This window comes from Planctomycetia bacterium, assembly GCA_021413845.1.
Taxonomy (GTDB): domain Bacteria; phylum Planctomycetota; class Planctomycetia; order Pirellulales; family PNKZ01; genus PNKZ01.
On sequence record JAIOPP010000109.1, the window covers coordinates 1 to 104,798 of the forward strand.

Here is a 104,798-nt window from a genome sequence, read left to right on the forward strand (position 1 = left end):
CCGGCACTCGGCTCGCGCTCTTAGAAATGCTCCTCGGCGGCACCACGACGTACGTCGACATGTACTACTTCGAGTACGCCGTGGCCGACGAAACCGCGAAGGCCGGCATGCGGGGCGTCATCGGTCAGGCGATGCTCGACTTCCCCGCACCCGACTTCAAGACCTGGGACGAATCGGTTGCGGGTATGCAAAAGTTCCTGAAGCAGTGGAAAGGTCATCCGCTGATCACACCGGCCGTGGCGCCGCACGCGCCGTACACCGTTTCGCCCGAGCATCTGCAAACCGCGGCGAAGCTCGCGGCCGATCACGGAGTGCCGATCATCATTCACGTCTCGGAGACGAAGGCCGAGCTCGCCACGATGCAGGAGCGCTACAAAGCGACGCCGATCGAGCATCTCGATCGACTCGGAGTGCTCGGGCCGAATCTGATCGCGAAGCACGTCGTCTGGGCGACCGACGCCGAACTGTTGACGCTCAAGAAGCACGGCGTCGGCGTGGTGCACAATCCGCAATCGAATATGAAGCTCGCCTCCGGCATCGCGCCGGTTCCGAAGATGCTCGAGCTCAAGATTCCGGTAGCGCTCGGCACCGACGGCGCTTCATCAAACAACGACCTCGACATGTGGGGCGAGATCGACACCGTGGCCAAGCTGCACAAAGTGGCGACGCTCGACGCTACGGTCGTTTCGGCTCGCGAGGCCGTGGCGATGGGGACGATCGAAGGAGCCCGAGCGATTCACATGGACGACGAAATCGGCTCGCTCGAAGTCGGCAAGAAGGCCGACGTGATCGTCATCGACCTCGACGCCGCCCACGAGGTCCCGCTCTACGACGTCTATTCGCACCTCGCCTACACGGTGAAGGCGAGCGATGTGCAAACCGTCGTCGTCGGGGGCAAAGTCGTGATCGAGGATCGAGTGCCGAAGACGCTCGACCCGAAATCGATCTTCGCCGAGGCCCGCAAGTATCGCGACAAAGTGCGTGCAGTCGTCGGCAAGTGATTTCACGTTTGGGTTGAGCCACATCCTTAGCCTCTGCGCGTGCCACGGGCATCTTGCCCCGTGTCTGGTTCTTATTTGCTGCAGCACGCAATGCCGGACACTGGCTGGAAGCCAGTGGCACGCTGGGAAGCTAAGGATGTGGCTCAGCTCCGTTGGCGAAAACAGGCCGGCCGCTGGCATCGCGCCGCTCCCCGATTTATGCTGATCGTCGCTCGCAGCCCTCTTTATCCCGCCGCTTGAAGGAGTTCCCGCCGATGACTCGCACCCTCTCCCGTTTCACGTTGGCTCTAGTGCTCGGCTTGGGTGCCGCTTCCGCAGCGGAGGCGCAAGAGAAGCCGGCGCCCAAAATCTCGTTCAAGAAGACGCAGCTCGACACGAAGTTCCGCGCCGAAGGGGTGGCCGTCGGCGATTTCAACAAAGACGGCAAGCTCGACATCGGCCACGGCGAGGGCTACTACGCCGCGCCGGATTGGAAGCTCGTGCCGATTCGCGAACAGGCGCGCGAGTTCGATCCGCATAGCTACAGCAAATGCTTCCAGGCCTTTACCGACGACTTCAACAAAGACGGCTGGGACGACATCATGGTCGTCGAGTTTCCCGGCACTGCGACCGTATGGCTGGAGAACCCGAAGGGGGCCGAACGGCCTTGGGCTCGGCACGTCGTCGCCGACGTGACGAACAACGAGAGCCCCGACTATCTCGACGTCGATGGGGACGGCAAGCGCGAGTTCGTGCTCGGCACCTCGGCCGACCCGAAGGCGTCGGACGGTCCGGAGAAATACATTGCGATCGCTCGGCCGGATGCCGATCCGCTCGCGAAGTGGAAGCTCGCGGCGGTGTCGGAGAAGGGGGTTCCGATGGCGAATCGGTTCTACCACGGCTTCGGCATCGGCGACATCGACGGCGATAAGATCGCCGACCTCGTCACCCCCAACGGCTGGTGGAAAGCTCCGGAGAGCAAGGGGAGCGAAGGGCCTTGGAAGTTCACCGAGGCGAAGCTCGGCGGCGCCGCAGCGCAGATGTTCGTCTACGATTTCGACGGCGACGGCGATGCCGACGTTCTCTCGACCGCGGCCCATCAGCTCGGCATGTGGTGGCACGAGCAGACGCCGGAAGGTTGGAAGACGCACGACATCGACAAGAGCTTTTCGCAAACGCACGCCGTCTGCTTCGTCGACCTGAACGGCGACGGCCTGATGGACTTCGTGACCGGCAAGCGGTACTGGGCGCACGGCCCTAAGGGAGACGTCGACCCGGGGGCTCCGGCCGTGCTCGCGTGGTTCGAGTTGAAGCGCGAAGCGGGCAAGCCGACTTGGACGAAGCACCAGATCGACGACGACAGCGGCATCGGCACGCAATTCGAAATGCGCGACGTCAGCGGCGACGGCCTGCTCGACATCGCCGTCTCCAACAAAAAGGGGACATTCTACTTTAATCAGGTGCGCGAGTAGTGACGGTCGAGCCGAACTGGGCCGCCGGCGTCGATATCGGCGGCACGAAAATCGGGGTCGGCTTGGTCGACCGAGCGGGAGAGATCGTCGCGGAAATTTCCTTTCCGACCGAAGCGGCGGCCGGGTTCGAGCGCGGAGTCGCGCGCATCGTCGCGGCGATCGACGGCTGCCTAGCGCAAGCCGGCCGGACACGGCAAGTGCTCGAAGGGGTCGGCGTCGGGTGTGCCGGGCCGGTGCATCCCGGGCGCGGAACGATCGACAATCCGCATACGCTGCCGACCTGGGACGGAGTCGAGATCGTCTCGCCGCTGCGGCGCGAGTTCGGCTTGCCGGCCGTGTTGGAAAACGACGCCGATGCGGCAGCCGTCGGCGAAGCGTACTTCGGAGCAGGGGCCGGCCGGCGCAGCGTCGTGATGATTACCTACGGCACCGGCGTCGGGTCGGGTGCGCTGTTCGATGGGCGCATCTATCGTGGCGCGATGGAGACGCATCCCGAGATCGGCCATGTGCCGGTCGATCCGAACGGCCCGCTGTGCTACTGCGGCCTGCGCGGGTGCTTCGAGTCGATCGCGTCGGGCACCGCGATCTCGGCGGCCGGAGCCACGGCGGGGATCGGCGATGCGCGACGCGTGTTCGCAGCGTTTGCCGAGGGGAATCCGACGGCGCGCGACATCGTCGAACGGGCGCTGCGCGCGACCTATACGGCCGTCTGGTCGATCCAGCATACGCTGTTGCCCGAGCGCTTGATTCTCGGCGGCGGCATCATCGACGACCACTTCGAGTTGTTCGCCGGCGCGGCGCGGCAAGCGATCGACGGTGCCGTGATGAATCCGCGCGGGTCGACCGATGTCGTTCGTGCGACGCTCGGGAATCGAGCGGGAATCGTCGGCGCGGCGCAGTTGGTGCGCATCGGCAAGGCTTAGCTCGCCTCGATGCTTCACTCATCTCGAGCGAACTACTTCACGACGACTTTCTTTTCCGGCGCGGGAACGACTTCGTTCAACTCCACTTCGTTCGGCAACTTGCCGCGCCAGAGCGCGAGCGAGCGGCCTGCGTGCGTCAGAAAAGTGTAGTAGGTATCGGCTTGCTCGGGCGTCAGGTTTTCGATCGTCCGCACCATCCATTGTCCGGCCTTCACGAGAACTTCGCGCGGAGGATGACATTCGATCGGCGCCATCGCCCACCATTCCAGCGCGTGGCCGGTGGCGAGAATACGGTCGGTTACGCTGTCGCCGGTAGCGCTATCCTTGCCGTCGCCGGCCGCGGGACGCAGCGGCCATTTGCCGTCCCAATAGCCGTCGGAGTGTTGGTGTTGCACGAGCGTCGCGGTTTGGCTCATCAAGTAAGCGATTGCGCGAATGCGCGTCTCGGGGCTCAGCACATGATGCTCGTCGTCGACGCGCAAGAACATCGTCAGCGTATACAAGCGATGGTTGCCGAAGCAAACGCCGCGAGGCTGTTCTTCACGCATGATCCGAGCGGCGAGATCGTCGAACGAAATGCGTTGGCCTTCGGTCGTCGTCCAAGATTTGACGGGCGGCAAGAACGCGATCATCGTCAGCGCCGACCATTCGTATTCGACTTGGTTGAGGCTGAAGTCGTGCAGAGCTTCGTCGACCATCGCGCGATAACTCGTGCGACGGTTCGGAGTGATCACCGGGAAATTAAGAGGCGTGCCGACTTCGGAAAGCCCGGCGACCGTATGATCGGCGTGGCTCGCCGTGGCGTTGCCTTCTTGCAGACGAACCTTCACGCCGTACGGAGCGTCGATGAGCAGCGGCGGTTGCTTCGGCCCGTAAAGGTCGACGAACTTGCGGTTGTCGGTCAGGATGCCGCGCAGTTCTTCGCCCGAGAAATAAGCGGGATCTTTGAACTTGGCCTGCGCGGTCCAGAAGCGAAGCGCATGATCGACGTGGTTCAACTTCGTCTTCGCTCCTTGTTTCTTCGGGCGGAGCTTCAGCAACGAGTTGCGCAGCTGCTCGTCGCTTACGACGACCGGGTAATCGAAGATCGGCCGAACCGTGATCGGCTCGCTGCGCAGAAGCGGCATGGCGCGCTCGAGGCTCTGCTGCTTCCAGCGCGTCGCTCCCCAAGCCGTGCCGACCGAGAGGATCGCCAGCTGAATGAGCAGGAAGTTCGCAAAGCCCGAACTACGGACCGACGAATACGTCGAAGCGGGTGCTGAAGTCATGGCGATACGCGTGGGTTGAAGAGAACGAGAGAGTCGAGACTTAGCGAGACGGAAGCGATGCAGGTCGTCGGGTTATTCGGCTTTCGGTTTGGTCGCCGAAGGAGCGGCTACGGGAACCGGAACGATCGCGACAGGCGAAGTCGCTGCCGCAGCGGTGGGAGTTGTTACGGCGGCTGGTGTCGGTTCGGTCGTCGGAGCGGTCGGTCGGGTCGACTTACGACGATAGACCATCGCTTGCGGATCTTCGTAGGTGAGGATCCAATCGGCGGAAGTGCGAAGCGCACGAACTGCGCCGGGCTGTGCGACCCGATCGACGATCAGCGTCTTCACGTCGTAGCGATCGAGAGCGTTTTCCCAACCGTTTTGCGATTCGAAGATGCGGCGATAATCGCGCCATACCGTCGGCGGAGTGAGGTGCATGTTCGTGTCGGCGAAGAGCGCGATCGGCTTCGGTCCGGCCCAGCCGATCCAATCGCCCCAATACTGCGGATTGAAGACTTGCCCTTGCGGCGGATTCTTCACGAGCCAGGTCGTGAGGTTGAGCGGCATCTGTTCGCCGAAGAGAGCTTGCGGAGTGCGCGGCGTGCCGCCGAGCAGCGGACGGCTGAACGTCGAGAACGCGAAGGCGATCCAGATCAGACCGGCACACGCGAGCGTGTAGCGATAGGAACGTCCGGCAGGAAGCGGAGCGACCTCGTCGAGATCGTGCTCGGCGTGAGCGACCGTCGCGCCAGTGTTCTCTGCAGCGGTGTTCTCTGCGGCGGCTTCACGACGGGTGACGATCCGAGCGAGTACGTCGGCGAAATGCGGAGCGAGCGTGACGACCCAAACCACGGCGAACCAACCGGTCATGCGCACTTGCAGCAATGCGGCCAAGCCGAACAGGCCCAACATGAGCACATCGGCAGGGCTCAACGAGCGGCGACTATGCCGCAACACGCAGACCGCGGCCACGCACGAGAGGGCGAATTCGATTCCGCCGACGCCGAGCAACTGGAGCGGATTCCATTCGAGCACGTCGCGAAGATTGGCGTTCGACGAGAACCGGAGCGCTTCGATCCAGGCGTCGATCGTATACGGATTCACGAGGACGGCGATCGCGGCCAGCTCGGTCCAGTAGAGCAAGCGGCGGCCTTCGCGATCGGCGAACGTAGCGCGAAGCGAGCGCTCGTGCCAAGCGACTTCGATGAGCCGACCGAGCCAATCGCAACCGAGCAACGCGACGCCGATCGCAAACGAACCGTGTAGGTTGGCCCAGAGGGCGAAGAGGACGGGAATGCCGAGCCACACTTTCCAATCGCCGCGCGTGTCGTCGGCACGGATCGAATCGTCGCGGCGCATACGGCGCTCGACGAGCAACCACAGCAACGTCACGAACAGGAAGATCGCAAAGTTCTCGGGACGGATCGTGCTGATGCGATTCCAGCCGACGCCGAGCGCCGCGGCGGTTAATGCGGTGCTCAGGCCTGCATTGCGCGTGAGCAGGAAGCAGATTCTGGCGATCAGCAAGTAGGTCGCGAAGACGACTGCGGTGAACAATCCGACCAAGGCTTCGGGCCCGCCGAGGTTCAAGACGCTTGCATAGATGACTTGCGAGAGCCAGCTCATATCGACGACGCGCATGCCGTCGCTCAAGGGTTGCATCCCATCGCGAGTCGGCACGGCGCGCTCGGCGATGATCTCTTGGCCCCACACGAGATGGCCCCACAGATCGGTGCCTCGTAGCGGCATGTGATTCAGAAACACGAACAGTCCGCAAAACGCAGCGGTGATCGCGACATGCCTGAGGGTCAAGGCCCAGCGAGCGTCGAGCACCGGGATTAAAACGGGTTCGACGAACGGGGCTTTGGTCGGGGCTTTGGTCTGGGTGTCGACGTTGCCGGCGGGAAGCTCTGTCTCGATGCTCATAAGACTTCTTGCGCTAGAGTGCGGTGACGGTTCGTCTGGTTCGACGACAAGCAAACATAGTTCCGAGTTTGCCGTCGGGAAGAAAACAACGCCGACGCCTCCGCAGCCTTGAGAGAAGGCGGAGGCGTCGGCCAACCGGGGGAGGAGAGTGATTCGTGTCCCCAGGACGCGAGGTCGAGGGGAGTGCGAGCGGCGAGAGCGATGGTTCGAGGCGGAGCAATCGTTGCGTTCCGCTTAGCTCTCCGAACCGGCCCAAGCGGCGACGTTGACGCACTTGGCGGTCGGGCAGTTGTCGTTGCTGTTGCCGTTGTCGCAGAAGTCGGCCTGATCTTGATAGTGTCCGCCGCCGCTGGAGGCCGCGTGGCCGGAGACACCGGAGTAGCAGTAGCTCTGGTTGACGTTGGAGACGGCCTGAGCGACGTCTGCGAGTTCGGTGACGACGGAATCGCGGACGCTCTTCAAACCGACGATGACGCCGAGCACGAGAATCGTGGCGACGAGCATGACTTCGGCGGAAACGATGGCACCCGTTTGTTCGGCCCACAAGCGATTGATGATGGTCTTCATAGCGGTGATTCCTTCGTGCTTTCGCACATCTGAATGTTGTGTTCGCCTCGTGACTGGCGGTCTCGCTGGTTGCGATGACGAAGGAGAACTAAAGCAGAGGGTGTGCCGAAGCGGTTGCGCAGAGGCGGAAATACGGGTTCGTGCGCGAGTCGAACTCTTCGCCGCATAACGAGTTAAAAAATTCGCAGGCGCGCGGCGTGAGCGCTATGCAAGAAGCTACGCAGGTGCCGCGATGTTGCCGTCTCGCCACAGGCGCAGCGGCGCGCCGTCGTCGCTCGGCATCATGCGTGGCGTGCGGGCGACGGTCGCGCGGGGTGCGGCCGATGACGATCGTAACGGCTCGCAGGGTTAAGGCGATCGCGCACGTAGTAACCGCACCGGACTACCGCGGATTCGGCTCGTAAATGGCTCCGTTCCGGTTTGACCCATCTCAACTGCGACCTAAGTTCTTGGTGAGTCGACGAGAATGCGCACCGATTGCGCAAGTTTTTCACGTTAGGACAACATCACCGTGACTACCGCGGAACTAATCAGAATCATCGCCGTTGTTTTGTTTACCCTGGGTGCAGCGATCTGCGACTATCGCACGAAAAAGCTCCCCAATAAGCTCACCGTCTCCTGCTTCGCGGCGGCGCTGGTGTATCAGCTGGCGACCGGCGCGTTCGCCGATGGTTGGCGCGGAGCGGGCATCGGCCTGCTGACCGCCTTGGAAGGCTTCGCCGTCGGCTTCGGAATCTTATTGGTCTTGTGGCTCATCGGCGGCGGCGGCGCGGGCGACGTCAAACTGATGGGTGCGCTCGGCGCGTGGTTCGGTCCGACGCAAACGCTGATCCTGTTCTTCGTCAGCACGATCTTCGTGTTGATTCTCAGCGTCGGCGTGTTGGCCTGGCAAATGATCAACACCGGCGCTTGGAACGTGCGTCGTCGGTATATGAGCTCGCAAAACGAAGACGACGCCAAGCGCCGCGGCCTCAGCCGCGAAGCCGCGGCGACGCAACACAAACTACGTCGGCGACTCATGCCCTACGGCGTGCCGGTCGCTTTGGCCTCGTGGATGGTCTTGGCTTGGTCGCTCCGTTCGCATTGGCTCGGTGAATAAGCTTCGTCGTGTCGAGCAACGAGTTCGTCGGTCTCCGATGTCGGAAGTGGGTTATGAAACGTCGAAAAATACCGCTTTGTTCTCGTCAACGTCGCCGCTTGGGCGCCGTGCTGAGCATGGAGCTCATTTTCGTCTTGCCGATTCTGCTGGCGCTCATTTTTGCGTCCGTCGAGTTCGGCATGTTGTGGTCGTCGGGTCGGCGCGTGGAAGAAGCGGCTGCGGCCGGTTGCCGTACTGCATCGTTTCGCGGAGCCGACGATAGCGCGATCCGGCGGAGCATCGAGCGCACGCTCGATCGCACGGCGCTGGTGAAAAGCTATGCCGTCAACGTCCGGCGCGATCTGCCGAACGCGAATGAAGTCTGCGTGACCGTCTCGGTGCCCATGAAGGCCGCCGCTCCCGACATGCTCGGGATCATCGGCTTCGCGTTGGGGAGCCGCACGATCGTCGCGCAGTCGGTCATGCGAAAAGAATAATGAAATAAACGCTACGAACGTGAACTGTCGGATTGGGTTGCTTCCATTGAAATTGACGGCGAAGCGGAATCTCGCCGAAGTGCATTAAACGGCTCTTAAGTCTTGTTAAAGAGGTTGATGTTATGGCTCGTATCAGTACCGGCACGATGACCGTTGCCATTTTCGCCGTGTTGTTCGGACTCGTCGGCGCCTACGCTTTGCGGGCCGCGCTGACCAAGCCGGAAGTCGAACCGCCGCCGCCGCCGAAAACCATTCCGGTGCCGATCGCATCGGTCGCCATTCCGGCCGGACGCCAGATCACCTTAGGTGATATGGTGCTCTTGCCGATGACGGGCGAAGACATGCGGAACCGTAAATACAACCTCGAGCAAGTCATGCTCGATTCCAGCCAAATCATCGGCCGGATCCTGCAAACAGAGATGAAGCCCGGCGATCCGTTTCTCACCGTGAACATGTATGCCCAAGGGACCGGTCCGAAGTTGTCGGACAAGCTCAAGCCGGGCATGCGCGCCGTGACGATCGCGATCGACAACCTGAACGCCGTCGGCGGCTCGACCGTCGAAGGAAGCTTCGTCGATATTCTGTTCCGCGCTCGCAAACGGGCCGCCGATCTCGCGAACGATCGTCCGGAAATTCCGGCCACGACGGTCACGCTCTTGGAAAACGTCGAAGTCTTGTCCGTCGGTCGGATCGATATGGCCGCTCGCCGCGGTCAAGAAGAAGAGAACGTCGACGTTCGCGACATCAACTCCGCGAGCATCGGCAAAGGCTACGGCAGCAACTATCAAGGGGCCGGAGTCGTCAGCGTGACGATCGCCGTCTCGCCGGATCAAGCGAACGTACTCAAGGCGGTGATCGGTCAAGGCGATATGTCGCTGTCGCTTCGCAACGAAGGTGCGAGCGGTGCTCCTCCGGCTCCGCAAGGGCAAAGCAGCGCGACGCCGAACAAGTACACGCTCGAAAGCGTCCTCGGCATCAAGAACGCCTCGATCGCAGGCCTCGACAAGATCGAAATCTTTCGAGGAGGTTGGTCGCGGCAGAACGTGCATTACCAGAACGACAAAGTCATCCGTGAAGAAGTCAGCTTGATTCCCGGCATCGCACCGTCGACTCCGTTCCCGGTTCCGGCCAAGGTTCCTGCCGCCCAAGAACCCGCCACGAACGGCTCGGACGACAAGACCTTCAGCCCCTCGCCGCGGATCATCAACAACGGCTTCGGCAACTCGGGACAGTTCGACAACATGGACGGCGGCCGCCGTTTCTACGGTCGCTAGTCGTTCCGCCTCCGCTCGCTTCTCGCTTCGTTCGTCTCAGCCACCGACCTCGCGACCCGCGCACCTTCGAGCCATGAATCCGATCCGCATCCAACCGCAGCGTAACTCGAGGCGACGTAAGTCGACCTCGATCGCTGCGCGCCGGTTGCGCAGCGGCTTCGCCTCGGGCCTGATGCTCATGATGTTGGTGTTCCTCGCCGGGTTCCTGGCGATCGGATTGAACGTCTCGCGGCTTTCGCAAATGCAAGCCCAGCTGCGCGCCGTCTGCCAAGCTTCGGCACTCGCCGGAGCGACGGAACTGCTCGACGAAGGCTTTCTCGCCGGCTATCCCGACCAGCGCGACGACATCCTCGCCGCCCGTGAATCGGCTCGGCAAACGGCTCGGTCGAACTCCGTCGATGGGCGTGTCGTCGAGCTCGCATCGAATCTCGATAACGCTCCGCTGGGCGATATCGTCGTCGGCAGCATCGAGCCGCTCGCGCTCGCCGGCCAAGCGATTGCCTTGCCGCTCGACATCAAGCAAGCGAAGGGCTTGAACACGGTGCGCGTCGTCGCGCGACTCAAGCTGAACACCTATAACAAAGTAACGCTGTTCTTGGGCGCTCTCACCGGCATGTTGTCGAGCGATGCCGCCTCAAGTGCGCAAGCGACCCTCGATCGCCGGATCGCCGGCTTCCGTCCGGAGCCGGGCGTGAAGGTGCCGGTCATGCCGTTGGTCGCCGACTACGATTCGTGGATGAAGCAAGCCACGGCCCGAGCGACCAACGTCAACGATCGCTACACGGTGAACTATCAGACCGGCGAAGTTCTCGCCGGGCCCGATGGAATCCCGGAAGTCCTCGTTTCGACCGGAGCGAAGAAAGCTTCCGACGGCAACGACGCCGATACGCAAGCAAGCGGAGCCGAAGCCGACGCGAAACCTTCCACCGACAAACCTTCCGCCGCAGACGCTTCGCTCGCTTCGCCGCCGCCGGCTTGGTGTCGTGCGATGGATTTGTACTCCGTGCCCGACATCGGAACCAACACGCCGGCGAAGACGCTGAACGTTTGGCAGGTTCGCTGCCGCGACGGTCTCTCGGCGGATGATCTCCGTCAGTTCTCCGGACAACTCGTCGTGCAACAAGGGGCGATCGTCGTTCCGGTGTTGCCGGCGCTGCCGAATGAAATGCCGTATGCCCTGATGGACATCGTCGGCAGCTCGCGTGCCTGGCCGCTGGCCGAAGCAGGCAGCGACGACGCCTCGTGTGCGATCGTCGGTTTCGCCGCCGGTCGGATCGTCGCCGTCCGCCGACCTGTGGCGACGCAAACGAATGCACAGTCTGAAACTTGGGAACTCGTGGTTCAACCGACCACGCTCGTCAGCAGTCAAGCGGTGACGACCGCCAACATGAATCCGAATCCTTGGATCGGAAAACTGGAGCTTACTCAGTAATGATCAATACGCCGACCATCTTCACTTCCCAAGCGCCGCGCGTCATCGACGCCACGGAACACGAATTCCAACGCGTTAAGTCTTCGCTGCACGAACAACTCGTCGAGTCGTTCGATCTGTCGAAGATCACGCGCGTGAATCGCCAGCAGTTGTCGGACGAAGTCCGCACGATGGCGACCACGGCTTTCGGCAACCGCAAAGACCTGTCGAAGATCGACCGCAACCGTCTCATGGACGAGTTGATGGACGAGATCTTCGGCTTCGGCCCGTTGGAGAAGCTTCTCAAAGACCCGACGATCACCGATATCCTCGTCAACGACGCGAAGACGATCTATATCGAACGCCGCGGACGCTTGGAGTTGACCGACGTCGTGTTCGCCGACGACCAGCACTTGATCCGTATCATTCAGAAGATCGTCGCCAAGCTCGGTCGCCGGATCGACGAATCGAGCCCGATGGTCGATGCTCGTCTGCCCGACGGCTCCCGTGTGAACGCGGTGATCCCGCCGCTCGCGCTCGACGGCCCTGCGGTATCCATTCGTCGTTTCGGTACCGATCCGCTGAAGATCGAAGACCTGCTGCGCTACGGCTCGGTGTTGCCGGAGATGGTCGAATTCATTTCGGCCGCCATCGCCGCCCGCTGCAGCGTCCTCTTCTCCGGCGGTACCGGTGCCGGTAAGACGACCTTGCTCAACGCCTTCTCGCGATACATTCCCGAAGGGGAACGCCTCGTGACGATCGAAGACTCGGCGGAACTTATCCTGCAACATCGCCACCGCATTCGGATGGAAACCCGTCCGGCGAACACGGAAGGGATCGGTGCCGTCACGCAGCGTGATCTCGTCCGCAACAGTTTGCGTATGCGGCCCGATCGCATCATCGTCGGCGAAGTCCGCGGTCCCGAAGTTTGGGACATGCTCCAAGCCATGAACACGGGCCACGAAGGCTCGATGACCACGATCCACGCCAACACGGCGCGCGACGCGCTCGCTCGTCTCGAAATGATGGTCGCGATGACCGGCGTCGAGTTGCCGATCTCCGTGATTCGCCAATACGCCGCCGCAGGCATCAACCTCGTCGTCCATGGTTCGCGCTTGAAGGGCGGGCCGCGGCGCATCATGCAGGTCTCGGAAATCGTCGGCATCAAAGATGGACAGTACGTGCTGGAAGATATCTTCGGCTTCGAGCAAACCGGAGTCGATGCCGAAGGAACCGCCGTCGGCGAATTCTTCGCGACCGGCTACAAGCCGAAATGTCTCACCCGCATGCGAGCGGCCGGCGTCTCCTTGAACGACAGCCTGTTCCTGCCTCGCCGCTGGAAGCAATAGTTTCCCGACGACTCGCGAACGAACGAGAATCGCCGATCGCCGGCCAAGACCAAATCAAGAACCTAAGACGACGAATCGCTCATGGATACCACGCTGCTCCTTTATTTCGCGTTGCTCGTCGTGCTCATCGGCGCGGCGGTTTACCTGATCGTGCGCGACATGAACGCCGCAGCCGAGAAGAGCGCCGCGGATGAGCCCGAGAAGGTGACGTTGTCGACGTTGCCGTTTGCCGGCGATCCGAAAACGCCTAACGGCATGAGCGACGCGATCGATCAAAAGTTCAACGACTTGATCTACCAAAGCGGAATCGAAATCGCTCCCGAAGCGGCGTTCCTCGCGATGGTGCTCTCCGGGCTCGTCTTCGGCGGGGCCGTGTTGATGTGGCGCGACGATATCGCCGTCGCTTGCGTCGGCTTCGTCTTCGGGTTCGTGCTCCCTTACGCCTACTTCGTGAATCGCCGCAATCAACGGATCAAAGACATTCGCGAGCAATTGCCGAACTCGATGGAATCGATGGCCCGGGCCGTTCGCGCCGGCGAAACTCTCGACCAAGCGGTCGAGCTCACGGCTTCGTCGACGCCCGAACCGCTCGGCGTCGAATGGCGCCGCACGTCGCGACATTTGGAAATGGGGCTCTCCGTTCCGGCGGCGATGAAATCGATGACGAAGCGGGCTCCACTCATGGAGCTTCGCATTCTCAGTACGGCGCTCAACGTCCAACGCCGCACCGGCGGCAACTTGTCGCAGACGCTCGAACGACTCTCGAACGTGATCCGCGACCGGCTTAGCTACCAACGCCAATTCCAAGCCGCAACCGGTTCGAGCCGCATGGCGACGATCCTCATCGCGCTCGCCGGGCCGCTCGTCTTCACATACATGATCATCTTCCAGCCCGACTACATGGGCCAGTTCTTCAACCTGCCCGGCGGTTGGACGCTGCTCAGCATCGCCGTCGTCTTGCAAGTGATCGGCTTGATCTGGGTCACGGCGTTGTTAAGAAACAAATACTAAACAGTGTTCGGTGGTCAGTGGTCAGCAAATCATTAAGCAACCATGCCGTATCGAAGCTCGCTTGCGATTTCGCGAACCTAAAAACACCGACCGTCGATAACAAAAGCTCTCGATTCATTAGAAATTAAGTCATCGCTCTTCCGGCCTTCCCATGAATCTCAATCTCATTACCATCGCGGCCTTCGTGATCTTCACGGCCGGCGTGTTTCTCATTCGCTCTTTGGTGCTGAGCTGGCGCGGTACGTTTGCCTCGCAACTCTCCGGAGAAGCAGGCCAAGCCTACGTGGCGAGCGAGCCGGTCTTCGGCGATCTCACCGGGCCGTTGGCTGCGCAGTTGCCGCTACTCGGTTCGACGGAGAATTCTCTCGACCGCGACTTGCGACGGGCGGGCTACTACAAGCCGTCGGCTCGGTCGGAATTTCTTGCCTTGCGCAACGTCCTTTCGATCATGTGCGTCCTCTTTACCGCAGTGACGGCGGTGATGATCGGCCCGGAACGAAGCGACTTGCTGGCGCAGATTCTCGTCTGGGGTTTCGCCGCCGCCGCTTTGGCTTACGTCTTGCCGTGGTTGTTTTTGAAAGGCCAAGTCCGTCGTCGCCTCGACCTGATTCGGCGCGGCTTGCCGGACGCGTTCGACATGCTCACGATGTGCCTCTCCGGCGGCCTCGGCATCAACGACTCGCTCGCCAACGTCAGCCGCGAAATCTATGCGGCGCATCCCGACCTCGGCACCGAACTGGAGATCGTCCGTCGTCAGGCCGAGATGGGTTCGCTCGGCGACGCTTTCCGTCAGTTCGCCGACCGGATCGACATTCAGGAAACGGCCGCTCTTAAGGGCCTCATCCAACAAACCGAACGACTCGGCTCGAACGTCGTGCAAGCCGTGCGCGACTTCGCCGACGACATCCGCACCCGACAACGACAAACGGCCGACGAACGAGCGAGCAAGGCGGGCATCAAGCTCCTGTTCCCGCTCGTCCTCTGCCTCGCGCCGGCGACGTTGATCATCCTCTGGGGTCCGGCTCTGCTCGAACTGCGCAACTTCTTCCGCACGTTCAACGCAGGCAGCTAAGCGCTTCTCCGAGGCGAGCGGCCGGTGTAAGCCGGCCGGTTCCTCTTAGCATCGATACTCGTCAACTGCCGAGCATCAATCCAGCGTACGCGGCCCGCGGCGCGAGGTCAGCACGCCGATGATGGCGACGAAGATCGTCGCGCCGATGATCGACGAGACGATCGGAAACGGTTGACCGCCGATTTGCACGATGAACGGCTCCGGCAATCCGAGCCAGAACGCAAGTTTATTTCCCAGCAGCGCGCCGATGAAACCGAGCGCGATCGAAACCAAGCATCCTCCGCGCGAGAACCCGCTGATCGCCTGCCCCAGCGCGCCGCAAACGCCCGCGACCAACAACAAGACGAGAAATTCAAGAAGGGTCATGGCTCGGCTCGTAAAGAGATTGGTTCGTCGAACGCTACGACCCGATTATAACCGAAAGCCTGCGCCGTCCAGCGCAATCTCTCGCCGGCCGCGATTAAAGGGCCGCGCGAATTCCGTCGAGCACTTCATCGTCGCTCGGCAACGGCGACGGCATGAACCCGCGCAGCGGAATCGGGACTTCATCCATCCGATACGCCGTGCCCGAGCGGTGAATGCCGTACACGGCGGTCGTGAAGCGCACAGTCGGCTGCATCAAGCGTTCGGCCGAGGCGTAGTCGAGCACGATCGTCGGAATCCGCTCGAGCGCCGCGCGGGCACGGTCCGACAACGTACGAATCCCCTCACCGCCGACCAGCACGCAAGCGTCGACTTCGCCTCGCGACAAACAAGCCTCGGCCGAATACTCGCCCGGGCTATAGCGCGGATAACCCCGCGCCAAGTTCACGCTGAATGGGTAGCCGGTCTGCCACGTCAGCACGCTATCGGCTCCGGCCACATCGCCGTAGATGCGCATGCGTCGCGCGTAGAAACGGGTATAGGCGTTCAGCTCCGTCGTGAGCCGCAGCAGCGCTTCGACGTCGGCATGCCCGACCGGCCCGAGCGACAAGCCTCGTCCGAAGAACACGACTCCGGTGCGGCAACCTTTCATACGGGCTGCCAAGTCTTCGAGCACACCGATCGGCACTCCGCCGACTTCCGCTACATTGAGCTTGAGCCCTTGCACCAGCGCTCGCAGCACCCAGAGAACTTCGAAATCGCTCCCTTGCCGGACTTGCACGAACAGATCGGCGACGCGGGCCGTCTCGGTCGCGCGGCTATCGACGACGACGAGCGTTCGATCTTTTCGTCCTCCCGGCACGAACTGACCGCGCGGCTCCACGGCGTAGCGCTCCATGTGGCGCGGATGGCTCGACGCCGGATTCGAGCCCCAATAGATCACCAAGTCCGCACGGTTGCGCACTTCGCCGAGCGTCGACGTCGATTCGCCGACGGCTTGCAGCGCCACGATCGAAGGGCCGTGGCAGGTCGAGGCGTTCGTATCGATCACGGCACCAAGTCGGTCGGCCAAATGCACCGCGGCGCGCTGTCCGGGAGTGCTACTCCGCGCAAGTCCGTAGATGAGCGGCATGCGCGCTTGGCGCAAGATGTTCGCCGCTTCGGCAATGCCGACCGACAACTCGACGGGCTTTCCGGCCAGCTCGGCTGCGCTCGGCGACGTCGCGACGTTCTGTTTCAGAAACCACGCTTCGGCCAATCGGCAGCGCGGCTCGACGACCGCGATCCGTCCGTCGTCGACGGCGACGCGCAGATCGTCGCAAACGCAACCGCAGACCGTACACGCGATATCGTCGAACACCTGCTTCGCCACTCCGCCGACTCCCCGAACACGAAATACCGGAACACGAAAAAGAACGCCACGCTGTATGATTTTCCATTCGCGGCGACTTGTCCATAGTACCTGCCCGAACGACAATACGGAGGCCGAATGTCGGAAGACCCCGTTTCGCATGTAGTCGTGCAGATGAGTTCCGAAACCGCCGAACCGACGTTGATCGATCAGATTCGCCGGGGCGATACGCGCACCTGGCACGACTTCATCGCCGCCTACGAAGGGCGCTTGGCGGCGTTCGTCAGGGCTCGGCTCGGCGATCCCGCGACCGTCGACGACGTGGTGCAAGAGACGTTCGTCGGCTTCCTGCTGAGCTTGCCCAACTACGATTCTTCGCGCGGCGTCGAAACGTATCTCTTCGCCATCGCGTCGCACAAGCTGACCGACCATCTACGCCGCCAAGGTCGCAGGCCGACGATGCCGCTCGCGATGGGGCCCGAATCGAGCGACGGCGAGTTCGACCCCGCCGACTTGGCGCGCTCCGTCGGCAGCGTTGCCCGGAGCGGCGAGCGCAAAGGGCTCGAAGCAGCGGCCCTGGCCGAAGTGCTTCGCGAGACCCTCGCGCGCTGGCGCGAAAAAGGAGAAGACGTCCGAGTCGCTTGCCTCGAACTGCTGTTCGTGCGCGGCAAGTCGAACAAAGAAACCGCCGCGCTCCTCGAAATCACCGAGCAAAACGTCGCGAACTATAAGTTCGACTTTCTCACGCGCCTGCGCGATGGGCTCCGCGGCCGGAACCTTTCGACCGACGTGTTTCCGGAACTCACCGGCAACGACGCCTCTTAAACTACGCTTCGCGTACGACGACGATCGCCACGGCTTGCCCCATCGGCGTTTGACTGAGAATGAGGGCCGTCGGTTTCTCTAAAGCTTGCGGCGCTCCATGCACCACGGCCACTGGGCACTCCGGATCGGGGTGCGTGTAGTTGAGCGTCGGCGGAATGCGCCCTGCGAGCAAAGCCGCCACGGCCGCGGTGAAGTCGACCGCGCCGCCGCCGGAACCGAGATTGCCGTAATAACTTTTCGGCACCGTGACCGGCACGTCGCCCAACACGCTCCGGATACCCTGCGCCTCGGCGGCGTCGTCGCGCCGCGTGCCGCGCCCTTGGGCCGAGACGAAGCCGACATCGCCGGCCGAGAGTTCGGCGTCGGCGAGGGCCCGCTCGATCGACTGCGCGATGGCAACCGACGTAACGCCTCCCTGCTTTTCACGGCCGAACGCACTGCCGAAGCCCGCGACCCGCGCCAGGATGTTCGCGCCGCGGCGCTGTGCCGAGCGGCGGCTTTCCAACATCGCCGCACCGGCCCCTTCGCCGAAGGTCTCCCCTTCGCGCTCGGCGTCGAACGGCCGCATCGCATGTTCCGGGTCGTCGTTGCGATGCGACGCCTCGGCCGCGCTGTTGCGCACCATCGACGTCGGCTGCACGCGCACTCCGGTCCCTCCGGCGAACATCAGATCGGCCTGCCCGCGCGCGACCACGCGCATCGCTTCACCGATCGCCGAGAGGCTCGATACCTCACCGAGCGTGATCGTGTTGTTCGGGCCTCGGGCATCGAACGCGATGCCGATATGGCACGCCGGCATGTTCGGCAGATGCTTGAGCATCCAGAGAGGATAAATCTCCTGCATCGCCACTTCGCCCCAGCGAGTGAAATCGAACTCGCCGTCGACCGTCGATTTCTTATAACCCAGCGCGGCCTCGATGGGGTCGGGCTGAATCAGATCGCTGCCGAACACGACGCCGAAGCGTTCGGGATCGATTGCGCCGACCGCGATCGTCGCTTGCGTATAAGCTTCATCGGCCGCGGCGAACGCGAGTTGAATATCGCGCGACATCACCTTCAAGCTCTTGCGCGGGCGAACGCGTTGCTTCGGGTCGAAGTCGAGCACTTCGCCGCCGAAGCGAATCGGCAAGAGCGACGCATCGAACAGTGTGAGCGGCCGAATTCCGCTCCGACCTTCCATCAGCGACGACCAAAACAAGTCTAAGCCGATGCCGATCGGGCTCACGACTCCCAGGCCCGTTACGACGACTTGCTCGGACGACGTCGACACGGCGGCGATTCTCACTCACGACAAAGAGACAATGGGGGCGCAAGCTTTTTATCGTACTTCCGCACATCGGAAAGTCACAAGCGTTTGCCCGGAGCGCGCAACCGCGACATTCGCTTTCGTCGGCAGAATCCGATCGGGAGCGCTCCGCTATTTCGGCGACATCCGAATCGCCCCGTCGAGCCGCACGACCTCGCCGTTGAGCATCGTGTTGTCGAAGATATGGCGGGCCAGCGCGGCGAACTCTTCCGGCCTCCCGAGCCGCGGCGGAAACGGAACCTGCGCGCCGAGTGACGTGCGCACCTCTTCCGGCATCGCGCCGAGGAGCGGCGTCTCGAAGATGCCCGGCGCAATCGTAACGACCCGGATGCCGTACTTCGCGAGCTCGCGCGCGGCGGGGAGCGTGAGCGCCGCGACGGCTCCCTTCGACGCGGCATAAGCGGCCTGCCCGATCTGCCCCTCGAACGCGGCGACCGAAGCGGTGCAAACGATGACGCCTCGTTCCCCTTCCGCGTTCGGCTCGTTCTTCGTCATCGCGGCCGCGGCGAGGCGCAAGAGATTGAACGTCCCCACGGTATTCACCCGCAGCACGCGCTCGAACAACGCCAGATCATGCGGCGCCTCGCGGCCGACGATGCGCGCGGCCGGCGCAATGCCCGCGCAAGCGATCGCGCCGCCGAGGGGAGCTAGCGCGATCGCCGTCGCGAGCGCTTCGCTCAACGGCGCCGCTTCCGCAACGTCGGCCTCGACGAAACGCGCCCCGGAGCCGAGCTCGGCCGCGAGCGCTTCGCCGGCCTCACGATTGCGATCGACGACGACGACGCGCCCCGCGGCCACAGCAAGCATCCGCGCGCAAGCCGCGCCGAGGCCCGATGCTCCGCCCGTGACGACGAACGATCGATCTTGGATCTGCATCGGTGCGACTCCGTCTGATTGGGAATGGGCTTTATTGAGAGTTGGTCGGGCTGACGCGTGCGCCGTCGGTTAGCGTCGACTCGGGCGCGAGCACGACGAGCTCCCCTTCGGCGAGCGGCGTCGTGACTTCGACTTGCTCATCGTTCATCAGCCCGACCTCGACGCCGACGAGCTTCGCCTTCCCGCTGCGCACGGCGAAGACCTGCCAACGACCATCGGGCCCGCGGAACAAGGCCGAGCGCGGAACGACGAGCGTGCGAGGTTTTTCGGCCGTAAAGATCCGGACGCGCACCCGATATCCGATCCCGAGATCTTGCATCTTTTCGATCCGTTCCAGTTCGCCGGGCGCGAACCTAACGATGACTTTCACGCGCTGCTGCTCGACGCCGAGCGAGCTGACCTTCGTAAAGCCGGCGGGATAAATCGCGGCGACGATGCCCCGAGCCGGCTGCGCGCCGACCGCCGGACCATAGACTTCGACTCCTTGCTCGGGCTTCACGCGAACGACGTCTTGGCTCAAGATATCGGCTTCGACTTCCAATTGGCCCGGTGCGCCGATCTTCAACAACACGGTGCCGGGAGCGAGGCGGCGTTCGTTGGTCTCCAGCCGTTCGAGCACGACGCCGTCGATCGGGCTTTGCATGCTGCCCCGGTCGCGATCGCGCACTTGCTGCGCGAGCTTCACTTCGGCCTGCGCCCGTTCGTTCTTCAACACGGCGACGGTCAGGTCTTTGCGATCCATGTATTGCTTCACGACAGTCGGCACCAGCGTCGTCGCCGAGAGCATGCTTTGCAGGGCCTTGAGCACCAGTTGATCTTGCCGCAAGTCGACGTCGGCTTGGATGCGCTGGAGCTCGGCGTTGTTCCATTGATCTTCGCTCGCGCTGTTGGTTTCGCGCAGGGTGCGAATTCGGCCGAAGTTCTTATTCGCGTAATCCAGCTTCGCCTCGCCGGCTTCGACGCGCGCGGCCGCCGCCGCGACCGTCGCTTGCATGCTCAGGACGTATTCGAGCGATTGCTTGAGGGCCGTCGATTCGACCGTCTTGTCACCGCTTTCCTTGATCGACGATTCAAGCCGATCGATATTCGCTTGAGCGTCTTGCACGGTGAGCTGCAGGTCTTGCGGCACGACCTTCGCGACGACTTGCCCCTTCTTCACCACGGCACCTTCGCTGAGCTCGATCGCTTCGACCCGGCCGTCGAACGGCATCGTGATCAGCTGCGTTACGGGCAACCGCGTCTGAGCCTGCTCGTCGACGAACTCCCGGATCGGAGCAGGGGCCACGGCGGCGCACTGCACGACCGTGCCGGAAGACATGCCGGACCAGGCGGCCACGGCGAGGAGGAGGACTACGATGAGCGCGACGATTGTCCATTTCATTTGGTGACTTCTCCCGACTTTGCCGCGTGGAATGACGAAGGTCGAAATCCGAATGACGAAAGAATGACGAAGCACGAAGGACGAATAGCGGCTGCCGTGCTTCGACGATTCTCTTCGAGCTTCGACATTCGTGCTTCCTTCGTCATTCGGATTTCGACCTTCGTCATTTCCGCCCCTATTCTCTCGTTTTCAAGGCTTCCAGCCAATCCATTCCGTGGATGCTTCGTTGCACGATCAGGTGGGCCGCGAGGCCGAAGCCGATGCCGAGCAGCATGACGTAGCACCAGACTTCCGTAGGATCGATCAACGGGATGCGGAACATTTCCGTATCGTACGCAACGACGATTCCGTAGTTGAGCAGATAGCCGAGCGGCAGCCCAACGACCGTGCCGACGACGTTCGTGAGCATGCTCTCGCGCAGAAACAGCGCCCCGATTTGCCACGGGCCATAACCGAGCACGCGCAACGTCGCGACCTCGCGTCGGCGCTCGGCTAGGCTGACGAGCGAGGAGTTCAACACGCTGCCGAAGAAGATCACGCCGGCGAACATCACCAACAGCCCGATGAACACGTGCTGGTTCTTGACCAGGGTTTCGTTCACGCTCCGAATGATATCGGCCCTCGCGGACACGCCTTGCACCGCCGGCAATTGCTTCACCTGTTCATAAAGCGCGCGGCGGTGTTCTTCTCCAGGCCGGATTTGCAATTGCACGCCGGTCAGCACGAACTCTTCGTTCATCAGCTTGCTCAGAAAACGAATGTCGGCGTAGACCGCCACGCCGAGAAAGCTGTCGGCGATCTCGGCGACTTGCACTTCGCGCAGCTCTCGCAGCCCCTTCGTCGAACGAATCGAGATCCTGTCGCCGCGCCGCACATGCAACATCTCGGCCATCTTCTTCGTCAGCAACAGGCCCAACTCCGGGATGCGCAGCGGGCGGGTCGCGGTATCGCGCGGGATCGTGAGGGCGGCGTTCCGCTTCACGCCGGTGATGCCTCCTTTGCGGATATGCGAGCCGTTGTAAAACGTACAGGCCACGTCGAGCATCGGCTCGGCGAGATCGACGCCGGGCAAGCGGGCCGCTTCGTCGAGCGCGTCGATTCCTTGTTCGTCCTTAAAGGTCAGGTCGACATCGCTGCGCTGGATCAACTCGAATTGGAAGTCGACCATATAGCTGGTCGCAAAGGCCAGCAGCAGCGCATTGACTGAAAGCGTGGCACCCATCGCGGCGGCGAACAATCCGGCCGCGGTTCGGAGCCGGTTGCGCAGCACGTTGCGCAGCGACATGCGTCCGCCGAAGCTCAACAGATTCCAGAACCTCGGAAAGCGTTCGAGAAAGACGGCGCCGCCGCTCAGCGGAGGCTTCGGCCGCATCGCCACGGCGGGCTCGAGCTTCAAAACCTCGCGCGCTCCGAACAACGAACCGATCACGCCGCAGACCAAACCGATCGCGATGCCCGTCGCGGTGATGTCGGGATAAAACCGGTTCTCCAAACTCGGAAACTGAAAGAAGCCGTCGTACATCGCGGTCATTCCGCCGGCGAGCCAATAGCCGAGTGCGCAACCTCCGAAGCCCGAGATCGCGCCGACCGTGAGCCCGAACTTGAGAAAGTGAAGAAAGACGGCGGTGCTGGAATAGCCGAGCGCCTTAAGCGTGCCGACGACGACTCGCTGCTGTTCGGCCAGCCGCGACATAAGAACATTGAGCACGATCGCAGCGACGGCGAGAAAGATCGCCGGATTGATGACGCCGAACGCGCGCAGGCCCATGATCTCGTTGCTGATGAACCGGTTCGACGGTTGATCGCGGAGCGGAACGGCATTGAGGACGCCGTAGGAATCGAGCAGCGTCTCAGCCCGGCGCAACACTTCTTGCGGATGGTCGCGCACTTGCGGCGTGAGCCGACCGAGCACCTGATTGCACGCCCCTTGGAAGTCGAACACTTCTTCGGCGAACGTCTGCTTGATGTAGAACACGCCGAGCCGTTTCGAGTCGGGCACCAGCGAACCGGGCCCGACGAGGTAAGTAAACTCGCTGCTGATCGCCGTGCCGACGACATAGAGTTCTTGCCGGCGATTGTTGAGCAGCAGATGGATCCACGAGCCGGGATAGATCTTGTGTGCCCGCGCGAAGGAATCGTTGATGATCACTTCGTTGTCGCGACGATCGGTGTAGTAGCCTCCTTGCTTGAGGACGATGTCGTCGATCACCGCGGTTCGGCGATTGGGCATCGAGATGACGATGCCGTTGACCGGCTCGACGACGTTCTCCAAATCGACCGTAGCGAAAAACTGGATGCGCGGCCGGAGCTCGACGACGCCCGGCAACGATCCGATCAGAGCGACTTCGGAAAGGGGAGCTTTCTTCAGGTCGAGCGAGAAGTCGGCCATGCGGCATTGGGCATAGTAGAGCCGCTGCGCGATCATGAGGTTGCGATACGCCGAGCCGAGCGCGACGTAGGCCGAGACGCCGACCGCCATAATGCTGCCGACCGCCAACAGCAAGAACCCGGTGTTGCGCAGATCGCGCAGCAGTTTCCGATCGAGCACCTTCACCAGGTGATCTCCTCGGGAGGAGACGGGCTCGGGTTGTCGTGCGCTTCGACGATCTCGCCGGAGCGCAACCGAATCACATGATCGGCGACCTGCGCAATCGCCGCGTTGTGCGTGATGATGACGACCGTCTTGCGGAGCTCGCGGCAGGCATCGACCAAGAGCCGCAAAACGCGCTTGCCGGTGTCGAAGTCGAGTGCGCCGGTCGGCTCGTCGCAGAGCAGCAACTCGGGATTCTTCGCCAACGCGCGGGCGATCGCGACGCGCTGCTGCTCGCCGCCGGACATTTGCGAAGGGAAATGCTCGGCCCGCTCCGAGAGGCCGACGAGCCGCAGCGCTTCATCCACATCCAGCGGCTTCCGGCTGATCTCGGTGCTCACCATCACGTTTTCGCGGGCCGTGAGCGTCGGCTCGTGGTTGTTGTACTGGAAGACGAAGCCGATCGTTTCGCGACGATAGACCGTCAACTCGCGCTCGGAGAAGGCGGTCATTTCGCGGTCCCGATACCAAACTCTGCCGTGCGATGCGGTATCGAGTCCGCCGATGATATTCAGTAGCGTGCTCTTGCCCGAGCCGGAGGGGCCGAGAATCGCAAGGACTTGATGATCGTGGATATCGATCGTGACCTTGCGCAGCACCTCGACCGAAACCTCGCCCATGTCGTAGGTCTTGCCGACGTTTTCCAAGCGCAACAGCGGTGGCGCAGTAGGATCGTTCATGGTGGCGAAAGACCGGACGCGGCGATGACGAGGGAACTGCGGAAAGCCCGTGTGGTAAACCGGGTGCAAGGGTTATGATGACAGTCGAACGACAACTCGGCTAGATGCGACTTCGGCCCGGCGACCGCAGCACAAGGACGACACGATGAGCGACGAAGGTTTTCCCGAAGAAGATTCGACGGACGACTCCGGCGACGACTCGCGCGACAAATCAGACGACGGGGCCACGGGCAACGAGGGGCACTTGCATCAGCAGTTTCAGTTTCAACCGCTCAGCGCGCGGGTGCCCGAGCGCGTCGCGCGGGGCGTGTTCAGCACCGGCGCGATCGTGCTACAAGGGCCGGATGAGTTTCTGATCGACTTCATCTTGAAGCTGGCGAATCCGCATCAGATCGTCACGCGGATCGTGTTGCCGATGTCGGTCGTGCCGCGATTTATCGTGGCGTTGCAAGAGAATCTGCGCGGGTACGAACAAACCTTCGGCGGGCTCCCCGCGATGCCGGTGCCGCGCATGCCGATGGCCGGCGAGAGCCCGCCCGACTCGATCGAGGATCTCTACGACCATCTGAAGATGAGCGACGACCTGCTCGGAGGCTACTACGCTAATGCCGTGATGATCGGCCACGCACCGGCGGAGTTTTGCTTCGACTTCATCGCGAACTTGTACCCGAAATCGGTCGTGGTGTCGCGCGTGTTCATGTCGTCGCCGCAAGTGCCGGGGCTGTTGGAAGTGCTGCTGCGGACGTGGAAGAAATATGAAGAGACGAAGGGAGAGCCGCCGCCGGAAGAGAGCGGAGACGACGCGGGGGATGACGAAGAGTAATTTCTTAAAGCGGCACGAACGTTACGCATCCGTTACCGACGATCGACCTCGCTAATAGGCACGCAGTTATGAAAAGTATCGTGACGATTCTTGCTGTGTGGCTCGTCGCTGTGTGCTTCGCTGTTTGCGATTCGTCGCTCGCGGCGGCGGACGAAGCTCGCCGGCTCCAAGTGTTCATCCTGGCCGGCCAGTCGAACATGCAGGGGCATGGCATCATCGCGAGCGTTGCCAAGCGGAACGAAGGACGCGGCAGCCTGGAATACCTCGTCAAGAATGCGGCGACCGCCGCCGACTATCGACACTTGGTCGATGCCGACGGAGCGTGGAAAGCGCGCTCCGATGTCGCGGTCACCTATGGCGAGCGCCGCGGCATGCTCGCTCCCGGCTTCGGCGCGGATGCGGATCGCATCGGGCCGGAGCTCGGCTTCGGCACCGTCGTCGGCGATGCTTACGACGAACCGGTGTTGCTGATCAAGTGCGCTTGGGGTGGGAAGAGTCTCGCGGTCGACTTTCGTCCGCCGAGCGCGGGCCCCGTTCCACACAAGCTTAGCGCCGGCGAACAAGCCGCGATCGAGAAAGATCCGCAAGTCGTGGGGAAGTATTATCGCGAGATACTCTCGATCACACGCGGCGTGCTGGCCGATCTCAAGACGCATTACCCCACCTACGACGGCCGGGGCTACGAGCTCGTAGGCTTCGGTTGGCATCAAGGTTGGAACGATCGGATCAACGACGCCTTCAATGCCGAGTACGAAAGCAACATGGCGCACCTGATTCGCGATCTGCGCCGCGATCTGCAAACGGCGAAGCTGCCGGTCGTAATCGCGGAGACGGGCATGAGCGGGCCCGACGAAGCGCACCCGCGGGCCTTGTCGCTGATGAAGGCCCAGGCTGCGGTGGCCGAGCATGCGGAGTTCAAAGGAAACGTCGCGTTCGTGAAGACCCAATCGTTTTGGCGTCCGCAGACGGAGTCGCCGTCGGCGCAAGGCTACCACTGGAATCAAAATGCCGAGACTTACTATCTGATCGGCAAGGGGATGGGCCAAGCGATGCTCACGCTCGACGGCAAGAAAGACTAAGCGACGCCACACGCATTCGCCGGAGCCGACCCAGGAGTGACCCGATGCGGACCGAACTCGAAAAGATGCTCGCCGGTGAGTTGTACGACCCGCTCGATCCCGCGCTCGCGGCCGCGCGCGATCGGGCCCGCGACTTATGCCAAGATCTGAACGCCACGCGCGAGGCCGACGTTGCGTTGCGGCGGCGCATTCTGGGGGAGCTGTTCGCTTCCGGCGGCGAATCAGTGTGGATGCAGCCGCCGTTTTTCTGCGACTATGGGTCGAACATTCATCTCGGCAACAAGGTCTTCTTCAACTTCAACTGCGTGGTGCTCGACGTCTGCGAAGTGCGGATCGGCAGCCACACGCTGTTCGGCCCCGCAGTGCAGATCTACACGGCGATGCATCCGATGAACCATGAGCTGCGGCGCAAACAAGAGTTCGCCAAACCGATCACGATCGGCTCCGACGTTTGGGTCGGCGGCGCGGCCGTGATCTGCCCGGGAGTGACGATCGGCTCGCGGACGGTGATCGGAGCGGGCAGCGTGGTAACTCGCGACATGCCCGACGGCGTGTTCGCAGCGGGGAACCCCTGCCGGGTGATTCGGGAAATTGCGGAGTGACCGAACTTTAGCGCATTGTGCGGAAACACATGTTGCCGCTTGATGCGGTTAAAGAGCCGAGGTTCTTCAGAGGTGGATGTTTCTCGTGACTGTGATTCGACTAAATTGCGAATTGATCACTGACTGGGAATCGTTTCACACAGTCTTCGCTGAGGTCTTCGGCTTCCCCGACTTCTACGGCCGTAACATGAATGCTTGGATAGACTGCATGAGCTACCTCGACGATTCCGAGGCATGTATGACCACCGTCAATGCGGCTCCTGGTGGCGTTCTCACTCTTCAACTTGATGGGATCGACAATTTTGCGGGCCGATGTCCAGAACAGTATATGGCGCTGATCGAGTGCGCGGGATTCGTCAATTGGCGGAGGTCGTCGATAGGCCAAGCTGCGGTAATCGCGCTGGCATTCGACAAACGAGCCTAGCTGAACGCTGGCGGCTGCCGTTCTCCGTCGTTTCTTAATTTGCCGTCCCCTCTTCCCCCTGGTATGCTTAATTCCCGCTTTTCCCGCCTGCCTAAACTCTTTCCCTGTTGCTCGGGAGCCCGCCCATGAGTCGTTACGATCGTCGTCGTTTTCTGGAAGATTCGATGTTCGCCGCTACCGCCGCCATCGCGGCCGGGTCGGCAGGCAACTTGTTCGGGGCCGATGCCGAGAAGAAAGAAGCCGCGAAGGAAGTCAGCGCCAACGATAAGCTCAACGTCGCGGTCGTCGGCGTCAACGGTCGGGGCGGGAGCCACATCGGCGGCTACACGGCTCGCAAAGACACGCCGATCACTTGGATCGTCGATGCCGACGAAGCGGTCGGGCAGAAGCGGGTCGACGCGATCGCGAAGAAGCAAGGCTTCGCGCCGAAGTTCACCACCGACATTCGCAAGGCGCTCGAAGACAAAGAGCTGCATTGCGTGAGCATCGCCACGCCGAACCACTGGCACGCGCTCGGCGCGATCTGGTCGATTCAGGCCGGCAAGGATGTGTATGTCGAGAAGCCGGTGAGCCACAACGTCAGCGAGGGGCGGCGGATCGTCGAGGCCGCGCGGAAGTATAACAAGATCTGTCAGACCGGCACGCAATGCCGCTCGATGGTCGGAACGCGTGAAGCGATCGAGTATGTGAAGGCCGGCAAGATCGGCGACGTTAAGCTGGCCCGCGGCCTTTGCTATAAGAGCCGTAAGTCGATCGGCGCGCGGGGCAAGTACCAAGTGCCGGCCTCGGTCGATTACAACCTCTGGGCCGGTCCGGCTCCGATGTCGGAGCTCACGCGACCGAAGTTCCACTACGACTGGCACTGGCAATGGGAATGCGGCAACGGCGACCTCGGCAACCAAGGGATCCATCAAGTCGACATCGCGCGCTGGGGGCTCGGCGTCAGCCAATTGAGCAATAGCGTGATGAGCTACGGCGGTCGGGTCGGCTACGTCGATGCCGGCGAAACGGCCAACACGCAAGTCTGCGATTTCAACTACGGCGATAAGTCGCTCGTGTTCGAAGTGCGCGGGCTGACGACCGAGCCGTATCGCGGCGCAGGCGTTGGCAATGTGTTCCACGGCAGCCAAGGCTACGTCGTGCTCACGAGCTACGACACCGGCGCGGCGTTCGACCTCGAGGGGAAGAAGATCGTCGAGTTCCAAGGCAAGGGGGAAGGGAACCAAGGACACTTCGACAACTTCGTCGACGCCGTTCGGGCCCGCAACCACAAGCTGCTCACGGCCGACATCGAAGAAGGACATCTTTCGAGCGCGCTCTGCCACTTGGCGAACATCTCGCTCCGGCTCGGCACGCAGATGACGATCTCGGACGTGAAGGGGAAGCTCAAGGGAGAAGCGTCGACCGAAACCTACGGCCGCTTCGTCAAGCACTTGGAAGAAAACCAAGTTTCGCCGGGGACCGAGATCCTCTGCGGCGCGACCCTCGCACTCGATCCGGCCGCCGAGAAGTTCGTGAACAACGCGGCCGCCGATGCGCTGCTCACCCGCGAATACCGAGCCCCGTTCACGGTGCCCGCCGCCGGGCAAGTGTAAACGTCTGCTCGAATTCGACTGCTTAAATTCGATCGCTAAATAGAGCGAGGCGGCGGAGCGAATGGCTCCGCCGCCTCGTTTCGTTTTTTTTGCTAATCTCTCGGAGCGATCTACTCCGTCGCCTTCTTCTCGGCTTCGATCTTTTCGATCTTGCCGAAGAGATGGCCGCCGTGGTCGCCGCCGTCCCAGGTGCCGCAATACTGGCCGCGATAGACGACCACGCGTGATGTGAACTTGCCGAGGCCGGGGATGAGCATGTCGGTGAGCGTGATGACCGGGGTATCGCCGGCCCATTTCACCGCGAGCACGAGCGGCAGCGAGACATCGTGGTCGCCGTATTGGATCCGGACGTTGAAGACCCAGAGGTCGTCTTTGCCGTCGAGCTTCTTCACGCTCGAGATCGTGTACTTCTCTTCCTTGAGACCTTGCTTTTGTTCTTGTCCGCGGTTGGTGAAGAAGCCGCGGAAGTAACAGCCGGAGAGCGCTTGCTCGAACTCTTTCTCGAGCGCCGCTTGATCCTTCTCGGCAGCCGAGGCCGACGAGGGAGCCGAAACGCCGACGACCATCGCGCCGAGCAGCACCCAAGCGACGCCGACAAGCGAGCATGTTTTGAACATCGAATAGCTCCGAAGAAAGTTTGCGAAAGAGGTATCTCAGACCGCGGTCAACTCATTAGATGCTCGCAAGGTAACTCAGCGCTTGCTCGATTTCCAGCAGCGGATCGTCGGCTTGTTCTCGTTTCACGGAGAGATAGCCCCGATAACCTTGCGATTCGAGCAGCCCGACCAGCTCGGGCCAATCGACCGAACCTCGGCCGAGTTGCACTTCGGTGCCGCGTCCGCGGCCGAAATCGCGGACGGCGTCTTTCGCGTAGACGTGGCGGATGGCGTCGCCCAAGGCTTCGGCCGCTTCGCGCGGCGAGAAACCGTTGAGCAGCAGATTGCCGGGATCCAGCGTTGCGAAAAGGGCTCCCTTCGGCAACGCGTCGATGAGCCGGCGCAGGTCGGCACCGCTTTCGCTGCCGGTTTCCGCGGCGAGCCAGGCGCCGGCATGTTGCGCATGCAGCCCGAGATCGCGCAGCACCTCGACGAGCGTTTGCCCCTCGGGCGAGTTCAGATCGGCCGGCACTTGCCCGACTTGGTTGATGACGAGGTCGCACCCGAACTGCCGGGCCATCTTCATCGCGGCCTTCGTCGCTTCCACTCGGCGATCTAAATCTTCGATGGCACCGTAGCCGCGGCGCGTATGAAACTCGATCGCCGCGACGCGCAGCTCGCAATCTTCGAGCAGCTTCCGAATCTGGCGAACTCCGGTCTCCGACAGATCTTGCGGACGAATTTCGCCGCGGGCATCGATTTCGATCGCCTTCGCGCCCGCCTCGCGCAGCCACGGCAAGGCCTTGGCAAACGGCAACGGGACGCTTTTCAGTTGCACGGCTACGCGAAACGGCGGCACGGCGACCCCTATGGAAAGTTGCGAGAACGAAGCTTCGACGCACGCGCCTGCGTTGCCGGCAGCGCCGCCGCGCTATTTCGCGACGACCAAACGGCCGATAACCAGCTTATGCGCCCGTCTGGAGATTCGGCATGAACGCTCTTCTAAGCTTGTTGATTGTAGCGGTCGCCGGCGGTGCGCCTATCGAGAGCGCTTCCCAAGCCGGGAGCGTGCCGCCGGTCGGGAACAAGCCGCACAATGCCGCCGACGTCTACTACTGCGGTTTCGAAGAAGAATCCGACGACGACTTCGACGGCTGGCCCCAAGGTTGGCAGCGTCGGCGCGGGTCGGGCTACCCGCACTATCTCGAAATTAAAATCAGCCGCGAGCCGTCGTTCGCCGGCGAATATTGCTTTCGGATGAACCTCAACGGCGGTGCCGCCGCCGCGTCGTCGCCGCCGCAAGCCTACGACGCCGGTAGCGAGTACGTCGCCGAAGTGCAAATGAAGACGATCGGCTTGAAGCACGACAAAGCGTTTCTCGCGCTCCGCTTTCTCGATGACAAGCAGAAAGTCGTGCAGAGCGAGATCAGCCGCCACGAGCGCCAGAACGACGCTTGGCACAAGGTTCGGGTCGGGCCGGTGTTTTGCGATCGGCCGGAGGTGCGGTCGGTCGTGGTCGAGCTGCATTTGGAGCCGGGAGAATCGCAAGACCTGCGCGGCTCCGCGCTGTTCGACGAGCTCCGGCTCGGCCGGCTGCCGCGTAAGAACGTGCGCGGCAAGCGACCGTACAACGTGTTCCCCGTCGGCGAGCCCGTCGAACTGAGCCTGACGCTGACGGGCATCCACGAGCCGACGCTTCGCGCCAAACTCGAGCTTTTCGACCGGAGCGGCAGGAGCGTTTCGAGCGACGAACAAACTTCGGTGCTCGACCCGAAGCATCCGCTCGATCCGCGCACCGTCCAGTGGAAACCGAACGTCAGCGAGCCGGGCTACTATCGGGGCGAAGTCTCGCTGTATGGAGCCGAAGGGCGATTGCAAAGCGATGCGACCTCGCTCGTCATCGTCGAGCCGCTGGCGAAGCTGAGCGCACAGGAGACTTCAGGGCCGGGCGAGTTCGGCTGGAGCGTTTCCGATGCGACGCACGTTCCTAGAGTCGATCAGCTGCACGCGCTGCTCCATGAGACGGGCGTACGCCGATTGAAATATCCCGTCTGGTTCGATGCGAAGAAGCCGGAGTCCGGCGTCGCCTTAAAGAAGTTCATCGACCGCCTGAACGTGCAAGGGATCGGGATCGTCGGCACGCTGACTCCGCACACGCAAGCGATGGATGCCCGGTTCATGCCCGGCGAAATTTCCGCTGCGCAAACGTTTCGCCTCGAACGGGATCAATGGTTCCCGACGATCGAACCGGTGCTGCTCGACCTCGCGTTCAAAGTGCGCGGCTGGCAACTCGGCGATGATCGCGATTTCGGCTTTCAAGAGCTGCCGGGAGCCGTCGACCGCATCGGGGCGGTCAAGCGCGAGTTCGATCGGATCGAACAAGATGCGATGGTCGGGGTCGCGTGGTCGTGGCTCAACGAGCCGCCGCAAGAAGCGAAGCCGACCTGGCGCTATCTGGCGTTGACCGCGATTCCGGATCTCACGGCGGAAGAAACCAAGCAGTATATGGAAACGGCCGAGCGGCCCGGCGTCGAACGCTGGTTGAGCCTCTCGGCGTTGCCGCGCGACGACTACACGATCGAAACCCGCGTGCGCGATCTCGTCGATCGTGTCGTCGCGGCGAAGCGGGCGGGAGCGCAGTCGGTTTTCTTTCTCGATCCGTTTCATTCCGAAACCGGCCTGCTCGAGCGCAACGGCGCTCCGACCGAAATGTATCTCCCTTGGCGCACGCTGACGACGATCATCGACGGCGCTCGCCCCGTCGAGTCGGTACGCTTGCCGGGCGGAAGCCGCAATCAGCTTTTTCTACGTCAGCAAGACGCCGTCATGCTACTGAGCAGCGATACTCCCACGACCGAGCCGGCCGATCTGGAAGGAAACGTCCGCTTCTTCGACCTCTGGGGCCGGACGATCACGCCCCGAGAAGAAGCCGGCAAGAGCGTCGTCGACGTCGGGCAGGCACCGATCGTCGCCGTCGGGCTCGACCGCGACACGTTCGTGTGGGACGGGGCCTGCCGCATCGAGCAGCCGCAACTGCAAGAGTCGTTCGGCGTCGGGCAGCCTTCGTCCCTCTCGATCGTCAATACGTTCAAACAAACGGTGCAGGGGAAGATCACGATCGTCGGGCCGCCAGGTTGGACGATTCGACCGTCGACGTTCGACATCTCGCTGGCCGAAGGACAAAAACTCCGCCTACCGTTTCAGGTTGTGCTACCGCTCTCGTCGGAATCGGGCTTCCAACTGCTGCGGATCGAACACGACTTGGCGAGCGACAAGCGCCGACAGTTTCATCTCTATCGCGAAGTGCAGATCGGCGACAACAGCGTCGTGCTCGAAGTGCAAACGAAGTTCGTCGGCGATGAGTTGGAAGTCGAGCAACGGTTGAGCAACAACTCGCAGAAGAACGTTAGTTTTCGCTGCTATCTCTATGCACCGAACCAACGGAGAATGCGGGCGCAAGTCGTCGAACTGCCGCCGGGAATCGATGTGCGTACGTTTCGCGTTCCCAACGGTCGCGCGCTGATCGGCAAGACCCTGTGGCTGCGCGTCGAAGAGCAAAACGGCACGCGTGTATTAAGTAACCGCTTCACGGTAAAGGCCGATCCATGACCCAGATCGCCGATGTCGTCTCGTTTCTCGAACGATTCGCGCCGCCGGAACTAGCGGCCGAGTGGGACAACGTCGGCCTGCTGTTGGGGGATCGCGCGCGGAACGTCGAGCGCGTGATGACTTGCCTGACCGTGACCGATGCCGTCGTCGCGGAGGCGATCGCCGAGCGCGTGGACTTGATCGTGAGTCATCATCCGTTGCCGTTTCGCGCGCCGAAAACCATCACGACCGAGACGCACGACGGTCGCCGGCTGTGGCGACTCGCCTCGGCCGGCATCTCGATCTACAGCCCTCACACGGCGTTCGATTCCGCCGCCGAAGGAATCAACCAAAGCCTGGCCGTCGGGCTCGGGCTGGTCGACATTCGTCCGCTGATCGCGATTGTCGCGAGTAACGATTCGCGGCTCGGTGTCGGACGGCAAGGGAAGCCGGCCGCGCCGCTCACCGTGGCCGAACTCGTCGCGCGCGTGAAAGCGTTCTTAAAGCTCAGGACGATCGCCGTGGCCGGAGCCGACGACAAGCTCGTGCGCAAAGTCGCAGTCGGTTGCGGGAGCGCGGCCGATCTCTTGGCGGACGCTACGGCGGCGGGCTGCGATTGCTTCGTCACCGGCGAGGCGAGTTTCCACAAGGCGATCGAAGCGGAAGCATCCGACACGGCGCTCTTGCTCGTCGGGCACTATGCGAGCGAGCGCTTCGGGGTCGAACGCTTGGCCGAGCGGCTCGGGCGCGAGTTCGCGCAGCTCACCGTTTGGGCCGCGCGGCGCGAGCAAGACGCGCTGCGCTACGCGTAACGAAAAACTCAGTATAAGTAAAAAGACTGAGGACCGATCGGCAGAGGGGGTCCGGGCCAATAATCGATCCTCAGTCATGGCTTCCTTCGCCGCGAACGTGCTCTAAGTCACGAACGCGGAAAATTCCACTACGAAGATGATTTTGCAAGCGCCATGCCGGCACGGAGCGCCGCGCGCTTTAATACACGAAAGAGCCTATTGCGGCCGACATTCGGCTGCGCGCGAAACCGCAAGCGAGCTGTGAGCCGTCGCGTGATCGCGACACGAGTCGTCAATGTGACGACGGTGCCGGACACAAGAATCAGAGCGCGGGCGTGCCGCCGATCCGGTCGATTCCCATGAACTTCCGCAGCACCTCGGGCACCAAGATCGTGCCGTCGGCCTGTTGGTAGTTCTCCATAACCGCGATGATCGCGCGGCTTAGCGCCACGGCCGTGCCGTTCAGCGTGTGGACGAAGTGCGTCCCCTTCTCACCTTTCTTGCGATAGCGAATCGCGAGGCGGCGCGATTGGTAGTCAGTGCAATTGCTGGTGCTGGTGACTTCGCCGTACTCGCCTCCCTTGCCTCGGCCCGGCATCCAAGCTTCCAGGTCGTACTTGCGATAAGCCGGTCCGCCGAGATCGCCGGTCGCGGTATCGACGACGCGGTAGGCAATGCCGAGACCATCGAAGATGCGGCATTCGAGTTCGCAGAAGTATTCGAGCATCGCGTCGCTTTGGTCGGGCAGCGTGAAGGCGAACATCTCGACCTTCGTAAACTGATGCACGCGATACAGCCCGCGCGAGGCGCGACCGCCGGCGCCGGCTTCGGTTCGGTAGCAATGGCTGATGCCGCACATCTTCAGCGGAAAGATTTCTTCGTCGAGAATCTGATCGGCAAGATAACCGCCGAGCGTAATCTCGGCCGTCGCGACGAGGCTCAAGTCGCTGTCGGCGATGCTGTAGATCTGCGTCTCCGGCCCACGCGGGATGTAGCCGGTGCCGTGGAGGACTTCGTTGCGGGCCAGATCGGGCGTGATCATCGGCGTGAAGCCTTCGCCCATCAGCAGTTGAATCGCGTATTGCTGGAGTGCGAGTTCCAACAGCACCGCTTCGTTCTTAAGAAAATAGAAGCCGTGGCCGGTCGTTTTCGCGCCGGCCTCAAAGTCGATGAGGTCGAGCTTTTCGCCGAGCACGACATGGTCGAGCGGCGTGAAGTCCAACGTCGGGGGCTCGTGCGCGCCGTGGCGGACGACGAGGTTCGCCTGATCGTCGCCTCCGATCGGAGCGGCAGGGTGCGACATATTGGGGATCGAGCGTTGCAGCGTGTCGACCTCGGCTTCGAGCGTCGCCATGTCGGTCTCGGCGGCGGTGATGCGGTCGCGGAGTTGTCGCCCTTCGGCCTTGAGGAGCTCTCGCTCGGTCGGCGAAGCCTTGCCGATCTTGCCGGCGGTCTCGTTGGCTTGGCGCTTTAGTTCGTCGATCTCTTGTTGCATCCGGCGGCGCTTCGCTTCGATTTCCACGAAGCGATCGATATCGGCCTTGGAGTTGCGGCGCGCGCAGTTCTCTTTAACGGCGGCGGCGTTTTCGACGATGTATTTGCGATCGAGCATGGCGAGGAAACCAGAAACTAGAAGCTAGAAACCAGAAAAAACAAACTACGAACAATGAACCACGAACTACGAACTCTTCTTCATCTTCCCGAGCTCGTCCCAGAGCGCTGCGCTCGACTTGATTCCTCGATGGAAATCGGCGAGGCAGAACTTTTCGTTCGGGCTATGCGTGTTGTCGTCGTTCAAGCCCCAACCAAGCAGTAGGGTATCGATTCCCAATTGATCGTGGAAGGTCGAGACGACGGGGATCGAACCCCCTTCGCGAATAAACACCGGCTTCGTGCCGAAGCCCCGCTCGATCGCACGAACGGCCGACGAGATATAGGGGCTCTCCGGATCGACGACGATCCCTCGTCCACCGTGATACGTGATCAGCTCCCTCTTCACCCCTGCCGGCAACTTCTCGGCGAGCAGCTTACGCAACGAGTCGGCGATCTTCGCCGGGTCTTGATTCGGAACGAGCCGGAAACTGAACTTCGCCGAAGCGCGAGCCGGCAAGACCGTCTTCGCCCCTTCGCCTTGGTAGCCGCTGGTGAGGCCGTTGATGTCGAACGTCGGGCGGGCGCTGCGCCGCTCGAGATTCGTGAAGCCCGCTTCTCCGTGCAAAGCATCGACGCCGATCGAGGCCATGAATTCCGTTTCATCATACGGCAGGTCGGCGTATTGCTTTCGTTCCGCAGGCCGTAAGGGAACGACATCGTCGTAGAAGCCCGGGAGCTGGATCCGGCCGTCGACATCGACCAAGCCGGCGAGCAGCTTCACCAGCGCTCCGGCAGGGTTCACGACCGCGCCGCCGAAGACACCGGAATGCAAGTCGCGGTCGGGGCCTTGCAGGATCAGCTCGAAGTAAGCGATGCCGCGCAGGCCGTAGGTGATGGCCGGCATGCCGGGCCCGAATTGCGAGGTGTCGCTCACGACGCACACGTCGGACTTGAGCTTCGCTTGGTTGCTCTTAATGAATTCTCCGAGGTGTTCGCTGCCGACTTCTTCTTCCCCCTCGATCACATATTTCAAATTCACCGGCAACTTGCCGACCGTCTTGAGCCACGCCTCGGCGCTTTTGATGTGCGTGAACATCTGACCCTTGTCGTCGGTAGCGCCGCGCGCGTAGAGATTGCCGTCGCGGCGGGTCGGCTCGAACGGGGGCGTGTGCCAGAGATTGAGGGGGTCCGGCGGTTGCACATCGTAGTGACCATATACGAGCACGGTCGGTGCGCCGGGCGCCTGGCAATGTTCGGCGTAAACGATCGGATGGCCGGCCGTTTCGCACATTTCGGTCGCCATGCCGAGCCCTCGAAACTGCGCAGCGACCCATTCGGCCGCGCGGCGAACGTCGGGTTTGCGCGTGCTATCGGCACTGACGCTCGGAATTCGCAGCAGTTCGCATAGCTCGTCTTCGAAACGGCCGGCATGGCCCGAAAGATAGTCGTCGATCGCGGTCGACATGCTCCGACTCCGGAATTTGCGGGAAACGAAGCGGCCTAATATAATGACTTCTCGCGTCTTCGGCCATGTTCGTTCGGTTGCGCTCCTGGGAGTCTCCACTTGTCGTCCGGTGTCGCTATGTTGCGGAATAGGATCGTGGCGTCGGATGCGGCCGTGGCGACGCCCGAGGTCGCCGAGCCTGCGGTGGAAGAAGTCCCTCAAGCCGCTCCGCACCAAGCGGTCGACGAAAAGAAGCCGCGGCCGAAGCGGCAGCCACGCTACCATGTCGTCCTGTGGAACGACGACGACCATAGCTACGGCTACGTGATGACGATGCTGCAGGAGCTGTTCGGCCATCCGCTCGAGAAAGGTTTTCAACTCGCGAAGGAAGTCGATGTCGCGGGGAAAGCGATCGTGCTGACGACGACGATGGAGCACGCCGAACTCAAACGGGACCAGATCAAGGCGTACGGCAAAGATCCCGACATTCGTGCCTGCAAAGGCTCGATGTCGTCGTCGATCGAACCGGCGCCGGAGTAAAGTGAAAAGTCAGAATGCAAAAGGCAAAACGGGCCGGAGCATTCCGACTCGTGTAGTGTCTCCCTTTCCGAACTTTTGCATTTTGCATTTCTACTTCTGACTTAATCTTCCATGCCATCTCTCCGCACCGCGACTCTCGGTTGTCGCGTGAATCAATACGAGACGGAGTACGTGCGGCAGGGGCTCGAGCAAGTGGGTTTTCACGACGCCGCCGAAGGGGAAGCGGCCGATGTCTGCATCGTCAACACCTGCACGGTGACCAACGAAGGAGACTCCAAGAGCCGGCACACGATCCGCCTGCTCGCCAAGCAAAACCCGCAAGCGCGAATCGTCGTGATGGGTTGCTACGCCACACGGGCACCCGACGAAGTCGCGGCACTGCCGGGCGTGGCCGAAGTCGTGACGGACAAGCGTGAGCTGCCCGACCTGCTCGGCCGCTTCGGCGTCGTCGACATTCCGACCGGAATCTCGCGCTTCGATTCGCGTCAACGGGCCTATGTGAAAGTGCAAGACGGCTGCATGCTCAGCTGCACGTTTTGTATCATCCCCAGCGTTCGGCCCGGGCTGCGCAGCCGCGAGCCGCAGCACATCGTCGACGAGGTGCGCAAGCTCGTCGCGCATGGGCATCGTGAGATCGTGCTCACGGGAATTCATCTCGGGCACTACGGCGTCGATCGCAACCAAGGGCTCGCGAAACAAAATTGGGTTCGGCTTTCGCATCTGCTCGAGCGCTTGGTCGAGGTCGACGACGATTTTCGTATCCGGCTTTCCAGCATCGAAGCGACCGAAGTTACGCGCGAACTGATCGCAGTAATGGCGCGGCACCCGGAGCGGATCTGCCCGCACTTGCATGTCTCGATGCAAAGCGGCAGCGACGGCGTGCTGCGACGAATGCAACGCCGCTGGGGGGCGCAGCGGTTTCTCGATCGTTGCCGGCTCGTGCAAGGCTCGCTCGACCAGCCGGCGCTGACGACCGATGTAATCGTCGGTTTCCCAGGCGAGACCGACGCGGAATTCAACGAGACGCTCCGCCTTTGCGACGACCTCGGCTTCTCGAAGATCCATGTGTTTCCGTTCAGCCCGCGGCGCGGAACTCCGGCGGCGACGATGCCTGCTCAAGTATCGCCCGAGGTGAAGAGTCGCCGGGTCGAGCAGTTGCAAACGCTCGCCGGCGAGTGGCGCGACCGCTACTATCGCTCGCTCGCCGGACGCCGCCTGCAGGTGCTCGTCGAAGGCCGGCTGACCGAGCGGCCGACGGTAGCTGCCGGCACCGCTTGCCGTTATGCGCAAGTCGAGATCGCGCAAGCAGAGAACGAAACTTCGCCCGCACGCAGCTCGCTCGTCGAGATCACGGCGGGCGAAGTCGTCGCAGGGCGGATCGTCGGACGGCTGGTTTCAAAGTAGCAGGCACGTTCCACGTGCCGTAGCCACGGTCGACTCGAAACGACCGAAGCCGACACCATCTCCGAACGACGCATGCGGCGGACGGCACGTGGAACGTGCCTGCTACGGAATCGGCCCGCCGACATCGCAACTCGATCTAGCCGCTCTCTGGGCTAGCCGCTCTCGGGGGCATTTGCTATTGTCCCGCCCCAAGCCGGTCGGCTCCGATCGGCGAGCTTCTCTTTTTCGCTCCTGTCGGAACTCCGCCATGCTGCGCTCTCGCTTCGCTTCGCTCTTAGTCGTCGGCTTTTCGTTCGTCGCGGCTTTCCATGTCGCTGCGGCTCCCGTGCGAGCGCAGTCGCCGCTGGATCGGCTGTCGCTGTTCAAGAAGCTCGACACGAATCCGGAGAAAGATTATCCGCTCGCCGAGCAAAACGGCCCGTGGTTGATCCTTTGCTCGACGTTCCTCGGCGAAGATGCTCCGACGCAAGCGAAGCAACTCGTGCTCGAACTCCGTCGCGATTTCAAAGTCGCGGCCTACGTGCATCAGAAGAAATGGGACTTCAGCGAACCGGTCGCCGGTCGTGGGCTCGACAAATACGGCCGCCCGAAGCAGATGCAACATGCCAACTATCAGAAGCGCGAAGAATATGCCGTGCTCGTCGGCGACTTCCCGACCGGCGACGATCCCGAAGCGAAACGCGTACTGGAAAAAATTCGCTTTGCGAAGCCGGCGTGTCTCGATCCGGAAAACATCGTGAAGGCGGGACAAAAGAACGCCCGCGCACTCTCGGGCTGGCGCGCGGCCGCCGCGCAGTTGTCGTCGAAGCCGGCCGATGTGAATCGTCGCGGCCCGATGGGCAAGGCCTTCATGGTGACCAATCCGATGATCGCCGATGAATACTTCAAGCCGAAGGGAATCGATCCGCTCGTCGAGAAGATGAATGATTCGGTCGAGCACGGCTTGTTGAAGTCCGGAGGAAAATACACCGTCAAGGTCGCGACTTTCCAGGGCTCTACGGTCTCGATGCCGAAGGATGTCGAAGCGATCGAAGCGGGCCGACAACAATTGAAAAGCCGGCTCGAACAAGCCGCGCTCAACGCTCATCTGCTCACCGTCGCGCTCCGCGCGAAAGGCTACGAGGCGTTCGAGTTCCACGATCATGCTTCCAGCATCGTGACGGTCGGCAGCTTCGCGTCGTACGGCACGCCGCGCGCCGACGGCAAGATCGAGATCAATCCCGAGATTCATCAGATCATGCAAACTTTCGGCGCCGATCGGAAGCCGGGACCGGACGGCCGAACGAAGTTCGAGCCGCAGAGCTTGGTCGGCCTGCAGTTCGACGTGCAACCGACGACGGTCGAAGTGCCGCAACGCACGATCTCGTCCGCCTACGATCGCTCGCGCGTCAGCCAACGCTGATCGTCCTGCCGGATCAGCGACGATTGCCCATCGCGAGCGGCCCCGGTATCTTGGGCCGGATGAATCCTACGCTCGTCATCGGCACCGGTAATCGCAAGAAGGGTCGCGAACTCGCGGAGCTCGTCGCGCCGCTCGGGCTCGAAGTGCGCACGCTCGCCGACTTCGCCGACGTTCCCACGGTCGAAGAAACCGGCCGGACCTTCGCCGACAACGCCGCACTGAAGGCGATCGGCTACGCCACGCAACTGCAAGCCTGGGTCTTAGCCGACGACTCAGGCCTGTGCGTCGATCGACTCGGCGGAATGCCGGGGGTCGACTCGGCTCTCTATGCGGGCAAGCACGGCGACGATGAAGCGAATAACGACAAGCTGCTGCGCGAGCTCAGCGGCGTGGCGATTGAAGATCGCACGGCGTATTACGTGTGTCACGTCGTACTCGCCGATCCGCGCGGAGCGGTGCGCTTTCGCACCGAAGACTACTGCCGCGGTCGGATCCTCGAAGCACGGACCGGCTCCGGGGGCTTCGGCTACGATCCGCTGTTCGAAGTCGTCGAATACCATCGCACCTTCGGCTTGATCGGCCCCACGGCGAAAGCCTGCCTCAGTCATCGGGCCCGCGCGATGCGCAAGCTGCTGCCGGAGTTGAAGCGGCTGTTGGCCGCCGGAGAGTGGACGTAGACGGGCATTCGATGTCGGTGTTTCACGGCTGATAACGACGACTGGCATTTCGTCCGGCGACGAATGATACTGGATGCTCCATAGCCCCCTAGATTTAGGAGTGCCACGCTCATGTCGGGTCTTCGCTCGCTGCTGATTGCGGGAACTTCTGCGTTCGCGCTCGTCCTCTCCATGGTCTTCGTTCCTCAAGCGCAAGCGGAAGAGCCCGCCGCCTGGGCCCAAGCGCATCTCGACGAATTCTTCACGCTCTATAAGCACTTCCATACGCATCCGGAACTTTCGCTGAGCGAGAAAGAAACCGCGGCTCGCGTCGCCGAGGAGTTGCGCGCGGTCGGGGCAACCGTGACGACCGGCATCGGCGGTCATGGCGTGGTCGCGATCTTGGAGAACGGCCCCGGCCCACGCGTGATGCTCCGCACCGATCTCGACGCGCTCCCGGTCATTGAGAATACCGGCTTGGTCTATGCTTCGACCGTGAAGACGAAAGACGCCTTGGGGCGCGAGACCGGCGTGATGCACGCCTGCGGACACGACATTCACATGACGAACCTCATCGCCGCAGCACGCTATATGGCCGCGCATAAAGATCGCTGGCGCGGCACCATCATGTTCCTCGGCCAACCCGCGGAAGAGCGCGTCATCGGCGCGAAAGCGATGCTCGACGACGGGCTATTCACGAAGTTCCCGAAGCCCGATCTCGCGATCGCTTTGCACTGCGATGCCACGCTCGCGGCCGGCTCCGTCGGGCATCGGCCCGGCTATATCTTGGCGAACGTCGACACGATCGATGTCGTCGTGCGCGGCCGGGGCGGACACGGGGCGTTCCCGCATACGACGATCGATCCGGTCGTCGTCGCGGCGCATCTGATCGTCGATCTGCAATCGATCGTGGCGCGCGAAGTGAAGGCGGGACAGCCCGCCGTCATCACGGTCGGCACGATCCACGGCGGCACGAAGAACAACATCATCGGCGATAGCTGCAAGCTGGAACTCACCGTCAGAAGCTATTCGCCCGAGGTTCGCAAGCAATTGCTGGAGGGTATTCGCCGCAAGGCCGACGCCGCAGCCGCCAGCGCAGGCGCCCCGAAACCGACGGTCGAAGTGATCGAAGGAACGCCCGCGACCTTCAACGACGCCGACCTCAACGCCAAGCTCGCCGCGACATTCCGACGCGTGCTCGGCGACGCGAAGGTGGTCGACGTAGAAGCCTCGATGGGGGGTGAAGATTTCGGACTCTTCCACTTAGCCGGCGTGCCGAGTTGCATGTTTCGCCTCGGAACGGTCGATAAACTCCGCATGTCGGGCTACGAACGTTTGCAACAGCAACCTCCTTCGCTTCATTCGGCGTTATACTATCCTGACGCCGAGCAAACGCTCGCGACCGGCATCACGGCCACCTGCGCCGCACTGCTCGACTTGATGCCCGCGGGCGGCGGCAAAAACGTTCCGACCGGTAAGACCGAACCCGCTCCGAAGACATTGCGCTAGTCGCGCACGCGAACGGCTATGAGAACTCGACGCAACTATATCTTCGCTTGGCTCGGCTACTTCGTGGCGCTCGCTGTTGCGCTGTATGGAATGACCGAGGCTCGCAAATGGGCGATGGTCGAGCTCGACACGCCCGAAGCACGGGCCCGACAACATGAATGGCAAATGGAAGCGAAGCTTCAGAGCGAAGGGAAGGGACCCGTTCGCCGTCGGCCGGTGAAGGCCGGCGAACCGCCGATGCTCATCTTGCTGCGCGACCACTTCGGCGCGGCCGCGGTAACGAATCTCATCGCGGTGACGGTCTTCTACTGGTTCCTCACGTTCGTCATTCGGGGCGCGCTGCAAGCGAAGCAGCGTTCCGACCGGCCGTCGGATGCCGAACGTGCTGCGGAACTACTCGCGCGAAGCTCGGAGTCGCCACGATGACCGAACCTCGAGACCCGGCAGCCGGAAATCCCGAAGCCCAAGCGAGCAAGGGACAGGGGAGCAAAGCCGCGGCGAACGTGCCGAATGCGAATCGCGACCGGCTTTCGGATGTCGTGCTCTACGATGACCCGGCCCCGGCCGCCGGCGGAGCGGTTCCGAGATCCGGCAGCTCGACGTCGCCCGGGCAGGCGCGACCTGCGAGCGCGGCGGCGACGCTCCCCTCTGGGTCGGCCCCCTCGATCGCGACCGCGCGCACGGCGACCCCCGTGCCGATCGCGTGGCGCATTTGGCCGGTGATCGATTCGGTTTGGGAGTTGCTCGGCTTATCGGCGCTGCTCGTGGCCGTACCGGTTTTGGTTTGGAGCTTGAGCGGGAGAACGGCGCTCACCGTTGCCTCGACTGCGGCGGTCGGGCTCGTGATGTGGCGCAACTTTTTGCCGACGATCTGCGAGATGAACGCGCTCGGCGTTACGCAACGGATCTTCGGCCGGACGCGGCGCATTCCGTGGCTCTCGATCGATCGCTACGTCGTCGGCCGCCGAGGCGTGTTTCTCACTTCTGCCGGCGCGCCGCTCGAACTCTTTCGCGGCCTCTACCTGCCGTGGGGTTCGCATCGCGACCAGATCCTCGCCTCGTTGCGGTATTATCTGCCGAACGCCGAAGACGCGAATTGACGGCCTGAGCGGTCGGAGAACGTACCGATTGCGCGGTCGGCGACCTCTCGACGGTGAGGCCTTTCGTCTCGATCGGCACGCCCAGCCGCTCCGCAGCGAATCGGAACGCGGTTTGCTCCCTTCGACGAGATCGCCCCGCTCTATTTCGCCCGGAGAATTTTGCCATGTCATCCCTCTTCGCAGTCGCGGTTCTCGTTACTTCGGTTTTCGCCGCCCCGCCGGCACCTGTCTCCGCGGTCAAAGCCGACGACATGTACGAAGGGCGCGTCGTCCTTTCGACGAAGGCGGCGCTGACGATCGTCGCTAAGAACGGCGACAACGTGACGTTCGCCATCGCGTCGAGCTGCAAGATCACGCGCGACGGCAAGCCGAGCAACGCCGAGATGATCGCTCCCGGCGACCGTGTGCAGATCGTCGCTTCGACGGAAGCAGGCCGAAACGTCGCAAACACGATCACGGCCCGCGGAGCCGAGCGGCCGATAGCCCAGCCGTTGTTAGCAAAGTTAGTCGCGGGCAACTAGCGACGACCTGATCTTCCGCAACCGTTAGCGCGCGTAAAAGCATGCCGCTTGATGAGGATCGTCGGGTCCGGCGATTCCTTCGAGCGGCGGCGGACTCTGACGACAGTCGGCATGCACGATCGGGCAGCGATCCGCAAACGGGCAGCCCGCGTACACCTTATCGGGCGAAGGAACATCGCCGGTTAACACGATCCGCTTCCGCACCCGTTCGACCGCGGGATCGGCCACTGGAGCCGCCGAGAGGAGCGCCTGCGTATAAGGGTGACGCGGGTTCGCATAGAGTTCCGCCGCCGGAGCCATCTCGACGATCCGGCCGAGGTACATCACGCCGACGAAGTCGGAGATGTGCCGCACGACGGAAAGATCGTGCGCGATGAAGACGTAGGCGAGGCCGAGCTTCTGTTGCAGTTCCTTGAGCAGGTTGATGACTTGCGCCTGAATGGAAACATCGAGCGCCGAGACCGGCTCGTCGCAGAAGATGATTTTCGGCCCGACGGCCAAGGCCCGCGCGATGCCGATCCGCTGCCGCTGCCCGCCGGAGAACTCGTGCGGATAGCGATTGAGAAACCGCGGGTTCAATCCGACGAGCTCCATCAAGCGGAGCGTTTCGATTTCGCGATCGCGACGGGTCTGATCGGTAAAGATCGTCATCGGCTCGGCGATGATTCGACCAACGGTCATGCGGGGGTTCAACGAGGCGAACGGATCTTGAAAGATCATTTGCATCGAGCGGCGAAACGGCATCATGGCGTTGTCGCCGCCGTGGATCGGAAGCTCCGTTCCTTCGAAGCGCACCGTGCCGGAGGTCGGCTTGATGAGATGCAAACAGGCGCGGGCCGTGGTGCTTTTGCCGCAGCCGCTTTCGCCGACGAGCCCGAGCGTGGTCCCTGCTTCGACGTTGAAACTCACCCCATCGACGGCGCGCACGAACCCACGCTCCGGCCGAAGCCAAGAGCCGCGCCGAAACGGAAAATGCACTTTCAGATTGCGCACTTCGAGAAGGGGCGGCGCGCCGGTGCGAGGAACTTTCACGGCGGAGTGATTGGCAGCAAGCTCAACCATGTAGCAACGCTCCTTGCGGCGCATCGACGAGCGGCAGGATATCGAAATGGCAGGCGAATCGGCCGTCGGTCGGCGAAGGGCGAAGCTCGGGGCGCTGGGTGCGGCAGATGTCTGCGGCGAATTTGCAGCGCGGATGAAACGCGCAGCCGCTCGGCAAGCGCGTGAGATCCGGCGGCTGGCCGGGGATCGGCTCCAAGCGTTCGCCGCGCGGCGAATCGAGGCGCGGTCGCGAACGGAGCAGGCCGAGCGTATACGGATGGCGCGGGCGGGCGAAAAGCTCGTCGACCGGCGCCTCCTCCACGATCCGGCCTCCGTACATCACGACGACCCGTCGGCAGATGTTCGCCATCACACCGAGGTCGTGCGTGATGAAGATGATCGCCATCCCTTGGTCGCGCTGGAGCTCACGCAGCAGTTCGAGAATCTGCGCTTGGATCGTGACGTCGAGCGCCGTCGTCGGCTCGTCGGCGATCAAGAGATCGGGATTGCAAGAGAGCGCCATCGCAATCATCACACGTTGCCGCATGCCGCCGGAGAATTGGTGCGGATACTCCAGCACGCGCTTCGACGCGCCGGGAATACCGACCCGATCGAGCATGGCAACGGCATGGTCGAGCGCTTGCCGGGGCGTATGGCCGAGGTGCAGCCGCGTCATTTCCGTGAGTTGCTCGGCGACCGTGAGGAGCGGATTGAGCGACGTCATCGGATCTTGAAAGATCATCGCGATGCGGCGTCCGCGAATCTTACGCAACCGCTCTGCCGGCATCGTCAACAGATCCGCCCCTTGAAACAACGCTTGGCCGGCGACGATCTTTCCCGGCGGCTTGGGGATCAGCCCCATCAGCGCGAGGTTCGTCACGCTCTTGCCGGAGCCGCTCTCGCCGGCGATGCCGAGGGTCTCGCCCGGCGCGATGGAAAACGAAACGTCGTCGACGGCGCGCACGATGCCGTCGTCGGTTTTGAATTCCACGCCGAGCGAATCGACGGTCAACAATGCTTGAGACATAGGTTCACGATCAGCGGTGTTTCAATCTCGGATCGAGAGCGTCGCGAAGGCCGTCGCCGAGGAAGTTCAATGCGAAGAGGGTCGTGCCGAGCGCTACGCCGGGGAAGACGACGAGCCACCAATCGAACTGGATCGGCGTGATGCTTTGCGTTCCTTCGTTGGCCAGTACGCCCCAAGAGACGTCGGGGGCTTGCACGCCGAGCCCCAAGAACGACAGGAACGCCTCGAAGAGCATCACGCGCGGAATCGTCAGCGTGAGGTAGACGATGATCACGCTCAGCAAATTCGGCACGAGATGCAGAAACACGATCCGCATCTTACTGCACCCGATCGTGCGCGCGGCCTCGACGAACTGTTCTTGCTTAAGCGACAACACTTGTCCGCGCACGACGCGGGCCATCGTCAACCAATAGATCGCGCCGACGACCAGAAAGAAGACGGTCATCCGATCGATGCGGTAATAAATCAGCGCCGCTTTCCATTCCGGCGTGTCGAGCACGGTGAGCAAGAGAATCACGACGAAAATAAAGGGCACGGCGTAGAGCACGTCGACGAAGCGCATCATCGCCGAGTCGACCCAACCGCCGAGGTAGCCCGAGATCGCACCGTAGGAAACGCCGATCACGAGCGACACCGCCCCGGCGACGACGCCGACGATGAGCGACACGCGCGAGCCCCAAAACAGTCGGGCCAGCACATCACGGCCGAGGTTGTCGGTGCCGCACCACGAAGTGCATTCCCAGCGACCGAAGAGCTTGGCGCGAAGGTGAGCCAGCGCGCGATCGAAACCGTTCAAGTCGCCGAAGCCGGCGGCGAGCGCCGCGTCGTCGACATTGCCGGCGTCGTCGATCCACGAAGCGGTCTGCAAGCGAAGCGGATGAAGAGTCGGCTCCGTGAATGAGCGCTGTGTGTCGACTCTGCGCGGAGCTTGCAGAGGAAACAACGGCGTGGCGATCGAGGCCGCCGCGAGCAGCACTAGGAAAAGCAGCGACCCGAAGGCCGTGCGATTGCGTTTCAGCCGCCGCCAGGCATCGCGCCCGAGCGACACGCCGCGCAAGCTCTTCGCCTCGTCGAGCATGCGAGCATAGTCGCGTGCGGCGTCGCTGGGCGCAACGGCTTCCGAGTCGGCGGGTGGTTCGCTTCGGGTCATGCGTCGAGTTTGATTCGCGGATCGAGCAGCGTGTAGAAGAAGTCGACGATGAAGTTCATCGCGCACAAGATCAACGTATAGAACATGGTCATCGCCATCGCTAAGGAATAGTCGCGCTGCGCGCACGACTCGACCAAGTGAACTCCCAGCCCGGGCAGAGCGAAGATCTTCTCTTCGATGAGCGATCCGGTAAGGATCCCGGCGGCCGCGGGGCCGATGTATGAGACGACCGGCAGCAGCGCTCCTTTGAGCCCATGCCGAATAATGACGGTGCGCGAGAGGAGGCCCTTGGCGTAGGCCGTGCGAATGTAGTCTTGCGAGAGGACGTCGAGCATGCCGGTGCGCGTCAGCCGTGCGATGTAGGCCGCGTAGGGGAGCCCGAGGCAGATCGTCGGCAAGACGAGTTGCTGCCACGATCCCCAACCGGCGGCGGGAAAGATCGGAATGAGAAACACGAACATAATGATCGCAAGGCCCGCGACGACGAACTCGGGAAGCGAAATGCCGACCGTGGCGATCGTCATCAGGCCGACATCGAAGAGCCCGCCGCGGCGCACGGCGGCCGTGACGCCGGCAAAGATGCCGAGCGCCAAAGCGAAGATCAGAGCGGCGAGGCCGAGCGTGGCGGAAACGGGAAATCCTTGCGCGATGATCTCGTTGATCGAGAAGTCGCGAATCTTCATGCTGAGCCCGAACTCGCCTCGGCAGTAGTTGCCGAGTTCGAGAGCGTACTGAACCGCGAGCGGCTTATCGAGGTTGTAGCGGCGATCGAAATTCTTCTTGATGTCGGGATCGAGGGCCCGATCGCTGCTGAACGGCCCCCCGGGAACGGAATGCATCAAGACGAACGTGATCGTGAAGACGACCCAAAAGATGAGCAACGTCCAAAGCAAGCGCTTGATGAGGAACGCGATCACGGCGCGCCCTCGCCGACCGGCATTCGCAGCCCCGTGATTTTCACATCGCGTTCCGCCGCGCGCACGCGCGCCTTCGCCGCTTGATCGACCGAAAGCGCCCACAGCGGATGTTCGTCGCGGAGGTTCGAGTGGAAGCCATGCACGTAGGTCTGCACCATGTCTTTCGAGACGTAGTAGTAGATCGGCATGATGGGCATCTCGCGCATGAGAATCTCTTCCGCATCGTGGAGAATGCGCATCCGTTTGACGGAGTCTCCTTCGGCGGCGGCGGCTTCGATTCGGGTCGGCGTAGTCACCGATCCAACTGGCTCGGGCCGTTTGGTATTCGCCGAGACGCACGGTATCGAGAAACGTCCCCCATTCGAGATTGCGCAGCCCGACGTCGATGCCGAGCGTGCGCTTCCAACGGTCTTGAATCAGTTCGGCGATCGCCTTATGAGTCTCTTGCGTGTTGTAGAGAATGTCGAACGCCGGGAGGCCGCGCCCGTCGGGGAAGCCGGCCTCGGTGAGCAAACGTTTCGCTTCAGCGATATTCTCCGGGGCGCAGCGGCCCGGCTCGTAGCCGGCGAGCCCCGGCGGCACCAAACTGTTCGCTGGAATCTGACCGGTGCGCGTCACCTTCTCGACGATCTCGCGGCGATCGATCGCCATCGACAAGGCGCGGCGAATGCGCGGATCGTCGAACGGCTTCTTGCGAACGTTGAAGCGATAGAAATACGTCCCCAAGATCGGCTTCGGATGGTATTGGTCGGGGCGTGTCTTCATCAAGATCGGCGCGGCCGGGGCAGGGACATCGGAAATCCAATCGGTGGCGCCGGTCAGATACATATTCAACATCGTCGTCCCACCTTCGACGGCCAAGACGTCGACGACGTTGAGCTTCACTGCCGAGCGGTTCCAATAGTATTCGTTCTTCACGAGCCGAACGCGGTCGCGAATGCGCCGCGCCTGCATGTTAAACGCACCGTTCGAGACGAGGTTTTCGGCGCGCGTCCATTGCGGCGAGCCATACGTTTCCAGGCACTTCCGATTCACCGCCGATAAAGGGTAGAAGGCGATGATATCGAGAAAGAACGGCGTCGGGTTTTCAAGCGTGAGGGTGAGGCGATAAGGATCGTCGGACTTGATGCCGACGAGCTCGAAGCTCGGCATGACCCAAGCGCTGCGCTCGATTCCCGTATCGACTCCGAGGAGCTTGTCTTCGCTCGAAAACTTCCGCAGCCGGCCGGCGATCTCGACGTGGAAGACTTTTAAGGGTTCGTCTTTGGTCGGGCCGTCGCGCAGTTCCAGTTGCTTGAGCACACCCCGCAAGACTTGCCCGCGAACCGTGTTGGGAACTCCCTCGGCGCGCGGAAGCTCGACTTCGACTTGCTCGCCGACCTCGGGCTTCAGCGTGGTGTAGCGCTTCGCATTTTTCACGTACCAAAGTTGGTAAGCGTATTCGGCGGTGGTTTCGGCAAGGAGAAACCTTTGAAACGAATACACAAAATCTTCGGCCGTGAACGGGGAGCCATCCGACCAACGGGCATCGCGGCGCAGATGGAACGTGTAGGTCTTCAGATCGGGAGAGATCTCCCAACGCTCGGCGACGCCCGGAATCGGCTTGAGCGTCTTCGGATCGCGACGACATAGGCCCTCGAACAGCGCCTCGACCACGCGTCCCTCGGGCTGGCCGGTTACCGTGGCTGGGTCGATCGTCTTGATATCGGTGCCGTTGCAGAAGGTGAGGTCGGCCGGAGGAAGTCGCTCGCGCGAAAATGTCCAGCCGACGACTGCAATCAACAGCATCACAAGGGCGAGCGGAAGTATCCTACGTCGGAACATAGGCGTTGACGCGCTAGGTAGGCGAAGCGAGGCAGGAGCACGAACTGCCGTCATGGTAACGGTTGCTACGGATGAATCTACCTGAAGAAGGGGTGGATGCCGGCGCTCGCAGAGGAGACGAATCAACCGTAATTTGCGCAAAATTATATAGAATGTAACGTCGGGGCTCTTTTATACGTTCCCTATGTTCGCTAGAATGCGAGGGACCCGAAAGAGACCGAACGGACGCAAACGGATCACATCAACGTGCGGCATTCGTCGCGAGGTGCTTCCGCAGCGGCTCTTTCTCCTACGACGCTCCTCGAGTTCGCGTGAACCCACGTCTTTATCCGCTCACGCTTCGCCGCAAGGCAAGAAGGATGCCATGATCACTATGACTGCTCCCGAAGGAAACCATACCGTCGCTATGTCGGCACCTCAAGTACCCGACGAGTTGATCGCCGACTTGGTGAAGGTCTTCAAGCTGCTCTCCGATGAAACTCGGATGCACATCTTGATGTATCTCACCCGGACCCCCGAACTGCACGTGCGGGCCTTGTGCGACTTGCTCGGCCAAAGCCAACCGGCCGTCAGCCACCACTTGGCGCTGTTGCGTTCGGCCCAACTGATCGAACTGCGCCGCGAAGGGAAGCACAATTTCTATCACCTCGTGCCGCAGCGCTTCCAAGAAGTGCTCGACTTGGTCTTCGCCCACATCCCGGCCGAGAACCGCCGGATTCGGTTCGAAGATTACGTGCTGAGCTACCAGCCGCAACGGTAACACAGCCGGCTGTAACGATACCGACTGCAACGCTTCGGCGGTTTCGCCGACGTTGCGAGGCAGAGTACAATCTACGACGGTCGCGCAGGATTTTATCCTGTGCGACCGTTTTTTATTGCCGCCGTTTTGCATTTTGCTTTCTAAGTTTTGAGTTTCCCGTGCCTTTCGTCCAACAACGCCACAAAGCCCTGGTGCCGCTCGAACGCCAGCGCGAGTTGGTCGTCGCCTGCGCGCCGCTGCGAAGTAATATCAACCTGTCACGCATCGTCCGCACGGCCGGATGCCTGGGGATCAAGAAGGTGATCGCCTGCGGCGCGGCGCGGGTGATCGAGAAGATCGCGCGCAACAGCGTCGACGACGACGGCGGCAGTCGCAAGGATGGGGAAGGGGAGGAGGAGTTGAGCGGCGTCGAGATCGAAGTCCATCGCACGTTGCCGCCGGTGCTGCGCGACCTACGCGCGGCCGGTTATCAACTCGTCGGCCTCGAGCAAACGACCGATTCGACCTCGATCTTCGACTTTCGTTTTGACCGGAAGACGGCCCTGATCGTCGGCAACGAACGCTCGGGCCTCGACGAAGACGAGCTGCGTCTGCTGCATAAAGTAGTCGAGATCCCGATGTATGGGCTGCCGCATGCTTTGAATGCCGCGACGGCGACGGCGATGGCCCTCTATGAATACTGTCGCCAGTTTCCCAGCGGATGAAGCTTCCAGCGAGTGGCAGCCGCGGGAAACGGCAGAGTCCGCGATCTTCGTACGTCTGACTAACTACGTGGGATCCTTTGCATCGGCTTTGCGTGCCGAGGCCGCTTCGTAGATTCGCTTGAGCTTCGTAATCTCCGGGCCGGCGATTCTTTGGCCGCTGCAATCGGCGAGCACGCGCTCGATCTCGCGCGAGAGCCGGCCGCTGAGGGGGCCTTCGGCTCGTTCGACATCGTCGATCATCTTCAGCACGCGCTTCATCAAGCCATCGATCATCGGGCGTTTCTCGTTTCAAAATCGTGGAGGTCGCAAAAAGCAAGCCGATTACGGACCGGTAACCGGGGTTCGCGCCGGGGGGTCGCTCGCGGGAAACGACTCTTCCGATGCCTCCTCGACGACGTCGAACGGTTGCGCGGTTTTGATCTTAGACATGAGGATGGTCACTAAGAGCGAAGAATCTACGATCCCTTTGACGGCATGCGGTTGCGACTCGGAGAGATGAATCACGTCGCCTACGACGAGCTCTTGCGTATGGCCGTCCGTGGTAAAGGCGACTCGGCCGTCGAGACATTGAATGACGATCTCGCCGGGCGTTTGATGCGTGGGAATTTCCTTACCCGCCGGAAGGACCAAACGAATAAGCTCCAGAGCGTCGGTCTTCGCCAAGGTCGCTGTTTTTGTCGTCGCCAACGCCGAGCCCAACGGCCCGACTTTCATGATCTCGCCGGAGCGCGCATGAGGAATCGCCATAAAATCCCTTCCCTTGGTTTGCGAGGAGGTGCGCAGGTATTAGAACAGGAACGAGCTTACCGGCAAACGAGTTGCAGCGGGCGCGCGTTCGTCGCCCGACCGCGGTCCTTGACCCCTTTCGGAACTCGTTTAGACTATTGAGTTTGGCTCGTTACCGTCCGTCTTTCAGTGAGAATGTTGCCGTGCCTGGAACTTGCGTCATCGGTTTGCAATGGGGCGACGAAGCCAAGGGAAAGATCGTCGACCTGCTGACCGAGGACCACGAGATCGTCGTCCGCTATCAAGGCGGAGCCAATGCCGGACACACCGTCGTCACCGGCGGACAGACTTATAAACTGTCGCTCATCCCGAGCGGCATCTTGAATCCCGATGTGCGCAACATCATCACGGGCGGCGTGGTGTTGAACCCGCCGAGCATCCTCGCCGAGATCGACGGCCTCGTCGAGCGCGGAGTTCGGGTCGACCGCAATCTGATCATCAGCGATCGGGCTCACGTGATCTTCCCGTGGCACTTGGAAGAAGACCGACTCACGGAAGCTCGCAGCAGCAGCCAGGGTGACGAAGCGATCGGCACGACGCAACGAGGCATCGGCCCTTGCTATCGCGACAAGGTCGGCCGGACGAACGCCTTCCGCCTCGGCGACCTGTTCCGCGAGGGCTTCGCCGAGCGCGTGCAGAAGACGACTGCCGAGAAGAACATCTTACTGAAGACGCTGGTCAAAGACGGCACCGCTCCGCAACTCGATGCCGTGAAGATCATCGCCGACTATGCCGCTTACGGTGCGCGGCTCAAGCCGTTCGTCGCCGACACGACTTCGCTCTTGCTTGATGCCGTCGAAGCCGATGTGCCGATGCTCTTCGAAGGAGCCCAAGGGGCGCTGCTCGACGTCGATCACGGCACCTACCCGTATGTAACGAGCAGCAACAGCTCGGGCGTCGGCATTTCTTCCGGCAGCGGCGTGCCCGGCGCGTTCTTCAAGCGGATCATCGGCGTTGTGAAAGCATACGGCACGCGCGTCGGCGGCGGGCCTTTCCCGACCGAGCAAGACAACGACCTCGGCCAACATCTGCGCGATCGGGGCAACGAATACGGCACGGTCACACGACGTCCGCGGCGCTGCGGTTGGTTCGATGCCGTCGCGGCCCGCTACACGGCGCGGCTCAGCGGTGTGACGACGCTCGCGGTCATGCTGCTCGACGTGCTCAGCGAAGTCGACGAGATCAAGGTCTGCACGGCCTATGAGATCAACGGCAAACGGGTCGATACGTTCCCGAGCCATGTCGACGACCTGCGCGACGCCAAGCCGATCTACGCGACGTTCCCCGGCTGGCAGCAAGACATTTGCGGCGTGCGCCGCTGGGAAGAACTCCCGGAGAACGCGCTGAAATACATCGCCGGCTTGAGCAAGATCTTGAACCGTCCGGTCGAGATCACCTCGGTCGGTCCGGACAGAGCGCAGACGATGTTCGCACCCGGCGCCTGCTGGACCCCGGCGACGTTCGTGCATAGCTAACTATCGAACCTCCGTCGTTCGCCGATCTTTCGCAGACGAATTCGTTGTAGACGATTTTTTTGCAGACAATGGAGTCGCCGCGAGTGACGCAATCCTTGGCCGAACAAGACTCCGCACTCGCCGACGTTCCCGCCGCTCGCCGGCCGCAGCACATCGCCGTGATCATGGACGGCAACGGACGCTGGGCGCAGCGCCAAGGCTTGCCGCGCATCGAAGGACATCGGCGCGGCGTGGCGAGCGTGCGCGCCGTGACGGAAGAATGCGCTCGGTTGCACATGAAGCAACTGACCCTCTATTGCCTCTCGAGCGAAAACTGGAAGCGGCCGCAGCAGGAACTCGATTTCTTGATGCACTTGCTGGAGCAATACCTCGTCGAAGAGCGCGCGACGCTCCTGCGTGAGAAGATCCGGCTCACCGTGATCGGCCGGCGCGAGGGAATTCCCGACTCGGTGCAAGCCGAGATGGACCGCACGATCGGCATGACCGCCGGCCATACGGGCCTGAATCTTTGCTTGGCGATCAACTACGGCGCTCGAGGCGAGATCACCGACGCCGTGCGCAATATCGCGGCAGCCGCCCGGCGCGGAGAGCTCGATCCGACGACGATCGACGAAGCGCTGTTCGAGAAGTATCTCTACACGGCAGGAATGTCCGACCCGGACTTACTGATTCGCACGGCCGGCGAGATGCGCTTCAGCAACTACTTGCTGTGGCAGATCAGCTATGCGGAGTTTTGGGTTACGGAGCGCTGCTGGCCGGAGTTTCGTGAAGAAGATCTGCACGCCGCGATTCGCGACTATGCCGCTCGCGACCGTAAGTTCGGCGGTTTGAACAACGCGGATCTGCTAAGCTGAAAGCCGCTGTAAGGCGCGCGATTTCGCGATCTCTCCTTCTCCCTAAAGTCTCAACATGCTCCGTTGGCGGCTCTTACTCGGTGTCTTCTTCATCGCCGTCGTGGCGGGGCTGGCGTGGGCCGACCTCCGGCTTCAGACCGACGCAGCGCAACCGCCCGGCGTTTTGCTCCTGCCGCTGGCGCTCTTGATCACACTCGCCGCTACGCAGGAATTCCTCCGCTTCGTCCGGACGCGCGAACCGCTGGCCGGCCGGTTTGTCCCTTATGTCGGCAACGTCGCGATCGTCGCGGCACCTTGGCTTGCGACATGGCTCGGCTACGCCGCTTTCGCCGGAGATTGGCAAGCGACGGCATTTGCCGGAGCCGTGATCGGGGTGTTCCTGTTCGAGATGGCGCGCTACGACAAAGACCGCTCGCAGCGCGTCGCCGAACGGATCGCGCTGTCGATCGCGAACCTCGCCTATGTCGGGCTGCTGATGAGCTACATCGTCCGGCTCCGCTTGTTGCCGTACGGGATCTTTCCGATCGTCTCGATGCTGATCGTCGTGAAGCTGGGAGACATCGGAGCGTATACGTTCGGCCGGTTGCTCGGGCGGCGAAAGATGGCTCCGAAGCTAAGTCCCGGCAAAACGGTCGAAGGGTTGTTGGGCGGGGTGGCGTTGTCGGTGGTCGGGGGGTTGGAGTCGGCCCATTGGTTCGGCATCGACTTCGCCGCCGACCCTGCGGCCTTAATCGCGTGGAGTTCGTATGCCGTGGTGGTGTGCCTGATCGGCGTGGCTGGCGACCTCGCCGAATCGCTTCTCAAGCGAGATTACGGGCTGAAAGACTCGAGTGCCTGGCTCCCGGGCTTCGGCGGCGTGTTCGATATGATCGATTCTTTGCTGCTCGCGGCTCCGGTTGCCTGGGTGTTTTGGCAAGCCGGTTGGATCGGCCCGGCCCGATTGCTCGCCCAACCATGATTGAACCAGTAGCGAAAACCAACCGCCGCTCACGCGAAACCTTGGCCGCGTCCTGCTGTAAGCCTTTTTCCAAAAAAGAGTTGCGCGATTCCGAGCGGCGGCGCATCTGGTGCTAAGCCGTGTGGAATACTATAAAGATCGGCGAACTGGTTCGCCTGGGAGCCTGGAAGCGTTGCGAAAGTGCGACGCCTGTGAATGAGCGAAGCTAGTATCTCCGTTGATGATCCGCAGGCTCTGCTGCTGTTGTTCGGCCCGCGCGATCAGCACCTCCGGCGCATCCGCGAGGCCCTCGACGTTCGCATCGCCGGCCGCAACGGTCGGATCTACATCGAAGGGGCCGAACAACCGGTTGCGAAAGCGACCGAGATCTTCGAGCAACTCAAAGCCACGGCCGCGCAGTACGGCAACGTCGACGCCGCCGATATCGAACGGGTGCTCAACGCCGTCGCAGGGATCGCTTCCGCCAATAGCGCCTCCGGCAACGGGTCGGGCTCCGGCTCGGTCGTCAATCTGCCGGTAATCGATGTCTTCAACGCCGCGCGTAAAGTGCAGCCGAAGACGCTCGGGCAGGCGAAGTACATGCGCGCGATCCTCGACCACGACATCGTCCTGGCCGCCGGACCGGCCGGCACCGGCAAGACCTACTTGGCCGTCGCGATGGCGGTCGCCGCGCTCAAGGCCGAGCGGGTGAAGAAGATCGTGCTGGTGCGACCGGCCGTGGAAGCGGGCGAGAGCCTCGGCTACCTGCCCGGCGACATGCAGGCCAAGATCAATCCGTATCTCAGGCCGCTGCTCGATGCCCTGCGCGAGATGATGGACTACGACATGCTCAAGCGTCTGCAAGAGCAAGACGTGATCGAAGTCGTGCCGCTCGCCTATATGCGCGGCCGAACCTTGAACGACGCCTTCATCATTCTCGACGAAGCGCAAAACGCGACCAGCGCGCAGATGAAAATGTTTCTCACGCGCATGGGACGCAACTCGAAGATCGTCGTCTCGGGCGATATGACGCAGGTCGATCTTCCTTCGCATACGCAAAGCGGCTTGGCCGACGCCATGCGACGCCTCGGCGGCATCGACGGCCTCGCGCTGGCGACCCTCACCGGTTCCGACATCGTGCGCCATCGCCTCGTGATGGAAATCGTCCGCGCTTACGAAGAAGGGCCTGTCGGCAAACGACAGAAGCATAGCTAAGCCATGTCGACCGGCGCTAAAAAGAAACGTGGCAGCAGTCGGGTCGCACCGCTCGACCTTCCGCCGAGCCGGCTCGCGCGGAGCCTCATGGCGTTGCAGCGTCCCGACGTCATGCTCCGGCTGATGATGTGCTTCGCCACGGCCGTCGCCATCTGGGGCATCAGCAGCGCGTGGGCGCCGGCCTTTACGTTTCGCGAGAACTACGTGCCGGTGCGCGACGTCATGGCCCGGGTAAAATTCGCGCGGGTCGACGACGTGAAAACGAAGGAGCTTCGCGAGAACGCCTTCAAGCAAGCCCCTTACGTCTATACGCAAGACCCTCGCGACCTCGATTTGCGCCGCGCCGATTTGAATCTCTTGCTCGATGAAGTCGCGGCGAGCGATAAGCTGGCCGACCTGAAGCCCGACACCTGGAAACAATTTCAACTTCCTGCAACCGGATCGGCGACGTCCGGTTCAACGACGTCCGGCACCACACCGGCTCCCGCCGCGACACCGGCCGAACTCGAAAAACAGGCCGACGACTACAAACAGTTTCATTCGACGCTCATCGCTCTCGGCGACGCCGAGAAGCGCAAAGCGGCGCTCGATGGTATTTTCGGCCCACTCAAAACGCGCGGCATTCTCACCGCGATCCCCGATCTACACGGTGATCGAAATCGGGAAAAGATCCTGATCTATCCTGCCGGTCGGACGAAGGAGTATTCGCTCGTCCCGCTCGACGTGCCGCTGACTTCGGTCCTATTGGGCGACGGCTCGGCGGTGAAGACGTTGATTCGCGAACAGCTGGGCAACTCGACTCTTTCGGATCGAGTCACGGCTTGGCTGTTGCCCAAACTGAAGTCGACGTTGTCGCTCGATGTGGTCGATAGCCTAGCGCGACAAGAAGCGGCTCGCGACGCCGTCGAAGTGCAAGAAGCGAAGTACGCCTCCGGCACGTTGCTTGCGCCGGCCGGGGTGCCGATTACGCCCGAGGCGCTGAATCTGCTCCGCCTCGAATACGACGCCTACATCACGCAGCTGCCGATGCCGCGCCGGCTCGAGCGATCGCTCGCCGTGTTTTGCATGATCTTCGCGCTGTACGTGCTGTGCGGCTATTACATGTTCTATCGCGAACGGCGCTTGCTGAGCGACTTGCTCGTATTCTGCACGATGCTCGCTTCGGCGATCGGCGTGATTGCGCTCGTGCATTGGACGACCGCCGACCCTTGGCGCGCCGAGCTCATTCCGCTCCTGCTGTTCAGCATGACGTTCGGCATCGCGTACCATCGCGACGTCGCGCTCATTCTTTCGACCTCGATGGCGATCATCGTCGCGATGACCGGCGGCGAAGGGCTCGGCGAGTTCATCGTGTTGATGGGAACCGTCGCGACCGCGGTGTTGCAGCTCGACACGATTCGAACCCGCGGCAAATTGATTCGTGTCGGCTTGGTTTCGGCGATCGTGGCGTTTCTCCTCTCGCTCGGCATGTCGCTGTTCGACGATCAACCGCTCGGCGAAACGATCCTGCGCCACGCCGGCCGCAACGCGCTCTGGACCTTCCTAACCGGTTTCCTGATGACCGGCCTGCTGCCGTACATCGAGAAGCTGTTCGGCGTCCTTACCGATATCAGCCTGCTCGAGCTCGGCGATCCTTCGCATCCGCTGATGCAAGAGCTCGTCCGTCGCGCGCCGGGCACCTACAACCACTCGATCAACGTCGCTTCCATCGCCGAAGCGGCCGCCGAGCAAATCGGTGCGCGAGGTTTGTTGTTGCGCGTCGGAGCTTATTTCCACGACATCGGCAAGATGCTCAAGCCGAACTACTTCGTCGAAAATCAAGGCATGCAAGCGAGCCGGCACGAGAACTTGCTGCCGGCCATGAGCACGTTGATCATCATCGCGCACGTGAAAGACGGGGCCGATCTCGCGCGGCAGCATCACTTGCCGCAACCGATCATCGACTTCATCGAACAGCATCACGGCACGACGCTCGTCGAGTATTTCTATCGCCAAGCGAGCAAGAAGAGCGAAGAGAATCCCGAGGTCGGCGAAGTGCAGGAAAGTTCCTATCGCTACCCGGGCCCTAAGCCGCAAACCGTCGAAACGGCGATCCTGATGCTCGCCGACTCGGTCGAAAGCGCATCGCGCTCGTTAGTCGAACCGACCCCGTCGCGTATCGAAAACCTCGTCGAACAGATCGGCATGAACAAGCTGCTCGACGGCCAATTCGACGAATGCGGCCTCACGCTGCAACAGCTCCGCGTCGTCGAGGACAGCCTGATCAAGTCGCTCATCGCCGTCTATCACGGCCGAGTCAAATACGCCAGCACGGCCTCGGCGTAAATCGCCGGCCGCTGCCCATCACGGAAGAAAGTCGCATGCCGGTTCGCGTCGATGTTGCGCTGGAGTATGAGCCGTTTCCGGTCGACGCCGAACGCTTGCGCCGCGCCGCTCGGATGATCGCCGGCGACCACGGCATCGAACGCGGCACGATCAGCATCGCGATCGTCGACGACCCTTCGATCCACGACATCAACCGCAAATTTCTCGACCACGACGAGCCGACCGACGTCGTCAGCTTCGCCCTCGAAGAAGAGCCGGGCTACCTCGAAGGAGAAATCGTCGCCAGCGCCGACACGGCAGCTCGAACCGCCGCGGAGCTGAAAGTGGCTCCAGCCGATGAACTGCTGCTGTACGTCATCCACGGCTCGTTGCACCTCGTCGGCCACGACGACCTCACGCCCGAGCCGCGCGTGCTGATGCGCGCAGAAGAGCGGAAGTATCTGGCTAAGTTCGACGTCGAATTGCCGAGCGCCGACGAAACGAAGTAGAATCTCGCACGAGACATCGTGCGGCTCGCAACGACGGTCTTGCCGGCAGCGCAAGCCGTCGGCCGTTGTTTATCGATGCTCGTTCACCGCTCGTTTGCCGCGGCTCCTCTTTCGCATTTCACCTGCATGTCGACCGAAAAAGCCGAAGCGCTGGTCTTGCGCGTCATCGAGTTCAGCGAGTCGTCGAGCGTCGTCACGCTCTACACGCGCGAGTTCGGCAAGATCAGCGGGCTCGCCAAAGGAGCGCGCCGGCCGAAGGGGCCGTTCGAGTCTGCCCTTGACCTCCTCTCGCGTGTTCGTCTAGTGTTCCTCCGCAAATCGTCCGATGCGTTGGATCTGTTGACCGAAGCCAAGTTGGAACGTCGGTTTCGATCTCACGCGACCGATCTTTCTTACCTGTACGGAGCTTATTACGTTGCGGAATTGCTGAACGATCTGACGCACGAAGGAGATCCGCATCCCGAGTTGTTCGACCTCGCGGTCGAAACGCTCGACGATTTAAGCACTGGAACTCATTCGGCAGGCATCATCGTCTTGCGATTCGAACTTTCCGCCTTGCGAATGTTGGGGCATTTGCCGTCGCTGCGCGAATGTGCGGAGTGCGGCAACGTCGTCGCGAGCGCGCGGCGCACGGCCTTCGGCTTAGCGTCGGGCGGAGTGTTGTGCGAAGCTTGTCGGCCGGGAAAGAAGCAGGTCGTGTCGTTGTCGAACGAAGCGATTGATTTATTGGAGACTTTTGCCGAGGAAGGCGAGTCGTGGCGGAGCCGCGAGATCGTCAGGCGCAATGCCGGAGAGATGCGAGGAGCGGTGAGCCAGTACATCGTCTACTTGCTCGGACATAAACCGAAGATGCACGAATATCTCGGCGTGCCCGACGCACAGCCGATCGCGAAATAAAGTAGAGTTCGACTTCACATCATTCTGCGGACGCACAAGGCATGGATGCCCGGCGGATATCGACGTTTTGGATCTTCGGCATTACGGCCGTCGCAGTGACGGCTTGCCGCGCGCCGGTCGGCGCAGCGAAGGATCCGTTTACCAGCGTTCCGCAGGCCGCCGCGAATGCGGCGCAAGCCCCGCCCGGCGCCCCGACGGCAGGCCCGCCGAAGGACGGAGTCGCGCAAGCGTCTTATTCGGACGCGACTCCCAACGAATCCTCGCCCGGCGTTTCGATTCAAGGGGCTCAGCTTGAAGAAGGAAAGCCCTCGTTTTGGGAACGAACGGCCAAGACGTTCTCGTCGGCCAACATCAAGTCGCAATATAAGAAGCTGATCGGGAAAGCGCCCGATGAAGCGCTCGCGAAGAAGCTGTACAACGAGGCGGACGAACTGTTTCGCGCGCAAAAATACAACGAAGCGGCGAGCAAGTTCGAAGATGCGGGCGAACGCTGGCCCGACTCGCTCTTGGAAGAAGATGCGCTGTATATGCAAGGCGAGAGCCTGTTCTTCGCCGATCGCTATCACGGCGCGCGCAATGCATTCGATACGTTGTTGAAAAAATACACCAACTCGCGGCATCTCGACCGCATCACCGCTCGGCAATTCCTGATCGGACGTTTTTGGGAACAGGCCGGTCGCGACAGCGCGACGTTCGCGCTCAACTTCACCGACAAGACCCGCCCTTGGTTCGACACCAAGGGAAACGGCATCAAGGTCTATGAGACCATTCGCCTCAGCGACCCGACCGGTCCGCTGGCCGACGACGCCCTCATGGCGCAAGCGACGAGCTACTTCATGGACAACCGGTTCGAAGACTCGGCCTACCACTACGAGATTCTCCGCAAAGATTACGTGCAGAGCGAGCATGTCACGCAGGCGCATCTCCTCGGCCTGCAAAGCTACATGAACGCTTATCAAGGCCCGCAGTACGACGTCATGCCGCTGAAGAAAGCCGAAACGCTCGCCGATCAAACGATTCGCATCTACGGCGGCCAGTTGCCGGCCGAGCGCCCCCGATTGCAACAAGCCAAGGAGCTCGTGCGGGCCCAGATCGCCGAGCGCGAATACGGCCTCGGCGAGTACTATCGTCGGCTCGATTACAACCGTGCCGCACGCGTTCACTACGCGAACGTCATCCGAGATTTTCCCGACACGCGCTTCGCCGAACTCGCGCAGCAACAGATCACGGCGACGGAGAATCTGCTTCCCGAGCCTCCCGACTATTTCCCTTGGCTGACGCGCATGCTCGGCCGCGACAGGCAAAACTAATGGCCGGCGCGGCGAGAACTTCATCCGCCGTGATCGTGCGTCGAGCCGTGGCCCTGCTTTCGGCCGTGTGCCTGCTCGGCTGCGCTCCGTATCGGATCGGCACCGATTCGCTCTACTCCTGCAAGATCCGCACGGTCTACGTTCCGATCTTCGAGTCGGCCTCGTTCCGGCGCAATCTCGGCGAACGGCTTACCGAAGCGGTGCAGAAGGAGATCGAGCGCCGCACCCCGTATAAAGTCGTCAGTTCTCCCGATGCCGATAGTATTCTGACGTGCAAGATTCTCACGGAAGCGAAGGGGGTGAGCGTCGAAGCGCCGACCGACGAACCGCGCGAGCTCACTTACTTTTTCACCATCGGCGTGAATTGGGTCAATCGCGACGGCGTCGTCATTCAAGAAATGACGCCGATCGCGCTCCCCGGCGCGCTCATGCAACTCATGAACACCAGCACGTTCTATCCCGAAGTGGGCCAGTCGATCAGCACGGCGCAGCAAGATTCGATGAACCGCATCGCTCGTCAAATCGTCGGGATGATGGAATCGCCGTGGTAAACGGCAGCCCGGTTCATTCGGCCCCGGTTCATTCGGCTTCGTTCTTGCGATAGAATCAACCGGATGAATTCTCCGCCGGTTACCCTTTGGCAACTTCGCACGCGCGCGATTTCGTGTCTGCGCCGGCCGCTTGTGATGGGCATCGTCAACGTCACGCCCGACAGCTTTTCCGATGGCGGACGTTTCGCTTCGACCTCGGCTGCGATCGAGCAGGCCATGCGCTTGATCGACGAAGGGGCCGACATCCTCGACATCGGCGGCGAGAGCACCCGTCCTTACGCCGTGCCGGTCGATGCCGACGAAGAATTGCGCCGCGTGCTCGATGTCGTCGGTGAAGTCGCCCACCGTACGACGGTGCCGATCTCGATCGACACGTCGAAGGCCCGCGTCGCGCGCGAGGCGCTGGCGGCCGGGGCCGAAATCATTAACGACGTGACCGGACTCGAAGGAGACCCGGCGATGCTCGACGTCGCCGCGGAGTCGGGTGCCGGCATCTGCGCGATGCACATGCAAGGGACGCCGCAGACGATGCAAATCGCGCCGCACTACACCGACGTCGTCGCCGAGATTCATGCCTATCTTCGCGCACGTCGCGACCACCTCACGTCGGCGGGCATCGCGCCGGAACGCATCGCACTCGACCCAGGCATCGGCTTCGGTAAGACGCACGAACACAACTTGACGCTCGTGGCCCATTGTCGCCGGTTTCTCGATCTCGGTTGCCCGCTCTTGGTGGGGCACTCGCGCAAGGGGTTTATCGGCAAAGTGCTCGCGGCCGAAAACGCTGCTTGGCGCGAGTCGGGCCGAACCTACGGCACGCTCGGCGTGTCGCTGGCATTGGCGGCGCAAGGGGTCCACATCCTGAGAGTCCACGACGTCGCGGCGACGCGCCAAGCTTTGGCGCTTTTCACCGCGGTCGCCGACGCGACATAATCCACTATCCGCTTGGTGGTTAAGGTTGCTCGCGAGCCCTGTTTTTCAGGCTCGCCGCGTGCTCGACCGACGTTGACGCACTGCCCCCTTTCGACGATACTCCGATTGGGCCATCTCATCTTGGGCATGGTGAGAAACGGCCGCGAATTTGCCGCTTGTTGCTGAGTTTGCTCCGACGATAGGACCGCTCGAAACCATGGCTATTGCCGAACCGACGGAAACCCGCGCCACCGACCTTCGCGACTACTGCGTCGCGGTCGCCACGCGCGCGCAAGCGGCCTCGGCCGAACTCGCGCTCGTCGCCGGTGCCGTGAAGAACGCTTGGCTTCGTCGCAGCGCCGTCGCGCTCCGCAGCCGGTTCGACGAAATCCAAACCGCGAACGCTCGCGACCTTGCCGCGGCCCCCGGTTACGGACTGACCGACGCCGCGATCGATCGCCTTAGGCTCACGCCGAAGACGGTCGAATCGATGGCCCGGGCGCTGGAAGAAGTTGCGGCGCTGGCCGACCCGATCGGCGAGACGATCGAATCGACCGTGCGCCCCAACGGCCTTGATATTCGGAAGGTGCGCGTCCCTCTAGGCGTCGTCTTCTTCATCTACGAATCACGCCCGAACGTCACGGTCGATGCCGCCGCCATTTGCGTGAAGAGCGGCAATGCCGTGATCTTGCGCGGAGGCAAAGAAGCGTTTCACTCGAACCGGCTGCTGGCCTCGATCCTCGCCCAGACGGCCGGCGAATCCGGTGTGCCGGTCGATGCCGTACAACTCGTCGACACGACCGATCGTGAAGCGGTCGGCGAGTTCCTGAAGCTCGACAAGCTGATCGACGTCGCCATTCCGCGCGGCGGCGAAAGCCTGATTCGGCGCGTCGCGGCCGAAGCCCGCATGCCGGTGATCAAGCATTTCGACGGCAATTGCCACGCCTACATCGACCCTTCGGCCGAGCTTGCGATGGCCGAACGGATCGTCGTCAATTCGAAGTGTCAGCGGCTGGGAGTTTGCAACGCGTTGGAGTCGCTACTGGTGCATTCGGCCGTGGCCGCGGAATTCATGCCGCAAATCGGCCGCGCGCTCGAGGCCCAAGGCATCGAGTTACGCGGCTGCGAAACCACGCGCAAGTTTCTTCCCCAAGCGAAACCGGCGACCGACGCCGACTACGGGGCCGAATATCTCGGACCGATTATTTCGATCAAAGTCGTCGACTCGCTCGACGAGGCGATTCGCCACATCAATCGCTACGGCTCGCGCCATACCGACGTGATCGTCACGAACGACCTCGCGGCGGCGCGCGAGTTCACCGCGCGCGTCGATAGCGCTGCGGTGATGGTCAACGCGGCGACCCGCTTCAACGACGGCGGCGAGTTCGGGTTGGGGGCCGAGATCGGCATCAGCACCGATAAGTTTCATGCCCGCGGCCCTTGCGGCCTGAAGGAACTGACGAGCTACAAGTACATCGTTTACGGCACCGGACAAATTCGCGAATAGCAGGCTGTGAACCAACGGGTTCACGGCTTGCGTATTCGCCGAAACTGCGTCGAGCAAGGAAGCTTCGATGAGTGGAGACGTTCTTAGTCAGGCGGAAGTGGAAAGCCTGCTCAGCGCGATGGAGCAGACCGCTCCGCGCGCCGCGGCACCGGCGCGTAAAGCGGCCCCGAGCGCCCCTCCGCCGAAACCGCGCGAGAAGGTCACCCCCTACGACTTCAAGCGTCCGGAGCGGGTCGGCAAAGAGCAGATGCGGGCTCTTCAAACCTTGCACGAAGGCTTCGGTCGCAACTTCGGCGCGGCCCTCTCGGCGATGCTGCGTTCGATCGTCGAAGTGAAGCTCACGAGCGTCGATCAACTCACCTATAGCGAGTTCGTATTCAGCCTCGAGAATCCGTCTTGCTTCAACTTATTGAAGGCGGAGCCGCTCGAAGGGCATCTGATTCTCGATATCAACCCGTCGATCTTATACCCGATCATTGATCGGATGCTCGGCGGGGGCAAAGAGCCGAACTCGCAAACGCGCCGCCCGCTGACCGAGATCGAGTTACGGCTGGTGCATCGCATTACGTCGCTCTATCTCGAAGAGCTGCGCAAAGCGTGGGAAAACGTCCTGCCGATTCACTTCGAGGTCGTGCGGGTCGAAAGCAATCCGCAGCTCGTGCAAATCGTACCGCCGAACGAAGTCGTGGTGCTCATCAGCTTCGAGCTCACGCTCGGCGAGTTGCGCGGCATGCTGAATCTCTGCATCCCGTTCAACTCGATCGAACGGATCGGCGGCAAGCTCTCATCGAACAGTTGGGTCAGCCCGTCGCGCAAAACGTCGACTCCCGAAACCGTGCAACGGTTGACGAAGAACGTGCGCGCGGCGCCGGTCGAGATGGTCGTCCTGCTGGCCGATACCACGATCTCGACGAAAGACCTGCTCGGGCTGCGCGTCGGCGACATCATCACGACGGAAAAAGACACCAAGTCGCCGCTGTTGGTCAGCGTCGAAGGGATGACGAAGTTTCGCGGCAAGGCAGGCGCCTTCAAAGGCCGCAAGGCCATTCGCATCGAAGACTCCGGCGAACCGGCGAAATAATAAACCGGCCGGCGCTTCGATCGTCTTGCGCGCTGCGCAAAAAAACGCTTCAGCGCGGAGGTTGGTCCACGCTGAAGCGGTTGGAATCATTCGGTTCTACTTCTGCTCCGGCTTCACGGGTAGCGGAAAGACTTCGCGAATTTTTCGTTCGACTTTGATCTCGCGGAGTGTTCCTTCCATGATCGTCGTCGGAACGAAACTCGGCGGGAACGCGCGGGGTGGAAACTCCTTGAACGTCGCCGCGAACTTAAAGACTTCGTCCATCGCGCCGTAGATCTGCCCCACGTGGTTCATCTGCCAATCCCAAAACGTGTTCGAGGTGATGTCGGCCCGCTCGAACGGGTCCTGGAACAGATTGAAGATCTTTTGCAGACGTAGCTTCGTAAAAGGCTCCGCCCAGACACCCAACGTCCCTGCCAATCGCTGTTCCGCGTACACGTACTTATAGTCCCCTTGTCGAAAGCCCACGAGGAGTCCGTCGTCGTCGGTATAAAAGAACGTATCGCGAGCGCTCTTGGCTCCGTTGTTCTTGCCCGCGGTTCCTGCGACCTTGCGCAAGAACTCCGATTGATCATGCCCGTCCAGATGCACCTTGTACGTGTTTCCGTTCGCCTCGTAGCCCTGTTTGCATTTCCCGACTATGTCGGGCTCGCCTGCTATGGAGCAAAGCGTGGGAAGCCAGTCGTTGTGGCTCATGAGTTGGTTCGTGACGGTGCCGGCCTTGATCTTGCCGGGCCAGCGCACTAGGCACGGAACACGAAACGCTCCTTCCCAATTGGTATTCTTCTCCGAACGAAAGTGCGTCGTCGCGCCATCAGGCCAAGTGTTCATATGCGGGCCGTTGTCGCTCGTATAGACGACGATCGTGTTGTCGGCGATCCCCAGGTCGTCGAGCGCCTTGAGGATCGTGCCGATCGTGTCGTCGTGCTCGAGCATGCCGTCGATGTATTCGCTGTCGCCGTGCTGATATCGCCCTCGATGCTCCGCGCGGACGTGCGTGCGCAGATGCATGCGGGTGCTGTTGAACCAACAGAAGAACGGCTTCTCCGCTTTGTGTTGCCGCTGCATATAGTCGATCGCCGCGGCCGAGGTCTCGTCGTCGATCGTTTCCATACGTTTCTTCGTGAGCGCCCCGGTGTCTTCGATCGTTTGCTTGCCGATCTTGCCGAAGCGCGGATCGACGGTCTCGTCGTCCACCTCGGTTGCCTTGCATTTCAATACGCCGCGCGGGCCGAACTTCGCAAGATACGCCGGATCCTTCGGGTAGTCGGGAAGCTCGGGCTCTTCTTCGGCGTTGAGGTGATAAAGGTTGCCGAAGAACTCATCGAAACCATTGACCGTCGGTAAGCTCGGGTTGCGATCGCCGACGTGGTTCTTGCCGAACTGGCCCGTCGCATAGCCGAGGCTCTTGAGCATCCCGCCGATCGAAGGATCGAGCTGACTCATTCCCATCGGCGCGCCGGGAAATCCGACCTTCGTGAGCCCGGAGCGGATGCCGTGCTGACCGGTAAGAAACGCCGCGCGCCCGGCCGTGCACGATTGTTCTCCGTAGTAATGGAGAAACTTGAGGCCTTCGTTAGCGAGGCGATCGATATGCGGTGTCTCGTAGCCCATCAGGCCACCGCTGTAGGTGCTGATGTTGCTGACGCCGATATCGTCGCCAAAGATGACGAGAATATTCGGCTTCTGTTGAGCCTCGACGGCTCCGCAGACGGCGATTGCCGCCGCGCAGACGAACGAAGCGAGCCGTGTGGATCTCGGCCTGAAATGCTGTTTCATGGTTACGTCCTTTCCATAAGAATCGCGATCTGGATCAGTCTTACGGAATTCAATGCTGAAAAGGCTTGATCTCATCGCAGTTGCGAACCGTCCGTTGACCGGAAACAGATACGCAGTTCGCGGCCCCCATTGCGCTCGCATGATAAGATATTTCGAGGGGCATTGCGGCGAATAAGAGCCCTTCGACGACTACCTCAATTCGACAGTTGCCCACTCGATCGTACCCGAGAATTCGAATGCTTGTTTTTAGGTGAATTCCACGGCGGAGCCGCTGCCATGCCGACCTACTTGAAGCCGATGTCGTCGAGCGGCTGCTCCACAGAGCAGAAAATGCTCCGGCAGTCGAAGCAGTTCCGACTTATGTCAAGCTCATCGTGCCGAGTACGGCCGATTGCCAGCGAGCGCTGCGGCGGCAGAGTTGGGTGACGACTTCGATCAACGTTTCGCGATCGATCGGCTTCAGCAGATAGTCGTCGGCACCGAGTTCGACTGCCGCGGTGATGCGGTCGAACGACGAATGGGCCGTAATGAAGACGACCTGCGTCCAAGCGTTGCGCCGTTTGGCGAAGCGGAGCAGCTCGAGGCCGTCGAGTTGCGGCATCTCGATATCGCTGAGCACGATATCACAATGATGATCTTCCAGCCACTCGAGCGCTACGAGGGGATCGGTCTCGGTGTGCAACTCGACCTCGTCGTGCATCTCGAGCGTAAGCACGGTTCGCAGCAAGCGAATCATCGCCGGATCGTCGTCGACCAAGAGAATCGTTAGTTTGCGCGCCGAAAAGTCTCTCATCGCCGAACCGCCCTCAAGACACCGAAGATGGGATGGGCTCGCCAGGCGCAAGCCCGTCGAAACTCTACTTCATTTTTCTCCCTTAAGTGAGGGAAATCACTCCGAATGCCCGAGCCGATCTTGACCGTTTCGACCAAATTCTGGTCGATTACTCCCTGGCGGTAAGAATACCGTAAGTCATTGCCCGACGGTCACTTGCCGTCGCACATCGCCTGAGCGACCGTGCGGAATACCCTAGGCCCAAGGTGACGCGACCTCGGACGACGGCAACGAAGTGGGCGGAGATGGAACCCGCACACTTATTCGAGGCCCGCGCCATGGAGATTCGGCTTTGGACAGCACGCCCCGCCCAGGGCCCAACCCGAACGACCCACTCGCCGCAGGCGTGCCGTTGCCTCACGGTGCCGACGGTGGCCCGACCGACGAATCGCTGGCTGCCTCCGCGGCGCGCGAAGGCTCCGACGGTCCGGCCTTCGTCGCGCTCGTCGAACGATTTCGTCTCCGTGTGTGGCACATCTGCTATCGGCTGCTCGGCAACGAAGCCGATGCCCACGACGCTGCGCAAGATGTCTTCGTCGCGCTGTTCGTGCAACGAGGAAAGTTTCGAGGCGAGGCGAAGTATTCGACCTGGGTGCATGCCGTGGCCGTGCGAACGTGTCTCATGTTGCGTCGCAGCCGCGGTCGGCGGCTACGACGCGACGGCGGCCAAACCGGAGCCGATCTCGACGCACAACCGACGACACGGCCGACGCAAACCGGCGACGCCAAACTCGACCTGACGCAGATGCTCGACATTCTCGACGAAGAAGATCGCGCGCTCGTGCTCCTCAAATATGCGGAAGGTTACGAATACGAAGAACTCGCCGTGATCTTCGAATTGTCGGTGAGCGCGTGCAAGATGCGCGTGAGCCGAGCGAGGGAGAAGATCCAGGCACGATATGGGAACGAATAGTGAGAATCATAGGTCCCGCGAAATCGCAAGCGAGTAACGATGTCGAACTGAACGCTTCTATCTCTTTTGGTTTCTAGCTTCTGACTTCTAGTTTTACCCTCATGTCCGATTTATTCGATCAACTTGCTCGCACGCCCGTGCCTCCTCCTCCGGCGGCGCTCGATCGGCGCGTGCATGAACGGTTGAATTACATCCTGCTCGCGCTGCACGTCGTCGAATTCGCGATCAGAGTCGTCCCTTACGGCCTAGCCTGGTTCGCCCGCGGAATCCTCGGCTGGCTGCATGTCGCAAGCACGGGCACGCAGATCGTCGAAAGCCGACCGCGAGAAATCATCGACGACAATAAGAATAATTTGTGACGCGGAACCGCGGCACGGCAACAACTATTCAGCAGCGTCGTTCGAGAAGGTCGGAAACGCTTTTTAATACTTCGAGAGGGTTCTTTCGGGCAGGGTCGGAACATTTCTTTTTCAGAAGGAGTTAGGTCATGTTTGCTTTCGATTTCTCCAACATCAACACTTGGAACGAAGCGGTCAGCGCTAGTTTCATGAAGACATACTTGCAGTTCGCCCAGCTCGCGCCCAACGTCGTCGCGATGGTCGTGCTCCTTGTCGTCGGCTACTTCGTCGCTCGCGTGCTCGATCGGGCCGTGTCGGCCTTGTGCCATTCGCTCGGCTTGCAGAAAGCCGCCGAACGGGGTGGGCTCGTCGACTCGATGAAGCAAGTCGGCATCGCTCGCACCTTGCCCGAGATCGTCGGCCGGGTCGTGTTTTGGTTGACCTTGTGCGTGTTTCTCTCCGCCGCATTCAAAGTGCTCGGGCTCACGGAAGTTTCCGATACGGTCGATCATCTGATCGCTTACGTGCCGAAGCTATTCATCGCGATTGCGATCGTCGTCGTCGGATTGCTCGTCGCCACGCTCATCCGCGGCATCGTCGCCACGAGTGCCGATCGGGTCGGCATCACTTATGCCGAGCATCTGGCGAACGCTTGCTATTACATTCTCGCGCTGATGACGTTCCTCGCGGCGGCCGAGAAGCTCGACATCAATTTCAAACTCTTCGAGCAGATGATCTTGATCGCTTTCGCAGCGCTGGCGCTCGGTTTCGGCTTGGCGATCGGACTCGGCGGACGTGAAACGATGGCCGGCATTCTCGCAGGCTACTACACACGTCAACGCTTGCAGAACGGCGACCGTGTGACCGTGGCCGGCATGGAAGGGGTGGTTCGCGACGTGGGCCCGGTGTCGACGACGATCGAGACCTTCGAAGACGGCCTCATTAGCCGCCACAGCGTGCCGAACGTGAAGATGATCAACGAAGCGGTGCGCTAACGCTTCGCTGGCAAATCACTCTCAACAAGTTAAGGCCGACGTCGATCGAACTCTTCGATCGACGTCGGCTGTTTTTATTTTTATTGCGTGCGCTGGAGGAGCAGTCGGTCGAGTGCCGCAAGACGCACATTCCACGGAGGCTCGGCATTCTTGCCGCTGCTTCGTGCGGCCGACCACCAATCGTAAACAACCTCAACGACCCCCGGCCGCGCCAGTAGTTCGTTGCCCCACGCTTCGGCTGCTTTCGCGAACAGCGCCGGCCCCTCGACGGAAACGACCTCCAAATCGGCGGCGGCTTCCAGCAGAGCCGGAAGCATTGCCGCGCCGACGAGTTCGAGAGGCGAGGCCGATCGGATCGGCTCGACCGGTTCGAGTTGATCCGTCGCCAGCTGACTGACCAGCCACGCTAGCCGAACCGTTTCCGGAAGTTCGCCGATCGGGTTCGCCAACACCGCCTCGAACCGGACGACGTTCGTCGCCTGATACGCCGCACCTCCGCCGCCGGTAAGAGGCGCGACGAGTGCCACGGTTGCCGACTCGACGATCAAGCTCGCGTCGGTACGTCGGCCGACGCCGGCGAGCAAGCCCGGCCCTCGCGCTTCCCACAGTTCGCGCAAGGGGCCGGTGCGCAACCGAAGCTCTTCGAGGATTTGCGGCTGAGCTTTTAGGTATTCCCGTTCGCAAGCGCCCAGCAACCCGACGAGGCGGGGTGTGAGAGCGTCGGCCCTAGCTCGGCCGAAAAGCTTTGTGAGAACCGTGTGAGCGAGATCGCGAGGTGCGTTGAAACTCGGTGCGAGTGCTACGAGCTGTGTGAAAAACGGCTGCGGGTCGATCTGCTCGGCCGTGAGAAACGACGCGAGCGCCACCACTTCTTGCGTCAGCGGGGTCGCCGTAAAGTCGGGCTCTTGCAAGGCCCAGGTTTCTCGTGCGACGGCGTAGTAGCAAGCGGATCCGAGCCCGACGTGCCAGCGGAGTTGAGTCGTCATAAAATTTTACTCAGCCAGGTCGAGAACCGGTCGACCGCCGGCGAAAGTCGGTTAAGATAAAACGCCTTTCGACGTTGCAAGAACTTATCGCTGCTTCTCAACGTAGATTCTACGTTACGCAGCTTTTCGAGCATGCCGCTCGTCCCGATCGTCTAGGAGCCTCCAAAGAAAATGCTGGACCAACAAGTTGCCCCTTGGACGACCGGTGATGCCGCCGAATTGTACGACGTCGATCGCTGGGGAGCAGGATACTTTTCGGTCGGGAAGTCCGGCAACCTCCTCGTGCATCCGACGAAAGACAAGTCGCGCGCGATCGACTTGAAGGAACTCGTCGACAATCTGCAACTTCGCGGCATCGACTTGCCGATCTTGGTCCGCTTCGGCGACATTCTCAAGCACCGGCTCGGCGAAATCCACGAAGCGTTCCAGCGCGCGATCAAGGAATACAACTTCAACGGCAAGTATTGCTGCGTCTATCCGATCAAGGTGAACCAGCAGCGGCAAGTAGTCGAAGAAGTGCTCGAGTACGGTAAGCCGTACAACTTCGGGCTCGAAGCCGGCTCGAAGCCGGAGCTCATGGCGGTCGTCGCGATGGCCGACAACGACACGCCGATCATCTGCAACGGCTTCAAAGACGCCGAGTTCATTGAGATGGCGATGCTCGCGCAGAAGATCGGCAGGCAGATTATTCCGGTCGTCGAGAAGTATACCGAGCTGCAACTCATTCGCCATTATGCCGCCAAGGTCGGCGTGCGCCCGCAATTCGGCATTCGCGTGAAGCTGGCGGCCAAGAGCACCGGCCGCTGGCAAGGCTCCGGCGGCTACCGCTCGAAGTTCGGGCTCACGGTCAGCGAGATTCTCCGCGCGCTCGACGAACTCAAGCGCGACGGCATGGAAGATTGCTTCAAGCTCCTCCACTTCCATCTCGGCAGCCAGATTCCGAACATCCGACACATCAAGCAAGCGCTCAACGAAGCGGCGCGGATCTACGTCGACCTTCATGCGCGCGGCGCCGGCCTGCAATATATCGACGTCGGCGGCGGCCTCGGGATCGACTACGACGGCTCGCAAACCAACTTCGAATCCAGCACCAACTACACCCTGCAAGAATACGCCAACGACGTCGTCTACCACATTCAAAGCTTGTGCGACGACGCGAAGGTGCCCCATCCGACGATCGTTTCCGAAAGCGGTCGGGCCGTCGTGGCATACCACAGCGCGCTCATCTTCAACGTGCTCGGCGTTTCCGGACTCGGAGACGAAGAGATTCCGCAGCAGCTTCCGGCGGACCTCGAGCAGCCGCTCGTCGATCTGCACGACACCTATCGCAACGTCTCCGCGCGCAATTTGCTCGAAGCGTATCACGATGCACAGCAAGCGCTCGAACTGGCGATGAACCTGTTCAGCGGCGGCTATCTGCCGCTCGATCAGCGCAGCTTGGCCGAGAATTTGTTCTGGGCCATCTGCCGCAAGATTCAGAAAGCGGCGAAGCAGCTCGAGTTCGTTCCGGAAGACTTGCAAGGCTTGGATGCGCTCTTGAGCGACACCTACTTCTGCAACTTCTCGCTCTTTCAGAGCATGCCCGATAGCTGGGCGATTAAGCAGTTGTTTCCGGTGATGCCGATCCATCGCCTCGCCGAACAGCCGACGTCGAACGCCGTGCTCGGCGACATTACTTGCGACTCTGACGGCAAGATCGATCAGTTCATCGATCGTCGCGACGTGAAGCGCACGCTTCCGTTGCACAAGTTCAACGGCGAGCCCTATTATCTCGGCACGTTCCTCATCGGGGCGTACCAAGAAATCCTCGGCGACATGCACAACCTGTTCGGCGATACGAACGCCGTACACGTCGGGCTGTCGGCGACGGGCGAAGTGGTGCTTGAAACCGTGATCGACGGCGACACGGTGCGCGAGGCGCTCGAATACGTCGAGTTCGACGTGAACGTGCTCCTCAAGAAAATGCGCACCGACGTCGAATCGGCAGTGCGCGAAGGCCGACTCGACTTCCAAGAGTCCGGCAAGCTACTCCGCTTCTACGACGAAGGCTTGCAGGGCTACACTTATTTGGAAGACGCGAACTAAGCTCTTCTCCCCGAAGGAGAAGGGTCAGCCCGCCAAGCGGGTGATCTGGTCGGTTTCCAACTCCGCAACATCCGTCGCGCGATATCGGTACTGCATCACGTAAGCGTCTTCCGTCGTGTCGTCGTAGAAATCTCGCAGCACGCTGACGGCCTTGAAGCCTTGCGAGCGGAAGAATAGTTGCGCGTCGAGGTTCGTCTCGCGCACTTCGAGCATGATGCGGCAGCGGCGCTGCGCCGTCAGTTTGCCGACGAGCTTCGAGAGCATTCTCGCGCCGACGCCCGAGCGACGATGCGCCGGGTCGACCGCGAAGTTGAGCACGTGCAGCCGGTTCTTATGCAGTTCATAGATCATGTAGCCGACGACGCGGTCGTTCAGCTCGGCGACCATGCCGATGCAGTTGCGCTGACGCAAGCAGCGGATGAATTCTTCTTCCGACCACGCAAACTCGAACGTCTCGGATTCGATCTGAAGAACGTCCGCCATATCGCGGCGAATCATCCAACGAACGTGAAAACCGACTTGTTGTCGGGCGTTGCTCATACCGGCCTCCTTCCATGGCGGCCGACGTGAACCGACGGCGTCCGGCGACGCTCGGTCAGGTCGGAACTGCACGCTTCGATTTCGCTCCGCGGCATCGATTCGTGCGGAGGCGTAGGGTATCGGAACGCTCGGGACGCGCCAAGATCGATCCACGACGACGCCCGCGCGACGCAACCATGGTGCTACGCGGAGACTTGCGCCGATTCGCTAAAGGCCGCGCGAGGCGATGAGCCCCTGCCCGAGCTTCAAGGTTCGCTCGCGCACGCGGCGCAGGCTCGGATGCACCCGACAACCGACCATCGTCGCCAAGATGATCCAGCCGACGATTTCGGGCCGCAACAGCAAAATCCAGGCGATGCCGGCGAGCATTCCGTAAAGCTGCGGAAAGCGCAACGCTCCGTCGGCTCGTAAGAACAACCAGACTAGAAAAGCGACGACGGCGCACAATGCCGGCAGCAACAGCAATCGTCGGGCGAGCGTTTGGTCCCAATCGACCGTGCGCAGGTCGAGCTGCGACGAGTCGCCACGAATCACGGCATAGGTCGCCCCGCGCGCATCGAACGACAGCGAGTTCCAAAGCCGCGTCATGTCGTCCGGCGTTCGACCGGCCGCAGCGGAAGCCTTCGCTTGGAGTTCGAGGCCGGATTGCTTTTTATCGGAAGCATCCAGCGCATCGCGCCAAACACGGCGGAGCGCTTCGTTTCGTTCGACATCGAGCCGCTCGGCAAGCTCGCGGCGCACCTCGGATCGGCGGGTTAAGATCGGCGCGAGCCAACCCAAAGCGGAAGCCGAGCCATCGGCTGCGAGATCGGTGCCGACGTCGTCGAGCGCCGAGAGCCGCTCTTGGAGCGTCCGTTCGAGCGTCGTGCCATTGATGTCGTCGATGCGCGACGTGGCATCGAAAGCATCGGCTGAAATCGTCCAAATGGTCCGCTCGGCGCGAAGCTGCTCCCAGCGGGGCACCACGACGGCGGAGCTTCCTTGCCACGCGGTCTCTTCGGAAGCAGCGCGGCGATAGAGCACTTCGATCCAATGCGGCATCTGGTCGGAAACGAAATTCACGCGCCATGCGGCATCGCCGGCCGGCAGCAACGTCGTCGCGCCGCCCCCGGCGGTGGCATAGAGGATCTGCATTTCCGGCGGCAACTGCAACGTGCCGTAGCTCGCGCCCGCCGGCTCGACGAGAAACGAGCTCGCACCGAAATAGGCTCCGCCGCTCTGTCGCAATACGCGATGTTCGGCCAAACGAATATATGGCCGACCGTTCCCGCCGCGCATCGTGCGCAGCACGGCTTGCGGGCGAGGTCCGGCGACCCGAAACGTCTCGAACTCCTCCGCGGAAGAAGCACGCCCACCGGCAACCGGCAACTCCGCGGCACTTAGCTGCGAAGTTTCCCAACGTATTGAATTGGCTCCGGCGTGTTTCGGCAAGCGGAAGAAATGCGTAACTCCGCTGAAGCGGCGGAGCAAGACAACCGGCAACGGCTCATCGCGGCGCACATCGACCAGCCCTGCACGAACGGTGAACTCGAATCGGCCGGTGATCGCTTGCCGCGGCCGAAGCAATAGCCGGCGCTTCGTCGACTCGCGCGACGTAAGCACCTCGTACGGCATCGACGGAACGATCGCCAACGGAGTCGCCACTTGCGGCGGAAGCTCCAGGCTGATGTCGTCGAGCAAACCTTGCTGGACATCGATCGTCGTTTGCAAGTCGTATTGCCAGCCGGCTCCTTCGGGCACATAGGTCGAGATGAGCCGAGCCGTTGCCTGGCGAGGGTTTTCGGTGATCTTCAGAATTCCTGACGGTGCTTTGCCGTCGAGACGAAGCACGATCGCGGTGCGTGCCGACACCGACGCGAGTTCGTTTCCTTCAACTTTCTGCGGCGTGATTTCCACCAGCTTATCGACGGCGACGAGCACCTCGGGCAAGCGTGCGATGCGCACGATGCGCTCCATCGACACGGCCTTCCCCAGCGTGAGCAGCGGCAGCGACAGTTCTCCCGTCGCCGACGGCAAGATCCGACCACGAAGCGTCAGGCGATGCTTGCCTCCTAGCGGAGCACGCAGGAAGACGAGTAAAGTTCCTTTATCGTCGCGCGACCAGCGGCCGGCTTGCCCGGCCGACTCGTCGTCGGCTTCGGCCACGACGATCGAATCGACTTCCAGATTCTGCGGCGCTTGCAATTCGTGGTGGTAGATCAAACCGTCCTGCACATCGACGTCGGCCTCGAGCAAAACTTCGATCTGTCGCCGACCGGCAATCAAGGTCTCGACCTGACGAACCGAAGTCTTCGCCGGCTTCGGCCTGACCGAGAGCGCCCAATCGACTTCCGAGGCGGTACGCTCGAATGCGGTCTGCGGCATCACTGTCTCCGGCCCCCAGACCTTGATGAATTCCGGGACCGCGATTCCCTTCGTCCCCGCACCTACGACGACGGAAGAGGTGAGCAGCGGATCGACGCTCACGGCGAATAACTTGAGGCCGGGCAACTCCTCGGCTAATCGCAGCTCGGGAATGCGCAGTCGGCCGATGCTCGTCGAACCGGTGAGCAAGAACGAGACTTCGACTCGCTCTTCTTTGACGATGGGCCGGGTGAATTCGACCCGAATGCGTTGACCTACCGTCGCTTGTTCGGAGGTGATCGGCGTCTGTTCGACGTCGCTGATGAGCGAGCCCGGATTGCGCTTCGGCAACCACTGCAGCCGTGGGTCGGCAAGCAAGAAGACTTCCTTCAAGCCTCCGGCCGGCGGACGAATAACGAGGCGATAGTCGACCACGACGGAGCCCGGCCGCACCTTGAGCCACATCAGCCGATCGATCGAGCTTCCTGCCGTAGCGCCGATGGGAGCATCATTCCAATGCAGCGCGAGCTTATCAGTGGGCAGCAACCGCACGGTCGCTTGGCGTTTGTCTTCCGACCATACGAGCGGGTCGGCCGCTTGGGCGACCCCGAGACTCGCCAACGGTGCGGGGAGCGCGATCTTCAGCACGGCATCATTCAATCTCGGCACGGCGATGCTTACGCCGGCGCCGATCGGAGCCGACTTCGCGGCCGGCTTAAAGATGATCTCCAGCCGACTCGGACCTGCTTCGAGCGCTTCATAGGTAAACGATTGCCCATTGGCCGAGCGGCGCACATCGATCAACCGCCCGTCGGCAAGACCGGAAGCAGGAGTCGTGTCGTTCGGAACACCGAGCGGGATTGAAATTTGCGCGGGAGCTTGCAGCACGCTCAATTCGATCACGGCGCGAAGTTCCGAAACCACTAGTCGCGATAGCTCGGCATCGCGCGCGAGCGAAATGCCGTATTCGGCCTTCCGCAGCAGAGCGCCGGAAGGCTTGCCGGAATTCGAGCGCTCGGCATCGGCTTGAAGTTCTTGAAGCAAACGCTCGGGAACTTGGTATCGATCGCCGGTCGGCTTGCCTTGCGCATCGACGGGAATAAAGATCGGAACGGCGGGCCGCAGCGGAGCCGCCGGAGCGACCGGCCCGGGCGACGCGGAGGCTGGAGGCGAGATCGTCGTACCGGAAACCGGAGGGGCGAGGATCACTTGAGCCTGAGTAGGCGCAGCGAGCAAGCTTAACGACGCCACGCACATCAGCAGCGGCGCGGCCGTGCGCGGCACCAAAGGACGCGAATGCGAACGGACGACAGCCGGCTCGACTGCGACTCCTAAGCCGGTCGAACGCGACCGCCGGCGCGACGGCAAGATCAACGCGACGACGATGCCGCCCACGAGCCCGATGAGCGCCGAGGTGGCGAAGACCCCGATCCACTCTGGAAGCGCCAGGGCTGCGGCTGCGATGGCAGCGAGTACAGGTAGCAGATAACGGCGCCGGGCTGCCGACCAACCGCGACCGATGACGAACGCAATGACGACGACGGCGAAGGCGATCGTCGGGGGAATTTCGCGGCGAATGATCCAGAGGCCGCGTGTCGTCGCCGGAGTCGCCAAGACGTAGTCTTGCCCGGGGGGCAAGTCGGCAATCGCCGGAGCGGGCTCATCGACGTGCGGCCATGCCGAAGACGGAACCGTTTTCCACATTGCGATCGAAAGAGGAAGCTGCGGCGTCGTCGCGGTATCGGACGTCGGCAGTGCAAAGACGCGCAATCCGTTTTCACGCTCGTAGGCTGTGTTGGAATCGGTCGTCAGCAAGAGCCCGAGGCGATCTTGTGCGACGATAAGGCTCGATTCACCCAGTAAACGCCGACCGAACAGCAAAGGATCGGCATCGACGACGATCGGCATCGCGATCGGCGTAGAGGCGACGATGCCGACTCGGGCGAGCCCTGGCGCGTCGAACCGCAACGGAGGTTGATCTGCGGAGCGACGTCGCTCGACTTCGACCCACAGCTCGGACCAAGTCGGCACGACGGGGTTCTTGGCCCGTTCGCCGGCGACGACTCCGAGCATCCTTACGAGCGGCGCGGTGTCGATCGCTTCGCGTCTTAAGGGAAACTCGCCGAGCGTGAGCGGCGTGTCGAACGTGGTCGATTTCTCCGGCGGCACCAGCGGACCAAGCAATTTGCGCAACGTCGATTGCCGGTTGCGCGCCTCGATCGATTGCAAGGCGGCATCCGTCGGAGCGTCGTAGGCGAGCGGCAACGTCATGTCACGCGTCGTTCGCAAGATCGGCACATCGACCGAGAGCTCGGCCAGCTCGATCAGCTTGATACTGCCGGCCGTGAAGTCGGCGGTCGTGTATACGACCTCGGCCGTCAGCGTGCCCAATGCGTCGGGCAAAGGGATACGGGCCGAAGTCCGGCTGTCGGGCTCGATGTCGCGGCCGGCGATGCGGATCGTCGCTAGCCGATAATGGTCGGGCACATCGATTCGGACATGTCCGGGCGCGAAGGTTTGCAGGAATAACAACGCGCGATGCGCAAGCCGGCGATCGGCGACGTAATCCGAATGATAGCGCAGCTCCCAGACGACCGCTCGCGGAACCGTCGACGACGACGCCGCGCGTACGACGGACAATGCCGGAGCAGTACCATCGTCGGTGTGGGCGGGATCGTAGCGAAATGCGCCGCGAATGCGCGCCGCGGCGATGGCCGCAGCGCTCGGCATAGGCATGTTCGCCGCATCGACCGGGAGCGGCTTAAGAGTTCGGTTGCGAATCTCGATCGGCAGAACGGCGTCGGCGGAGATCGAGACCGTCCCCTCTTGCGTTTCGGCATCTTCGATCGATGCCAACGTGACGCCGACCGCCTCTTTCCACGGAGTCGTGCGGATCGCGGTCAGGACGGCGTCGCCGGTCGGTGGGCGGCGGAACGTGATGTCCCAAAGTTCGATGTCGGGCGAGGCGACACCTTCGTTTTGTTTCACCCGTTCGGCGATGATCTGCCCGCGCCGCTCGTCGCCGAGCGACCATTCGATGCTTCCCGACTTCGCCGGCTCCAAGCGAACTCGCACACGGCGCAGCGGGAGCTTCTCCGGGTTGCGAAGTTGAATGTCGTAACGCTCGGTAAGTTCGCTCGACGTGACGCTCGCCGCGATCTTCGTCTCCGCATTCAGACGCAGCGTGCGCGGCTCGACATCTAGGCGCCAATTCTCGACCGAGTTGCGCAGATCGAGCAGATAGTCGGCGCGAAAGTCGCCGAGCAACTCGCGGCGCAACGGATCAAGCTTCGCCAAGCTGATCGCCGCGGTGCTTTCGTCTTCTTGATGAAGCTGCAACTTGAGTGCGTTCTCACAACGCACGGCCACGATCGGGTCTCGATTTTCGACCGCCGTGAATTCGACGAAGCGCAGATCGTCGCGAGTGAATTCATCGCCGCTGTTGTGATGCTTCAAACGACCGGCAATCGTGACTCGGAGCGGCCGTTCGGGCGACAACGGCTGCGCAAACCGCAGCGACAAGATACGCTTCCCTTGTTGCGACTCCGACAAGGCCCAATCGCGGAGAGCCGTCGAAGGGACCGTGGCGACGGAGTCGACGATCCACTTCGAAGGAAGTTCGGCATCGAGATGAAACCGGTCGCCGAACTCCACACGCACTTCCGAGCGCAACTCGGCGAGAATTTCTTCGTCGAACATTTTCAGAAGCGTGACACCTGTCGCGCGAACCGGCCGATCCATTCGCTCGAGTAGTAGCTCCGCGGTCGCGTCCGGAGTGAAACATTGCAAGTCGATCGCTTCGCCCGAACGATTGCCGGCGAGCGGGACGGGACTCGAGAACGAACAGTCGCGAGGATCGATGCGCACCAGTTGCAACGGCGACGGAACGGAGAGGGTGAAGACCGCCTGCTGCCAAAACAAACCAGGTGTGCGGAGAATCGGCAACGTGATTCGCCGACCGACGACGAGCGGCGCCACGGCCTTGAGGAACAGCGTTCGATTCGCTCCCTGCAATGCTCGATCGAATTCGATCGTAATCTTTTGTCGGCCGCCGGTCGGCGCGGGAGCCGCGATCCACGACAGACGCCGATCCGTCAGGCGTGCATCTACTAACGTCAACGTCGGATCGAAGTTGAGCTCGATCTTATCGAGAGGCGACTGCAAGGCATCGATGCGAAGCTGCGCCGTGACTTCAACGCCGCGCTCCGAAAACTCATAGGCCACTTCCTGACGCACCAAGTTTTGCTGGCCGACCAGAGCCGGGTCTTTCCGTTTCGCCAAGCGCAGCTTGAGCCTGCCGCCGGCCGAACGGATATTCCAAACGTTCATCCCATCGACGGCCGATACGGGCCCTTCGACGACATAGTCGCCACGTTGCACATCGAATGTCGCCGGCAGCCGAAGCGAGAGAGATGTCGCTGCGCAGGGGGGCGTATCGAGCGGAATCAGGATTCCTTCCGATGCGTCGCGCACGGTTCGGAGCTTCCAATCGAAAGCCAGCACGCCGCTGCGCTCGACCAACACCAACGGATCTCCTTCGGCGGTGCTGCCGAACTGCGCGACTTCGCCCGAGGGAGACCAACGAGCATTGGCAACGCTCGGCGACAACGGCGACAGCCGAATCGATTGCATTCCTTCGCCGTCGTGACGGAGCGTGAACTCAGCGGTCCCCTGGAGTTGCGAATCGCCGTCGAAAGTCGCTTGCCAGCGACACTCGACGATCTGTTCCTTCGTCGGCGCGACGGAAGTCGCGACGGTGGCGAGCGCTTTCTTGGCAAGTTCTTCGAAGTCGCGCGCGGCGATCGGCACGTAGCGCTCGTTCTGAAACGGCCAGAGATGAATTTGATCGAGCGGTGCGAACACGCGGCGGAAGCGGGGAACGTCGTCGGCCGAAGATTCCGCGGCCCGCGATGCACTGCACCAAGCCGCTACGACGTAGACGATGACGACCGCTGCTCCGTGTCGCGCCGAAATTCGCCGTTGCTGTTCGCGACCGGTCATCCGGATGTCCCCGACCCAGAGGCCGATACCGGAATGTCGATCGCGGCCGTCGACGCAGGCGGAGGAACGAATGCGGCTGTGATCTTCGTGCGTGCCGAACTGCCCGGCACGGCCGATCCCGAATCGTTCTTCCTAGGAACGGCGCGTCCGTGTCTGCGCACGAAATTGCGATCGAGCAACAGAGCCGTGAAAGCGAGGACCGCGCCGAGAGTCGCGCCTTGAATGGCGATCGGTGCGAAGCCGGGAAACATGGCGCCGCCGGCAGCCACGCCGATCGCCAGCAAGATCAAAAGCGCCGGATGACGAAGCCACGTGAAGTAGAGCAAACACAAACAATAGACCAACACGATGCCCGACGCACCGAGCACGATGACCGTGCGGCGAACGGTCGTGGCGGAGAATTCCGGCGCCGCGCCGAAACTACTGAAGAGATAAACGTTGGCTCGTTCGGGAAGCGGAGTTTCGTGGCGCGCGCCGCACCAGTTCTCTAAATCGGCTTGCGAGAGGGGTGGGCGACGGACCAAGAAGATGCCGTCCCAAGTCCAGGTATATTCCGGAACATAAGCGTCGGAAGCATCGAGCAAGTATTGATCTGCGACCAGCGCCACTTGGCGATACACGTTGCGTACGGCGGCGACGTGCTCGATCGTCGGTGGATCGAACGTGGCCCAAGGGCCGAGCTCGGTCGCCACGACACGATAACGCAAATCAAGTACGAACTCCCGCTCGCGAGCGTTCGCGGGGAGGCGCAGCACCAAGCTGCGTTGCGAGATCGGCTCGGCGAAGTCGGCGATCGAACCGTTCACGGTCGCCGTCGCACCCGTAGCGCCGGCGGGAAGGCGAAGCTCGACCGTCGGGGCGCTCGAGGTGAAGCGAAACACGGCCCGTTCTTGACGAACCGAGCCCATCATGATCGTTTGAATCCAAAGCCGCTCGACGAGCGCATCGTTGGTCGGGGCCGGGTCGTCCCAGCGAACACCAAGCATCGTCTCCGGGCCGGCGGCCGCAGAGCGAAGCACGAGCTCTCGACGAGCGCCGGTGGTCGTATCTTGTTTATCGGGAGCTTTGCGCCAAGTTTCGTCGAAGTGCTGGATCGTGAGGCCGGGAACCTCGACGATGCGCAATTCATTTTCGTCGAGCTCGCCATCGACCGGCGCAAGGAGCGGAATGCGGAGTGCGACGCTGGCTTGCGCCACCGCTTGCTCTTCCGGAATCGGATAGCTTGCCGTGATGTCGAACGTGCCGAGCCGCGCAGTCGGAAGATGTACGCGAATGCGTGCGGGCTTATTCGGGTTGCCCGCGTCTTCTTCGACGACGACCCAAGAGATCGGCTCGCCGGCGAGTTTCAATTCCAGTCGACCTTTATCGGTGAGCCGAATGGGGACGTCGAATTCCAGCGCGTCGAGCCGCTCGCGCGTCACGATATACGTGAAGGTCTGTCGCGCTTGTCCTCCCTCGCGCGAAAGAGTCAGCTGCGAGTTCGCACGGACATGGATCCGACGCGACAGGGAACGAACATCGGCGGTGAAAGTCGCATCGGCCGAATCGGCGGAATAAGACCAAGAACTTCCGCCACCGGCCGATTTCACGTCGCTCCGCTTGCGGCGCGTGAGGCCCGTATGCAATGAGTCTCGTGGCGAAAGTTCGACGTTGTCGGCAGCTTCGACGGTGAACGTCGCCGGGCCGACGACGTTCGCTTGCGGTTTGGGGAGCGCGAGCGAGATCGATTTTACATCGGCCGGAAGCTCGCGATGCGCGCGTATCTTGATTTCGAAATCGCCGATCGAGGGCTGCAGCAACGCGATCGTCAACGGATCCGACTGCCCGAGTACAACGGCTTTCGTATTAACGATCTCGGCCGGCCCGACTTCATCGACTTGCCAATCGAGCATCTGGATCGGCAACGCGAAGACCTTCGCACCGCCGACCCGATATTTGAGCTTGGCCGTAAGGAAGGCGCTTTTGGGGGTGATATCGACGACATATTCGGGATCGATCGAGACGCGCGTCTCGCGCGGCACGAGCCGAGCCAGCAGCGAAAACGGACGACCGTAATACTCGAAGATCGAGGCCCCTTCGCGGCCGCGCAGAAACTCGGGAGCCGCATCGACTTGGCGCACGCGGCTGCGCTCGCCCCAAAGAATTTGCCAGTCCCCTTCGACGACGACCCCGAGAAAGCCCCACTGGCGCACGGCGTCGAGCACTTCGAAGCCGCCGAAGTCGAACATGTTTTGGCCCCCCTTCGATTGCTCGAGCGAGCGGAGGGCCTTGAGTTTCACGGTCATCGATTTCGCCGAACCGGAAATGCGGCGAACTTCGACGACGACCGTACGATCGGTTTTCGATTTCGGCGGCTTCTGCGTAAATTCGATATCGGCGAGCTTTTCTTCCACCAACACGGACGACGGCGGAAGCTGAACCTGGAACCGATCGAACTCGCCGCCGAAACTATTGACGGTCATCTCCGTTTCATACGAGATGCTGCGCGCATCGACCACGGCGAGGACGTCGGCCTTGGCTTCGAGCAACACTTGAATGCGGCGCGAAGCGCTTTCGATGACGCCCCAGGTGAGTTGAAACGCTCCGCCGACTCCCGACGCTTTGATACGGCTCCCCTTCGGCTCGGCCGCAACGGAATCCAACACGGCTCCCGTCGAGACCTGCGCGACGACGTTGACTTCCGGCACCGCCAGCGCCAGCGACGAAGTCCACGCGCGCGGCAAGCTCAATCGTAACCGATGCTGACCGGAAACCTGCTCCAAAGCCGTGACGGTCTTCAACGTGATTTCGTGCGGTTGGTCCCCGGCTCCTTGCAGCCACACGGCATATTCACGGCGCTCGGCATCGAACTGCAGCGCGAACTTACCCGGGCCTTTGTAGTCGGCTTGCTTCTCGAGCACCGCTCCTTGCAAGTCCAGCGGCACGCGAACCCAACCGGCGGCGTCGACGAAGACGACGAACTTCACGTCGATCCGCGCATAGCGATCGTCGGCGGTGCCCGTCGCCGCGAGGGCTTCGAATCGGTAGTCGGGCTTGCGACGTTCCGTAGCTGCTTCATCGCGCCGACGGATCATCTGCTCGAACTCTTCGAGCGAGAACCCAACGACCGGCTGCAAGTTGCCTCCCTTATTCAGGAAGTAATACAGCGACGGCTTCGCTTCCATCGCACTCGGCGGTTGGTCCGGCGCGGGTAAAGTGATGGCCGGTGGGACCGGTGGCGAAGCCGGGGCTGGTGCCGGCGGGGTCGGCGAAGGAGCTTGACCCTCTGTGGACACGGGAACTGGAGCGGGAACGATTGCCGGGGCCGGAGCGCCGGAGGCGGGTTTCGCCGTACCAGCGTCGGGAGTTTGCTGAGCCGAAGCCGTCTGCGGCGCGAACGGGCCGAGCGCAAGCAACATCGCGATCGACAGCAAGAAGGGCCCGAGCGTTCGAGGTGGCGACTGCACGATCGGAAGTACCGCTTGCTTGGCAATGAGTCGCTGAAGCGACGAGATGTGGAGGCCTGACGACGCATGGACGTAGAGCCATCGAGGTCGGCCACCGAGATAGTTGCCGAGCACTCTCAACACTTGCCGCTCATCGACGAGAGGTTACGCGCATGTCGATATATTTTAACCAGCTTGCGCAACGTCGCAAATCATTATTCCGCTTGCGCTTCGGTATGGTCGCTACAACCGGCACGTTCGGGCACGGTGAGGGCTTTTTCCGGTGCGGCAAGTCGTGAAATCACGACTTTGCCCGACGATGCAGCAAGTCGCTCAGTTCGCGGTGGAGCTCCGGGGTGGAAGCCGCGACAAAGCGGGGTTTCGTTACGTCGGCCGGGCCGCCGTCGTAGCTGGTAAGAATTCCACCCGCTTCCGTAACCAGGAGATAACCGGCGGCGACGTCCCACGCTTTCGTGTCTTTCGCCCAATAACCGTCGATCCGGCCGGCAGCGACATAGCAGAGATTCAGCGCCGAGGAACCCATCCGGCGAATCGCTTGCGCATGATCCATCACATTCAGAAAGTCGTCGACCGAAGGATCGCCCCGACCGACGCCCGGAGGGAAACTCACCGCGACCAAAGCCTTCGACAAACTCTTCACCGCGCTGACCCGCAATGGCTTGTCGTTTAAGAAGGCCCCTTGGCCGAGCGCGGCGGTGAAGCAATCGCCGGCCATCGGATCGAACACGATACCTGCCAACAACTTGCCGCGGCATTCGAGACCGATGGAAACGCAATACTGCGCGAGCCCGTGCACGTAGTTCGTCGTGCCGTCGAGCGGGTCGACGATCCAGCGATATCCTTCTTTTCCCACGGTCGACATGCCGTTTTCTTCGGCCAAGAAGCCGTGGTCGGGAAAGGCGTCCATGATGATCTTGCGAACGGTTTCCTGGCTCGCGAAATCAGCTTCGGTAACGAGGTCGGCTGGTCCTTTTTCAGTAACCGCGAAACGGCCGGCCCAATCTTGGAGCACGGCCCCGCCTGCGAGCGCTGCGTGGCGGCCGACCTTCAAATACTCCGCCAAATGAGGATCGAACGGCTCCGGCAACATTTCTGGCACGACGACGACCTCGTGGGGCTTGGTATTTTACAGTGTGCGGCGATTATAAGGATTCTCAACGTTTTGTCCCTGCCCCTTGGGGGAGGCGGTCCAAAATGCGGGGATCGGCCGATTTCCGGGAAAACGCTGGACTCGCGCCGGTGGGTTGCTAGGATACAAACGCCGCTGAAGCCGGTGCGGCAACGCCCGGCAACGCGGCCTTCATCGATTTTGATACGGAGTGACGTCGCCCGATTTCGCTCCGACAACCCGTCTCTGTTCCGGCCCCGTCGTCTCGCCTCGCAGTGAGCGGCGGGGTTTTTTTATTGCTCGGCAACGGAATCCCACCTTCTAAGCAGCGAACTTTTTTCGGCTGCCGTTCATACCCGATGAGTAAGACACCCGGCCCTTGGCAGCTTGACGGAACGAGCGGTCGCTTAGACATCGTCGGTTTCCAGGCCACGCTCGATCTCGCGCAGCCTCGGCTCGGCCTGCGAATGGCAAACTCAGCGGCAGCGGTTCTCGGGCTGCAACTCGGAACTTCACTTGTCGACTCGAGCGCAGTCGAGCCGGCCGAGTCGTATGTGCGTGGTGCCGACCTCGTAGCGACGTACAACCAAACCGAGGCGCGGCCGCTGCGCGTACAGGCCTATTGGCATGTCGCGGCTCTCGCGCATTCCTTCGTCGCGCGCGACGCCCGCCTGATCGAACTCCAAGTCTCGATCAACACGACGCTGCTCGACCTTCGGCCGACGATCGACGTCGTCACTCAGTTGAATTCGCCGGTCGAAAAGCTCACGTTCGGAGAAGCCTCGGCTTGGCTCGTCCGCTTCGCCGATCGGCCGTACACCTACATCGAAATTCCCCACCCGCGCGACTGCGCACGAACCGCTTTCGAGCCGGCCGCCGCTGGTCGCACGACGCTGCGCCATACGCTATTCGGGCGGAAGCTCGAAAAAGGGGTCATCATGCGCGGCCGAGTGCGCGGAGCCCTCGTACCGCGCGCAGACGATGTCGCTACGGCCGAAGCTCTGGTCGACGATCTGCTCAACGCCGCGCCTCCGCTGACGACCTAACCGAAGACCTAAACCATGCCGTAGTGCCGGCTTGGTCCGTCGCTTGATTGTGAACCGCGGCCCGTTGCGGTACGATCATCGCTCTCCCCCTGGATTTAGGTAACGCCTTATGCGCAAGGGCCTTGGGGTCTCGCCGGGCGTGGCCGTCGGTCAGGCTTACTGCGTCGACGAGATCTTCGTCCATCCGCTGCACACCCAACTCGCCGACTCCGAGGTCGATGCGGAGGTCCGTCGCTTCGACGATGCCTGCGAACGAACCGTCGTCGAGTTGCGCGCCTTGCAGCAGAAGGTCGTCGCGCAGGTCGGCGTCGGCGAAGCGGCCCACTTCTACGCGCAAGAAACGGTCCTCCGCGATGCCGGCTTTCCGGCCAAAGTGCGTCGGGAAATCATCGAGAATCGCCGCCCTGCGCCGGGTGCCCTACAGAGCGTCTTGAAAGAGTACGTCGATCTCCGCGCTGCGACGACCGATCCGTTTCTCAAGCGCCGGCTCAACGATCTGCGCGACGTCGTCATTCGCTTAAGCGGCCATCTTTCGCCCGTGCTGACGATCAACGCCGATGTCGTGTCGGGCCCGGTCATCATCATCGCGCGCGAGTTGCTGCCTTGGCAGATCATCGCGCTCGGCAACTTGCCGATCGCCGGAATCGTCACGCAGACCGGAGGTCGCACGAGCCACGCGGCGATCCTCGCCCGACGTCGCGGCATCCCGGCCGTTACCGGAGCGGCCGATATCGTGGGCCATTGCGGCAACGGCGACCTGCTGATCGTCGATGGTCGCTCGGGAACCGTGTTCGTCAATCCCGACGCCGAGCAAGAGAGCGCCTACCGCAAGCTCCAGCGCGAATACGTCGACTTACGCGGCCAACTGGCGGCGAATCGCGATCGTCCGACGCGCACCGCCGACGGAGTCGAACTCGCTCTTTTGGCGAACATCAACGGAGCCGACGATGCCGGAACCGCCGCCTCGATGGGGGCTTCCGGCGTCGGCCTCTATCGCACGGAGTATCTCTTCCTCGCGCACACTTCGGTGCCGACCGAAGAAGAGCAATTGGAGAACTATCGTTCGGTAGTCGCCGCGGCGCCGGGCAAGCAAGTCGTCATCCGCACGCTCGACCTCGGCGGCGACAAAACGATTCCTTTCCTCGGCCACGATCGAGAAGCGAACCCCTTTATGGGCTGGCGGTCGATCCGCCTCTCGTTCGAACATCCCGAGTTTTTTCTGACGCAAATTCGCGCGATCTTGCGCGCCGCCGCAACTTCGGACGCGGCCGATGCCGATGTGAAAATTCTCTTCCCGATGATCACCACCTTGGAAGAAATTCGCCGCATTCGCGCGATGGTTCGCAAAGCGGGCAAGCAATTACTCGCCGAGAAGAAGGCCTTTCGCTACGTTCCGTTCGGCATCATGATCGAGGTGCCCGCCGCCGCCTTTACGATCGAGTCGTTGATGCGCGAGGTCGATTTCGTTTCGATCGGCTCCAACGATTTAGTGCAATACCTGATGGCGGCCGATCGCGACAACCCGAAGGTAAGTCATCTGTGCGAGCCGCTGAGCCCGCCGGTGTTGCATGTTCTCTCGCGCTTGATTCAAGCGTGTAATAAGGCGGGAAAACCGGTGACCCTTTGCGGCGAAATGGCCGGCCAGCCGCGCGCGTTCGTCGCGCTCTTGGGGATGGGCCTGCGTTCGTTCAGCATGAGCCCGGCCTTGATCCCGACGATCAAAGACCTCGCCGCGCATATCAGCATCGAGCAAGCGAAACAGATCGTGTGTGAAGTGCTCGAACAAAAGACGACCATCAAAGTACAATCGCTCTTGAGTCGCAGACTGCACGAGCTTGCCCCGGCGCTGGAAGCGCTGGAATCCGCCGATTAATTCATGGGGGAGTTGCGGAAATGAAGTATGTCCAAGATTTCACAAATCGCGCCAGGCGACGCGATTGCGGTTTCGCGGCAGCGTTCATTCCGGCGCTCGCCATGTCGTTCGTGAGTGCCACGTTTTCCAGCGGATTGAAAGGTGCGGAATTGAAATATCCTGAAACTCGGCGCGGCGAACAGATCGACGACTACCACGGCACGAAGGTCGCCGATCCTTATCGCTGGCTCGAAGAGCCCGACAGCGCTGCCACGCGAGCCTGGGTCGGCGCGCAGAATGAAGTCACGCAGCGCTTCCTCGGCGAAATTCCCGAACGGGCCGTGCTCAAAGAGCGACTGACGAAGCTCTGGAATTACGTTCGCTACGGCACGCCGACGGTTCGCGGCAACCGCTACTTTTTCTCGCGCAACGACGGTCTGCAGAACCAAGCCGTGCTCTACGTGGCCGACGCGCTCGACGCCGAGCCGCGCGTGTTGCTCGATCCGAACAAGCTTTCGACGGAAGGAACCGTCGCGCTCACCGGATACGAGCTCAGCGACGACGGCCGACGGATGGCGTATGGGCTCGCCGCGGCCGGCAGCGACTGGCAAGAATGGAAAGTCCGCGACGTCGACACCGGTAAAGACCTCAACGACGTCATTCGTTGGGTGAAGTTCTCCGGCGCTTCCTGGACGCACGACGGCAGCGGCTTTTTCTACAGTCGCTACGACGAACCGGCCGCCGGCGCCGCGCTCACCGGCCAGAACTATTATCAAAAGCTCTACTTCCACAAACTCGGCACGCCGCAAGCCGACGATCGGCTCGTCTATGAGCGCGAAGATGAAAAAGAGTGGGGCTTCGGCGGCAGCGTGACCGACGACGGGCACTACCTCATCATCAACGTTTGGCGCGGAACCGACCCGAAGAATCAAATCTTCTATCAAGACCTCACGACCCCCGGCGCGAAGGTCGTCCAACTGCTCAATGGATTCACCGCCGATTATTCATTCATCGGCAACGACGGGCCGATCTTCTATTTCCGCACCGATCTCGATGCGCCACGCTACTGCGTCGTCTCGATGGATATTCGCACTCCGGATACGCTGCATAATGTGATTCCGCCACAAGAAGGGGTGCTCGAAGGAATCTCCCTCTTCGGCGATCGCTTCATCGCGACCTACATGATCGGCGCACGAAACGAAGTGCGCGAGATCTCCCTCACCGGATTGGTAGGCAACCCTATCGAACTGCCGGGCATCGGCTCCGTCGGTGGTTTCGGCGGCCGGCGCGATGCGAAGGAGACGTTCTACTCCTTCACCGGCTTCACGACGCCGACGATCATCTATCGCTACGATCTCACGACGGGCAAGTCGACCGTGTTTCGCAAAGCCGAAGTCGACTTTCAACCCGAAGACTTCGAGACGAAGCAGATTTTTTATGCCAGTCGCGACAGCACGCGCATCCCGATGTTCATCACCTACCGCAAAGGGCTCAAGCTCGACGGCTCGAACCCGACGATTCTCTACGGCTACGGCGGCTTCAACATCTCGCTAACGCCCAGCTTCGCGGCCGGCCGCATTGCGTGGCTCGAGCAAGGAGGAGTGCTGGCGATTCCCAATCTGCGCGGCGGAGGGGAATATGGACGCCGGTGGCACGAAGAGGGCATGGTCGAGCGAAAACAAAACGTGTTCGACGACTTCATCGCCGCGGCCGAGCGCCTCATCGCCGATGGCTACACTCGTCCCGACAAGCTCGCGATCTCGGGCGGCAGCAACGGCGGACTCTTAGTCGGCGCGTGTCTCACGCAACGGCCCGATCTGTTCGGCGCGGCGGTGCCCGACGTCGGCGTGATGGACATGCTCCGCTTTCATAAGTTCACGATCGGTTGGGCCTGGGCCTCGGAATATGGATCGTCGGACGATGCCAAGCAATTCGCCGTGCTCCATAAATACTCGCCGTTGCACAATCTGAAGTCGGGCACGAAGTACCCTGCCGTACTCGTCACGACGGCCGACCACGACGATCGTGTCGTCCCGGCGCATAGCTTCAAGTTCGCCGCGGCCTTGCAAGCCGCGCAAGCCGGCGATGCGCCGACGTTGATCCGTATCGAAACCAGCGCCGGCCACGGAGCGGGAACGCCGACGACGAAGCAGATCGAAAAACTCGCCGACACGTATGCGTTCCTCAGCCGCGTGCTGAAGATCGAGCGAAAGAAATAAGCATGTCGAACCAGCCTCGCAGGATCACCGAATCGGAAGTGCCGCTGCCGCGCAATCGGATGATTCCGCTGCTCGTGGCGATCGTGTTGATCCTGGCTGCGCGCTATTATTCATCGCGACAAGCACCGGCCCCGATCGATCCGCCTCTTACGGCGAACCAATCGGAAATCGCGCAACCGACGCCGACGGCCACGCCGGAACCGATCTCAAGCCCAATCTCAGACCCGATACCGAAAGCCGCGCCGAAGATTGCGCCGAAGGCTTCCGCACCTCCGGCCGTCCGACCAACGACGACTACGCCGATCTCGGCGAACACCAAAGTCGATTCGCCTCTGCTGATGCGGAATCTTTCGTTGCGCGATCAAGACGGCCGCGTCGTCTATCGCGGCGACATCGATCTTCGTCCGGTTTTGGAACGGATCGATTCCGGCCGACGGTTGCGGTTCTCGCACGATGGCTCGACGTTTCAAAATCGCGAAGGCCGGCTTCCCAAGCATCCCGCAGGCTACTATCAGGAATGGGTCGTCCCGACGCCGGGCGAAGACGGGCCGGGGCCGCAGCGAATCGTCACCGGAGCTCAAGGCGAAGTTTGGTACACGCACGATCACTATCGCAGCTTCCAGCGCATCCCGGTCGCTACTCCCTCGAAGAACTTGCAGCAGGACGATAACCGATGACCGACGAAGCGACCGACCAAGTAAAACCGGAAGCGAAGACCGGCTTCGAGTTCCTCGAAAAACCTTCGACCTATCGCGACGCCGAGGCACTCGTCGTCCATGTGCCTGTCGCAGCGCGCGGTAAGCAGAAGGTACTCGGCGCGCTGGCGAAAGGGCTACGGTTCCCTTCCTACTTCGGCTGGAACTGGGACGCGCTCGACGAATGCCTGCGCGACCTTTCGTGGCTCGGCGAAGTGCGCCGCATCTCGATCGTCCACGACGGCCTGCCGTTTTCCCCTCGGGCCGACTTGTTCTATCTCTATCGCGATCTGCTCGCCGAAGCAGCCGCCGCGCAGAGTTCCTCCGCCGAGCCGCGCACGTTGAAAATCATCTTTCCCGCCGCTTCTCAGCCGCTTTTCGAGGCCTAACGCCTCCGTTGCCGCACCTTCGCTTGCCGCGCTGCGTAGAATGAATTGCGTTCTCGAAACGCATCGACATTGCGTGCTGCATGAAAGGTGTCCGAGCGATGAACAAACCCTACTCCGACGAATTCGAATGGCGCCGGCTTCAAGCCGGCGACGAACAAGCGAGCAACTCCCCGCGCAATGAACCGACTGCGAATCGCGCTCGGCCCGAGGCCGGCGGCGGCGACCAGGACTTGCTCGACGCCTACTCGCGGGCCGTCATTACCGTCGTTCGCCAAGTCGGGCCGGCGACGTTGTCGATCGTCGGTCGCGACGACGAGCCTCCGCGCGGCTCCGGTTCGGGTCTCGTTCTATCGAGCGACGGCTACGCGCTTACCAATAGCCATGTCGTGGCCGGGCGTGCGCGGTTGCGAGCCGTTACCGAAGAAGGGGACGCCATCGATGCCGAGACCGTCGGCGATGATCCGGCCGTCGACCTCGCGCTGTTGAAGCTCAAGTCGCGCGATCTCCCGACGCTGCCGTTCGGCGAATCGGCGTCTTTGCAGGTCGGGCAGTTGGTGATCGCGGTCGGTAATCCGTTTGGGTTGCAATCGACCGTATCGACCGGCGTCGTGAGCGCGATCGGGCGTTCGATGCGCGGCGGCGATGGGCGGCTCATCGAGAACGTCGTGCAGCACACCGCACCGCTCAACCCGGGCAATTCCGGCGGCCCGCTGGTCGACTCGCGCGGCAGGCTCGTCGGCGTCAATACGGCGATCGTCGCGCAAGGGCAGGGGCTCGGCTTCGCCGTGCCGGCCGATACGGCTCGCTGGGTCGTCGACGAACTGACCAACTACGGCAGAGTCCGACGTCCGACGCTCGGCATCTCGATCACGGTGGTGCCGCTCCCGAAGCGGCTCGTACGCGATCTCGATCTCTTGAGCGATCGAGCGGTACGCGTCGTGGAAGTGCGGCGCGGTGGTGCTGCGCATGCCGCGGGACTGGAAGTCGACGATCTGATCGTGAGCGTCAACGGACGGGTGGTCCTTTCGTCCGACGACTTGCATCGCCTGCTCGGCGGGCCGGCCGCCGATCGCACGTTGCTGTTCGGAGTGGTGCGCGACGAGCGCTACGAAGAGATTCTCGTTCAAGCGAGGCCCGCGGTTTAAGGGGAGTCCGCCGAAGGCTTGTCGGGCCCGAGCGACCGCTGCATCCATTCGGCCACGGCCTGCGACTGCGCGTCGTCTCTAGCTGCGAGCGTCGCGGCGACACGTCGGCGGCGCACTTCGCTTTGGTTTTGATTCAGCTTCCATTTTCCTTCCCAGCGCTCGACCGTGATCCGGAAGCCGACGATTTGCTTTACCAGCGCTTCGCTCAGCGCCGAGGTCGGGTCGAACTCCCAGGGTTGCGGCAGCGCTCGTTCGTAGAGCGCGACCGAGTCGCGCAAGATCCGCCGTAGCTCGAGCGGATCTTCCGTAAATTCGATCGTGCCGTACGCATGCACCGCGATGTAGTTCCACGTCGGCACCGTGTTCGGCTCGCCGTACCAAGTCGGGCTCACGTAGGCATGCGGACCGTTGAAGATCACCAAGGCGGTCTGACCGTCCGAATCACGCCATTGCGGATTGCTGCGGGCCATGTGCCCGACGAGCGACGCTCGACCGGTCGCTACATCCGCAGCGGAGTCGCGGCGAAGATGGAGCGGCAAGTGCGAAGCGAAAGGGAGTCCGTCGTGCGAAGTGACGAGCGAGGCGAAGCCGTTTCGTTCGACGAAGTCGAAAATTTTCTCGTGGTCGGTCTCGCGAAAATGATCGGGACTATACATTCGCCGAGACTTTCATTTCGAGGGAAGAATGAGGGGGGGGCGGTTCGAGGCTAGACTATGCCATACCGTCTGTGGCTGCCACTTCGACGCTCGAATTCTCCTTAAAAGAGCCGACTGCCCGACCGAGGTTCGCTCGTTTACAATGTCGCGATGCAACTTTCTCTGATGATCACTTGCTTGGGAGATGTCGTTCGGCCGGAGGTCGGCAAAGCGACGGTGCGGCTCTTGCGCAGGCTCGGGCACGAGGTCGATTTCCCGGCGGCCCAGACTTGTTGCGGCCAGCCGTTTTACAATTCCGGTTTCAAGGAACAGGCCCGCGACCAGGCGCAGCACACGATCCGCGCTTTCGCCGGCGAGCGAACGGTCGTCGTGCCGTCGGGCTCTTGCGCGGCGATGGTGAAGGTCGAGTATCCGCACTTGTTCGAGCCGGGGAGCGAGTGGCATACACGAGCCGTGGAGCTAGCAAGTCGGACATTCGAATTGGCGGACTTCTTGGTGAACCGGCTGGCGGTGATCGACGTCGGAGCGAAGTTCGACGGGAAGGTCACCTATCACTACGCGTGCCATCTACGAGGTCTCGGCTTGGCGGGCGAGGCCGAGCAATTGATTCGCGCCGTGCGCGGAGTTACCTACGTTCCGCTCGGCCACGACGATCAATGTTGCGGCTTCGGCGGATCGTTCTCGGTGCGCTATCCCGAAATTTCCAACGCGATGGTCAGCGATAAGACGCGTTGCATCGAGGCCACGGAAGCCGATGCGGTGGTGAGCACCGATGCCGGATGTTTGATGAATATCGGCGGCAAGCTCCATCGCGACGGCCGGACCGTGCGCGTGTTGCACTTGGCCGAGTTGTTGGAATCGCGCTAGAGCTCGGGCCGTGGCCCGGCGTAAAGCAGCGAGCAATCGTCTAACAGGCTTGCACGCGCGCCGCCGAGCGGTTCCACTCTCGGACATCGATCACCGCTCGAGTTGTTCTATTTCGGGAGTCGGACCGCCATGAGTTATACGCCCCGCATTTTGGCTTTTGCCGGTAGCTTGCGCAAGGATTCGTTCAATAAAAAGTTGGCGGCGATCGCCGCGCAAGGGGCGCGCGAGGCCGGTGCCGAAACGACGGTCGTCGACCTGCGCGACTTCCCGCTCCCGCTTTTCGATCAAGATCTGGAAGCGGCCGAAGGAATGCCGGCGGCCGGCCGGCAACTGAAGGACCTGTTCCTCAAGCACGATGGCTTGCTGATCGCCTCGCCCGAGTACAACAGCTCGATCACGGCGCCGCTCAAGAACGCGCTCGATTGGGTCTCGCGACCGTCGGCCGCCGGCGAGCCGGGCCTGACGGCTTACGCAGGCAAGACGGCGGCGATCGTCGCGGCGTCGCCCGGCGCGCTCGGCGGCTTGCGAGGGCTCGTTCATCTGCGCTCGATCCTGGGCAATATCCAGGTGCTCGTGCTGCCCGATCAGATTGCGATCGTGAAAGCGCACGAAGCCTTCGGCGACGACGGACTGCTGAAAGATGCGAAGCAGCAAGCGGCGGTGCTCGCGATCGGTGCGAAGCTCGCCGCGACGATCGCGAAGCTCAAAGCTTAATTTGCGCGCAGAGAGCGAGAGCGCTAAAAAAGAAGACGCCCGTCGGCTGGGTCAAAACCGACGGGCGTCGCAGGATTTTCGATGCGTCTCGACAGGTTCGTCTCGGCGAGTCGGAACTACTTCGCAGGGACCGCGCTTTCGATGACCGTTTTCTTTTCTTCGACGATGACCTTATTTGCATTGGTCCGTTCGTCGACCGGGCCGAACTTCGGAGTCGGCACCGCGGTGTCCATCGGCAGGCTCGGAGCGGCCGTGCCCGACGACGTAGCGTTGCCGCTACCGTAGGTCGACGGAGCCGAGTTCGTCGAAGGAGCAATCGATGGTGCAACGGTCGGCTCTTTGCGAACTTCGCCGGTCGAAGCCGCCGGAGCCGGCGTCAGATAGATCGGGTTGCCGCAAGCGTCGAGCGGCACTTTGTTCACGACGATATGCGGCACGCGGTAAGTGTACTGCACGGGCACGCGCTTCTCGACCACATGCGGCACTTGCACCTTCTGCACGACTTGCTCTTGGCGGCAGACGCGGACTTGTTCTTGCTCGACTCGTTCTTCTTGCACCATCTTCATCGAGGTGACCGGAACTTTCTTCACGACCTCCTCGGTGATCATCTTGCAAACTTGAACCGGAGTCTTCTTCTCGATCCGTTCGACGACTTGGCGATAGGTCGTAACGGGGACCTTGCGAACCTGCTCTTCGGCGATCATGCGGCAAGTTTGCACCGGCACTTCACGCACCATCTCTTCGTTCATATAACGCACCGTTTGCACCGGCACGCGGCGAACTTCCGTACGGGGCACCATCGAGGTCTCGGGCACTTGCGCCGTGACGACGTTAGGCTGATAGATGGTTTGCGGAACGACCGTGGCCGGAGCTTGCATCGGAGTCCAATGCAGGCCGCCCCGTTGATAGGCCGCGGCGCCGGTGAGCGGATCGATCGCGTAACCGCGCTGGTTCCAAGCAAGCCGCGTGCGCACGGCGCCCGGCTGCACGGCGTAGTTCGTCACATACTGGCCTTGGTCGATTTGCACGGGGCGGTAGGTCGTGACTTGTTCCATCACGGTGTAGGCTTCTTCGCGCTCCGACGTTTCGTAGACCGGGCGTTGCACGGTGTAGCGCTCTTCGCGCGTCGACGTTTCCCAGACCGGGCGTTGCACGGTGTAGCGCTCTTCGCGTTCCGACGTTTCCGGAATCTGTCGCACGACGTCGTAGCTTTCGTCGCGGATTTGCGTTTCCCACACCGGCTTCTGTACGGTGTAGCGCTCTTCACGCTCGGATGTTTCGTAGACAGGCTTCGCGACCATATATCGCTTTTCGCGGGTCTGCGTTTCCCAGACTGGTTTGAAACTGGTCACTTCGCGCTCTTCGTACACGGTTTCGTTTTCCAGACGATACGCGGTGACGGCGCGATCTTCGTAGACGGTTTGATAGTCGAGGCGGTACGTCGTCGTCGGAATGGCGACAGGCGGCGTGGCGCACGATTGACAAGATTGGCCGTAAGCCGAGCCGGTGTGGTTACCGACGAAACCTGCGGCGGCGCATCCGGCAGCGAGGAACGAGAAGAATTTTTTCATACAAGCATGACCCCTACACGACACTTCGATGTGGTTAAACTCGCGTTTTGCATTCGGTCGAGAAGCGGCGGCTCTCCGAGCTGCGCTTCGCAACGTCTGCGTCGTGCATCCGTGCGCTCGACTTCCATACGCAACTTCGAGGCCGGCCGTTCACGCTATCGTGCGAATCTCGTCGAGCATGCGCTGCACGCTACGAATTCGACACCGGGGAGACGTGATGCGGTCGATCTTGCTTTGCGTCTTTGCCACGCGCGAGTCCCTTGTCGCGAGGCCTCTCGTTAGCAGTTTGCTAATGAGAAGGTCGGCTTGCCCGCAGATCGCCTGAGCGCTCCGAAAATACAAGCCATCTAAAACATAGCTCGGAAACGCCGAAGAAGTGCGTAAAAATCCTCAAGATTTCGCGAGCCTGAGCCGCAGGCGGCACAGCCTGCGCAATCGTTAAATTCGCCGGCGGTAGTAGCGCAAGCAGCGGAATCAGCGAGGGTTGAAGCAACTCTTCCGAGGCGAGCGGCCGGTGTGAACCGGCCGTTTCGGTGAGACGCGTTAAGTTACGGCGTCGAGATCGATGACGTCTGCCGCGCAAAAAGTGACAGATCCGTGTGAGGCTTCGAAGTCGGCAACTTCAACGCCCAGGTCGTCCCATTGGCGGTGTCGAATGTCCAAGATGATCATTCCGTTCGTCGGCGCAGGAAACCCTTCTCCGATCACTAATCGTCGAGGTCGGAAGAATCGAAGACGACGAACCGTCGATTGTCGCCTAAGAGTCAGGTCGAGAAATGAATTGCGACAATCTTCGGGATCATTTTGGTAGTCGAATCGAATGATTTCGTATTCGTGTGGCCGATCGATAATCGAATGAATCGGGCTATCACCGTAGGTGTCGGTCATATGATCCTAATCAAAGCGATATACAAGGGCGAGTCGGCATCGATCGCGGTGCCCGGCGTGTTATGAATTTCGGCTTCGCCTCGTGCGTTGCGGATCGAGGTCACGAATCCTTTCGTGCTTCCCGGCAACCAACTTCCGTAAGTGTGCCAAGTAAGAAACCAAATCCGATCGCTCGGCATGGAGTCGGCTCGTAAAGTCATTTGGGCGATGATCGATACTACTTAAGGCGAGCGGCCGGTGTCAGCCGGCCGGTCACATTGGTGCTTCTTTAAGCTGCGCAATTACCGGCCGGCTGACACCGGCCGCTCGCCTCGGATGAATCGTTCGCCGCTTCTTACGTCAAACCCGGGAGTACTCCTTCGCCGCAGTAGTCCGGGTTGCCGAACTTCGTGAGGCGATGGCCGAAGGCGTGGGCGAGCGAGAGGAGCAGCCGGTTGTGCGGGAGCTTTTTGAGCTTGAGCGAGCGGCCCATCTTGAAGCCGAGGCCGCCGCCGACCATGACGAACGGAATGTCGTCGAGCGTGTGCGAGTTTCCTTTGCCGAGCTCGTTCGTCCAGACGATCAGCGTGTTGTCGAGCATCGTGCCGCCGCCTCCCGGCTCGGGTGTCTTGGCAAGTTGCTCGGCTAGGTAAGCCACCTGCTCGCAGTACCATTTGTTGATCTTCGTCAACTTCTCTTGAGCCTTCTCCTCTTTGTCGGGCTCGTGCGACAACTCGTGATGCCCTTCTTCGACGCCGAGCCATCGCATCTTCGCTTGGCCGACGGAGTTGGTGTATTGCAAGGTCGCGATGCGCGTGAAGTCGGCGCGGAAGCCGGCGACCATCAGGTCGATCTGCATCTTCGAGATCCGCGGCATTTCGTCGTTGTCGTCTTTCACGCCGGCCGGCAGCTCGGGCACCGCATGCCCGACGTCGACCACGGTCGTGGCGCGGAGCTCTCGCTCGAGATTGCGCACGAGCGACGCGTGCTCGTCGAGCAGGCGGCGATCTTCCTTGCTGACCACGGCCGAGACTTTGCGGAAGTCTTCCTGCAATTCATCGAGCACGCCGCGTAGGCTCTCTTGGTCTTTCATGTGGCCGTAGAGCTTCGAGAACATCTGATACGGATGATCGATCGGCGCGATCGGCTTGTTCGGGCCGGAGTAAACCATGCGGGTCCAAGTGTCGGCGCGGTCGGGGACCATCACGCCGAACTCGAGCGAGCCGAAACGCGTGCGCGTGGCATCGTTCTTTTGCAGAAACGTTTTCAACTCTTGATCGATCGAGTGGCCGCTCGACCAACCGGCCGGCGTATCGGAACCACCCTGGATGTTGCCCGGAAAGAGCTCGATGCCGGTGAGCAAGCAACCGATGCCGCGCATGTGGTTGTCGCCGTCGCCGCGCACTTTGTCGCACACGCCCTTGAGCACGAGCGTTTGCTTTTGAAACGGCGCGAGCGGCTTCAAGCTTTCCGGGAGCGTAAACTTTTCGCCCTCTTCCTCCGGCCAAAACGTCTTGGGCACGACTCCGTTGGGACTGAACACGACGACGAGCCGCTGCTTGCGCGCCCGTTGATTGGCGAAGCCGAGGCTCGGCAGGTTGAGCACATACGGCACGGCCGCGGCACTCAGGCCCAACTTGCGGACGAACTCGCGACGACTGGTAACGCGTCCCATAGGAATACTCGTGCTTTGGAAGTTCTCAGCTACTTTTATCAGTTACTTCTTAACCGTCACAGGTTGCCCCTTCACGGGCGCAGTCGGAGCCGCTTGCGATTTCGCAGGCAGATCGTTCTGCGCCATCGAACCATCGCGCGACCCGAACGCCGAAGCCACCAGCATCTCGATCATCAGTTTGCGAATATGAAATCCTTGCGCGGCGAACGAACGCTCCAATTCTATGTGCGTCTGCGGCCCGTAGGCGAGGATCGGCTGCTTGACCAGATAGTGAAACAACTGCTCGACAAACGCTTCGTGGGTCTCGTCGCTGCGCGCCAAGAAGGCCGCGAGCTCGCGCACGTCGGAGAACTTTACTTTCTCGCCGGTTCGGGTTTGGTAAACGCCGGTCGCATCGATCGGTTTCCCTTTCTCTTCGGCGCGGAACCGTCCGACGGCGTCGAAGTTCTCGAAAGCGAAGCCGAGCGGATTGATCATCCGATGACAGGCTTGGCACGACTCGGCTTTCGTCTGCAAGTCGACGCGCTGCCGAGTCGTCAACTCGGCATGGAGATCCGCGGCCAACGGCGCAACCGCTTCCGGCGGCGGTCGCAAGGCGCGGCCCAACACGCTGCGAGCGATGAACACGCCCCGATGAATCGGCGAGCTCGTAGCGTTGTAGGCATAGCCGGCCATGAGGTAGGGATGCGTCAGCACTCCGGCGCGCGGCCCTTTCGGGAGGCTTACTTTTTGAAACGGGGCGTCTGCGGGCAACGAGCCGCCGTAGAACTTCGAGAGCTTGCCGTTCAGGTAAAGCGAGTCGGCGAGGAGCAATTGGCGGAAGTCGGAACTCTCGCTCCAGATGACATCGTCGAGAAATAAGTCGAGCGCCGTATGTAGGTCGGAAACCAGAGCGTCGTCGAAGTCGGGGAAGCGCTTCGTGTCTTTCGAGAGTTCCTCGAAGTGATCGACCCGCAGCCATTGCACGAAAAAATCGTGGAGCTTGCCGCGCGTACGAGGGTCGTCGAGCATCCGTTCCGCTTGCTTGCGCACTTCCGCGGGAGTCGAGAGCTTGCCCTGCGCCGCCGCTTGCATGAGACCCTGATCGGGAAGCGAATCCCAAAGGCCGAACGAAAGCCGCGCGGCCACATCGAACGAGTCGGGCTTGCCGTGATCGACTTCGTGATACAAGAACCGCGGCGACATCAACACCAGCAACACGCACCGCTTCACGGCCAACTCGGGATCGGGCGTTTCCGCGAACGGCCGCTCGAGATAAAGCTTTTTTAAGTCGTCGGTCAGCGGACGACGGAAAGCCCGCTCCGCAAACTTGCGGGCGAACTCGCGTAGTTTCTCGTTGCGATCTTTCGCATCGGGCTTCGTGCCGGCGAGTTCCGAAATCTTCGCGTAGACATACGCCGATACTTCGATGGCGGAGTCCATCACCGCTTGTTCCCAAGCTTCGGAAACCGCCGTCCCCCGTTCGTAGCCGACGCTCCGATCGTCGGGCGGAAACGGCACGGTCGAGATGAACAGTTCCGGAAAAGCGACCGGCGACAAGCAACGCGCGGGAACCACTTCCGGTTCGCGATGCGGTTGCTTCCACTTCAGCACGATCCGCGCCGTCTTTTCTTTCGCTTCCTTCGACTTGAAGAATTCGAGCCGAATCGGGTAAGCACGGCCGCCGAGCAGGCGAACCGATTCGCGCAGCGCGACGTCTTTGCCGGAGCGGACGCTGCCGTCGATGAGCGGGGTCTGCATGTCGTTGACCCAAAGACGCGCGCCGTTTTGCGTTTCGAGAATGAATTCGAAGTCGCCCGATTCGGGTGCGAGCAAGGAACCCGACCAGCGCATGCCGAACTCGACCGGTTCGATCTTACCGACGAGCGGGCTCACCTCGCCGAAGTCGAAGTCGACGGTGGGGTCGAGACGTTCGAGCTCTTTTTGCGAAGTACGTTTCTTGAAGTACTCTCCTTTTAAGCCTCGTTTGTCGTCCCATTTGTTCGTCCAACGAAAGCTACCGACGAGATCGGCGACCGATTGGCGATATTGGCGGACGGTGAGGCGCGAAAGCTCGAGCTTCGCGGGTTGATTGCGAGCCTGCGCGATCGGCGAATAAAACGTCTCGTAGATATAAGCCGCCACGCGCGCAGCATCCGGCCCAACGCACTTTTCCGGATCTCCCTCGGGCATCGTCTTGGCGATCAGTTCGGCCAACTCGACGATCGACTTATCGCCGACCAGCGGCTTCGCGTAGTGCGCCTTCACCCCTTCGCCGCTCAGACCATGACACGATGCACAGAGCTGCTTATAAATCTCGGCCCCGCTTCGGCCATCTGCGGCGCGCGCGACGACACCCTGCTCGGCGGCAACGAAGAGAAGCAGAGCGAGGAAGATTCGCTGCATGGCAACGAGCAGGGAGCAAAGGAGGGAAATGAGGCAGGAGATTCGGCAGACCCGGAGCCGCGCGATGGAAACCCGCGGCCGCTCGGGCGAGCCTTTCCATGATCGGGTACCGCCGTGCAAGCGTCAACGGTAGCACGGCCCGAACGCGTCGACGTCAGCGGAATGTCGCGAGAATTCGCCGCTATGGATCACTTCGGCTGCCTGGGACGTGCGTCTTCCATGAAACCGGTCTCGAAGCAAATCCGGCGCGGTGCTATCATCCGCGACCTGAAACATGGCGGCGTTTCTTTTCCAGCCCAGGATGGCGCGGATGACCCAGACGGTTCGTATCGTATTGCAGGCGCGCATGGGATCGTTGCGCCGACCGGGAAAGACCCTCGCGTCGATCGCCGGCAAGACGCTACTGGCGCGCTGCTTAGAACGATTGCATGCCGTGCGCTGCGGCCGTGGTCGACAGCGCCCGCAACTGATCGTCGCAACATCGCAAGCCGCGAGCGACGATGCCGTCGAGCGCGAAGCGGCGCTCTTGGGCTACGGTTGCGTGCGAGGTTCGGAAGAGAATGTCCTCGCGCGCTACCTGGCAGCGACAGCCGATCTCGATGCGAACGACATCCTCGTGCGCGCGACGGCTGACAATCCGCTTTACTGTCCGAACTTGACGGCGCAGTTGATCGATGGGCATCGAGCCGGAGCCGACGTCTACACGGGAATCATGCCCGAGCTATCGGCGATAGTGCCCGAGGTGTTGCGCGTCGGTGCGCTGCGTGCGATGGCGCTCCGCGACGATCTCGACGACTATTGTCGTGAACACGTCACTCCTTATTTCCGTCGCGAAGCGACTCCGTTTCGCGTCCAATGGTTGCCGAACGTCTGGGTCGGACTCGATCCGAGCCTACGGCTTACGGTCGATACGCAGGCCGATGTCGACCACATGGATAACGTGTATCGCGAGTTGATCGCACGCACCGGTGGCGACGATGCCCCCTCCTGGCGGCTCGACCAAATCTATGCTGCGGCACGAACGATCGTCGAGCGTGGCGCTTGGCAACTAGCCTCGTAGCACGGCTGCGCGGAAACGAGCGCAGCGGTGAGAAGCCGCAGTTTTCGGGTAGACCTCTCGGCCGGGCAAACATTTGCAACGCTCATTGCGACAACACGTTAATGTCGCTTGCAATCGCTGATCGGAGTGGTGAACCCCTTGTGTAAGCGAGGCTTGTCGCACACGATAATGCCCGCAACGCAGACTCTGACGAAGCGTGCCGCGGGTTCTTGAGCCCTAGCGCAACGCCGCCGAACACGACCTGCCGAGCCGCTCGACTTTACTAGCATCCCACCGCGATGTTCGCATCCGTATGGAAGCCGCAACGGTTTCGCCTAAGCCCACGCACCATGAGCACCAAAGCTTTTGGGTCTGGGTCATGTGTCTTACGGGCGTCGACTACTTCAGCACGCTCGGTTATCAGCCGTCGATCGCCTTCGAGGCGGCCGGCATCGTCGCCCCGATCGCGACGATCGTCTTGGTGCTCGTTACCCTGTTCGGCGCGCTTCCCGTCTATTCCCACGTCGCCTCGCGCTCGACCGAAGGGCAAGGTTCGATCGCGATGCTCGAGCGGTTGATGCGCGGTTGGACCGGGAAAGTGGTCGTGCTCTCGCTGCTCGGCTTTGCCGCGACCGACTTCGTCATTACGAAAACTCTCTCGGCCGCCGATGCGGTCGAGCACTTGATGCACAATCCGATCTGGAAAGCACACGCACCGGGCTTCCTACAGGCCTGGGGGACCGACGGTCAGCGCGTGGCTCTGACGATGGGAATGCTCGTGCTACTCGGGGCCAGCTTTTTGCGGGGCATGCGCGAAGTGGTGGGGTTGGCCGTCGTGATCGTCGGCGTCTATCTCACGCTCAACGCCGTCGTCATCGGTAGCGGGCTCGTCTATCTGATCGGTCACCCGGATCGCTTTCAGCTCTGGCTGCAACATCTTCAAGAAGGTTCCGCGGCTTGGCACATTCCGCAAGGACATCTGCCGGCGATGGGGGACGGTTGGGGCGCGGTGGCGATGATCAGCATTCTGATCTTCCCGAAGCTCGCGCTCGGCCTTTCCGGTTTCGAAACCGGAGTGGCGGTGATGCCGCTCATTAAGGGCGACGCCGATGATACGCTGGAGCATCCGAAGGGGCGCATTCGCAACGCGAAGAAACTGCTTCTGACGGCGGCCTTGATCATGTCGGTCTGCTTGCTCGGTTCGTCGCTCGTTACGGCGATGCTGATCGATCCCGCCGACATGGCGCACGGCGGCCCAGCTGAACATCGGGCTCTGGCGTTCATTGCGCATGGTCAAAGTAGTTATCTGGTCGCGAATCCGATTTTCGGCGACATCTTCGGCACGATCTACGACATCGCGACGATCGTGATCCTCGGCTTCGCCGGCGCGAGTGCGATGACGGGCTTGCTCAGTCTCGTGCCTCGTTATCTTCCGCGCTACGGCATGGCGCCGGAATGGGCCCGCGTAACGCATTGGCTGGTGATCGCCTTCACGGTGATCAACTTGTTCGTCACTTGGATCTTCAATGCCGACGTCAGCGCGCAAGGGGGCGCCTATGCGACCGGCGTGCTGGTGCTGATGAGCAGCGCGTGCGTTGCGACGGTGATCGACGTGTTCCGGAGTCGAGCCGGGAAGTTCATATTGTTTCGCATTCCGTGGAAGTATTTGGCGATCGGTGTCGTGTTCGTTTACACGACCGGG

General features: G+C 61.8%; 85 protein-coding genes. 54 read left to right on the forward strand and 31 right to left on the reverse strand.

Features of this window, described 5'->3' with window-relative positions; genetic code table 11:
- The 3 genes from K8U03_19645 to K8U03_19655 form a co-directional block, all read left to right on the forward strand.
- A partial coding sequence (locus K8U03_19645; GenBank protein MCE9607104.1) for an amidohydrolase occupies positions 1 to 1,001 on the forward strand: 1,001 nt, incomplete at its 5' end.
- A 254-nt stretch (positions 1,002 to 1,255) separates the two neighbouring features.
- The gene (locus tag K8U03_19650) at positions 1,256 to 2,452 is read left to right on the forward strand and encodes a VCBS repeat-containing protein (protein MCE9607105.1); all 1,197 of its coding nucleotides are present in this window, start codon (positions 1,256 to 1,258) and stop codon (positions 2,450 to 2,452) included.
- Positions 2,452 to 3,375, forward strand: a complete 924-nt coding sequence (locus K8U03_19655; GenBank protein MCE9607106.1) for an ROK family protein — start codon at positions 2,452 to 2,454, stop codon at positions 3,373 to 3,375. Before K8U03_19650 ends, K8U03_19655 begins: the two co-directional genes overlap by 1 nt.
- 32 nt (positions 3,376 to 3,407) lie before the next feature.
- Here the strand turns inward: K8U03_19655 and K8U03_19660 are convergent, their stop codons facing one another.
- The 3 genes from K8U03_19660 to K8U03_19670 form a co-directional block, all read right to left on the reverse strand.
- Positions 3,408 to 4,643, reverse strand: coding sequence for a hypothetical protein (locus K8U03_19660; GenBank protein MCE9607107.1), 1,236 nt, complete (start codon positions 4,641 to 4,643; stop codon positions 3,408 to 3,410).
- Positions 4,644 to 4,715: 72 nt separating this feature from the next.
- Entirely contained in the window at positions 4,716 to 6,551 is a 1,836-nt protein-coding gene (locus K8U03_19665) for a hypothetical protein (protein MCE9607108.1), read from the reverse strand.
- 234 nt (positions 6,552 to 6,785) lie between these two features.
- Positions 6,786 to 7,118 carry a hypothetical protein gene (locus tag K8U03_19670; GenBank protein ID MCE9607109.1) on the reverse strand — a complete coding sequence of 111 codons (333 nt, stop codon included), beginning with the start codon at positions 7,116 to 7,118 and terminating at the stop codon, positions 6,786 to 6,788.
- A 511-nt stretch (positions 7,119 to 7,629) separates the two neighbouring features.
- Between K8U03_19670 and K8U03_19675 the strand changes: the two genes are divergently transcribed.
- From K8U03_19675 to K8U03_19705, 7 genes are all read left to right on the forward strand, one after another.
- A complete protein-coding gene (locus K8U03_19675; GenBank protein MCE9607110.1) occupies positions 7,630 to 8,217 on the forward strand; it encodes an A24 family peptidase in 588 nt (195 codons plus the stop codon).
- A 53-nt stretch (positions 8,218 to 8,270) separates the two neighbouring features.
- Positions 8,271 to 8,693, forward strand: a complete 423-nt coding sequence (locus K8U03_19680; protein MCE9607111.1) for a pilus assembly protein — start codon at positions 8,271 to 8,273, stop codon at positions 8,691 to 8,693.
- Between the two features lie 122 nt (positions 8,694 to 8,815).
- Positions 8,816 to 9,967, forward strand: a complete 1,152-nt coding sequence (cpaB, locus tag K8U03_19685) for a Flp pilus assembly protein CpaB (GenBank protein MCE9607112.1) — start codon at positions 8,816 to 8,818, stop codon at positions 9,965 to 9,967.
- Positions 9,968 to 10,040: 73 nt separating this feature from the next.
- Complete coding sequence (locus K8U03_19690; protein ID MCE9607113.1) at positions 10,041 to 11,399, forward strand: hypothetical protein; 1,359 nt, start codon at positions 10,041 to 10,043, stop codon at positions 11,397 to 11,399.
- Positions 11,399 to 12,727 (forward strand): CpaF family protein, encoded by a 1,329-nt coding sequence (locus K8U03_19695; protein MCE9607114.1) that lies wholly within the window; start codon positions 11,399 to 11,401, stop codon positions 12,725 to 12,727. Before K8U03_19690 ends, K8U03_19695 begins: the two co-directional genes overlap by 1 nt.
- An 81-nt stretch (positions 12,728 to 12,808) precedes the next feature.
- Positions 12,809 to 13,738, forward strand: a complete 930-nt coding sequence (locus K8U03_19700; GenBank protein MCE9607115.1) for a type II secretion system F family protein — start codon at positions 12,809 to 12,811, stop codon at positions 13,736 to 13,738.
- A 151-nt stretch (positions 13,739 to 13,889) separates the two neighbouring features.
- Positions 13,890 to 14,810, forward strand: a complete 921-nt coding sequence (locus K8U03_19705) for a type II secretion system F family protein (protein ID MCE9607116.1) — start codon at positions 13,890 to 13,892, stop codon at positions 14,808 to 14,810.
- 75 nt (positions 14,811 to 14,885) lie between these two features.
- Here the strand turns inward: K8U03_19705 and K8U03_19710 are convergent, their stop codons facing one another.
- Both K8U03_19710 and K8U03_19715 read right to left on the reverse strand, forming a co-directional pair.
- Positions 14,886 to 15,176 carry a hypothetical protein gene (locus K8U03_19710; protein MCE9607117.1) on the reverse strand — a complete coding sequence of 97 codons (291 nt, stop codon included), beginning with the start codon at positions 15,174 to 15,176 and terminating at the stop codon, positions 14,886 to 14,888.
- Positions 15,177 to 15,270: 94 nt separating this feature from the next.
- Positions 15,271 to 16,545, reverse strand: a complete 1,275-nt coding sequence (locus K8U03_19715) for a formylmethanofuran dehydrogenase subunit B (GenBank protein ID MCE9607118.1) — start codon at positions 16,543 to 16,545, stop codon at positions 15,271 to 15,273.
- A gap of 153 nt (positions 16,546 to 16,698) precedes the next feature.
- Here K8U03_19715 and K8U03_19720 point away from each other — a divergent pair, with 153 nt between their 5' ends.
- Positions 16,699 to 17,349 (forward strand): RNA polymerase sigma factor, encoded by a 651-nt coding sequence (locus K8U03_19720; GenBank protein ID MCE9607119.1) that lies wholly within the window; start codon positions 16,699 to 16,701, stop codon positions 17,347 to 17,349.
- Position 17,350: 1 nt separating this feature from the next.
- Here the strand turns inward: K8U03_19720 and K8U03_19725 are convergent, their stop codons facing one another.
- The 5 genes from K8U03_19725 to K8U03_19745 all read right to left on the reverse strand — a co-directional run bounded on the left by K8U03_19725 (position 17,351) and on the right by K8U03_19745 (position 24,182).
- Positions 17,351 to 18,619: a beta-ketoacyl-[acyl-carrier-protein] synthase family protein gene (locus K8U03_19725; protein MCE9607120.1), complete on the reverse strand. Its 1,269-nt coding sequence runs from the start codon at positions 18,617 to 18,619 to the stop codon at positions 17,351 to 17,353.
- A 147-nt stretch (positions 18,620 to 18,766) separates the two neighbouring features.
- Positions 18,767 to 19,531 (reverse strand): SDR family NAD(P)-dependent oxidoreductase, encoded by a 765-nt coding sequence (locus tag K8U03_19730; protein MCE9607121.1) that lies wholly within the window; start codon positions 19,529 to 19,531, stop codon positions 18,767 to 18,769.
- A gap of 31 nt (positions 19,532 to 19,562) precedes the next feature.
- A complete protein-coding gene (locus K8U03_19735; GenBank protein ID MCE9607122.1) occupies positions 19,563 to 20,912 on the reverse strand; it encodes an HlyD family efflux transporter periplasmic adaptor subunit in 1,350 nt (449 codons plus the stop codon).
- A gap of 175 nt (positions 20,913 to 21,087) precedes the next feature.
- Entirely contained in the window at positions 21,088 to 23,466 is a 2,379-nt protein-coding gene (locus tag K8U03_19740; GenBank protein ID MCE9607123.1) for an FtsX-like permease family protein, read from the reverse strand.
- Entirely contained in the window at positions 23,463 to 24,182 is a 720-nt protein-coding gene (locus K8U03_19745; protein MCE9607124.1) for an ABC transporter ATP-binding protein, read from the reverse strand. Before K8U03_19745 ends, K8U03_19740 begins: the two co-directional genes overlap by 4 nt.
- A gap of 145 nt (positions 24,183 to 24,327) precedes the next feature.
- Between K8U03_19745 and K8U03_19750 the strand changes: the two genes are divergently transcribed.
- From K8U03_19750 to K8U03_19770, 5 genes are all read left to right on the forward strand, one after another.
- Complete coding sequence (locus K8U03_19750) at positions 24,328 to 25,005, forward strand: DUF3467 domain-containing protein (GenBank protein MCE9607125.1); 678 nt, start codon at positions 24,328 to 24,330, stop codon at positions 25,003 to 25,005.
- Between the two features lie 68 nt (positions 25,006 to 25,073).
- Entirely contained in the window at positions 25,074 to 26,084 is a 1,011-nt protein-coding gene (locus K8U03_19755) for a sialate O-acetylesterase (protein MCE9607126.1), read from the forward strand.
- A gap of 44 nt (positions 26,085 to 26,128) precedes the next feature.
- The gene (locus tag K8U03_19760) at positions 26,129 to 26,686 is read left to right on the forward strand and encodes a sugar O-acetyltransferase (GenBank protein ID MCE9607127.1); all 558 of its coding nucleotides are present in this window, start codon (positions 26,129 to 26,131) and stop codon (positions 26,684 to 26,686) included.
- 76 nt (positions 26,687 to 26,762) lie between these two features.
- Positions 26,763 to 27,110: a barstar family protein gene (locus tag K8U03_19765; protein MCE9607128.1), complete on the forward strand. Its 348-nt coding sequence runs from the start codon at positions 26,763 to 26,765 to the stop codon at positions 27,108 to 27,110.
- 125 nt (positions 27,111 to 27,235) lie between these two features.
- Positions 27,236 to 28,705 (forward strand): Gfo/Idh/MocA family oxidoreductase, encoded by a 1,470-nt coding sequence (locus tag K8U03_19770; GenBank protein ID MCE9607129.1) that lies wholly within the window; start codon positions 27,236 to 27,238, stop codon positions 28,703 to 28,705.
- Positions 28,706 to 28,815: 110 nt separating this feature from the next.
- On the opposite strand, the gene K8U03_19775 is transcribed toward K8U03_19770, so the two are convergent.
- Positions 28,816 to 29,271 (reverse strand): hypothetical protein, encoded by a 456-nt coding sequence (locus tag K8U03_19775; protein ID MCE9607130.1) that lies wholly within the window; start codon positions 29,269 to 29,271, stop codon positions 28,816 to 28,818.
- A gap of 106 nt (positions 29,272 to 29,377) precedes the next feature.
- On the reverse strand, positions 29,378 to 30,160 hold the full coding sequence (locus K8U03_19780; protein MCE9607131.1) for a sugar phosphate isomerase/epimerase: 783 nt from the start codon (positions 30,158 to 30,160) through the stop codon (positions 29,378 to 29,380).
- A 131-nt stretch (positions 30,161 to 30,291) separates the two neighbouring features.
- Between K8U03_19780 and K8U03_19785 the strand changes: the two genes are divergently transcribed.
- Both K8U03_19785 and K8U03_19790 read left to right on the forward strand, forming a co-directional pair.
- Complete coding sequence (locus K8U03_19785) at positions 30,292 to 32,910, forward strand: hypothetical protein (protein MCE9607132.1); 2,619 nt, start codon at positions 30,292 to 30,294, stop codon at positions 32,908 to 32,910.
- Entirely contained in the window at positions 32,907 to 33,701 is a 795-nt protein-coding gene (locus tag K8U03_19790; GenBank protein ID MCE9607133.1) for a Nif3-like dinuclear metal center hexameric protein, read from the forward strand. Before K8U03_19785 ends, K8U03_19790 begins: the two co-directional genes overlap by 4 nt.
- Before the next feature lie 301 nt (positions 33,702 to 34,002).
- On the opposite strand, the gene serS is transcribed toward K8U03_19790, so the two are convergent.
- On the reverse strand, positions 34,003 to 35,292 hold the full coding sequence (gene serS / locus K8U03_19795) for a serine--tRNA ligase (GenBank protein ID MCE9607134.1): 1,290 nt from the start codon (positions 35,290 to 35,292) through the stop codon (positions 34,003 to 34,005).
- Positions 35,293 to 35,358: 66 nt separating this feature from the next.
- Positions 35,359 to 36,738 (reverse strand): dipeptidase, encoded by a 1,380-nt coding sequence (locus K8U03_19800; protein ID MCE9607135.1) that lies wholly within the window; start codon positions 36,736 to 36,738, stop codon positions 35,359 to 35,361.
- Positions 36,739 to 36,855: 117 nt separating this feature from the next.
- Between K8U03_19800 and K8U03_19805 the strand changes: the two genes are divergently transcribed.
- From K8U03_19805 to K8U03_19840, 8 genes are all read left to right on the forward strand, one after another.
- Complete coding sequence (locus K8U03_19805) at positions 36,856 to 37,257, forward strand: ATP-dependent Clp protease adaptor ClpS (GenBank protein ID MCE9607136.1); 402 nt, start codon at positions 36,856 to 36,858, stop codon at positions 37,255 to 37,257.
- Between the two features lie 111 nt (positions 37,258 to 37,368).
- A complete protein-coding gene (gene mtaB, locus K8U03_19810) occupies positions 37,369 to 38,661 on the forward strand; it encodes a tRNA (N(6)-L-threonylcarbamoyladenosine(37)-C(2))-methylthiotransferase MtaB (protein ID MCE9607137.1) in 1,293 nt (430 codons plus the stop codon).
- A gap of 247 nt (positions 38,662 to 38,908) precedes the next feature.
- Complete coding sequence (locus tag K8U03_19815) at positions 38,909 to 40,063, forward strand: hypothetical protein (protein ID MCE9607138.1); 1,155 nt, start codon at positions 38,909 to 38,911, stop codon at positions 40,061 to 40,063.
- Between the two features lie 59 nt (positions 40,064 to 40,122).
- Entirely contained in the window at positions 40,123 to 40,740 is a 618-nt protein-coding gene (locus tag K8U03_19820) for a non-canonical purine NTP pyrophosphatase (protein ID MCE9607139.1), read from the forward strand.
- Between the two features lie 111 nt (positions 40,741 to 40,851).
- Positions 40,852 to 42,228, forward strand: coding sequence for an amidohydrolase (locus tag K8U03_19825; GenBank protein ID MCE9607140.1), 1,377 nt, complete (start codon positions 40,852 to 40,854; stop codon positions 42,226 to 42,228).
- A gap of 18 nt (positions 42,229 to 42,246) precedes the next feature.
- Positions 42,247 to 42,654, forward strand: coding sequence for a hypothetical protein (locus K8U03_19830; GenBank protein ID MCE9607141.1), 408 nt, complete (start codon positions 42,247 to 42,249; stop codon positions 42,652 to 42,654).
- Positions 42,651 to 43,328, forward strand: coding sequence for a hypothetical protein (locus tag K8U03_19835; GenBank protein ID MCE9607142.1), 678 nt, complete (start codon positions 42,651 to 42,653; stop codon positions 43,326 to 43,328). The genes K8U03_19830 and K8U03_19835 overlap by 4 nt, the downstream gene beginning before the upstream one ends.
- A 164-nt stretch (positions 43,329 to 43,492) precedes the next feature.
- On the forward strand, positions 43,493 to 43,849 hold the full coding sequence (locus tag K8U03_19840; protein MCE9607143.1) for a hypothetical protein: 357 nt from the start codon (positions 43,493 to 43,495) through the stop codon (positions 43,847 to 43,849).
- A 24-nt stretch (positions 43,850 to 43,873) separates the two neighbouring features.
- Here the strand turns inward: K8U03_19840 and K8U03_19845 are convergent, their stop codons facing one another.
- Genes K8U03_19845 through K8U03_19860 form a run of 4 tightly spaced genes read right to left on the reverse strand, consistent with a single transcriptional unit; the run spans position 43,874 to position 49,772 of the window.
- A complete protein-coding gene (locus K8U03_19845; protein MCE9607144.1) occupies positions 43,874 to 44,911 on the reverse strand; it encodes an ATP-binding cassette domain-containing protein in 1,038 nt (345 codons plus the stop codon).
- On the reverse strand, positions 44,904 to 45,917 hold the full coding sequence (locus K8U03_19850) for an ABC transporter ATP-binding protein (GenBank protein MCE9607145.1): 1,014 nt from the start codon (positions 45,915 to 45,917) through the stop codon (positions 44,904 to 44,906). Before K8U03_19850 ends, K8U03_19845 begins: the two co-directional genes overlap by 8 nt.
- A 10-nt stretch (positions 45,918 to 45,927) precedes the next feature.
- The gene (locus tag K8U03_19855; protein ID MCE9607146.1) at positions 45,928 to 47,067 is read right to left on the reverse strand and encodes an ABC transporter permease; all 1,140 of its coding nucleotides are present in this window, start codon (positions 47,065 to 47,067) and stop codon (positions 45,928 to 45,930) included.
- Positions 47,064 to 49,772: an ABC transporter permease subunit gene (locus K8U03_19860; GenBank protein MCE9607147.1), complete on the reverse strand. Its 2,709-nt coding sequence runs from the start codon at positions 49,770 to 49,772 to the stop codon at positions 47,064 to 47,066. The genes K8U03_19855 and K8U03_19860 overlap by 4 nt, the downstream gene beginning before the upstream one ends.
- Positions 49,773 to 50,181: 409 nt before the next feature.
- Between K8U03_19860 and K8U03_19865 the strand changes: the two genes are divergently transcribed.
- Together K8U03_19865 and K8U03_19870 are read left to right on the forward strand one after the other, a co-directional pair.
- Complete coding sequence (locus tag K8U03_19865; protein MCE9607148.1) at positions 50,182 to 50,568, forward strand: metalloregulator ArsR/SmtB family transcription factor; 387 nt, start codon at positions 50,182 to 50,184, stop codon at positions 50,566 to 50,568.
- Between the two features lie 158 nt (positions 50,569 to 50,726).
- On the forward strand, positions 50,727 to 51,272 hold the full coding sequence (locus tag K8U03_19870; GenBank protein ID MCE9607149.1) for a TrmH family RNA methyltransferase: 546 nt from the start codon (positions 50,727 to 50,729) through the stop codon (positions 51,270 to 51,272).
- A 63-nt stretch (positions 51,273 to 51,335) separates the two neighbouring features.
- On the opposite strand, the gene K8U03_19875 is transcribed toward K8U03_19870, so the two are convergent.
- Both K8U03_19875 and K8U03_19880 read right to left on the reverse strand, forming a co-directional pair.
- Positions 51,336 to 51,545 (reverse strand): hypothetical protein, encoded by a 210-nt coding sequence (locus K8U03_19875; GenBank protein ID MCE9607150.1) that lies wholly within the window; start codon positions 51,543 to 51,545, stop codon positions 51,336 to 51,338.
- A gap of 48 nt (positions 51,546 to 51,593) precedes the next feature.
- Entirely contained in the window at positions 51,594 to 52,019 is a 426-nt protein-coding gene (locus K8U03_19880; protein MCE9607151.1) for a cupin domain-containing protein, read from the reverse strand.
- Positions 52,020 to 52,201: 182 nt separating this feature from the next.
- On the opposite strand from K8U03_19880, the gene K8U03_19885 reads away from it, so the two are divergent.
- The 12 genes from K8U03_19885 (at position 52,202) to fliM (ending at position 65,610) form a co-directional block, all read left to right on the forward strand.
- Positions 52,202 to 53,533: an adenylosuccinate synthase gene (locus tag K8U03_19885; GenBank protein MCE9607152.1), complete on the forward strand. Its 1,332-nt coding sequence runs from the start codon at positions 52,202 to 52,204 to the stop codon at positions 53,531 to 53,533.
- Between the two features lie 68 nt (positions 53,534 to 53,601).
- Positions 53,602 to 54,387 (forward strand): isoprenyl transferase, encoded by a 786-nt coding sequence (locus K8U03_19890; protein MCE9607153.1) that lies wholly within the window; start codon positions 53,602 to 53,604, stop codon positions 54,385 to 54,387.
- Positions 54,388 to 54,442: 55 nt separating this feature from the next.
- On the forward strand, positions 54,443 to 55,345 hold the full coding sequence (locus K8U03_19895) for a phosphatidate cytidylyltransferase (GenBank protein ID MCE9607154.1): 903 nt from the start codon (positions 54,443 to 54,445) through the stop codon (positions 55,343 to 55,345).
- Between the two features lie 195 nt (positions 55,346 to 55,540).
- Positions 55,541 to 56,539, forward strand: a complete 999-nt coding sequence (locus K8U03_19900) for a PhoH family protein (GenBank protein MCE9607155.1) — start codon at positions 55,541 to 55,543, stop codon at positions 56,537 to 56,539.
- A gap of 3 nt (positions 56,540 to 56,542) precedes the next feature.
- The gene (locus K8U03_19905) at positions 56,543 to 58,864 is read left to right on the forward strand and encodes an HDIG domain-containing protein (protein ID MCE9607156.1); all 2,322 of its coding nucleotides are present in this window, start codon (positions 56,543 to 56,545) and stop codon (positions 58,862 to 58,864) included.
- A gap of 35 nt (positions 58,865 to 58,899) precedes the next feature.
- Positions 58,900 to 59,352 carry an rRNA maturation RNase YbeY gene (gene ybeY, locus K8U03_19910; GenBank protein MCE9607157.1) on the forward strand — a complete coding sequence of 151 codons (453 nt, stop codon included), beginning with the start codon at positions 58,900 to 58,902 and terminating at the stop codon, positions 59,350 to 59,352.
- A 126-nt stretch (positions 59,353 to 59,478) separates the two neighbouring features.
- Positions 59,479 to 60,249: a DNA repair protein RecO gene (gene recO, locus K8U03_19915; protein ID MCE9607158.1), complete on the forward strand. Its 771-nt coding sequence runs from the start codon at positions 59,479 to 59,481 to the stop codon at positions 60,247 to 60,249.
- Positions 60,250 to 60,290: 41 nt separating this feature from the next.
- A complete protein-coding gene (gene bamD, locus K8U03_19920) occupies positions 60,291 to 61,559 on the forward strand; it encodes an outer membrane protein assembly factor BamD (protein ID MCE9607159.1) in 1,269 nt (422 codons plus the stop codon).
- Positions 61,560 to 61,588: 29 nt separating this feature from the next.
- A complete protein-coding gene (locus tag K8U03_19925) occupies positions 61,589 to 62,110 on the forward strand; it encodes a hypothetical protein (protein ID MCE9607160.1) in 522 nt (173 codons plus the stop codon).
- Between the two features lie 135 nt (positions 62,111 to 62,245).
- Positions 62,246 to 63,043, forward strand: a complete 798-nt coding sequence (gene folP, locus K8U03_19930) for a dihydropteroate synthase (protein MCE9607161.1) — start codon at positions 62,246 to 62,248, stop codon at positions 63,041 to 63,043.
- A 196-nt stretch (positions 63,044 to 63,239) separates the two neighbouring features.
- Positions 63,240 to 64,529, forward strand: a complete 1,290-nt coding sequence (locus K8U03_19935) for a glutamate-5-semialdehyde dehydrogenase (protein ID MCE9607162.1) — start codon at positions 63,240 to 63,242, stop codon at positions 64,527 to 64,529.
- Positions 64,530 to 64,596: 67 nt separating this feature from the next.
- Positions 64,597 to 65,610, forward strand: a complete 1,014-nt coding sequence (fliM, locus tag K8U03_19940; GenBank protein ID MCE9607163.1) for a flagellar motor switch protein FliM — start codon at positions 64,597 to 64,599, stop codon at positions 65,608 to 65,610.
- Between the two features lie 96 nt (positions 65,611 to 65,706).
- Here fliM and K8U03_19945 read toward each other — a convergent pair whose 3' ends face one another.
- Positions 65,707 to 67,389 (reverse strand): arylsulfatase, encoded by a 1,683-nt coding sequence (locus tag K8U03_19945; protein MCE9607164.1) that lies wholly within the window; start codon positions 67,387 to 67,389, stop codon positions 65,707 to 65,709.
- 358 nt (positions 67,390 to 67,747) lie between these two features.
- Complete coding sequence (locus K8U03_19950) at positions 67,748 to 68,182, reverse strand: response regulator (GenBank protein ID MCE9607165.1); 435 nt, start codon at positions 68,180 to 68,182, stop codon at positions 67,748 to 67,750.
- A gap of 331 nt (positions 68,183 to 68,513) precedes the next feature.
- Between K8U03_19950 and K8U03_19955 the strand changes: the two genes are divergently transcribed.
- From K8U03_19955 to K8U03_19965, 3 genes are all read left to right on the forward strand, one after another.
- Positions 68,514 to 69,134, forward strand: a complete 621-nt coding sequence (locus K8U03_19955) for an RNA polymerase sigma factor (GenBank protein ID MCE9607166.1) — start codon at positions 68,514 to 68,516, stop codon at positions 69,132 to 69,134.
- A 101-nt stretch (positions 69,135 to 69,235) separates the two neighbouring features.
- Positions 69,236 to 69,493 carry a hypothetical protein gene (locus tag K8U03_19960; GenBank protein MCE9607167.1) on the forward strand — a complete coding sequence of 86 codons (258 nt, stop codon included), beginning with the start codon at positions 69,236 to 69,238 and terminating at the stop codon, positions 69,491 to 69,493.
- 128 nt (positions 69,494 to 69,621) lie between these two features.
- Positions 69,622 to 70,467, forward strand: a complete 846-nt coding sequence (locus tag K8U03_19965) for a mechanosensitive ion channel (protein ID MCE9607168.1) — start codon at positions 69,622 to 69,624, stop codon at positions 70,465 to 70,467.
- Between the two features lie 80 nt (positions 70,468 to 70,547).
- On the opposite strand, the gene K8U03_19970 is transcribed toward K8U03_19965, so the two are convergent.
- A complete protein-coding gene (locus K8U03_19970; protein MCE9607169.1) occupies positions 70,548 to 71,453 on the reverse strand; it encodes a hypothetical protein in 906 nt (301 codons plus the stop codon).
- Positions 71,454 to 71,624: 171 nt separating this feature from the next.
- On the opposite strand from K8U03_19970, the gene speA reads away from it, so the two are divergent.
- Positions 71,625 to 73,538: a biosynthetic arginine decarboxylase gene (gene speA, locus K8U03_19975; GenBank protein ID MCE9607170.1), complete on the forward strand. Its 1,914-nt coding sequence runs from the start codon at positions 71,625 to 71,627 to the stop codon at positions 73,536 to 73,538.
- 24 nt (positions 73,539 to 73,562) lie between these two features.
- Here speA and rimI read toward each other — a convergent pair whose 3' ends face one another.
- The 4 genes from rimI to K8U03_19995 form a co-directional block, all read right to left on the reverse strand.
- Positions 73,563 to 74,036, reverse strand: coding sequence for a ribosomal protein S18-alanine N-acetyltransferase (gene rimI, locus K8U03_19980; protein MCE9607171.1), 474 nt, complete (start codon positions 74,034 to 74,036; stop codon positions 73,563 to 73,565).
- A gap of 249 nt (positions 74,037 to 74,285) precedes the next feature.
- The gene (locus K8U03_19985; GenBank protein ID MCE9607172.1) at positions 74,286 to 81,422 is read right to left on the reverse strand and encodes a hypothetical protein; all 7,137 of its coding nucleotides are present in this window, start codon (positions 81,420 to 81,422) and stop codon (positions 74,286 to 74,288) included.
- On the reverse strand, positions 81,419 to 84,991 hold the full coding sequence (locus K8U03_19990; protein MCE9607173.1) for a hypothetical protein: 3,573 nt from the start codon (positions 84,989 to 84,991) through the stop codon (positions 81,419 to 81,421). The genes K8U03_19985 and K8U03_19990 overlap by 4 nt, the downstream gene beginning before the upstream one ends.
- 157 nt (positions 84,992 to 85,148) lie before the next feature.
- Positions 85,149 to 85,931: an inositol monophosphatase gene (locus K8U03_19995; protein MCE9607174.1), complete on the reverse strand. Its 783-nt coding sequence runs from the start codon at positions 85,929 to 85,931 to the stop codon at positions 85,149 to 85,151.
- A 404-nt stretch (positions 85,932 to 86,335) separates the two neighbouring features.
- Between K8U03_19995 and K8U03_20000 the strand changes: the two genes are divergently transcribed.
- The 6 genes from K8U03_20000 to K8U03_20025 all read left to right on the forward strand — a co-directional run bounded on the left by K8U03_20000 (position 86,336) and on the right by K8U03_20025 (position 93,322).
- Positions 86,336 to 87,022: a hypothetical protein gene (locus K8U03_20000; protein MCE9607175.1), complete on the forward strand. Its 687-nt coding sequence runs from the start codon at positions 86,336 to 86,338 to the stop codon at positions 87,020 to 87,022.
- A gap of 109 nt (positions 87,023 to 87,131) precedes the next feature.
- On the forward strand, positions 87,132 to 88,895 hold the full coding sequence (gene ptsP, locus K8U03_20005) for a phosphoenolpyruvate--protein phosphotransferase (protein ID MCE9607176.1): 1,764 nt from the start codon (positions 87,132 to 87,134) through the stop codon (positions 88,893 to 88,895).
- Positions 88,896 to 88,996: 101 nt separating this feature from the next.
- Positions 88,997 to 91,093, forward strand: coding sequence for a prolyl oligopeptidase family serine peptidase (locus tag K8U03_20010; protein MCE9607177.1), 2,097 nt, complete (start codon positions 88,997 to 88,999; stop codon positions 91,091 to 91,093).
- A 338-nt stretch (positions 91,094 to 91,431) separates the two neighbouring features.
- Entirely contained in the window at positions 91,432 to 91,770 is a 339-nt protein-coding gene (locus K8U03_20015; GenBank protein MCE9607178.1) for a hypothetical protein, read from the forward strand.
- Entirely contained in the window at positions 91,767 to 92,177 is a 411-nt protein-coding gene (locus K8U03_20020) for a barstar family protein (GenBank protein MCE9607179.1), read from the forward strand. Before K8U03_20015 ends, K8U03_20020 begins: the two co-directional genes overlap by 4 nt.
- Positions 92,178 to 92,275: 98 nt before the next feature.
- The gene (locus K8U03_20025; GenBank protein ID MCE9607180.1) at positions 92,276 to 93,322 is read left to right on the forward strand and encodes a trypsin-like peptidase domain-containing protein; all 1,047 of its coding nucleotides are present in this window, start codon (positions 92,276 to 92,278) and stop codon (positions 93,320 to 93,322) included.
- On the opposite strand, the gene K8U03_20030 is transcribed toward K8U03_20025, so the two are convergent.
- Complete coding sequence (locus tag K8U03_20030; protein ID MCE9607181.1) at positions 93,319 to 93,978, reverse strand: FMN-binding negative transcriptional regulator; 660 nt, start codon at positions 93,976 to 93,978, stop codon at positions 93,319 to 93,321. The two genes, K8U03_20025 and K8U03_20030, sit on opposite strands and share 4 nt — an antisense overlap.
- A 150-nt stretch (positions 93,979 to 94,128) precedes the next feature.
- Between K8U03_20030 and K8U03_20035 the strand changes: the two genes are divergently transcribed.
- Both K8U03_20035 and K8U03_20040 read left to right on the forward strand, forming a co-directional pair.
- On the forward strand, positions 94,129 to 94,845 hold the full coding sequence (locus K8U03_20035) for a (Fe-S)-binding protein (protein ID MCE9607182.1): 717 nt from the start codon (positions 94,129 to 94,131) through the stop codon (positions 94,843 to 94,845).
- Between the two features lie 129 nt (positions 94,846 to 94,974).
- Positions 94,975 to 95,559, forward strand: coding sequence for an NAD(P)H-dependent oxidoreductase (locus tag K8U03_20040; GenBank protein ID MCE9607183.1), 585 nt, complete (start codon positions 94,975 to 94,977; stop codon positions 95,557 to 95,559).
- A gap of 116 nt (positions 95,560 to 95,675) precedes the next feature.
- On the opposite strand, the gene K8U03_20045 is transcribed toward K8U03_20040, so the two are convergent.
- From K8U03_20045 to K8U03_20055, 3 genes are all read right to left on the reverse strand, one after another.
- Positions 95,676 to 97,130 (reverse strand): hypothetical protein, encoded by a 1,455-nt coding sequence (locus tag K8U03_20045; protein MCE9607184.1) that lies wholly within the window; start codon positions 97,128 to 97,130, stop codon positions 95,676 to 95,678.
- A 1,222-nt stretch (positions 97,131 to 98,352) separates the two neighbouring features.
- The gene (locus K8U03_20050) at positions 98,353 to 99,672 is read right to left on the reverse strand and encodes a DUF1552 domain-containing protein (protein MCE9607185.1); all 1,320 of its coding nucleotides are present in this window, start codon (positions 99,670 to 99,672) and stop codon (positions 98,353 to 98,355) included.
- Between the two features lie 42 nt (positions 99,673 to 99,714).
- Positions 99,715 to 102,057 carry a DUF1592 domain-containing protein gene (locus K8U03_20055; protein MCE9607186.1) on the reverse strand — a complete coding sequence of 781 codons (2,343 nt, stop codon included), beginning with the start codon at positions 102,055 to 102,057 and terminating at the stop codon, positions 99,715 to 99,717.
- Between the two features lie 310 nt (positions 102,058 to 102,367).
- On the opposite strand from K8U03_20055, the gene K8U03_20060 reads away from it, so the two are divergent.
- Complete coding sequence (locus K8U03_20060) at positions 102,368 to 103,117, forward strand: NTP transferase domain-containing protein (GenBank protein ID MCE9607187.1); 750 nt, start codon at positions 102,368 to 102,370, stop codon at positions 103,115 to 103,117.
- 292 nt (positions 103,118 to 103,409) lie between these two features.
- Positions 103,410 to 104,798 (forward strand): amino acid transporter (locus tag K8U03_20065; GenBank protein MCE9607188.1); only part of this gene is annotated, 1,389 nt, incomplete at its 3' end.

Bases quoted from the DNA above. Each gene is read 5' to 3' on its own strand.
- K8U03_19650 (MCE9607105.1), top strand. From the start codon at position 1,256: ATGACTCGCACCCTCTCCCGTTTCACGTTGGCTCTAGTGCTCGGCTTG.
- K8U03_19660 (MCE9607107.1), bottom strand. From the start codon at position 4,643: ATGACTTCAGCACCCGCTTCGACGTATTCGTCGGTCCGTAGTTCGGGC.
- K8U03_19665 (MCE9607108.1), bottom strand. From the start codon at position 6,551: ATGAGCATCGAGACAGAGCTTCCCGCCGGCAACGTCGACACCCAGACC.
- K8U03_19670 (MCE9607109.1), bottom strand. From the start codon at position 7,118: ATGAAGACCATCATCAATCGCTTGTGGGCCGAACAAACGGGTGCCATC.
- K8U03_19680 (MCE9607111.1), top strand. From the start codon at position 8,271: ATGAAACGTCGAAAAATACCGCTTTGTTCTCGTCAACGTCGCCGCTTG.
- cpaB (MCE9607112.1), top strand. From the start codon at position 8,816: ATGGCTCGTATCAGTACCGGCACGATGACCGTTGCCATTTTCGCCGTG.
- K8U03_19690 (MCE9607113.1), top strand. From the start codon at position 10,041: ATGAATCCGATCCGCATCCAACCGCAGCGTAACTCGAGGCGACGTAAG.
- K8U03_19695 (MCE9607114.1), top strand. From the start codon at position 11,399: ATGATCAATACGCCGACCATCTTCACTTCCCAAGCGCCGCGCGTCATC.
- K8U03_19700 (MCE9607115.1), top strand. From the start codon at position 12,809: ATGGATACCACGCTGCTCCTTTATTTCGCGTTGCTCGTCGTGCTCATC.
- K8U03_19705 (MCE9607116.1), top strand. From the start codon at position 13,890: ATGAATCTCAATCTCATTACCATCGCGGCCTTCGTGATCTTCACGGCC.
- K8U03_19710 (MCE9607117.1), bottom strand. From the start codon at position 15,176: ATGACCCTTCTTGAATTTCTCGTCTTGTTGTTGGTCGCGGGCGTTTGC.
- K8U03_19720 (MCE9607119.1), top strand. From the start codon at position 16,699: ATGAGTTCCGAAACCGCCGAACCGACGTTGATCGATCAGATTCGCCGG.
- K8U03_19730 (MCE9607121.1), bottom strand. From the start codon at position 19,531: ATGCAGATCCAAGATCGATCGTTCGTCGTCACGGGCGGAGCATCGGGC.
- K8U03_19735 (MCE9607122.1), bottom strand. From the start codon at position 20,912: ATGAAATGGACAATCGTCGCGCTCATCGTAGTCCTCCTCCTCGCCGTG.
- K8U03_19745 (MCE9607124.1), bottom strand. From the start codon at position 24,182: ATGAACGATCCTACTGCGCCACCGCTGTTGCGCTTGGAAAACGTCGGC.
- K8U03_19750 (MCE9607125.1), top strand. From the start codon at position 24,328: ATGAGCGACGAAGGTTTTCCCGAAGAAGATTCGACGGACGACTCCGGC.
- K8U03_19755 (MCE9607126.1), top strand. From the start codon at position 25,074: ATGAAAAGTATCGTGACGATTCTTGCTGTGTGGCTCGTCGCTGTGTGC.
- K8U03_19760 (MCE9607127.1), top strand. From the start codon at position 26,129: ATGCGGACCGAACTCGAAAAGATGCTCGCCGGTGAGTTGTACGACCCG.
- K8U03_19765 (MCE9607128.1), top strand. From the start codon at position 26,763: ATGTTTCTCGTGACTGTGATTCGACTAAATTGCGAATTGATCACTGAC.
- K8U03_19770 (MCE9607129.1), top strand. From the start codon at position 27,236: ATGAGTCGTTACGATCGTCGTCGTTTTCTGGAAGATTCGATGTTCGCC.
- K8U03_19775 (MCE9607130.1), bottom strand. From the start codon at position 29,271: ATGGTCGTCGGCGTTTCGGCTCCCTCGTCGGCCTCGGCTGCCGAGAAG.
- K8U03_19785 (MCE9607132.1), top strand. From the start codon at position 30,292: ATGAACGCTCTTCTAAGCTTGTTGATTGTAGCGGTCGCCGGCGGTGCG.
- K8U03_19790 (MCE9607133.1), top strand. From the start codon at position 32,907: ATGACCCAGATCGCCGATGTCGTCTCGTTTCTCGAACGATTCGCGCCG.
- serS (MCE9607134.1), bottom strand. From the start codon at position 35,292: ATGCTCGATCGCAAATACATCGTCGAAAACGCCGCCGCCGTTAAAGAG.
- K8U03_19800 (MCE9607135.1), bottom strand. From the start codon at position 36,738: ATGTCGACCGCGATCGACGACTATCTTTCGGGCCATGCCGGCCGTTTC.
- K8U03_19805 (MCE9607136.1), top strand. From the start codon at position 36,856: ATGTTGCGGAATAGGATCGTGGCGTCGGATGCGGCCGTGGCGACGCCC.
- mtaB (MCE9607137.1), top strand. From the start codon at position 37,369: ATGCCATCTCTCCGCACCGCGACTCTCGGTTGTCGCGTGAATCAATAC.
- K8U03_19815 (MCE9607138.1), top strand. From the start codon at position 38,909: ATGCTGCGCTCTCGCTTCGCTTCGCTCTTAGTCGTCGGCTTTTCGTTC.
- K8U03_19820 (MCE9607139.1), top strand. From the start codon at position 40,123: ATGAATCCTACGCTCGTCATCGGCACCGGTAATCGCAAGAAGGGTCGC.
- K8U03_19825 (MCE9607140.1), top strand. From the start codon at position 40,852: ATGTCGGGTCTTCGCTCGCTGCTGATTGCGGGAACTTCTGCGTTCGCG.
- K8U03_19830 (MCE9607141.1), top strand. From the start codon at position 42,247: ATGAGAACTCGACGCAACTATATCTTCGCTTGGCTCGGCTACTTCGTG.
- K8U03_19835 (MCE9607142.1), top strand. From the start codon at position 42,651: ATGACCGAACCTCGAGACCCGGCAGCCGGAAATCCCGAAGCCCAAGCG.
- K8U03_19840 (MCE9607143.1), top strand. From the start codon at position 43,493: ATGTCATCCCTCTTCGCAGTCGCGGTTCTCGTTACTTCGGTTTTCGCC.
- K8U03_19845 (MCE9607144.1), bottom strand. From the start codon at position 44,911: ATGGTTGAGCTTGCTGCCAATCACTCCGCCGTGAAAGTTCCTCGCACC.
- K8U03_19850 (MCE9607145.1), bottom strand. From the start codon at position 45,917: ATGTCTCAAGCATTGTTGACCGTCGATTCGCTCGGCGTGGAATTCAAA.
- K8U03_19855 (MCE9607146.1), bottom strand. From the start codon at position 47,067: ATGACCCGAAGCGAACCACCCGCCGACTCGGAAGCCGTTGCGCCCAGC.
- K8U03_19860 (MCE9607147.1), bottom strand. From the start codon at position 49,772: ATGCTGTTGATTGCAGTCGTCGGCTGGACATTTTCGCGCGAGCGACTT.
- K8U03_19865 (MCE9607148.1), top strand. From the start codon at position 50,182: ATGACTGCTCCCGAAGGAAACCATACCGTCGCTATGTCGGCACCTCAA.
- K8U03_19875 (MCE9607150.1), bottom strand. From the start codon at position 51,545: ATGATCGATGGCTTGATGAAGCGCGTGCTGAAGATGATCGACGATGTC.
- K8U03_19880 (MCE9607151.1), bottom strand. From the start codon at position 52,019: ATGGCGATTCCTCATGCGCGCTCCGGCGAGATCATGAAAGTCGGGCCG.
- K8U03_19890 (MCE9607153.1), top strand. From the start codon at position 53,602: ATGGAGTCGCCGCGAGTGACGCAATCCTTGGCCGAACAAGACTCCGCA.
- K8U03_19895 (MCE9607154.1), top strand. From the start codon at position 54,443: ATGCTCCGTTGGCGGCTCTTACTCGGTGTCTTCTTCATCGCCGTCGTG.
- K8U03_19900 (MCE9607155.1), top strand. From the start codon at position 55,541: ATGAGCGAAGCTAGTATCTCCGTTGATGATCCGCAGGCTCTGCTGCTG.
- K8U03_19905 (MCE9607156.1), top strand. From the start codon at position 56,543: ATGTCGACCGGCGCTAAAAAGAAACGTGGCAGCAGTCGGGTCGCACCG.
- ybeY (MCE9607157.1), top strand. From the start codon at position 58,900: ATGCCGGTTCGCGTCGATGTTGCGCTGGAGTATGAGCCGTTTCCGGTC.
- recO (MCE9607158.1), top strand. From the start codon at position 59,479: ATGTCGACCGAAAAAGCCGAAGCGCTGGTCTTGCGCGTCATCGAGTTC.
- bamD (MCE9607159.1), top strand. From the start codon at position 60,291: ATGGATGCCCGGCGGATATCGACGTTTTGGATCTTCGGCATTACGGCC.
- folP (MCE9607161.1), top strand. From the start codon at position 62,246: ATGGGCATCGTCAACGTCACGCCCGACAGCTTTTCCGATGGCGGACGT.
- K8U03_19935 (MCE9607162.1), top strand. From the start codon at position 63,240: ATGGCTATTGCCGAACCGACGGAAACCCGCGCCACCGACCTTCGCGAC.
- fliM (MCE9607163.1), top strand. From the start codon at position 64,597: ATGAGTGGAGACGTTCTTAGTCAGGCGGAAGTGGAAAGCCTGCTCAGC.
- K8U03_19945 (MCE9607164.1), bottom strand. From the start codon at position 67,389: ATGAAACAGCATTTCAGGCCGAGATCCACACGGCTCGCTTCGTTCGTC.
- K8U03_19950 (MCE9607165.1), bottom strand. From the start codon at position 68,182: ATGAGAGACTTTTCGGCGCGCAAACTAACGATTCTCTTGGTCGACGAC.
- K8U03_19960 (MCE9607167.1), top strand. From the start codon at position 69,236: ATGTCCGATTTATTCGATCAACTTGCTCGCACGCCCGTGCCTCCTCCT.
- K8U03_19965 (MCE9607168.1), top strand. From the start codon at position 69,622: ATGTTTGCTTTCGATTTCTCCAACATCAACACTTGGAACGAAGCGGTC.
- K8U03_19970 (MCE9607169.1), bottom strand. From the start codon at position 71,453: ATGACGACTCAACTCCGCTGGCACGTCGGGCTCGGATCCGCTTGCTAC.
- speA (MCE9607170.1), top strand. From the start codon at position 71,625: ATGCTGGACCAACAAGTTGCCCCTTGGACGACCGGTGATGCCGCCGAA.
- rimI (MCE9607171.1), bottom strand. From the start codon at position 74,036: ATGATTCGCCGCGATATGGCGGACGTTCTTCAGATCGAATCCGAGACG.
- K8U03_19985 (MCE9607172.1), bottom strand. From the start codon at position 81,422: ATGACCGGTCGCGAACAGCAACGGCGAATTTCGGCGCGACACGGAGCA.
- K8U03_20000 (MCE9607175.1), top strand. From the start codon at position 86,336: ATGAGTAAGACACCCGGCCCTTGGCAGCTTGACGGAACGAGCGGTCGC.
- ptsP (MCE9607176.1), top strand. From the start codon at position 87,132: ATGCGCAAGGGCCTTGGGGTCTCGCCGGGCGTGGCCGTCGGTCAGGCT.
- K8U03_20010 (MCE9607177.1), top strand. From the start codon at position 88,997: ATGTCGTTCGTGAGTGCCACGTTTTCCAGCGGATTGAAAGGTGCGGAA.
- K8U03_20015 (MCE9607178.1), top strand. From the start codon at position 91,432: ATGCGGAATCTTTCGTTGCGCGATCAAGACGGCCGCGTCGTCTATCGC.
- K8U03_20020 (MCE9607179.1), top strand. From the start codon at position 91,767: ATGACCGACGAAGCGACCGACCAAGTAAAACCGGAAGCGAAGACCGGC.
- K8U03_20025 (MCE9607180.1), top strand. From the start codon at position 92,276: ATGAACAAACCCTACTCCGACGAATTCGAATGGCGCCGGCTTCAAGCC.
- K8U03_20030 (MCE9607181.1), bottom strand. From the start codon at position 93,978: ATGTATAGTCCCGATCATTTTCGCGAGACCGACCACGAGAAAATTTTC.
- K8U03_20035 (MCE9607182.1), top strand. From the start codon at position 94,129: ATGCAACTTTCTCTGATGATCACTTGCTTGGGAGATGTCGTTCGGCCG.
- K8U03_20040 (MCE9607183.1), top strand. From the start codon at position 94,975: ATGAGTTATACGCCCCGCATTTTGGCTTTTGCCGGTAGCTTGCGCAAG.
- K8U03_20045 (MCE9607184.1), bottom strand. From the start codon at position 97,130: ATGAAAAAATTCTTCTCGTTCCTCGCTGCCGGATGCGCCGCCGCAGGT.
- K8U03_20050 (MCE9607185.1), bottom strand. From the start codon at position 99,672: ATGGGACGCGTTACCAGTCGTCGCGAGTTCGTCCGCAAGTTGGGCCTG.
- K8U03_20055 (MCE9607186.1), bottom strand. From the start codon at position 102,057: ATGCAGCGAATCTTCCTCGCTCTGCTTCTCTTCGTTGCCGCCGAGCAG.
- K8U03_20060 (MCE9607187.1), top strand. From the start codon at position 102,368: ATGACCCAGACGGTTCGTATCGTATTGCAGGCGCGCATGGGATCGTTG.